Here is a 111,223-nt window from a genome sequence, read left to right on the forward strand (position 1 = left end):
AAGAGGATGGGTTGATCGTGAGGGCTGACCGGCTAAACCGGAGGCATCGGCCTGCGCGGAGAATGTCATGACGACCCCACCCGGTTTTGCGACGGTAACGCCTTACATCTTCGTCAATGATGCGCCGGCGTTCCTGACGTTTCTTGTCGAAGGTCTCGGCGGCGTGGAAATAGGCAGGACGATCGGTGAAGGGGGGCGCATTGCCAATGCACAGGTGCGCCTGGGCAATTGCACGGTCATGGCCAGCGAAGCCGCGGCGCAATGGCCTGCCATGCCCGCGAGCTACTATTTCTACGTCGATGATGCCGATATGGCCCTGAAGAAAGCCCTGAACGCAGGTGGCACGCTCATCATGCCGGTGGGAGACATGCCCTATGGTGACCGGCAGGGCGGCGTGCGGGATGCGTTTGGGAATATCTGGTGGATTTCACAGAGGCAGGAAGAGGGCGGCTATTATTAGCCGTTAAGGCTGCGGCCCATGCTGCCGTTCTTAACGGCGAAGGGGAAGCGGCGTGGCGTTCATCGGGTGGATCATCAGCGTGTGCGCGATGTTGAGTGGTCTTGCCATGAAGCAGGACTTGCCGATTCCTTATGCCGATCAGATTGCCAATGGATTGCTGTTCGCGGCGTTTCTGGCGTGCCCAGGCTTCTGGAAGGACGCGCCGTTCGGCATCGGGCGAAAGCCGCGCGTGATGGCGTGCATCGCCATGATTTTTGCGCTGCCGCTGGTCCTGATGCGGCCCTGAGGTCAGCCGCGCTTAGTCGAACAGGCTGGAAACGGAACTTTCGTCGGCGATCCGCTTAATCGCTTCGCCAAGCAACGGCGCGATCGGCAACTGACGGATACGGCTGGACGTCTGGACGCCCTCGGTGCCCATGATCGAATCGGTGATGACCAGTTCCTTGAGGCTGGACGCATCGACGCGTGCCACTGCCCCGCCGGAGAGCACGCCATGCGTGACATAGGCCACCACGTCTTCCGCACCCGCTTCCAGCAGCGCGGCGGCGGCGTTGCACAGCGTGCCACCCGAATCGACAATGTCGTCCACCAGCACGCAGAAGCGGCCCCTGACGTCGCCGATGATGTTCATCACTTCTGATTCGCCCGCGCGCTCGCGGCGCTTGTCGACGATCGCGAGTGGGGCATTGTCGAGCCGCTTGGCAAGCGCCCGTGCGCGCACCACGCCGCCGACGTCGGGCGACACCACCATGATATTACGGTCGCCAAACCGCGCCTGAATATCCGCCGACATCACGGGCGCACCGAACAGGTTATCGGTCGGAATATCGAAGAAGCCCTGGATTTGTCCGGCATGCAGATCGACCGAGAGGACGCGGTTTGCGCCCGCCACCGTGATGAGGTTAGCCACCAGCTTGGCGGAAATCGGTGTGCGGGGGCCGGGTTTCCGATCCTGCCGGGCATAGCCGAAATAGGGGAGAACCGCCGTGATCCGCTTGGCCGACGCGCGCTTCAACGCATCGATGCAGATCAGCAACTCCATCAGATTGTCGTTCGCCGGATAGCTGGTCGACTGGATCACGAACACGTCTTCGCCGCGGACGTTCTCGTGGATTTCCACGAACACTTCCTCATCGGCGAAGCGGCGGACGCTGGCCTGCGTCAATGGCAGCTCGACATAATCTGCGATGGCGCGCGCCAGCGGCAGGTTGGAATTCCCCGTCAACAATTTCATGGCAGAAGGCACCCCGTGACGTTTCTGTGACGCGCTGGTCGGCGCCCCTTTAGCGAGGAGGGGGCGGAGAGGAAAGGCGCTTTTGCGTGACGCGCCAAAATGCTCTACCGGCGCGCCATGACGAACCGCCTCACCATCGCCCTAGCCCAAGTCACGCAGTCGGTCGGGGACTTGGCAGGCAATGCCGATGCCATGCTGGAATGGCGCGCGAAGGCGGCGGGCGCGGACCTGATCGTTTATCCCGAATTACAGTTGGTTGGCTATCCGCCGGAAGATCTGGTGTTGAAGCCTACGTTGGTCGAGCGCGCCGGTGCGGAATTGCTGCGGCTTGCGGAAGCGACGGCGGATGGCGGCCCGGCGATGCTGGTCGGTACGGTTGTCGCGGCGCATGGCGTGCTGTTCAATGTCGTGGCATTGCTGGATAGCGGCAAGATCGTCGCGGTCCGCCAGAAGCGCGAATTGCCCAATTACGGCACGTTCGACGAAAAGCGCTTGTTCGCGCCGGGTCCGCTGCCAGAGCCGGTGGAGTTTCGCGGCGTAAAGCTGGGCCTGCCGATCTGCGAGGATATGTGGTTCCCTTTCGTCACCGCGCATCTGCGGGCGCAGGGTGCGGAAGTCCTCATCACGCCCAATGGCTCCCCTTATGAGATCGGCAAGGACGACCGTCGCCTGCATGTCGTATGCGCCGCGCGCGTACAGGAAACGGGCTTGCCGATAGTGTATCTGAACCGCGTGGGCGGACAGGACGAACTGGTGTTCGACGGCGCCTCCTTCGTCATGGGCGCAGACCTTACCGTGCTGCACCAGTTGCCCGACTGGGACGAAGCACTGGTGATGACGCATTGGGAGAAGCGTGAGGGTGTCTGGACCTGCGCGCCGGGCGACCTGCACGCGCTCGATCCGCATCCGGAGGACACCTACAACGCGATGGTGCTGGGCCTGCGCGATTATGTGAACCGCAACCGCTTTCCCGGCGTGGTGCTGGGCCTGTCGGGCGGGATCGACAGCGCGCTATCCGCCGCCGTCGCCGTCGATGCCTTGGGCGCGGATCGCGTGTGGTGCGTGATGATGCCCTCGCGCTTCACCAGTCAGAACAGCCTGGACGATGCCGCCGAATGCGCGCAATTGCTGGGCGTGCGGCTGGACTCCATCGCCATCGAGCCTGCGGTCGAAGCGTTCGACATCATGCTGTCGGACGTGTTCGAAGGGCGCGGGCGCGATCTGGCCGAGGAGAATATTCAATCCCGCATCCGGGGTGTGACGCTGATGGGGATCAGCAACAAGTTCGGCCCGATGCTGCTCACCACCGGTAACAAGAGCGAGATGTCGGTCGGATATGCCACCATCTATGGCGACATGGCGGGCGGCTACTCGGTCTTGAAGGACGCATACAAGACGACCGTGTTCGACCTCTCGCGCTGGCGGAACGAGAATGTGCCGTCGCTCGGCTTTGGTCCCTCTGGTCCAGTGATGCCGGAGCGCGTCATCACCAAACCGCCCACCGCCGAACTGCGCGACAATCAGCGCGACGATGACAGCTTGCCGCCCTATGAAGTGCTCGATCCTATCCTCTATGGCCTCGTCGAGGAGGAACTGTCGGTCGAGCAACTCGTGGAACGTGGCTTCGACCGCGATACCGTGGCGCGGATCGAGCGGTTGCTCTATATCGCGGAGTATAAGCGGCGGCAGGCGCCACCCGGCGTCAAACTGGGCACGCGCAACTTCGGTCGCGACCGCCGCTATCCCATCACCAATGCATTTCGGACATTATGAACATCGTAGCCCTCCTCAAAGCCACAGGGTATCTCATTTCCACGATCAGCGTCCTTCTGCTTGGCGTCGTGGCATGGGACGGGGCCAAGGATGAGCCGGCCTTGCGGTTCTGTCTGATTGCCGGTGTCGCAGCCTCCGTGATTGGCATGGCGTTACGCTGGCTGTCCTTTCGTCATCAGCAGCGGGAAGCCTTCAAGTCATGACCGTCACACGCTTTGCCCCTTCGCCGACCGGCCACCTCCACGTCGGCAATATCCGCGCGGCGCTTCACAACTGGATGTGGGCGCAGAAGACGGGCGGGCGGTTCCTGTTGCGTCTGGACGACACTGATGCGGAGCGCTCGCGCGAGGAATATGCGGAGTCGATCCGCGCCGACTTGGCATGGCTTGGCCTGCGCTATGACGAGGAGGTGCGGCAGTCGGACAGGTTCGCGCTGTACGAAGCCCGATTCGAGACATTGCGCGCTGCGGGGCGTGTTTATCCCTGCTACGAGACGTCCGAGGAACTCGACTTGCGGCGGAAGGTGCTGCTTGGGCGCGGTCTGCCGCCAGTTTACGAGCGTACCGCGCTGTCGCTGACGGCGGATGATATCGCGGCACTTGAGGCGGAGGGACGGCGACCGCACTGGCGGTTCAAGCTGGATCATGACGCGCCGATTGCCTGGACCGACCTGATCCGGGGCGACCAGCATTTCGATCCGAAGCTGCTGTCCGATCCGGTGATCCGGCGGGCGGATGGTTCGTGGCTCTATATGCTGCCGTCGGTCATCGACGACGTCGACATGGGGATCACTCATGTCGTGCGCGGGGAGGATCATGTGTCCAATACCGCGACGCAGCTTCAGATGTTTGTCGCGCTTGGGGCTTCCCCGCCGCAATTCGCGCATGAGGCGCTGTTGACGGGTGCGGAGGGAAAGCTGTCGAAGCGGCTGGGGTCGCTCGGCGTGTCGGCGTTCCGCGAGGCGGGGATGGAGCCGATCACATTGATCGCACTGCTGGCGCGGTTGGGGACGAGTGATCCGGTCGAGCCGGTAGCCGATCCGTGTACTCTAATCGAAAGCTTCGACTTTGCCCGATTCGGGCGGGCGCCGGCCCGCTTCGATGAAGCGGAACTCGCGGCGCTTAATCAGAAAGTGCTGCATCTGCTGGACTTCGCGGCGGTGCGGGATCGCCTGCCAGAGAGCATGGGTGAAGCAGGCTGGCTGGCGATCCGGCCTAATCTTGAGACACTCACGCAGGCGGACGATTGGTGGCGCATCGTGACCGGGCCATTCGCGCCGCCTGTGCCGGAGGCTGAAGACCGCATGTTTCTGGTAGAGGCGGCAGATGCGCTGGCGGCTATACCCGAAGATGATAGTATATGGCGCAATCTGACCGAGGCGCTCAAGGCGAGCAGCGGGCGTAAGGGCAAGGCGCTGTTCCTGCCGCTTCGCCGCGCATTAACGGGGATGGATCATGGCCCGGATATGGCGGCTTTGCTGCCGTTGATAGGGCGGGATGAAGCGGTGCGGCGACTGAAGGCCAGCGTCTGAAGGCTTACGATTTTAGTCACCGGATCTGGATAGTGAAGTTGACGGTGATTCCCGATTTTTTTGCTCCAACAGCAGCTATGTCTATTCGCCTCAATTGGCGACACCAGCATCAAGACATTGAGCGTCAGATTGCCCATAGAGCGACCAACTCGAACGCGAGAGCCATAACAACGGTCAGCCACACGGGCACTCGCCGGGCAAAGGCAAGCCAAGCGCCATCCAGGCCAAATCGGTCACCGAGTTTAGCATGCCGTCGCCAGAATAGTCGAGCGCGATTGTCGCCTCGCGATAGCGATTTATGATGATCGGGAGTTCTCCAGCATTTCCCACGCTGCCTCTATGGCCACGGCTAACACCAGCCGTTCCCTCGACGTGCGTGACTGCAGGACCAGCCATCCCAAGCCGTAAAACGCGAAGCTATGGATGATATGGCTAAGTGTATACCAGTCGGCTATGTGCTGGCTGTTGCCGGAACCCAGTCGCGAATGCCACAGCTCCACATAATCGCACGCGCAGATAGCATTGCGGCCTGTTGCGAGTTCAAACGTCGCCGCTACGATAATATTGCCCGACCCGGTAACCAGTGGAGTGGCCGGAGGTCGTATATCGAAGCGCGCAACCCGGTTGCTTTCTGTGTCACAAGCCTTTTGCCCGGGTTGTGGACCATGCTGAACGATGTGCGTCATTTGCACTAGTCAAAAGGTGGTTAAGCGGACATATCGCCGCGATGGAACATCGTCCCCCTTTGCGCACTGCCCCAGAATTCACGCTCGGATTCAAAGAGTTCGTGGGTCTCATCGCGGCGTTAATGGCTGTGAATGCGCTTTCCATTGACCCGATGCTGCCTGCCCTGCCCGCTATGGGGGACACGCTGCACATTTCGAACGCCAATGACCGTCAGTGGATCATCACGCTCTATTTCATTGGGCTGGGCCTGGGTTCGCTCATCTATGGCCCGCTGTCCGATCGCTTCGGACGCAAGCCGGTCATGGCTGTTTCTCTTAGCCTTTTCCTGGTCTTCACCGCTGTCTGCGCGCTGGCGCCAAGCTTCACCGTGATGCTCATCGGTCGCTTTGCGTGCGGTTTCTTCGCCGCATCAAGCCGGGTGATCGCTGTCAGCATCGTGCGTGACCGGTTCCATGGCGACCAGATGGCCCGGATCATGTCTTTGATTTTTATTGTGTTCATGATCGTCCCCGTACTCGCGCCCGCATTTGGACAGGCCGTTCTGCTTATTGCGCCTTGGCGGTGGATATTTGGTGCGCTGCTGATCGTCGGTCTGGCTATCGTTTTATGGATGATGGTCCGGTTGCCTGAAACGCTCGCTCCGGAAAATCGGGTCGAGATTAACAGAGCCGACTTGGCGGCCACGCTGAAAACAGTGGTCACCAGCCGGGGTTCCATAGGATATATGCTGGCAAGCGGCACGGTGTTGGGCGGCCTGATCGGCTTCATAACATCCGTGCAGCAAATCTTCTTCGATGTGTTCCACAGCGAAGCCATTTTTGCGCTGGCCTTTGCCTCGATCGCCGGGTTCATGGGCATAGGCAGCTTCCTGAATAGCCATCTGGTAGAGAAGGTGGGTGCCCGAAGGCTTAGCCAGGGTTCGCTGATGCTCCTGATCCTGCTTTCCGGCACGCATGCGGTCTATGCGTGGCTGGGCATGGAAACCGTCTGGAGCTTCATTGCATTTCAAGCCGCCACGATGCTGAGCTTTGCCTTCACCGGCTCTAACTTTAGCGCCATTTCGATGGAGCCGTTTGCGAGGGGAGCGGGCATGGCATCTTCTTTTCAGGCCTGCCTGACGACCATTATTTCCGCGCTCTTGGGGGCATTCGTCGGCAGTCAGTTCGACGGTACTACTCTTCCGCTGGCGCTTGGCTTTTTCTGCTACGGGGCAGTAGCGCTGATCTTCATAGCGTGGGCTGAACATGGCCGATTTTTCACTCGGCCCGGCTTAGCAGCGCTACGGAGCGACGCCATCGTTCCACATTGACGAAACAAAGAGGGCTCCGCCATACATGCGGAGTCCTCTTTGTTTTAATTGAAGCCTGATTAATTGATCGGCGGCACAGGTACTGGCGGCGCGTCCCGGTCGGTCTCATGCACCTCTTCGAGACCAAGCCCGACGTGGCTGCGCTTGTAGCTATAGGCGAAGTAGACCATCAGACCGATCGCTGCCCAGATCACGAACATCATCTTGGTCTCGTAGCCAAGGCTCCAGAACAAGTAGAGGCAGCCCAGCACCGCTATCGGGGCCGTGACCATGATCGCCGGGGTCCGGAACGGGCGGCGGCGGTCAGGATCGCTACGGCGCAGCATTAGCACCGCTATTGAAACCGCCGCAAAGGCGAACAGCGTGCCCGAATTGGAGATATCCGCCAGAATGCCCACGGGGAAGAACGCCGCGAACAATGCCACGAAGATGCCCGTCAGGATCGTGATGACGTGCGGCGTATGGAACTTCGGATGTACCTTCGAGAACACAGCCGGAAGCAGGCCATCACGACTCATGACGAAGAAGATGCGTGTTTGGCCAAACATCATCATCAGAATGACCGAAGGTAGCGCCAGACCCGCGGCAAGCCCGATCAGATTGCCGATCTGCGGCCAGCCGATTTCGCGCAGCGTCCAGGCCAATGCTTCCTTGGAGCAGACCACAGCCTCCTTGCCAGTTGCGGCAATAGCGGCACATTGCTGCGACAATTGAACGCTGCCGGGTGCCAGCACTTCGCCCCCTGGACCCGCGACTGGCTGCGCGCCGACACTGCCGATGACGCCAGCGGCGACGAGAATGTAGAAGATCGTGCAGATACCGAGCGATCCGATCAGGCCGATGGGCATGTTGCGCTGCGGATTCTTCGTTTCCTCCGCCGCCGTCGAAACCGCGTCGAAGCCGACATAGGCGAAGAAGATGGAGGCCGCCGCCGCCGAAATTCCGCTAAAGCCAAGCGGCGAGAAGGGCGTGAAGTTCTCCATCTTAATGACGGGCAGAGCGAGAACGACAAAGAGAGTAAGCGCCGCGACCTTGATCGCTACCAGTACGGCGTTGACCGACGCACTCTCCTTGGTCCCGATCACCAGCAGCCAGGTCACGAGGCCCGCAATCGCCATCGCAGGCAGATTGACGAGACCGCCATCGAACGGACCACGCACCAGCATGTCAGGTATGTCGATATGCAAGGCATTCTCAAGCAGCCCGACCACATAGCCGGACCAGCCGACCGACACCGCACCCGCCGCGACCGCATATTCCAGGATCAGCGCCCATCCGACCATCCAGGCAATCAATTCGCCCATCACTGCATAACTATACGTGTAGGCCGAGCCGGAAACCGGCACCATCGCTGCCATCTCGGCGTAACATAATGCCGCTACGGCACACACAAACCCGGCGATGACGAAGGAGAGCATCATGCCCGGCCCCGCCTTTTGCGCGGCTTCGGCGGTCAGAACGAAGATGCCGGTGCCGATGACGGCTCCGATGCCCAGCATGGTAAGCTGAAATGCACCCAGCGACCGGGTCAGCGATTTTTTCTCCGCCGTCGCCAGGATCGCATCGAGTGACTTTATGCGCCCGAAGATCATGAAATATTGTCTCTCTGTCTTTAGTCGCGCGCCAAATGGTGCGCTCCCCTAATCTGGGTAACGAGACTATCGCCTAAATCCGCCCGTGCAAGCATGTTGCGCGGGCGGGCAATGATCTTTGAGGGAATGTCCCCGACTGGCCGCCAGTCAGCGCGCCAGCATCGGTCCCAGGGGACGACCGGCGAAGATGTGGACATGCAGATGCGGAACTTCCTGATGCCCGTCCTGCCCGACATTGGCGAGCAGCCGGTAGCCGCTTTCCACATAGCCCGCTTCCCGCGCGATCAGGCCGACTGCCCTTACGAAACCCGCAATTTCCCGGTCGGACCCGCGCGCCGAGAAATCGTCCCAGCTTACATAGCGTCCCTTCGGGATCACGAGGATGTGCGTCGGCGCCTGCGGGTTGATGTCGTGGAAAGCCAGCGCGCTGTCATCCTCATAGACTTTCTTGCACGGGATTTCGCCGCGCAGGATCTTCGCGAAGATATTGTCGTCGTTATAGGGAAGCGTCGGATCGATCGGCACGATATTACTCCTGAACGCGCGCGGCTTTTTCCGCGATTCCCGAGACACCCTCACGGCGATCCAGTTCCGCGCATACATCGTCCAGCGACAGATTCATGTCCGCAAGCAGGACCGTGAGGTGGAAGAGCAGGTCGGCGGCTTCGGACGTGACGCCCTCAGGGTCGTTCGCCATGGCGGCAATGACGGTTTCGACGGCCTCTTCGCCCAGCTTCTGCGCGATCTTGGCGCGACCCTTCGCCGTCAGCTTTGCCACATAGCTGCTGCTGGGATCGGCCGTGCGACGGGCGCGGATCGTGGCTTCGAGCCGGGAGAGGGTATCGGACATAGCGCTCATAGTGCGGTTGCCGCCGGAGAGGTCAATGCAAAAAGCGGGCGGCGGACGGGAATACCCGCCGCGGCAAGCGCAGCATGCGCCTCACCGATGGTGTGCTGACCGAAATGGAAGATCGATGCCGCCAACACTGCGCTGGCATGGCCTTCGATCACGCCTTCGACCAGATGTTGAAGCGTGCCCACGCCCCCGCTCGCCACCACGGGCACAGCGACGGCGTCGGCAATTGCCCGCGTCAGAGCGAGGTCATAACCCGCGCGTGTCCCGTCGCCGTCCATCGAAGTGACCAGCAATTCGCCTGCGCCGAGTTCCGCCAATCGTACTGCATGTTCCAGCGCATCGATGCCGGTACCGCGCCGCCCACCGTGCGTGAAGATTTCCCAACTGCCCTCAGCCACCCGCCGCGCATCGACCGAGGCGACGACGCACTGGCTGCCGAAGCGATCGGCGATGTCGGCCACGACTTCGGGCCGTGTGACAGCGGCGCTGTTCACCGCAACCTTGTCCGCCCCGGCGAGCAACAGCGCGCGGGCATCTTCGGGCGTGCGGACACCGCCGCCCACCGTGACCGGCATGAAGCAGACTTCTGCGACGCGCCGGACGACTTCCAGGATCGTGCCGCGCGCCTCATGGCTGGCGGTGATGTCGAGGAAGCAGAGTTCGTCCGCGCCCGCCGCGTCATAGAGCCGCGCCTGTTCCACCGGATCGCCAGCATCCGCGAGATCGACAAAGTTGACGCCCTTCACGACGCGGCCGTTCGCCACATCCAGGCAGGGAATGACACGGGTGCGGACGGTCACGCAGCCGCCGCCAGTGCCAAAGCCGTCGCGAGATCAAGACGGCCATCATACAGTGCCCGCCCCGTGATGACGCCTTCGATGCCGTCCTGAACGTGCAGGCTGAGTATCCGGATGTCCGCAATTCCCGCCACGCCGCCGCTGGCGATTACCGGAATGTCCGTGGCCCGCGCCAGATCGACGGTCGCCTCGATATTGCAGCCCTTCAGCATACCGTCGCGGCCCACATCGGTGAACAACAGCGCGGCGACGCCCGCATCCTCAAACCTGTGCGCCATTTCCGCGATCGGCATGTCGGATTTTTCAGCCCAGCCTTCGGTCGCGACGAAGCCATCGCGCGCATCCACAGCAACGACAATGCCGCCGGGGAAATCCGCTGCTGCCGCCTTGACGAACTCGGGGTCTTTCAGCGCCGCCGTGCCGATGACGACGCGTGACACGCCAAGGTCGAACCAGCGTTCCACCGCAGTACGATCCCGGATGCCGCCGCCCAGTTGCACATGCCCCGGAAACGCCGCGACTATACTCTCGACGGCGGAAGCGTTGACGGCCTGTCCGGCAAATGCGCCGTCCAGATCGACGACGTGGAGATGCTGCGCGCCCGCTTCGGCGAACAGCAACGCCTGCGCGGCAGGATCGTCGCCATAGACGGTGGCGCGGTCCATGTCCCCCTCCGCAAGGCGGACGACCTGACCGCCTTTAAGGTCGATGGCAGGGAAGACGATAAGGCTCATGGACGCCAATCCAGAAAACGGGAGAGGAAGGAAAGGCCATAGCGCTGGCTCTTTTCCGGGTGGAATTGCACGCCGATGATCGTGTTGCGCGCAACGGCGGCTACCAGCGGTCCCGCGTGATCGGTCGTAGCAGCAATATGCGCAGGATCGGCGGCGGCGAAGTGGTAGCTGTGCAGGAAATATGCCTCGCCCGGTTCCAGCAGGGCATGCGCCATAGCAGGCGCGACATCGTTCCACCCCATATGCGGCACCTTTGCGGCAGGATCGGAAGGCGCAATATGGCTGACGCTGCCGGGAATCCAACCAAGTCCGGGATGGCTGCCAAACTCCTCGCCCGTATCGGCAAGCAACTGCATGCCCACGCACACGCCGAGAAACGGAACGCCGCGCGCATGCACGGCCTCTCCCAGCGCGTCGACCATGCCATCAATTCCGACCAATGCATCGCGGCAGGCGCGGAAAGCGCCTACGCCGGGCAACACGATACGGTCCGCGCTGCGCACCGCATCCGGATCGGCGGTGATCGCGACGTCCTGCGCACCCGCCTGCCGCAGCGCATTGTGCACCGAGTGGAGATTGCCCGCGCCGTAATCGATCAGCGCGATCATGTTTTGAGGAATTCCAGCCCCGACGCCAGAAAGCTAGGATTGAATTCGGTCACCGTGACTTCCGCCGCGCCGTTGATCACGAACGGATCGGTCAGCACCTTCGCGTCGATGTCCGCCTTGTTTCCGCGCGCGATCAATATCCCGCCTTCTCGCGGCACCTTGCGCCCCGCGACGAGCAGCCAGCCATCGGCGAGGCCTTCCTTCAACCAAGCGACGTGGGCATCCATGTGCGAATCCACGATGTCGAGGTCGACGATATAATGCAGGGAGACGATGAACATGAAAGGCGTCCTTCTGCGTAAATCCGCGCGATCAGGCCGCGCCTAAAATGCCCTTGGTGGAAGGGATGCTGTCCGCCTTGCGCGGGTCGATCTCGACCGCCTGCCGCAACGCACGCGCTAGTCCCTTGTAACAGCTTTCCACGATATGGTGATTATTGCTGCCGTACAGCGTCTCGATATGCAGCGTCAGCCCCGCTGACTGCGCGAAGCTGTGGAACCAGTGCTCGATCAGCTCCGTGTCCCATTCGCCGAGCCGCGCCTGCGTAAACGCCGCCTTCCACACGAAGAACGGCCGCCCGGAAATATCGAGCGACACCCGCGTCAAAGTCTCGTCCATCGGCGAATAGACCGAGCCGAAGCGGCTGATCCCCTTCTTGTCGCCCAGCGCCTTGGCCACCGCCTCGCCAATGGCGATCCCGGTATCCTCGGTCGTGTGATGCTGATCGACATGCAGGTCGCCGATTGCCTTCACGTCCAGATCGATCAACGAATGGCGCGACAACTGTTCGACCATATGGTCGAGGAAGCCGATACCCGTCGATACGGTGTACGTTCCGGTTCCGTCGAGATTGACGGTAACGTCGATCGAGGTTTCCCCGGTCTTGCGATGGATTTCGGCGATACGCATGGCGCCCCTATAGCGACTGGCGCGACGGGTGCAACGATTCCACGCGCTGCGGACGAGCGCCCTTGACCGCACTCCATGGGGCGTTAGGAAGAAGCGCATGAGCGACACGCTTCCTGATAGCCTGATTCCCTACGACGAGATCGTGCAGGAAGCCCTACGCGCCGTGGTCGGCCGGGTGCTGGGCGAAGTGGAGCGCTCGGGCGGCCTGCCCGGCGGCCATCATTTCTACATCACCTTCAAGACGCAGGCAGCGGGCGTCGAAATCCCGCGCGTGCTGGTCGAACGCTTTCCCGACGAGATGACTATCGTTCTCCAGAATAAGTTCTGGGATCTGAAAGTCGGTCCCACGGGTTTCGAAGTCAGCCTGACGTTCAACCAGATCGCCTCGCATCTGGTGATCCCCTTCGCAGCGATCAGCGCGTTCGTCGATCCAGCCGTCAACTTCGCACTCCAGTTCCAGGTGCAGGATCAGGGCGACGATTTGCAGATGCACGAAGCAGCCGAGAATGACGGCCCGGTCGTCACAGCGGAAGACGGTTCCAATGTCGTCACCGTGGATTTCGGCAAGAAGAAATAGGACTGGTTTAGGAGCGGCTCGCTTCCCACATTCGCGCTAACCTGTTCATAGGAGCGCGCCGCAATGACCACTCGCAGCGAAACCGACAGCATCGGGGCAATAGATGTGCCCAACGACGCTTATTGGGGCGCGCAGACGCAGCGCAGTATCGAGAATTTCCCCTTTGGCGCGATGGAGCGCATGCCCATCGGCATCATCCACGCCCTCGCCATCGTGAAGCAGGCCGCAGCCCGGGTGAACCGCACGCACGACCTGGACGCTGTAATCGCCGACGCGATCGAAACCGCCGCAGCCGAAGTCGTCGCGGGGAGGCATGACGATCAGTTCCCGCTCGTCATCTGGCAGACGGGCAGCGGCACGCAGTCGAACATGAACGTCAATGAAGTGATCGCGGGGCGCGCGAACGAGGCGCTGACCGGTAAGCGCGGCGGCAAGGTGCCGGTCCACCCCAACGATCACGTCAACATGAGCCAATCGTCAAACGACAGCTTCCCGACCGCGCTGCACATCGCCGTTGCGCGCGCTGTCACGACTTCCCTGTTCCCCGCTCTGGATCGCTTGCATCAGGCGTTGGAGGCCAAATCCGCCGAGTGGCAGCATATCGTCAAGATCGGCCGCACACATTTGCAGGATGCGACGCCGCTTACTCTGGGACAAGAGTTCTCGGGCTATGCGCATCAGCTCTATCGGTGCCGCGCACGGGTCGAGCCGGCGGTGATGCACGGCATGATGGCACTGGCGCAGGGCGGCACCGCCGTCGGCACCGGCCTCAATGCGCCGGAAGGTTTTGGCGAAGCCATTGCGGCGGAGATCGCGGCGCTCACCGGTCTGCCCTTCCGCACCGCCGAGAATAAGTTCGAGGCCTTGGCGTCCAACGATCCGCTCGTGCACCTCTCCGGCACGCTCAACACGCTGGCCGTGGCATTGACGAAGATCGCGAACGATATCCGCCTGCTAGGATCGGGGCCGCGCTCCGGCCTTGGCGAGCTTGACCTGCCTGCCAATGAGCCGGGCAGCTCGATCATGCCGGGCAAGGTCAACCCGACGCAGAACGAGATGCTGACGATGGTCGCGGCGCAAGTCATCGGCAATCATCAGGCGGTAACGGTCGGCGGGATGCAGGGGCATCTCGAACTCAATGTGTTCAAGCCGCTCATCGGTGCCAATGTCCTCCGCTCGATCCACTTGCTCGCCGTCGGCATGGACAGCTTTGCCGAGCGCGCCGTCGAGGGGCTTAAGGCGAACGAATCGCGCATCGCGGAGCTGGTGGACCGCTCGCTGATGCTGGTGACGGCACTCGCGCCCGAAATCGGCTATGACAATGCCGCGAAGATTGCCAAGCACGCGCATCAGACTGGGCAGACGCTCAAGGAAGCCGGTCTCGCGCTGGGGCTGGTCGATGAAGCGACGTTCGACAGGCTGGTCAGGCCTGCGGACATGGTGTGATTACACCGGCCACGGAACCGGGAACATGCCGGAAACATTATACATGTCAGCAACAGGGAAAGAACACGCATGGGCATCTTCACCAAGGCCGCCGCAACGATCATCGGCACGCGCATAGCCGCCGATACAGGCAAATCGGGATTTCTGGGCGTGGCCGCAGGGATGCTTGCCACGCGCGTGATCGCCCGTTCGCCTATTGGCGCGCTGCTGGTTGGAGGAACCTATGTCGCGCATAAGCTGCTCCAGAAGAAGCGAGAAGTCGATGCGCTTGGTCCCCATGGCGCGGCGGTCAAGGACGGACTTGCGACGCCCAGCGTCACCTTATTGCCCGAAAGTGAACCGACCGGCGAGGCTCCCGCCATCGTCAATTCCGATGGCTCACCCATGGAAAAGGGGCGACGCAAGAAAGCGCAACCGGCCCCATGAACTGAGTTTCGCGTTACACGAACATTGACGTAACCGCGCGTCCGCGTCAGTAGCAGACATGCCTGATACTGCACGACCCGACCGCGCCAACGATCCCCATGGCTTCAAGCGCCGCGGCGTTTTGTTCGTGCTGTCCTCACCATCGGGCGCGGGCAAGTCCACAATCGCGCGGAAACTTCTTGCCGCCGATCCCACCCTCGTCATGTCGGTATCGGCCACCACCCGCCCGATCCGTCCGGGCGAAGTCGATGGCAAGGATTATCACTTCGTCGATCTGCCTGAATTCAAGCAGATGGTGGCGGATCACGAATTCCTGGAATGGGCGCATGTCTTCGGCCATCGCTACGGCACGCCTCGCGCGCCGGTTGAGGCGCTGTTGAAGGCCGGGCGCGACGTGCTGTTCGATATCGACTGGCAGGGCGCGCAGCAACTCTACCAGATCGCGGGCGGCGATGTCGTGCGCGTGTTCATCCTGCCCCCTTCGATCGAGGAACTGGAGCGGCGGTTGCGTGGCCGTGCCACCGACAGCAACGAAGTCATCGAAGGCCGAATGAGCCGCGCCGCCGGAGAAATCGCGCATTGGGATGGCTATGATTATGTGCTGTGCAATGATGACGCCGATGCCTGCTTCGAGAAGGTGCGCACCATATTGGATGCGGAGCGCATGAAGCGCAGCCGTCAGACCGGCCTCATCGGTTTCATCCGAAAGCTGGGCAAGGCGACCGGCGAGGTCGACTGAGTTTCCGGCTCAGGCCGTTCGTGATACGTTGTTCCAGCACCGTCACGGATAAAAGCGCGGAACTGGGCGTTCCTGCATAGCCGCTGATGGCAACAGGAGGGATTCGCCATGTTCCGTACATTGATCGGGGGCCTGCTGGGCGGCCTCGCGCTGTTCCTGACGGGCTTCGTCTTCTGGGGCACGCCACTGGCGAACATCGCCTATACGTCCGCCGATCCGCTGGCGAGCACCAATCTGCAAGCCACGCTGGCGCAGACGCTGACGCCGACCGGGACCGGCGTTTATCTCATCCCCTCCACCACGACGAGCGAAGGCACGATCCTGTATGGCAAAGGCCCGATCGCGCAGGTGTTGTTCAATACGCAGGGTTATCCGTCGCTCGACACGAATGCGCTGATCGGTGGGCTGATCCTTGCGCTGGTCGTCGGAGTCGTCATCGCGCTGGCGCTGCGTCTCGTTTCCAGTGACGGCGCCACACGCGTTCGCGCCATTGTGGCCTTTGCGGTTGGGGCAGTCCTATGGATGCACATCGGGCAGCCGGTGTTCAACCACGCCCCTTGGGGCTACTTCATCTATTTGGCATTGAGCGACTTTATCGGGTTGGTGCTGGCGGGCGTCATAGCCTCCAAGCTGATGCCCGACGTCAAAACCGTGCTCGCGGAACCTGTTGCCACGCGGCATGACCCAGTGACGGACGACAGCTTTGGATCGCCGCTACGGTCGGACAGCGACCACCTGCCCTGACGGCAGGTGGTCGCAGCCTTCCGGTTACTTCGCTGGAGCCGCCGCAGGCGCACCGCTCAAAGCCTGCGCCGAAGGCTTGTTGACGGCATCCACCGATCCATCGGCCAGCATCGCCTTGGACATGGTGACAGCTTCTTCCTTTACTTTCGGATCATCGCTGGTCTGACTTGAGCCGATGAGCGCGCTCAGCAGCAGGTTCTTCGCGATCGGATCCGCTGCCTGTTCGGTGGCGGACTTGCGCGCCAAAGTCAGCGCCTCGGCATAGAGCGGAGCCGCGCCAGCCTTGTCTTGCTTCGTCAGCTTGGCATTGCCCGACTGGACGAGGATACCGGCCAGGATGTTACGGCTGGTCGCGTCGGTTGGCTTGGCGGCGACGACCTTGCGCCAATGCGGCACGCTTTCGTCATAATAAGCGAGCGTCTTGTCCAACTGCTGCTGCGCACCTGCTGCGGCGGCGGCGGCGTAGAGCGCATTGGCAAGGAAGTTCACATTGTCGATGTTGGCGGGCTGGGTCTGCACGGCAGTACGGATCGCGGGCAATGCGGCTTCATATTTGGCAAGCGCACCGGCATTGTCGCCGCCCTGCTGCGCTGTCTGTCCGGCGGTGAAGTCGGTCACTGCCTGATTGAAGGCGGCGACCTGCGCCTGCGACATCTGACCAGCGGCTGGTGCCGTGCCAGCGGGCGCGGCGGGCGCCGCAGGCGCAGCCGCGTCCTGGCCAAAAGCAGGCGCGGTCGTCATCATCATCAGGGCGATAAGGGTGGTTCGGGTCAAGGGCTCTGTCTCCTAAAGGGGCGCATACGCACCCGCTTGGGGTCAGGAACGCATGCGTAACGAACTGAATAGGCCTAACGATCTGCTGACCATCAAGCGCGAACCATCCTACAGAAAGCAACGGCAGCGTCAAATTCGCGCCGGTGCGCTGCGGCCAGCACCTGCGCTTGGGAATCCTCCCCCCACATCTCCGCCTGCCATAGCGCATCCAGTTCGGCAGCGTTCCAGATCGCGTCAGGATCGGCCTCGGCATCAACGATCGCGAGGCCCAGTATCAGCGATCCGGTAATCGTGACGAGCGTGGATAAAGGCGCCAGTGTAAAGGGGTCGTAAGCGGCTACTGCCGTTGAAAGTCTTGCTAAAGTTTCCGGCGGCTGCGCGACATGAATGACGCCCGCCGTAGTTCGGAACGCGACGTCATAACGGCGGCGTGCCCACTCCAGCCAGGGGTTCCACTGCAATGCCTGCCGCTCCACCAGCGGCGCGGGATTTTCCGCTCTATAGCAGAGAAGGTCGGTTTCGGCGTAACGAGCGATATTCGCGGCGAAATCTGCGGGGTCTGGGGCAATCTGGTCGATGGCGGCGTTCGCGAAGCCTGTGGCAGGCATGGTGAGCGGATCGAGATCGTCTCCCTGTGCATCCCATTCCGCCGCGATGCCCTGCGCCAGAACCAGTGTCGGCAACAATAATGGCGCACGCGCAGGGGTGCGAACGATGCGCCCGTCGAGCGCGATCTGCCATCCCCCCTCGACTTCGCGTGGTTCGACTATCTTGTAGAAGCGCTTCATCTCGTCTGCCTCACGGCGCGGGCGGCGTGCGCCATGCGCGCAGCAGAACGCGCGGAATGACGATAGTCTGAATCAGGCCGACGGTTGCGATGATCGCGCCCAATGCCTTGGCCTTGCTGCCCTGTACCCAGCCGAAACGCTGCATCATGATGAGGAAGCCGAACATCAATATGAATACGCCCGACAACCGGAAGAGATTGATGAACAGCAGCCGCTGACGTGCGGCCTTGTCGGCATCTACGGGCTGTAGAGGTTCAGGGTCGGTCATGGTGCGCCGATATGGCGGCCAAGGTCTGCGCTGTCCACTGCTACCGCATGAGCGCCCGCGGCGATCAGTTCGTCCGGCAAATGATAGCCCCAGTTGACGCCGATGGCCCGCACCCGCACACCTACCGCCATGGCGATATCGAACGTGGTGTCGCCGATCATCACCGTGGTGTCCGGAGACGCGTCGGCATCCGCAATGGCTTGTAGCAGCATCGCTGGGTGCGGTTTGGAGGGGTGACGATCCGCCGTCTGCAACGTCACGAAGCGATCGAGGATGCCGTGATGCGTCAGGCATAGATTGAGGCCGCGATCCGACTTGCCGGTAGCCACTCCCAGCGACCAGCCCTGCACCAATAGGGTCTCGATCAGATCGGTAATGCCCTCATACAAAGGTTCGCTGACTTCCCCGTCGCTGCGCATCTGGCGAAAAGCGTCGCGATAGTGATCTGCTATATGATGATGAAACGCCTCGTCCGCGTCGGGCAACAGCGCCGCCATTGCGTGCGGCAGGGACAGGCCGACGATGGCCAGGATTTCGGGACGAGACGGGGGCGTGAGCTTCACAGTCTCGAACGCGCGGGCCATGGCCGTGCAGATGCTGTGCTGGCTATCGACCAGCGTGCCGTCGCAATCGAAGACGACCAGCGGGCGGTTCACGCGATGGTGCCGCGCATAAGCATCGCGATCTCGCTTTGGCCGTTAGCATGGAGCGCGTCCGCAACGGACGCCCGCACCGCTTCCGGCTTGTTCTGGCCGAGCTTGCGTGTGCCGCGCCACGCCTTGATCTCAAAGCTGTAGCCCGTGATGCCGCCCAACATCCGGTCGAAAAGCCCCTGGCGCATCTTGTCGCGCGTCCATCCGGGCTTGGGCGCGAGCATCGCCTCCTGCCGCGCGGACACTGCGTCGATCATCGCGATCAGGCCGTCTCGATCCGTTGCCGTCACATGCCCTTCCAGCTCGACCGTCACGTAATTCCAGGTCGGCACCTGATCGTCCAAGCCATACCAATCGGGGCTGACATAGGCGTGCGGCCCCTGCACCACGAACAGCGCCTCACCATCCATCAGATGCGCGGCCAGATCATTATGCCGCGACAGATGGAAGCCGATGCGATCGTCCGACAGGAACAGTGCGGGCACATGCGCGACGCGCGGGCCTTTGGACGTCTGCGCGAAGACCGCCCCCAGCCCGACCTGCTCTATAAATCCGCGCATCGCCGCATGATCCGCCCAGGCGAATGTCCGGTCGGGGTGCATCCTATTCGTTGCCGCGTCCGCGCCGCTCGCCACGCCGTTCCTTGCGGACCGCCTTGGCATGTTGCCGCGCGAACTTCTTTTCTTCCTCACGCGTCGGCGTCGTATCGATTTCGTCGTCTAACAGCATGTCGCCCAGCGACATGTCGAAGGCCATGTCGTTCAGGCTGTCGAGGAAGTGCGTGGGCAACTCGGCCTTCACATCCACCTTGCCGCCGTCGGGATGATCGATGCGGATGCGACGCGCGTGGAGGTGCATCTTGCGACTGATCGTGCCGGAGAGGAACGCATCCTTGCCGCCATATTTGCCATCGCCGACAATCGGATGCCCGATCGCCGCCATATGCACGCGCAACTGGTGCGTGCGGCCGGAGAACGGCTGCAATTCGACCCAGGCGGCACGATTGCCTGCCCGTTCGATGATGCGATAGCGCGTGCGGGAAGGCAGCCCCTCCTTCTCGTCCACATGCATCTTCTCGCCGCCGGTTCCCGGCTGCTTGGCAAGCGGCAAGTCGATGATCCCATCGCGCACATCGGGAACGCCGATCACGAGCGCCCAATAAACCTTGCGGGCGGTACGGCTGGAGAACGCTTTGGCGAAAAAGCCCGCCGAACGGGCCGAACGGGCGATCAGCAGCGCGCCCGACGTATCCTTGTCGAGCCGATGTACTAGCTTGGGCCGCTGCTCGCTGTCGAACATCAGCGCGTCCAGCAACCCGTCGACATGCGCGTCGGTCTTGGTCCCGCCCTGCGTCGCCAGGCCGGGCGGCTTGTTGAGAACGATCGCCTGCTCGTCGCGGTGGATCACCATGTCGAGCGCGAAGGCGACCTCATCCTCCGACAGCGTAATCTCGCGCTTGGCGCGGGCGGGTTTGTCGGGACGCGGCGCTTTGGCTTCGGCGGGCGGCACACGAATCGTCTGCCCCTCCGCGATCCGGTCGCCCGGTGCAGCGCGCGCGCCATCGACGCGCAACTGTCCGGTGCGCGACCAGCGCGAGACGATGTTGAAGCCCACATCCGGCAAATGCCGCTGAAACCAGCGGTCGAGGCGGATGCCATCGTCGTCCGCCGCGACCCGGAACTGGCGCACGTCCAACGTAACGCCTGCCGCCTTCGCCACTTTGGGTGCCGCTGCGGGCTTTTCGACTTTCGGCGCGGCGGCCTTCGCCGGAGCCTTGGGTTTAACCGCACCGGCGGCACGCGGCGGGCCGCTCTTACCGCTAGGCTTCTTCGCGCCGAACTTCTGCCCGAAGCTGTTGCCTGCCTTGCCGCCGTCCTTGGGCGCTGGGAAAGATTTGCCCGCGCTGCGGCCGCGTGCAGGCGGCTTTGCGCTTTTGGAGCCGGTGGGCTTGCCTGGGGATCTGCCCCCGGATCTACCCGATGGTTTGCCGGGCCCAGGGCCGGGAGGACCATTTCTCATGCTACGCTCCGCACAAACAAGAGGCCCAGCGCCAGCGCACCAAGCGCACCCAGCACCGATGCCAGCACATAGCCGACGGCCAGCACGCCCTGCCCGCGTTCGATCATCATCACCGTCTCAAGACTGAATGCGGAGAACGTCGTAAAGCCGCCCAACACGCCCACCCCCAGCAACAGTCGCACCTGCTCGCCATTGACCAGCGATGCACGCACCAGCCATCCAGCGAGCATGCCCATGGCAAAGCCGCCCAGCAAATTGGCGGCCAGCGTGCCCCAGGGAAAGGAAGTGCCCAGCAAGTGCGTCGATATGCGCCCGAGCTGATAGCGTAGCGCCGCCCCGACGGCGCTGCCCGCCATGACGAGGAAGGTATTGGTCATGGAAGACGCCGTAGAAGGTTTTGCTCCCCGCGTCACCCCTGAGCGGGCAATGGAGCCTCAGCGGCCCTTATTGGCCACGACATCGACGGCCGTGCCGCCATTCGGTCCCTTGGCGAAGGTCATGAAATAGGCGCCATCGTCGTGGCCATTCACGCCGCCCAGCACATGCTCGCCGTCCATCAACTGATGCTCGGCATCATAGCCTGCGCGCTTCGCCTGCGTGTAGTAGAAGTCGATGACGTCCTGCATCGGCGCGCCCGCGATGAAGCTCGCCGCGCGGATGGTACAGTTCTGGCCGTCCGCACCCGCCGCTTCGACCAGCGCTGCACCCGGATAGAGACCGAAAGGCTGCGGCAATTTCTGCGCCCATTGCATCCCGTAATTGAGCTTCCCGTTGCAGCCGCCCGCTATGGGCTTGCGCTTGCCCTGTTCGCGCGCAAGTGCGCCCAGAGTCGCCGGGCCATTGGGACCGCAATCGGGACAAGGCTTCGCCTGGGTTGGGTCCGGCGCACGCTGCAACTTGCCGCCTGCAATCTTGAGCGCCTGCGCCGTGGCGTCCGCCCCTTTGAGCATCGGCACGCCGCCGCTTACTGGCTTTTCGTTCGATCGCACGGCATTGATGTTCGATTGCCCCGTCAGCTTCGGATCGACGACGATCTTTCCTTCCAGCGCCCCCCGTAACGCCGGGTCGCTGGCGTCATTGGTGAGTTCGGCGTCCAGCTTCGCCAGCTTATCCTCTTCCTTGTTGCCGCCACACGCAGCGAGCATCAGCAGCGGTAGGATGCACGAAGCTTTCAGCGAGGCGGATCGAATCATCGGGCGGGTCATGGACAGGCTCCTTTTGCCCTATGCCATCGGCCCGGAAGGTTGATTTTTCGTTAGGGAGCGGGAATCCGAGAGCGCTCAATCCACGCGCATCGCCTCACGGACCAGCCCCTCGGCCTCCAGCAGCAACGCATCCTCGGTCAGGCGCGTGCCGACCTGCTCGCGCCCCAGCATGATGAGCGTCGGCACCGCAAGCGGACTGACGCGATCCAGTGTCACATGCAGCATCGTGCTCGCCGCCCGGTCGATCAGATCGCCCAGACGCCCCACATCAGTCATCCGCGCCCGCGCATCGGCCCAGGCCGCGTCCATCAGCATATGGTCGGGTTCATATTTGCGCAGCACGTCGTAGATGAGGTCGGTCGAGAAGGTCACTTGCCGCCCCGTCTTGCGCTTGCCCGGATGCTGACGCTCGATAAGGCCGCTGATGACCGCTACGTCGCGGAAGGCGCGTTTCAGCAGGCTCGATTGCTCGACCCAATCGACGAATTCCTCGGTCAATATGTCAGGCGTGAACAGCGCCTTGGGGTCGGTGACAGGCTTCATGCTGTTGATCGCCAGCGCATAGTCGTTCGACACGAAGCCCAGCGGCATCAGCCCCTGCGCCTCCATGCGCTTGGTCAGCAACATGCCGAGCGACTGATGCGCGTTCCATCCGGCAAAACTATAGCAGATCAGATGCTCGCGGCCTTCGTGCGGGAAGGTCTCGACCAGCAATTGTCCCGGCTGCGGCATGGTCGAGCGTGCCTGCTGCACCTCCAGCCATTCGCGCACATCGGCGGGGAAGCGGTGCCACTGATCGGGGCTGGCGAGGAACTGCCGCACCCGGTCCGCCAGCCGCGTCGACATCGCCATGCGCGTGCCGCCCCAAGCAGGGATACGCGCAGGGCGGCTCGTCGCCCGCACGATCAGGTCGGTCGTGTCCATCTTCACGACTTCCAGCGCGGTCCCGGCGAAGAAGAAGCAATCGTTCGGCGACAGTTGCGCGGCAAAGCCTTCCTCGACCGTGCCCAGCGTTCGTCCATTGGCGAATCGCACGTTCAATACCGGCTGATCGACGATAATCCCGGCGTTTAGTCGATGCTGCGCAATGAACTGCGGATGCGTCACGCGCCACATCCCGTCCTTGTCGCGCACCAGCCGCTTGAAGCGGTCATAGGCCTTCAGCGCATAGCCGCCGCCCTCGATGAAGGAGAGCACGCGTGCGAACGCCTCGTCCGTGAGCGCGCTGTAGGGGAGTGCCGAGCGCACTTCCTCCAGCATCGCGCTTTCCTCGAACGGCGCGGCGCAAGCGACGCCCATGATGTGCTGCGCCAGCACATCGAGCGCGCCCGGGCGGAAATCATCCTCATCGCGCTCGCCCGCCTCGACTGCGTCCAGCGCCGCGCGCGCTTCGAGATATTCGAAGCGATTGCCGGGGATCAGGATCGCCTCGCTGGCGCAATCGAGCCGGTGATTCGCGCGCCCGATCCGCTGGAGCAGGCGCGAGCTGCCCTTGGGCGCCCCCATCTGGATCACGCAATCCACGTCGCCCCAGTCAACGCCCAGGTCGAGCGAAGCCGTCGCGACCAGCGCGCGCAGCTTGCCCGCCGCCATCGCGCTTTCCACCTTCCGCCGCGCCTCGCGCGACAGGCTACCATGGTGGATGCCGATGGGCAGGTTCTGGTCATTGGCCGACCACAGTTCCTGGAAGATAAGCTCTGCGAGCCCGCGCGTATTGCAGAATACCAGAGTCGTGCGACGCCGCCCAATCTCCGCCATCACTTGCGACGCGGCATATTTGCCGGAGTGGCCCGACCACGGCACCCGCCCTTCGGGAATCAATATCTCGATCACCGGGTCCGCGCCCTGCTCGCCGATCACCGTCTCCACGGTGTCGATGTCGCCATAGGGGGCGAGCCAGGCGCGATAGGCATCGACATCCGCCACCGTCGCCGACAGCGCGACGCGCCGGAGCTTCGGGTTTATCGCCTGCAACCGCGCCATGCACAGCGCCAGCAAGTCGCCGCGCTTCTGCGTGGCAAAAGCATGCACCTCGTCCACGATGATGGTCTTGAGGTTCGCGAACAGCAGTGAAGCGTCGGCATAGCTGAGCAACAGCGAGAGCGACTCGGGCGTGGTGAGCAGGATCTGCGGCGGGCGCACGCGCTGTCGGGCCTTGCGATCGCTCGGCGTGTCGCCCGTCCGCGTCTCCACGCGAATCGGCAGGTCCATCTCGTCGATCGGTGTCAGGAGATTGCGCTGCACGTCCACCGCCAGTGCCTTCAGCGGCGACACGTAAAGCGTGTGCAGGCCCTCATGGGGATTGTCGATCAAATCGGCGAGGACGGGCAGGAAGCCAGCCAGCGTCTTGCCCGCGCCCGTTGGGGCCACCAGCAAGGCGTGGCGCCCGGCCTGTGCGGCACCGAGCATATCCGTCTGATGCCGCCGCGGCGCCCAGCCCCGGCTGGCGAACCAAGTGCTGAGGGTATCGGGAAGCGGCGCAATCACCTTGGCCATATAGGATGCTCAGCCGTCCGGACCAAATTGCCGATGTGCGCGCCATCTCCAATACGCAAAAAAAAGGGCCGCCCCGAGGGGCGGCCTTGAAAGTTTTAGGAGAGGATGCCTGAAAGGCCTGATCGTTGTGCATCGCAGCACGGAATACCGCAACTGCGAAAAACGAAACACCGGTTGCAAAAACTGCAACTAATTATTTTTGGAAGCGTTCCGTAGCGTAACATGCATTAGAAAAGTTCCAGGAACCTTCAAAGAATCGCTTCCGCCTTATCAATGACCCGCTTGCTCGCCCCGCTCTAGCCCTGAAGCCGCGAGCTGCGAGTCGATCTGCGCCAGTAGCTTGTCGAGTCCCGCCTGATCCTTTGCCTCTGCCCGTGCGACCAGAACGTCTTGCGTGTTCGACGCACGGAGCAGCCACCAGCCGTCCGGCGTGTTCACGCGCGCGCCATCGGTGTCATTCACCGTCGCACCCGATTCCTTGAGCCGCGCCAGCACTTCGTCAATCACCGCGAACTTGCGGCTCTCATCGACCTGGAAGCGCATTTCGGGTGTGTTGACCATCGCGGGCATCTCGCTGCGCAATTCCGTGACGCTCTTACCCAGCGACGTTGCAGCCCGGATCAGGCGAATTGCAGCATATAGCGCGTCGTCGAAGCCATAATATTCATGCTTGAAGAACACATGGCCGCTCATCTCGCCCGCCAGCGGGCTACCCGTTTCCTTCATCTTCGACTTGATGAGGCTGTGCCCGGTCTTCCACATTAGTGGCTTACCGCCCAGTTCGGCGATGCGATCATAAAGCCCCTGGCTTGCCTTGACGTCGGCGATGATCGTCGCGCCGGGCAGTTCCATCAATACAGGCTCGGCATAGATGGAGAGCAACTGATCGCCCCAGATCACCCGGCCTTCGCCATCGATCGCGCCGATCCGGTCGCCATCGCCATCGAACGCCACGCCAAAGTCGAGCTTCTTCTCGGCCACCAGCGCCTTCAAGTCGACCAGGTTCTTCTCTTCGGTCGGATCGGGGTGATGATTCGGGAAGTTGCCGTCCACGTCCGTGAACAGCGTGTAGTGCTCGCCCGGAATAAGCTTGATGAGCTTCTCCACGATCGGCCCCGCGACGCCATTGCCCGCATCCCAGCCAATCCGGTAGGCCGCGCCGTCAAAATTCTCGACCAGCCTCGCGACATATTGGTCCATGATGTCCACGCTCTCGGACCCGGCGCTGCCATCGTCCCAGTCGCCACTCGACGCCATCGTGCCCAGCGTCTGGATGTCCGCGCCGAAAAACGGGCGATGCTGGAACACCATCTTGAAGCCATTATAGTTCGCCGGATTATGGCTCCCGGTAATCTCGATACCGCCGTCCACGTCCAGCACGGCCTCGGCATAATAGAGCATCGGCGTCGGCCCTTCGCCGATCCGCACCGCGTGGATACCGCTCTCGTTGAGGCCTTTGACCAACGCCGCTTCCAGTATGGGTGAGCTGACGCGCCCGTCATAGCCCACGGCCACCTTCTTGCCGCCTGCGCGGCCGATCAGCGTGCCAAATCCGCGCCCGATCGCATAGGCGTCATCTTCGCCAAGCGTCTCGCCGATAATGCCACGGATGTCATATTCACGCAGAGAGGTGGAGTGGAAACTGTGCGTCATGCGTCGTTCTGCCTTTCTGTTTGGCCTTCTAATGGCCCGATTCTCTGCTCTTGTGCATGTGCGTTATCGCATAATGCTGCAATAGCACATCGCGCGCTGCGTTGATTTTGGCCGCTAAAGCCTGCGTGCCACCCTTGTCGGGATGAACCGTTGCGATCAGCCGACGATGCGCCGCGCGAATCGCCTCTTCATCCGCATGCTCGTCCAGCCCGAGCAACGCGCGCGCGTCCGCAACGTCATAATACTCCGTGGGGCGGGCGGGGGTCTTCGCAGGCTTCTGGGTCCGGAACGCGGCATAGGCAATCGAAGCAAACACCGGCAGCGCCCCGATCAGAGGCTTGCCCTTGGCCGCCATTACCGCGCCCAGGATCGCAAGGCCCAACATGAGCCCGTCCTTCGCGTTCATCCGCTGCAGGCGCCCGGTCCAGAGCATCCATCCCGCCAGCGCGATCAAGAGGAGCGCCAAGGGACCCATCAGGCCGTGCCGATTGCTTCCGCGTCCGGCTCAACGATCATTTCGGGCGTTACCATTTCACGCTCCTGCACGACGGAGGGCAGTGCCAGTCCGGCCACCATCTCGCGAAGCTCCTGCCGCGCCGCAATGTGGCTGACCCCTAATTCGCCTAGATGTCCCTTATCGAGCAGGGTCAGTCCCGAGGGGAACAGTTCGCGATAGATGACGCGCTCCGAAAGCCCCGGAATCACACGGAAGCCGACGCGCCGCGACAATTCGGTCAGCGCGTCGCCCACGCGCTTCTTGTTGCGCGCGTCATGATGCTGGACACGGTTGCGCAGTACCACCCAGTCGATCGACACGCCATCAGCCTTGGCGCGGCTCTTGCGCGCTTCGAAGATCAATTCGGAGTAGAAAGACAGGCGTTTTACCTTGAACGTCTCGGCATCGACCTGCCCGATCAGGTCGAAATCGACGAAGCTGTCGTTCATCGGCGTCACAAGCGTGTGCGCCCGCGCCGCCATATGGCGCGCGAACTCGTCATCGCGGCCCGGCGTGTCGACGATGAGGAAGTCCTTGCCCTGTGCGACGGCCGCTGCCTCGTCCTCCAGAGCGTCAAGCGTATTGCCCTTGAACACCGCGAATTCAGGCGTGGGCAAAGTGATGCTGCGCCGCTTCACCGTGTCGCCGCGATTCTCCATATAGCGCGTCACGGTACGCTGCCGGGGATCGAGGTCGATCATGCCGACGCGATGCCCTTGGCTGGCCAGTGCCACCGCAACGTGCACTGCTGTCGTCGATTTGCCCGTGCCGCCCTTTTCATTGGCAAAGACGATGGTGTGCGCCGTGTGGCTCGTCATCTTACCTGCGGTTCCCTTGTCCAAAGTTGTGTTTGTGGTCGTTTGTTTATTGACCCGCCGGGCCATCACGCCTTAGCGAAAACTGATTGTTCAGCCCTTATCGGAGCCTCCCGCCGCGTGCAAACTCTCCGTGATCTTCCTTCGCTTCGTTCTGCCATCGCGGCGTTGCGCCATGACGGCAAGCCCGTCGCTTTGGTGCCCACCATGGGGGCGCTACATGACGGGCATATGGCGCTGGTCGAGGAAGCGAAGCGCCACGCGGGGCATGTCGTGGCCTCGATCTTCGTCAATCCCAAACAATTCGGTCCGAACGAGGATCTTGACCTCTATCCGCGCCGCGAAGCCAGCGACAGCCGGATGCTCGCCGATGCAGGCGTCGCGATATTGTGGGCGCCCACCGTGGACGTGATGTACCCGGCTGGCTTCGCGACCAACGTGTCGGTCTCCGGCGTCAGCGACGGCCTGGATGGCGCAGCGCGACCGGGACATTTCGATGGCGTCGCAACGGTCGTGTCGAAGCTGTTCAATCAGGTCCGTCCCGATATCGCCGTCTTCGGGGAAAAGGACTATCAGCAACTTGCGGTTATCCGCCGCATGGCCGCCGATCTCGACATGGACATCGCGATCGTCGGCCTGCCCACGCAGCGGGCCGAGGATGGCCTCGCCCTCTCCAGCCGCAATGCCTATCTGACACCGCAGGAGCGCAAGGACGCGCTCGCCCTGCCCCGCGCTCTGGGTGAGGCGGCGCGGCAGTTGCACAAGGGCGTTGCGGTGGGCGAGGCGCTGGAGGCTGCGAGTGCTATGATATTGGCGCACGGTTTCTCCTCAGTTGATTATGTCCGCCTGTGCGATGCGGGGACGTTGGCGGAAATGGCGACGCTCGACCGCCCCGCCCGTCTCCTGGCCGCCGCGAGGATCGGCACCACGCGCCTGATCGACAATATCGCCGTACAGCCGAAATAGGGCTGTCTTAGCGCACGGGAGTTATCCACAGACGCATTAACCTTGCTTCCCCGTGGAATCGTTCGGCAATCCGACGAAGGTCTAACGCGCCGTTAACCATTTATTATTGCCCATCCGCCAAATTGTGCCTCGGGGAAGTTCACTGGGGGACCAACACAGCAGGGGTTTTAGATCATGGGTAACAGTATCAAGAGTGCGCAGTTTCTGATGGACAGTCGTTTGGCCGACGCCGCACGCGGCAATAGCCAGGCGCTTTTCGACCTCGGTATCGCTTACAGCAGCGGTAGCGGCGACATCGATATCGATTATATTGAAGCCCATAAATGGTTTAACCTCGCCGCGCTGGCGGGAGTCGAACAGGCCCAGTTCATGCGCGCCGAAGTCGCTGATGAAATGACCGCCCGCGAAATCGTCGAAGCCCAGCGTCAGGCCCGCGCCTGGATCAACGCCACGACTCGCGCGGCCGCCTGACGATCACGCTTTCCTGAAGGGCGTCCGCTCTTCCAGAAATTTGCGATCCTGCGCCACTGCGGCGCGCTCTTGCCGCAGGAACCCGGCTACAGCCCGGCGGAAACCCTCGTCGGCGATGTAGTGCGCGGACCATGTCGGCTGCGGCTCATAGCCACGGGCAAGTTTGTGCCCACCTTGCGCGCCAGCTTCGACTCGGTCGAGTCGCAAGGCGATGGCGACGTCGATCGCCTGATAATAGCAAAGCTCGAAGTGCAGGAACGGCACGTCCTCGCTGCATCCCCAATAGCGCCCGAACAACGCATCGCCACCGATCAGGTTCAACGCTCCGGCAATCGCCCTGCCGCCCCGATAGGCGAGGATGAGCAGCACCCTCTCCCCCATCCGCTCGCTCAACATCGAGAATGCCGCGCGAGTCAGATAGGGACTCCCCCACTTCCGCGCGCCGGTATCCTGATAGAAGCGCCAGAAGATGTCCCAATGCTCTTCGGTGATGTCCTTGCCAGTGAGATGGCGAATCTCCAGCCCCTCGACAGCCTTGGCGCGCTCCTTGCGGATGTTCTTCCGTTTCGAACTCGACAACTCATTCAGGAAATCATCGAAGCTGCCATAGCCGGGGTTGGTGAAATGGAACTGGCTGTCTTCGCGAATCAGCCATCCCGCCGCCTCGAACAGCGGCACCTGGCTTTCCTCCACAAAGGTCGCATGGGCGGAAGAAAGCTGATTATTCTCCACCAGCATCTCGATCCCGCCGATTAAAGCAGGCGCCAGCGCAGGATCGCGCAGCAGCAGGCGCGGGCCGGGCACGGGAGAGAAGGGCGAAGCGATCTGGATCTTTGGGTAATATTGCCCGCCCGCCCGCGTCCAGGCGTCCGCCCACTGATGGTCGAACACATATTCGCCCTGGCTATGCGTCTTGGCATAGCAAGGCGCGGCAGCGGCAAGCGTTCCGTCGGCGGCATCGATCAACATCGGTAACGCCTGCCATCCCGTATCGGGGCCAACGCTTCCCGACTCCTCCATAATGCTGAGGAATGCGTGGGACACGAAGGGGTTGGAATCGCCGGCGCAAGCATCCCATTGACGGGAGTCCACAGCGCTGACCCCGCCCGGTTCGACGCGGACTGTAACGGGTTCTTCCGAGAAATCGTTCATGGCTACCGGTTTCCCGGCGGGGAACCGTGCATGGCGATCACGTCGGCCGGCTCAGTCCCGCCGCACCGCGACGATGGCATCGACCTCCACGGCCGCGCCGCGTGGCAGGACGGGGACGCCCACGGCACTGCGTGCATGACGCCCCTTATCACCGAAGATCGCGACCATCAGATCGGATGCACCGTTGGCCACCACCGGCTGATCGGTGAATTCATCCGTGCTGACGACAAAAGCGCCAAGCTTCACGATTCGCTCGACCCGGTCCAGCGATCCCAGCGCCGCCTTCATCTGCGCGACCAGCATCAGCGCACATTTTTCCGCTGCCTTCTGGCCGAATGCGATGTCGCGATCCGCACCGAGCTTGCCGGTCAGGATCACATCGCCATCGAACGGCAGTTGCCCTGAAATGTGCAGCAGACCGTTGACCTCCACCGCCGCCACATAGGAAGCGATGGGGGCGGCAGGTTGCGGAAGAGTGAGGCCGAGTTCGGCGATGCGGTTGTCTATGCTCATCGCGCCTATCTGGTCCCGGCGCGCAACAGGGTCAAGGGCGAAGGATCAAGCGGCAGCCGGTGCAGGCTTACCTTCGGTAAAGCGCTCGCGAATCCACTCTTCGGCTTCGGCCCAGTTGTCGATTCGGGCGTGGGCATTGGGATCGGGAGGCACTTGCCCCGCAATTGCCGGCTCGCCGATCATGTGCAGCCGCCACACCTGGGGCGCGGCGCGCGCAACCGACGCATGATGCACGCCCAGGTCGTCAATGAACACCGTGACGCTTGGTTGCAGCCGCTCGACGATCTTCGCCAGCGGCGGTCCCTTGCCGCCCTGGTTCCAGTGCACGCGATGGTCTATGCCTAGCAGGCGCAACTGCTCGATACGCCCGGCATGGGCGCGCTCCCCGATGTTCGTTAATACTTCGATATCGGCCACTTGCGACAGCCGCGCCAGTGCCTGCACTGCGCCGGTGATCGGCTGCTGCCGATGCATCTCCGTATCGAAAAACGCGCTGAGCAGCGTCCATACCAATTCGCGCTCCAGTATGTCGCCGCTATCCTTGTGCCGCAGAGCGTCGGTAAATTCCTGCCCCCGCATATCGAAATGCACCCCATGCGCTTCGTCGAGCCAATGGCGAAATGGCACCACCATGTGCAGGAGGACTTCGTCGCAATCGGTGACGATCAGCGGGCGGCTCATGCGGCAAGGCTCCTTTGCGCGTCCACGATCGCGGCGGGCGAGCATCCAAGGTCGTCCGCGCATGCAAGAAGGTCGGGTTCGTAATTGGCAAGATGGTCCAGCACTGCCCCCAGCACAGCGTCGTCGCCGATACCGTCCCGCAACGCATCGGCATCCAGCCCCGTAACGGCAAGCAATCGTTCTGCGCGTCGCGACTCCGACAGCATCCAGACGACCACCTGTAGCGCAATCGTCTGCGCATCGGGCAAGCCCTTATTGCTTTCCATGTGCTTGGCGGGCATTAAAGATTTGCCTTATTAAGGGGATAGGGAATATTCCCGCTTCCCAGTGAGTTTTCTGGAGCTTCTGGTGGCAAAGCGCGTGCTCGTTGTCGAGGACAACGAACTCAATTTGAAACTTTTCTGCGATCTCCTCCGTGCGCATGGCCATGACGCGCTGCCGGTACGCGACGGGCGCGATGCACTAACGCAGGCTCGAGATTTTTCGCCAGAGCTGATTATCATGGACATCCATCTGCCGCATGTCAGCGGGATCGACATCATCATCGCGTTGAAGGCTGATACTACGCTGGCGCCTGTGCCGGTCATGGCGGTCACGGCCTATGCCGGAAAGGGCGATGAGGAAAAGATACGGGCCGCTGGCGCAGAAGCCTATGTGTCCAAACCGATCTCCGTGATGAAATTCATGGAAACCGTGAATGGGATGTTCAAGTCCGGCCGCGAGGTCGGTTCCTAAGCAACAGCAAAGCCCGCGCGAACATCGCACGGGCTTGATGCAGTACCAGCATTACCGGCCGGAACCGGCAGTAGCGGCTTACTTGATCTTGGCTTCCTTGAACTCGACGTGCTTGCGCACGACGGGATCATATTTGCGGAAGCTGAACTTTTCCGTCTTCGTACGCGGGTTCTTCTTCGTCACGTAGAAGAAGCCGGTGTCAGCGGTGCTGACGAGTCTGATCTTGACGGTGGCTGGCTTCGCCATGGCCGTATCCTTGCAAAATGGGCGGAAGCAAGCTTCCGCGAATCTGTTGAAAAATAAAGGCGGCATCGCAGCCGCCCCGTTTCAGGGCCGCCCAATGCGTCAGATTCTCACCGCTGTCAAGCTAAGCTGCGGCCCAACACACGCGTCTGCCGCACTTTACGGGCCATTAACCACCTGGGGCGCATGTTCCTGGGAGGACAGGTAGCGGGGAACGACGCTCATGAAACACGATGCCATGCTTATGATTCGCGCCGATGTCGTCAACCGTATTGATGCCTTGGCGGCGCAGCGCGGCCATATCCGCCTGTCGACAATGTGCGAGGAAGTGGATCAGATTCGTCACATCGCCCGCAGCTATGGCATGGAACCGCTGGAGCGATTAGCCTCGATGCTCGAATCGGCACTGGCGCTGGATGGTCATGGACCCATCATCCTCTCCTATCTTGATATGATGCGTGACGCTGCCGAATGCGAAGATGTGGGGCCGCAGGTCAGCAGCGCATATATGGCGGCGATATCGTTGCGCGTCGGCGCCTGACGCTCACAAGTTTAATGGACGCACTGTTATCGACCCTGCTGGCCTGCCTGCTCTGTGAGATCGGCGGCGGCAGTCAGAGGCTGGCCATGGCTCTGGCGCAGCGATTCGCGCGAAATCGCGCGATCCTTGCTGGAGTGGCCATCGCTGCTCTAGCTAATGCGATAATATCTGCCGGGGCTGGCTGGTACATTTCTACCCTGCTCTCTACAGACGCACGATCTCTGCTTCTGGCTGTTGCCATTGGGTCGGCGGGAGCAGGCCTTCTGCTAAAGGCGCGACAGCCTGATCTGCTGGAGCGGTGGCGTACCGGACCTTTCACGACCACTCTTCTAGGCATCTCCATCCTGAGCTTCGGTGACGCCGCGCAATTCATCATCGTCGGAATAGCGGCACGTATGGCTGACCCGGTTCCCGCCGCAGTCGGCGGGTGCTTAGGTATCTTCATGGCATGTGTGCCAGTGGTAATCACTCGGCATCCTTTAGCGAAAACCAGCGTCTTGGCAGCGGTGCGCCGGATAACCGGGGCAACTTTTATTATAATCGGTTCGGTTCTAGGGCTTTCCGCCACCGGACTTCTTTGATCGGGCGGAACGATTACTCTCTGCGAGTTTTCTTGACACAATCCACGCTTTTGAGGTGGCACTAATTCGCCACTGGCTCATTATGTCTGCGTAACCTTATCCCGACGATCAGGAGAACGCCCATGACCGATGCCGATACAAATGTCCCGTCCGATCTGAAGACTCCCACCGACCTCAAGAGCAATGAGACGAAGTCCGTGGCGGAAGCCCTGAACAGTGTGCTGGCGGATAGCTATGCCCTGTATTTCAAGACCAAGAACTTTCATTGGCATGTGTCAGGACCGCACTTTCGCGACTATCACTTGATGTTTGACGACCAAGCCAGTCAGATTCTCGCCACTACCGATGCCATCGCCGAGCGCGTGCGTAAGGCGGGAAACACCACTTTGCGATCCATCGGAGACATTTCGCGCCACCAGACCCTGTCCGACAACGACGCCTCCTTCGTAAGCGCCGACGACATGCTCGCCGAATTGCGTCAGGATAATTTGACGCTGGTTGAAGGATTGAGGGCCGTTAAAGAAGCCGCAACTGCGGCAGGTGACAACGCGACCGAAGGCATTGTGGACGATTGGACAGATGAAGCCGAAGAGCGCGCCTGGTTTCTGTTCGAGGCCAGCCGCAAAGGATGATTCAACGCTAGCTTGCTCGCTTGGGGCGGCTCAAGCGAGCAACAGTGGCGAGATCGCCGTGCAATTGAAAAAGGCTGACGCACCGTAAGATGCATCAGCCTTTTTAGTTAGAGCAACGTTCCAAAGAATGCCGCCGGATTAGTTATTCGGCCTTCGACTGCAGATTCACGGCAGCGTATTTGCCGCGGCGATCGACTTCAAGTTCGAAGTCCAGCCGATCCCCCTCATTCAGCGCAGCCATACCCGCACGCTCAACGGCGCTGATATGAACGAACGCATCGGGCTGACCATCGTCACGCTGGATAAAGCCGAAGCCCTTCATTGCGTTAAAGAACTTAACCGTCCCGCTTGCACGTTCGCCAGTAAGTTGCCGCTGCGGACCGCGATCACCGCCGGGGCCAGCCGGAGCACCACCGAAGCCGCCTGCGCGAGGCTCGCGCGGAGGTGCGCGATCGCTCACAGGAAGCGGTTCGCCCTCGATCTTCAGATCAGTAGCCGATACCTTGCCGCCACGATCAACCAGCGTGAAGCCCAGCGGCTGACCTTCGGCCAATCCTGTCAGACCGGCTTGTTCCACAGCGCTGATATGAACGAAAACGTCTTCCCCGCCGTCATCGCGCACCACGAAGCCGAAACCCTTCTGCGCGTTGAAGAACTTTACAACGCCGGTACCTTCGCCAACGACTTGTGCCGGCATACCGCGACCACCACCGCCGCCGCCAGCACCACCGCGAAAGCCGCCGCCAGCACCACCGCCGCCGAAGCGGTCACCACCGCCAAAACCGCCGCCGCCGCCGCCGCCGAAGCGGTCACCACCGCCAAAACCACCGCCGCCGCCGCCGAAGCGATCACCGCCGCCACCAAAGCGACCACCGCCTTGTTCCGCATACCCGCCGAAGTTCTCGTCGCCGAAACCGTCCCGCTTGTCCTTGCCGCGTCCGCGGCGGCCTCTATCAAAACTCATGCCCTGTTAGTCACTTTCGCTTCGCCCATCGAACTTCGGATGAACATGCCGGACGAAGGGACATGCAGAATCCGCCGCAAAACCACGGTTTGGGAATCACTATAAACAGATTTTTCCCCTTACGCGAACGATTTTCCGCCATTTTAGAAGGCGGATGTATTTTGCATCTTCATAACACCGAATTGCGAAGCCTGTTCCAGGAAACGGCGCATTGAGTTGCCGCACTTCCCTCTCTAAAGGGGGTGGATGACAGTCTATTTTCATGAAGAAGACCTTCCCGCGGACATACTCGCTGAAGGGTCAGTTGCCATCGACACCGAAACCATGGGTTTGATAACCCCGCGCGACCGCCTGTGCCTCGTACAGATCAGCGACGGAAGGGGTGACGAGCATCTGGTGCGCTTCAATCCGGACAGCCGCTACGACGCGCCTAATCTAAAAGCCATTGTTGCCGATCCGACGCGGTTGAAACTATTCCACTTCGGTCGTTTCGACATAGCGGCTATGCAGCATTATCTAGGCGTACTCGCTGCCCCAGTATATTGCACGAAGATCGCTTCGCGGTTGATACGCACTTACACCGACCGGCATGGCCTTAAAGAGCTAGTCCGCGAACTGCTCTCGCAGGAACTAAGCAAAGTGCAGCAAAGCTCTGATTGGGGTGGCCCGATCCTCTCCGATGCGCAGAAGGATTATGCCGCATCAGACGTGCGGTATCTCCACCTGCTGAAAGAGGAACTGGATCGCCGATTGATCCGTGAGGGCCGCATGGAACTCGCGCAGGCCTGCTTCGATTTCCTGCCACACCGCGCGTTGCTCGATCTTGCCGGATGGCCGGAAACCGACATTTTCGCGCACATGTGAGACGTAGATGTCCCTTCAGGCCGAACAACAACGCACCTATCGCCAGCACTGGGCATTACCCGGCGGCAGTCATGATCGCCTGATCGGGACGCTGAAGAACGTGCTTCCGGTTCTGGTCGGTATCCTGTCGGCTTTTCTTGCGATGGCCCCGTTCACCAATGCGGGCGACGTTAGCTTCGTGCTCGACAAGAATAAGGTGGCTGTGGCCAAGGAACGCATGCGCGTTACTGAAGCGCTGTATCGCGGCGAGGATACGAAAGGGCAGCGCTTCTCGCTGCGTGCGGGATCGGCGGTGCAGAAAAGCTCGCGTGAGCCGATCGTCGACTTGCGGGATTTGTCCGCGCGCATCCTCTTGTCGGATGGCCCGGCTGTACTGGTTGCGCAGAAGGGGCGATACGACATGAACGCGGAACGCGTCGCGATAGATGGTGCGGTTCAATTCCAGTCGGCCGCGGGGTATCGCCTGACGACACGTGATGTCGGAGTGGATCTCAAGACGAGACAGATGAAGAGCGCGGGCCGGGTCGATGGGCGCATGCCGATAGGCACTTTCAGCGCCGATCATCTGGAAGCCGATCTGGGCGCAAGAACCGTGACCTTGAATGGCCGTGCCCGCTTGCGCATCGATCAAAATGGTCTCAAAGGGCGATGACAATGAGCCGCCTGTCCGTCTTGATCGCCTGCACCGTCGTCATTGCTGGTCAATGCGCCATGAGCAGCGCCGCCCATGCGCAGTTCATGGCGAATCACAACAGCAACGCACCCGTCAATTTTTCGGCCGACCGAATCGAAGTGCAGGATCGCGCTGATCGTGTCGTCGTCTCCGGCAATGTCGTAGTCGATCAGGCTGGACTGACGTTGAAGGCGGCCCGGATGACGGTGGCCTACAGGCAGACCGGAAGCGTAGAAATCGACCGGATAGATGCGTCGGGCAATGTCATCGTGACACGAGGCGCGGAGACGGCGCGAGGTAACGTCGCTATTTACGATCTCAATCGGCGGCTAATCACGATGTTGGGTAACGTGCAATTAAATCAGGGTACGAACCGACTGACGGGTGGTCGTTTGGTGATGGACCTTGCCAGTGGACGATCGAGCGTGGATGGGCGCTCGTCGGGAGGGCCGCCGGGATCCGTCACCGGTTCAAGCGGTCGCGTTTCGGGCACCTTCACAGTGCCGCAGCGGACTAATCAGCCTTGATTTCTCGGCTTCAAGGGCAATTCCGCTAAAGCCTCTTGCCGATTTCTCTCCCGCCATGCACAAAGCCTGCCAGATTGCACATATGCGGAGCATGTGGGGTATATAAGGAAGACCCATGGACGATATGGCCAGCATCGAACGCACAACGTCGGTTGCGCCGCCGCGCGACATCACTGACGGGCTGTCGGTCATCTCCATCGCAAAGAGCTATGACCGGCGCGCGGTTCTTACCGACGTATCATTGACGGTCGGCAATGGCGAAGTCGTAGGGCTGCTCGGCCCGAATGGCGCGGGCAAAACGACCTGTTTTTATTCCATCATGGGATTGGTTCGTCCTGATAGCGGCAGGATCATGCTCGATGGGCAGGATATTACCAGTCTGCCCATGTACCGCCGAGCCATTTTAGGGCTTGGCTATTTGCCGCAAGAAACCTCGATCTTTCGCGGCATGACGGTCGAACAGAATATTGGCGCGGTTCTGGAACTGGCCGAGCCTGACCAAACGGCGAGGGCGGAGCGGCTGGAAACCTTGCTCTCCGAATTTGGCCTCGTCCGACTACGTGCCGCGCCCGCAATGGCGCTGTCGGGTGGGGAGCGGCGACGCTGTGAAATCGCGCGGGCGCTTGCCGCAAATCCTTCGATCGTTCTGCTCGACGAGCCTTTTGCGGGCATCGATCCGCTCTCGATCGCCGATATTCGCGATTTAGTGAAGGATCTGAAGAATCGGGGGATTGGCGTGCTCATCACCGATCATAATGTGCGGGAGACTCTGGAAATCGTCGATCGCGCCTGCATCATTTATGACGGGAAAGTTCTGTTCGCGGGCAGCCCGACGGAACTCGTTGCCAATGCCGAAGTCCGCCGCCTCTATCTCGGCGAGAGCTTCTCGCTGTGACATGATGATCCGGCCCGTCCTTCCTTGTAGCGGCAGGCAGGGATAATGGGCTTAGGTCCACGCCTGGATTTGCGGCAGAGCCAGTCGCTGGTGATGACGCCGCAGTTGCAGCAGGCGATCCGTCTGCTGGCGTTGTCCAACCTTGAAATCGAAACGTTCATTGCGGGTGAGCTGGAGAAGAACCCCCTGCTGGAAGCCGCCTCGGGCGGACCAGAAGATACGTCTCTCGGCGAGGGAGCAGACACAGTGTTCGATGCACCCATATTGTCGTCTGAAACGGCCAGTGCCGACTCGCTGATCGCGCAAGGCATGGGTACGTCCGACAACCCTCTCGACGTGGATTTTGGCGCCGAGACATTTATCGACGATGGTCCAGGTGATCGGGCGGCTGAGCACTCCCATTCGGCAGGGCTTGGCGGCGGTGTTGCTTCGGGTGAAATGGGGGCAGGTTTCGGCGAGGACGGTCCCGACTTCGACAGCTTTGCAGGCGCCGAGATGGGCCTGCACGAACATCTAGTGGCGCAGGCCGGGGCGCGGCTGTCGGGTGTGGAACTCATCATTGCAGGTCAATTGATCGGTCAGATCGATGATGCGGGTTATCTTGAAGCCGATCTCCTGCAAACGGCCCATAATCTCAACGTGCCGCTCTACGCGGTCGAGTCCGTGCTTGAGATCATCCAGTCGTTTGATCCCACTGGAGTCGGCGCGCGTACACTGTCAGAATGTCTCACATTACAGGCCAAGGAAGCGGATCGCTACGACCCTTGCATGCAGTTGATGCTGAAGAATCTCGACATTCTCGCCAAGGGCGCACTTCCACAGTTGCGGCGCATCTGCGGCGTAGACGAGGAAGATCTGGCGGACATGATCAGTGAGTTGCGTAATTATGATCCCAAGCCGGGCCTCCGCTTCGGCAGCAGTGCTACGCAGGCCGTGGTGCCCGACCTGTTTGTGACACCTCGCGGGAGCGGCTGGTCCATCGAAGTGAATATGGCGACGCTTCCGCGCCTGCTGGTCAACCGCAGCTATTATGTCGAACTGGCTGGCGGGACGCACGACAAGAACTCCAAGGCGTGGCTCGCCGACTGTCTTGCCAGCGCCAGTTGGCTGGTGAAGGCATTGGACCAGCGGCAGAAGACGATCATCAAGGTAGCGAGCGAGATCGTGAAGCAGCAGGAAGAGTTTTTTCGGAAAGGCGTCGCGCATTTGCGCCCCCTTACCTTACGCATGGTCGCGGAAGCGATCGGTATGCACGAATCGACGGTCAGCCGCGTCACTTCGAACAAATACCTCTCCTGTCCGCGCGGGCTGTTCGAACTCAAATATTTTTTCACTAGCGCAATCCAGTCGTCAGACGGCGGAGATGCCGTCTCTGCCGAAGCCGTCAAGAGCCACATCAAGGCGTTGATCGCGAATGAAGACCCGCGCAAGATCCTGTCAGATGACACGCTGGTCGATCTTTTGCGGGAGAAAGGCTTCGACATCGCGCGCCGCACGGTCGCGAAATATCGCGAGGCGATCGGCATTGGTTCCTCAGTCCAGCGCCGTCGCCAGAAGGCGCTCGGCGGCAGCAAGGCAGCCTAGCGCTGTAGCTTGATCTCAAACAGTTTTGGCCAGAATTTGCCCGTGACGAAAAGGCGGTCCTTGGCGGCATCATAGGCGATTCCGTTCAATACTGCGTCGCTATCCGTCAGCCGCACCTGTGCTGCGAGAGGCGAAAGGTCGATCCAGTCGATCACAGCGCCCGTCGCCGGATTAATCCGGGCGATGCGGCTTTCGTACCAGATGTTCGCCAGCACTTCGCCCTTCACATATTCCAGTTCATTCAGCCGATCGACGGGTCGGCCGTTCCAAGTCACTGTAATCCGCTTCTGCTCCTGAAGCGTCTGAGGATCTAGGAAGCGCAGTTGCGACGTTCCATCGCTCATGATGATCGCATGGCCATCCTGCGTCAGCGCCCAGCCTTCGCCTTCATAGCGGAAGTTCCCGGTGCGTTTGAACGTCTTGCGGTCCCAAACAAAACCCTGCCGATGCCGCCATGTCAGGCTGACGATACGATCACCCCAGTTTACGATACCCTCGCCGAAATATTGGGGTTCAATGGCAGTGCGGCGAACTACCTTGCCGTCCTTCAATCGGACCTGCCGAATGTCCGAAGAGCCATTCAGCCCGGTGCTTTCGTACAGGCTGCCGTCTGCCCAGAGCAGTCCTTCGGTGAAGGCTTTCGGATCGTGTGGGTAGCTTTTCACGAGCGTCCAGCGCGTTTCGGCCTGCGCCACGGCTGGCGCCACCACGAACCAAGCTAAAGCAGCAATGATGCGACGCACGAAAATCACTGTTCAATAGGTGCCGTTACGGCAGCGGCCAACCATTCCGGCAGAGGCAGGTCGATGATATCTTCGATGCGCCGGTGTTCTATCGATACGTCTAGATCAGGCAAAACCAAGCGCTGCCTTTTTGCATCCGCCTGCGCCACTGGCACCGCGACCAGCCGGCGGTTTACCTTGGACCGATAATGCATCCGGGCCGTGTTCTCCTGGCCGACATAGCACCCTTTGGTGAAGTCGACGCCGTTCAGTTCCTCGGCATTTGCCTCCAGCCAAAGCGTCTGGTCCTGACCAAGCTCCTCCGCACCCTCCAAAACCTGCAAAGATAAACGGTGCGAACGAAATGCCATCGATGCATCGCCTTCGCCAGGTCGATCAAGCCAACGATGGCCGAGTGCCGGAAGTCGCGGATCGAGCGGCTTGCCTGGTGCTTCCAGTGCCCAATGCACCGCTAATTCAGGCTCCCGCACGATCGTAACGGGTCGACGCAGCCTGTAGAGCGACAGTCGCCGCGCCAATGCATCGGCCTGTGCTGCTTCGCAATCGATCAGCACGTCCGCGCCAACAGCCCACAGGATGAAGTCGAACAAGGCCTTCCCCTGCGGCGTAAGCAGCCCCGACCAGCGAGGCGCGCCCGGTGTCAGGCCAAGGACATCTTGAGTGATAAGTCCTTGAAGAAAAGGGCGCGCTTCTTCGCCACCGATGCGAATGATCGCGCGATCCTGTAGAGTGGTGTTCGCTATAGTATCAGACATGGGCTTTAGGTAGGACGATCACAGTCTTTCTCCAACCCGAAGTTGGTATATCCGATGACCCAGACCTATGACCTCGTCCTGAAGAACGGCACCGTCCATACACCTGGAGGTCCGGCGCAGACCGATGTGGCGGTGCTCGGCGGCAAAATTGCGGCAATCGGCAGCGGCTTTTCGGCAGGCGAGACGATCGATTGCACGGGCCTGGATATTCTACCGGGCGTGATCGACAGCCAGGTGCATTTCCGCGAGCCCGGTCTCGAGCACAAGGAGGATCTGGAGAGCGGCAGCCGCGCAGCAGTGCTCGGCGGGGTGACGGCGGTTTTCGAGATGCCGAATACCAACCCCAACACCGACAGCGAAGAGCGAATTCGCGACAAACTCGCGCGAGCGCACCATCGGATGTGGTGCGACCATGCCTTCTATGTAGGCGCAACGGCCGACAATGCCGAGCAGCTTGTCAATCTGGAGCGGATACCCGGAACGGCCGGCGTGAAAATCTTCATGGGTGCCTCGACCGGCAGCCTGCTGGTTGACGACGACAGTGCCCTGTCCCGCGTACTGGGGTCGGGCAAGCGCCGTGTCGCAATCCATGCCGAGGACGAAACCCGCATGAACGCGCGCAAGCATCTGGCACTGGAAGCCAATCCTTCCACGCATCCGATCTGGCGAGATGATGAAAGCGCAATGCTGGCGACGAAGCGGATAATCGGCCTTGCCCGTGCGGCCCGACGGCGCATCCACATCCTGCACATAACGACGCCCGCCGAACTGGAATATATCGCGCAGAACAAGGATATCGCCACTTGCGAAGTGACGCCCCAGCATCTGACGCTGGCGGGCGAAGACGCCTATCCGCGCCTCGGCACGTTCGCGCAGATGAACCCACCGATTCGTTCAGGCGCGCATCGGGACGGACTGTGGCAGTGGCTCAACCAGGGTGTTCCCGACGTGCTGGGGTCAGACCATGCCCCGCATACGTTGGAGGAAAAGTCCAAGACGTATCCCGCGTCGCCCAGCGGTATGCCGGGCGTGCAAACATTAGTGCCGCTGCTGCTCAATCATGTGGCGAACGGTCGCACGACCTTGGCGCGGTTCATAGAACTGACCAGCGCAGGGCCACAGCGCATCTTTGGCCTCGTTGGCAAGGGCCGCATCGCTTCAGGCTATGATGCGGACTTCACTATCGTGGACCTGAAGAAGCAGTGGACGATCGACGGGGACTGGTTGGCCTCACGCTGCGGATGGTCGCCTTTTGAGGGCATGCAGCTTACGGGCAAAGCAATGGGCACAATCGTGCGTGGGCACCGAGTAATGTGGGAAGATACTTTGGCAGACGCGGCGATCGGTGAACCTATCCGCTTCGAGGCTACGCAGTTCTGATACCAACTACCTAATTGGAGCCGTCACGGATGAAGTGGGATTCTGCAGGTCAATAGCCCGCGCCCTACGCAAGTTCCCGACAGAATCCACGGTAAACAGCACCAATCCAGCCCAAATCAAGCCGAAGCTTACCATCTGGCCTCCGCTTAGTGTCTCACCATAGAGAATACCGATAATAAACTGAAGCGTGGGTGCTATGTACTGGAGCAAGCCCAACGTAGTGAGTGGCAGGCGGCGGGCGGCTGTGGCGAAAAGCAGCAGAGGAACTGAAGTGATTATCCCGCTCAACGCCAACAGAGTAGAGGTTCCGGCGTCAATGCCAAAGGTCATGGTGCTGTTGCTCGCCAGCCATATCATATAACATCCGGCGATTGGCGTCAGGATCAAGGTTTCGGCGGCTAGCCCCTGGCGCGGCCCCACGTCCGCCGTTTTACGAATTAAACCGTAAAAGGCGAAAGAAAGCGCCAGCACCAGGCTGACCCACAACGTCTGCAAAGCGGAAGCAGCCATCACGATCACGCCAAGCGCCGCAACGAAAATTGCGGCCATCTGTGCCCGGCGCAGCTTCTCCTTCAACACCAGAACGCCTAGCAGGACGTTTATCAATGGATTGAGGAAATAGCCAAGACTGGCGCCAACAACATGACCGCCATTCACGGCCCAGATGTACGTCAGCCAATTGATCGCTATTAAAGTTGCGCTGCCAGTCATTGCAATCATCGTAGCGCGATGGCGCAGCGTACGACCAAACTCCCGCAACGCTCCCGTCGCCGTAAGAACGACGCCCATGAAGATCAGCGAAAATAACACCCGGCTTGATACTAGTTCAAGTGGTTCAACATCGGATAGCAGCTTGAAATATATAGGCAGCAGTCCCCACATGCCGTAGGCTGCGATACCGAACGGCAAGCCGCTACCCTCTACAGCGTGAGCCTTGATCTCTGTCATGCGAGACTGCCCGGTTTTCCGATCAGATAAAGCCGCCGCCCAAAACCAGGCGAAACACGCCAAGCGCCGCAACGATCAGACAGAAGTTGCGACCGCCATTACGAGACGAGACCATCCCGATTAATGCGCCGAATAATGCGATGGGCACGATGAGCCAATTGGCCCACCCCAGAAAGGGGATAATCGTAGGCACCATCAGGATGAGAGCGATGAGACCGATCAGGCCGGAGAGTATGTTCAGCATCGCTTACACATGGCCTTCCTGAGCAGCGGCTTCAACCTTGATGGTACCAAACTGCTCTTATCAACGAACATCTTGCTGACAAACACCATCGGCATGCATAGGTGCAATAAGCGAATTCCCGTTGTTAGCCTCGCTATGATGCCCAAGCGCTGATTGCGGCCCACCCATAAGCGCCCGCATTTCGCAAGCCGCGCCAGCGTGCGTGGGTCATGCCGCCAAGAGCGACGGTCGGCGACGATGCACGCTGCGCGAGGCGGGCGAAGCCTATCCGGCCAAGCACGCGCGCACCGGGATGAGAGCGAGTGGCAAACACAGGTGAAACAAACAGAAGACATGCGTCGACCTGCGCGGCTTTGCGTAACTCTGGAACGCTGTGAACGGGCGCGCTGTGGAGCATATTGGAGGGTCCCCAAGTGCGGCCGTGCCAGCCATCCGCCTTCCACGCACGTGCGGTAGAAGCAGAGCCTGCCAATAGTAGCACAAGTTTGCGCCGCCTAGCCGTCGCACGCACTTGATCGAAAAGCGCGCGTCGTTGTTTGGCGGCAAGACTGTAGTGCCGGAACACCACCCCTGCCCCACGCGGTAAACGGTTCAATGCGCACATCAGCGACGTGTCGTCCATACGCTCATCCGTCATCAACCAGACCGTAGGAAGCTTTGCGGATTTTTGACAGTGACGCACGGGCATGGCAGCGCTTATAGCGAGCACCATGACCGCCGCCAGCCTTCCGAACGATCCCCCGCATGATGCAGCAACCCGGCTCGCTGCCATACGCAGCGCCATCACGCGCATTGCGTCACTCTCCTCACGTAGTGCGGCGGATGTAACGCTGATCGCCGTCTCAAAAACACATGGAGCGAGCGAGATCGCTCCGTTGATCGCGGCAGGGCAGCGGGTATTCGGCGAAAATCGCGTGCAGGAGGCGCAGGACAAATGGCCTGCGCTGCGGGAGGCAGTGCCCGAAATCTCGCTGCATCTCGTCGGGCAACTGCAATCTAATAAGGCGGCCGATGCCGTCGCGCTGTTCGACGTCATTCATTCGCTCGATCGCTCCTCGCTGCTCACCGCACTCGCCAAGGCGATGGACAAGGTTGGGCGGCAGGTGCCTTGCTTCGTGCAAGTCAATATCGGCGCAGAAACGCAGAAAGGCGGATGCCCGATTGGCGAAGTCCCATCTCTGCTTGAGCAGGCGCGAATGATCGAGGTGCCGATTTCAGGATTGATGTGCGTGCCGCCCGCAGATGTAGAGGCCGCGCCCTATTTCGCGCTACTTGCAAAGATGGCGCGAGAGGAAGGGCTTACGGGACTTTCGATGGGCATGTCGGGCGACTATGAAACTGCGATCATGCTCGGCGCAACGCACGTGCGGGTGGGCACGGCACTTTTCGGCGACCGTCCCAAGGCTTGAACGACAGCCCGCCCGCGCCTTTCAGGCGGGCTGTCGAGATTAATCAGAACTTGCCGCGCAGGGTAATGCCATAGGTGCGTGGTTCCGCGAGATAGGCGGAGATCAACTGGTTCGCCATAGGCGCGCCCTGCCGGAACTGGCCGGTGGTGGATGTCGCCGGGCTGCTCGATTGAAGCGGGCTGCTGAAAGCCACCTGCGTATAATCGGTGTTAAATATGTTCTGGCCCCAGAATTCGATCGCCCACTGCTGATCCCGCCCGCGCAGGCCGACGCGTGCATTGAAGATCGCGTAACCGTCCTGCTCCTTCTCGGGGAACAGATCGGAGCCGGTATTGTAGTCGCTGGTCATGCGGCCATCGACATAGAACAGCGCCGAAAGGCCACTTGTGCCGATGTCGGGGGTCCACGCAATGCTCGCGGTCGTGACTGCCTGCGGCGCGTTGGAGTTGATGCTGCCAGGCAACAGGAACAATGCGGGATCGAGCGGCACTTGACCGTTGGAGCTGCCGACCAGTCGGTTGGCGAACTTCGCGCGGGCATAAGTGAACCCGCCCGTCACACGCAAATTGCGCACGGGAGATGCTGTCATCTCCAACTCGACGCCTTGGCTGACCAACCCCGGCTTAACGTCGTCACTACCGCATGTGCGGGTGGCGCTCAGTGCGCTGTCGCAACCGTTGATGTTCTGTACGACGAAGCTGGTGCCGTTGAAGGTGTTGAGCTGGAAGTTCTTGAACTCCTGCCGGAAGGCCGCGACGTTGACGCTCCATTTAGGCTGGTTGAATTTGAGGCCCAATTCATACGCGTCGACCTTTTCCGCCGCGAAGCGCAACGACGCCGCGTCCGCATTGGAGCGGGGCGAGAAAACTGCTGGAACTGGATTGACGCCGGTCGTGCCGAGCTGGAAACGATCGAGATTGTAGCCGCCTGCCTTATAGCCCTTTGAATAGCTTCCATAGACGAGCAGATCGTCCGTCGCCTTGTAAGAGAGGACGCCGGTGCCGGACAACTCGCCGTCGCTGAACCTGTCGTTGAGGTCGAGAGCATTGAGGCTCGTACTGCTGTTCCCCAGGCAACCCAACGTTAGAATGCCGCCCGCCAACGTCTGTGCACTGCCCAAAGCCGGGTTTGTCGCAATAGTAGGCAAGCCTGACGCCTGCAGCGCCGTGCACGTGGCATTGTTATTGTTGAGATCGGCGGAGAAGCGCTTGCGCTCCCTTGTATATCGCAGGCCCACGGTCACATCGAGCCTGTCGGTGATGTGAAAGATGTTGTGAGTGAAGATGGCCCAGTTTCGGCTGTTCTGATAATAACGGCTGTCAGTGTCACCCGCGCCGCTCGGGATCGCAGCAAGCGCCCGCAAGCCATTACCAAGTCCAGTGGAAATTGCGCCAGCCTGTCCAGCTGCAACGGCGGCAGGCAATCCTGCCTGCTGAAACGCGGCGGTTAGGCCGGAATTCAAATTGCCCTGTGTCGCAGCAATCAACGGTGCTGTTGCCGCCCCGCTGGAACAGGCGGCCAGTTGCGCAGCGGTGAAGTTGCTGTTGACGCCGGCCCCTGCCATCAGGCGGCATGCAGCGAAACGGCCATAGTCCGCCCCGAAGCGAACGTTGTCTTCCAATTCCAGCTTTTCATTGGAATAATAGCCACCGATCAACCAGTCGAGCTTGTCGCTGAAGGCCGATCCCTGGAGCCGCAATTCCTGCGTGAAGGTCTTGAACTGGCGCGATGTGCCAGGATCTCGGTACAGCAAATCCGCCGTGTTATAATCGTAGTCGCCATAATCCTGCGACTTATAGTTGCGGTAGGCCGTGATGCTGGTCAGCGTCGCACCGCCGAAGTCGTAATTGATTTCACCCGAAACGCCCCAATCCTTCAGCTTGCTGACATATTCGCGGCCCGGCGTGATGCTGAGGTTCCGGTCATAGGGATCGGCAGGGAACACTGCGCCTTGCCCCTGCAGAATCGACACAATGCGATTGAATGGCGCGACGGTGTAGGCATTCCCACCACCGGCAGGACGACGTTCCCGTGTTTCTATGTAAGCGGCGCCACAGCAACTTTCATCGCGATTTGTATAATCACCGATCAAGCGCACCGAAAGTGCATCGTTGGGCTGGTACAGCATCTGGCCGCGCAAGAAGTAGCGATCGCGATCATTGGTATCGCCTACCTTGTTCCCAGCGCGATCAATTAGATCGTAGAAGCCATCACGCTTTGAATATACGCCGTCGAGGCTGACAGCCAGTCCTTCGGTGAGCGGCCCGGTGATACGCCCGGCCAGCCGCCAGTAATCATAATTGCCGTAGGTGACTTCGGCATTGCCGCCGAATTGGAATTCCGGCTTCTTGCTGACAATGTTAAGGAGGCCAGCGGACGCGTTACGCCCAAAAAGCGTCCCTTGAGGACCACGCAGGACTTCGACGCGCTCGATCTCGCCCAATTCGTTGAGACCCGCGCCCGTTCGGGAGCGATATACGCCGTCGATAAACACAGCAACCGAGCTTTCGAGGCCAGGATTGTCGCCGACGGTCCCAATGCCGCGAATACGGGCGGAGCCATTGGCTTCCGATCCTGTTGAGGACACAAGCAACGAAGGCGCAAGCTGGTTGAGCTGCCGGATGTCGCTTGCGCCGCTATTCTGTAGCGACTGCGCAGTTACGGCCGACACGGCGATGGGAACGTCGGACAGAGGACTGGCGCGGCGCGTGGCCGTGACAATGATATCGCTTTCGTTCGTTGCAGCATCCGCAGCGGGCATGTTTGCGTTTGACTGAGTCGCATCCTGCGCCTGAGCGGGATTCACAAGAACCATGGCGACGGCCAATACAGCCGCCGTGTGGAACAGAATCGTCTTATTCATGCTTGCACCCTCTCGCTGCGCGTGGCTGCGATGCCACGTCGTCTAAGCGTGGATGCTAAGTGGAAGCCGCATACTTAGCAATATACTCAAGGATTTCGTGCAGATTGCGGCAGTTATGCAACAGTATGATGATGCTGCATCGCAACAGTTTTCGCTTTCCGTAACGGCAACCTTGAGCGAAGTAGTTAACGTTACTGTACCGTAACTTTTAGTGGAAAGCGCAGTAACTGACTATGGATGGGCACTAGCGCTTCGGCTGCTTCCCCGACTAGCGCTCGAATTGCGTCGTGACCGGCGTCCAGTCCACCCGTTAATGCTCCAAAAGCAGGGAGGATTATCTTTCGTGCCCCCGCGACAAAGCAGGCTCGCGCCAAATGACGTCCCCGCAGCTTCAAACGAATTTTAGGATGAAAGTGCCCGGAGATCTCGTGTCGCGCGTCCGCAACATCGGCCTCATGGCGGAGCAGCACACCATCTACCAGCGCTTCATCGACAGTGCGTCCCCCAAGGGAGGAAAACGCTTCCGTTTGCGCCATTGCTGCATCATGATTGCCCGTCACCCAAGTCCATCTCAGCCGATTGGTGAGAGCTGCAAGTCGCGCGCGGACATCGACGGGCAAGCGCGCGGGTCCATGACTATCGTGGAAGCTGTCACCCAGGCACCAAAGCTCGGTCGCACCGGTTTGCTCTACAAGGGCTTCCACTGACTCAAGCGTCGCCATGCTATCATAAGGGGGGAGCATCTGGCCGGAGCGCGCGAACCAACTCGCTTTTTCAAAGTGCAGGTCGGCAACCAGCAGCGCACGACGCGCAGGCCAGAACAAAGCGGTCTGGGGCAACGCATGCATCTCATGCCCAGCGAACGAAAGGTGAACCATTGCTTCTCTATGCGCCGAGCCGCTAGGGGTTTCAACTCCCATCCCGCAGGATTATAGCGCGCGGATGATCGATCCGTCGCAAAATTCTTCGTTGATTACCGTGGCTGCGCTTTACCGCTTTGCCCACTTTGCTTCTCCCGAACAATTGCGGCTTCCCCTGCTGACGCTGTGCACGGTGCAAGGGGTTCGGGGTACGCTGCTGTTAGCGGAAGAAGGTATCAACGGCACCATTGCGGGATCGGCGGAGTGCGTCGCGATGGTGATCGCTTACATCCGCACTCTGCCAGATTGCGCCGACTTGGATGTCAAATATTCCACCGCAGAAACGATGCCCTTTGGCCGCATGAAAGTGCGTTTAAAGCAGGAGATCGTGACGATGGGGCAGGAAGGACTCGATCCGGTCAGGCAAGCGGGAACCTATGTGGACCCCGGAGATTGGAACGCATTGATCGACGATCCTGATACGGTCGTCATCGACACCCGGAATGCCTATGAAGTGGCGATAGGCACCTTTGCAGGAGCGATTAATCCCCATACGAAGTCATTCCGCGAATTTCCGGAATGGTTCGATACTTTCGCCGCGAATCTAGCAGCGCAAGGCCGAACACCCAAGATCGCGATGTTCTGCACAGGCGGCATCCGGTGCGAGAAGTCGACGGCATATGCTCGTGCGCGAGGAGTGTCAGAGGTGCATCACCTCAACGGAGGCATACTTCGCTACCTTGAGGACGTTCCGCCCAACGAAAGCCGCTGGCAGGGAGAATGCTTCGTCTTCGATGAGCGTGTGGCAGTGGGGCCGGGTCTGCGGCCGGGACATCATGTCCTTTGCAGGCGATGCGGTGCGGCCGTTCCTTCGTTAGCCGATCATGGTTGCAAGCGAGATTTGGGCTGAAGCGACGCCAACTGGCGATTATCCAGTGCACCCTGATCGGGTAACAGGAAGTCGACGCGCTTTGCGCCAAAATCGATCGCCACTCGTTGAAATGCCCTTAGTGCGCTGATTCCAAGCAGGAGCGCGGGCTTGTCCGTCAAGCCAAGCTCCGCGAACGGCGCCGCTTCTGCGAAAACCACCGGGAGATCGGTCATCTTTAGGCTACCCATCTTCACTGTCTTAATGGTGCCCCATTGACCGACAATCGAGTCGCCCGTCACGCTCACCATCGTAGCGCTTCCTTTGAAGCGCCCGGCTTTATTTTTGGTTAAGCGCTTCAACAAGGCGGCGTTCCCAATGCTGTAATCCGACCCGGTGTCGAGGATCACGTTCACTTTATGCCCTTCAGCGTCCGAATTGAGCAGGATCAACTGTCCCAACTTGCTCCGCGCCGTAACGACAATCGAATCCGCATCATCCCGCGATCTTTTTTGCCGGCTGGGACCAATCTCCATTCGACCTGATCGGAAATTAAGGACGAGGCGCTTTGATTGAAGCCCGTCCAATCCCAACAATCCTTCAGCGCCCAGATGCTCACCTTGAAAAACCGGTGCCTGAATACCGCGGAGCGACGTAGCGCCAAAGGACAGGTTGGGAACAATCACGGTCTGAACTTGCACCGATCCAGTCATGCTAATGACTGTAACGGGCACGTCGGAAACAAGCGCCAGCCTGTCGGCAAGTTCGCGAGACACGACGGTGCGTTGCGACCCCGTATCCACCACAAAGGAATATGGGCCTTTCTCGTCGATACGGATGGGAATGGTGACGCGGTTGTCGATGTCCTTGGCGGTTCGGACGACGACAGGCGGATCTTCGGGGTTCAAAGCCTGCTGATCCGTTACCTGCGCGAGCGCCGGAACGTTGAGGAGCGCGAATGCAAACCCCAACAGGGTGCGCCGCAGCCGCTTCATCACGCCCTCCTATTATAGCTATGTCAGCAGAATATCACATCCGCGGAGATGCCTCAATCTGCCCTGACGCAAGCAAGCGACGTAGAACATTCAACAAAAAATCGCAGGCACGCAAATATATTTGCTTTTTCGCACCAGATTGGAGATTAATCGCTAAGGGCGGGTAGGGAGCATACCGAATGGAGCAGAGCGCAAAACTTGAGCAGCTAAGTTTGGAGGTGCAGCGCCTGTCGCGGACACTGGATGAAATCCGTTTTCCGGCGCGGACGTCCAGCGAGGATCCCGCCGAACGGAGGCGAAGGCCATCCAATGATTCTACAGTAGCGGGAAAGAAACATACGAACTGGTCGGTGCGTTCGGAAGTGCGCAACCCCATCTTTGGGAACGGAAGCGCTATACTGACGGCTGCGATCGTACGCGATCTGCTCCGCGCCCGGCGCTTGCGCGATCAGTTCTTCGGTGGTGAGCTGTTTGCTGATCCTGCGTGGGACATGATCCTCGATCTCATGGCGGCGCGGCTGTCAGGAGAACGCGTCTCGGTGTCGAGCTTGTGCATCGCCGCGGCGGTGCCGCCCACCACGGCGTTGCGGTGGATACGCCACCTTACACAGGCAGGTATATTAGAGAGGCGTCCTGACACACAGGATGGCCGCCGCGTCTTCATCGCCCTTTCGGAAAAGACGGCCGCGGCTGTTCACCGTTGGTATGCGTCCAGTCTCGTGACGCACCGCGAGGATGGGGACTAAACCGCAGGATAAAGGAACACACAATCCCGCTTGACCGCCGCAACTATGGCCTTAGATAGACCAAATCCTCTAGGGGGCGATTAGCTCAGTTGGTAGAGCGTCTCGTTTACACCGAGAATGTCGGCGGTTCGAGCCCGTCATCGCCCACCATTTGCAATGCCCGCAAATGCTAGCTTTGATCACGGAATCTATTGGAGTGGCCCAAACGATATCTTCGCACAGCGAGCTAGCCTTGATGATGTGACCAGTAGTGCGCCATGACTCATGATCGTATGGCTTTGCAATTAAGGTCGATGTCGTTAATCGCATCCGTTGTTCGCGATGAGCCGATTGCATCTCTCATCACGGAGGCGCTTCAAGGGTTTGCCTCAGGCAGAGGTGAAGCGTTTCCTTGAATTGCATACGCAGGTTCCGAGTAAGCGACATGGTCATGTTACGTACCAACAGCTGCGCCCCGTTCTCACGGGTTCCTCTGTGCAGGGTACATCCAGAGCAGCTCATGAAATTTCAGTCTGCGGAAGGGCTTTCATAAAGGCTTGATTTCACTGGAGACATTCCAACGAATTCAGAAGCGGGGGCAGGCAAGCCGTTTGCTGTGGTAGATCCTGACATCCACGCTGATTTCCCCTCCGTGGGTTTCTGTCTTGGGGTTCCTGTTGCCATCCTATAACGGCGAACTGGACGAAGGGCAGAAACGCGATCTATCCGTATATGTGCCGCCTTCGTGGTTGTGAGCGATTGGAAAGTCGGTCAAGCGCGGAAGTGGCTGAAGGCGCTTTGAAGCGGTGCTTGGTCATCTGGTTCAAAGTCCGGCCAGGTTCGCCTTTTTCTTAAGGCTGTTCCGCAAACGCGGGGACAAGGCTTGCCGAGGCAAAGAATATCCGCAGAGGCGTTAATCTTTAGATTACGACGGTCGAGAAGAAAACATCTCTGCTGCTCGATCGCGTCATGGCAACTGGCAACGGTACAGGCATGCCACTACGGGCATGGGGCGGTCCGCCTCGTGTCGAGAAGCGCGGTCGCCGCGTCGCGATCGCCGGTGCAGGCATTACTTCACTGGGCCGAACCCTTGCGTTTCCACCGGCTCCGCGCCTCGTCTGGAACGCCAACGCCAACGCCAGCGCACCGATCCGCTTTAATGTGGAAACCCCCGGCGCGCCTGTTGGACTCGGTGACACGGTCATCACCCAGGTACCCGATCCATGTAGCATGCTGGCGGAGAGGCGTCGTTATATCCCGCCAACGTACCTTTGGGGAAATATGTCGCGGCGGCGGCGGACGGCGAAGTCTGCGCGCTCGGGCACGAGGTGTTCACCAACGGACGCTGGTGGCGGAGCGGGAGTCCGCCAAGCTGTACTGATATATAACAGTAATTTGTCGATTTTCGCATTTTCGTCATAAGTATGGTCATAAAATATTCTTCGTCATAAGTTTGGCATTTTTACGTCGCAAAAACAACATTGGTAAATAGGGTATTTGCTAGAACGCCGAAGTATCATCTTCGTTCATATCAAGTCACCTCTTCTTCGGTTTAACGCCTCCGCAGTTGGAATTGATGTTACACAACACAACGATAGGCTTCGGCTTGCGAACTTAATCGCATGATCTTTTCATTGCTGAACTTGCTCCCTTCCATCTTCGTCCAACTCCTTCGTGTAGGCGTCTACTTAGAATCCGACACATTCTTGAGGATCGCGTCAATATTATTTGATAAAGGTAGATATTCTTGTAGACGTAGTAGAAATTTCAGTTCAGGCAACGCTGAATAACTCACCATATCTGGCGAACCAATGCACAAGATTTTCTTTTATCATATGCCGAAGGCTGGTGGCACTTCAATCAACTCAGCGCTTAAGAATACATTTGACGTCTCATGTATTGCTCCGCTTATAGAAAATGATTCGGTAGGGCATCAGATTCACTCAGGCCAATATCGTAGTTTTCGTGGCTTTGATTTCTATTCTGGTCACTATGGAACGGACATTTTCGACGCAGTTGCGGATGGTCACATATCGTTGTCGAACTTCCGTCACCCCGTCACCCGAATTTATTCACTGTACCGCTACTTCCGTGGCATCGAAGTGAGCGCGCACGATCTTAGTCAGCGGCAATACGCTGCTGTGCGCAGAGCAAAGGACGCATGTTTTGCTGATTTCGTAGCTACGGATGATGAAGCTGTCTCAATCTACATTTCCGACCAGCAGGCACGACAACTGACCGGGTCGCCTTGGGCACTACAGAAGGAAATTGATACAAATGCGGCTAAAGCAAGAATTGACCAACTTGCATGGTTCTACGTTTGTGAGCAACCAGAAGCATCATTAGCGTGGCTTGGGGAAGTTCTGGGAATCTATTCCATCCCCGTCCTAAACGTGACCCCCCAAACATCCGTTTCAGAAGAACTTAAAGCATGTGAGGACACGATATTAGAGCGCAATCAAATTGATCTCGCTCTTTACAAGTATGCGATGGATCGGCTGAATAGCGGAGTTTAAAACCGGACAAATTAACGACCTTGCGTGAATCTATTGAGCTCCAAGAGCCCTCAGGCTGCCGCGAGATTGTCGGGGCTCAAGACCTCGATAGCCCCCTATTTAAGAATCCGCTAGGACCCGGAAGCATTAAATCATTTGCATTGGCGGTGATCGGTTGATTCGATGGTGGCCTGAGAAGGTGCCGCCATGAGTGATCTGATCTCGTTGTCGGAGACGCGGATGCGCCAGATCGAGCCTTATTTTCCGCTGTCACACGGAGTGCCGCGTGTCGATGATCGCCGGATCATCAGCGGCATCATCTTCGTAGTCAGGAACGCTTTGCGGTGGTGCGATGCGCCTGCGGCGTACGCACACTCCAAGACGATCTACAGCCGCTCCATCCAATGGAGCCGTCTGGGCGTGTTCAACACGATCTTCCCAGACCTCGCGGCGAAGGGTGGGAAGCCGGATCAATTGATCATCGACGCGATCCATCTCAAGGCGCGCCGGACGGCAGCCAGCCTGCTGAAAATGGGTCTGTTCCCCCGACGTATCGGACGCACCAAAGGTGGCCTGAACTCGGAGCTTCATGCCGTCTGACGATGGCAAGGGCAGGCCGTTGGTCATGTTGCTGAGCGAAGGCCGGATGAGCGACTATAAAGGGGCCGCCTTGGCAGACCGGAAGATCGCCGCCTGCATTCCGTCAAAAATGAACCGCAAGATGCCAGTTGGCACGACACGACGCTCTATCGCCAGCGCCACAAGATGACACTGGCGATGTCGAAGGTCTGGATTTCCATAATATACCACTAAAAATAACGGCGAGGAATCGCGTCAGTTGTTGCTGTTCTGAACCGTTTGTACCGCGCTGGTGACGGTAAGGATTGGGGAGAAGAGCTGGCTGATAAGCTGGATCAGCTTGCTGGGCTGGTTGGCCGCAGCATTGCCGAAATACAGCACATCCTTGTCCTGCATCACAAAACGCTGGGCCACGAAGTAAGAACCGGTTTTCATCATGTTGAGATGATAGACTATCGGCACTTCATTGCCTTGGTCGTCGCGCACATAGCGGAATACGAATATGGCGGCGGGATTACCGACGCCAGGATTGACACCTCCCGAAGTGGCGACGGCTTCAGCTAGCGACACTGTCGACCGGCTGAAAGACACCTGCTCCACTCGCCCTGAGGCACCCAGTACTGAATAGGTGCGTGGATTATTGATCAAGATCAGTCGGTCACCGGGATAAGCGCGGACATCCAGTCCCGGATTGTCGATAAGGTCATTAACGCGAACATCCACGTTCTTGCCGGAACGGGTTACCCGCAACGTCAAATCCTTGGCGCTTCCCCTGTAGCCACCAGCAAGAGCGATCACGTCGGACAAGGTTTCCCTGTTTGTTTGCAAGACCAAGCGACCTGGCTTTGCTACTTCACCTCCCACAATGATCGAATTTGTGATAGCTTGGCTAAGCGTGATCAACACCTGCGGATTCTGTGACAGGCTTCGCAAAGAATCGCGAACCATTGATTCAACTTGCCCGACTGTCAGGCCCGCCACGTGGAGCGTCGCTGCATAGGGAATGGAAATATCGCCAAGGTCATTCACGCGTGTCGGCGGCAGTTTTTGTACTTGCACGCCCGGCGTCGCGGTCGCCGCCCCGCCAACAGCGTTACCAGAAAACAGAGTGACGCCCGCTTCATATATATTGATGTCCAGCACATCTCCCGGACCAACGATATCAGTTGGTGGGGGTACAATATCCGGCAGCTGGGATGTAGGTGTTACGCTCACGCCTTTATCTGGCAGGTCTGCAACGGTGGCAATCTGCACCAAACGGATCGCCTCCCCAACCTGCGGTGCCGCCGCCGACTTTTCGATCTGTCCGCCAGTGGGACCGCTCGACGGAAGTGTGGCGCAACCTGCCAGCCCTGCGAGTAGGACCAGATAAACAGAATTCTTGGTCTGCATTGATTTTTGTCTCGAAGATCTTCAGATGTGACGGTGGCGTCCCTTAGCACCGTCATTGAAAAATGGACAATAGTTCCTCTGCCTATTAAGTCGCTAGTTCGATCCCGCTTGCGCCCCCAATCATGTTGTCCTAGCGCAAGGCGCTTGAGTCCCCTTGAGGCACCGTAAAGAGTTATGAACGTCAATCCCTCGTTTCCAGTCGAGGCGCAAGCACCGGTCGCGCCTTCTGCCTTATCGCGTTGGCTCATGAAACGGCGCTGGTTCCTGTTGATGGTCGGTCTTCCTACGCTGCTTGCTGCGGTCTATTATGGGCTGATCGCCTCAGATATCTTCATTTCCGAATCGCAGTTCGTCATCAAGAGCCCAGACCAGAAACGGTCGCAAATGTCGACGCTGGCTAATTTGGTGCAAACGACTGGCCTGTCCGGCGGACATGAGCAAACAAGCGAGGTACTGACCTATGTCCGATCCCGCGATGCACTCAAGGCACTGGAAAAGAATGTCGATATCCGTGACAAATTCTCGACACCGCAGGCCGATTTCCTGAGCCGCTTCCCCCGGCCTTTTGCAGAAAACAGCTTTGAAAATCTGTTTGCATACTATGGTAAACGTGTTGATGCACGCATCGACACCGAAACGGGAACGGCGACAATCAAGGTTGAGGCTTTCACTCCGCAAGACGCTTATGTGATCAATCGGAGGCTTCTCGACCTTAGCGAGACATTGGTTAATCGACTCAACAATCGCGTGCAGAGCAAGGGCATTTCTGAAGCACAGAGACAGGTCGAGTTAGCGACCCAAAGAGCCAAGGATGCGCGTATCGCTCTAGCCCAATATCGCAATGCTCAGTCGCTAATAGACCCCAGCAAACAGGCGGTCGGCGTACTGGATATCGCCAATAGCATGACGGCGGAGCGCGCTGCCCTGCAGGCGCAGCTTGATACCATGCAGCGCCTGACACCAAGAAATCCTTCGCTACCTGCGATTCGTAGTCGGATCAACGCGATCGCCGTGCAGATAGCCTCGCAAGGTAGTCGCGTCGTAGGCAACGGGAGCGGCATCGCATCTAAGCTCGGCGACTACGAAAATCTTCTAGTAGAACAGGAATTCTCGACCGATAGCTTGACTGCAGCCAACGCCGCATTAGTCCAAGCCAGAGCTGAGTCCCAACGCCAACAATTCTATCTGGAACGAGTTGTTGATCCAAACATCCCTGACACTCCGCTTTTGCCCAAGCGTTTCCTCAATGTCCTGATTGTGTTAGCTGCATCGGCCTGCCTTTATTTTATCGCTTGGATGTTCATGGTCGGCGTCCTTGAGCACGCGCCGGAAGACTGAACGTGGTAAAGAGCAGCTTGCATCGACTGCAGAATGGCTGGGCTGTTCAGGTTCGCGTTATCCACGCTTTGATGATCCGCGAGCTGATTACCCGCTTTGGACGTGAAAACATTGGCTTCCTATGGATAATGGCTGAACCGCTGCTGTTCGCTGGGCTCGTTGGTGCTGTTTGGCACTACACGCACGGTTCAACTGAACATGGAGTGAGCGTGATCGCGTTCGTAGCCACAGGGTATATCCCGATCACCTTGTTTCGACATGGCGTATCACGCAGCGTCTCGGTCTTCACAGCAAACCAAAGTTTGCTTTATCATCGTCAAATCAAAATAGTCGATTTCATTCTAGCGCGATTCATAATCGAGGCTCTTGGCGGCATGATGGCGTATTTATTTATGGCCGTCGTTCTGATCGGCTTTGGTGAATTCCCGATCCCATCGGACATCGGGCTTCTGATCGCCGGATGGTTCGTATACGCCTTTTTCTGCTTTTCCCTATGCCTCATCATTGCTCCGCTTTCAGAAGTGTCCGAAGTCATGGAAAAATTCATTCCTGTAATAACTTATATAATGATTCCTTTTTCTGGCCTATTCTACATGGTCTCTTGGGTAACCCCGGAGGCTAGGCAGTTTTTGCTCCTCTCACCCTTTGTGAACGGAATGGAAATGATGCGGAAGGGTATTTGGGGGGACGATGTAACGGCCTATTACAACATCTGGAATCCTATTGTCTGCTCAACCGTTGCAACTCTGATCGGTCTTATCCTTTGCCGTCGCGTCCGCCGCAAGCTAACGATCGAATGATCGTCTGCTCAAACCTGTCGAAATCCTATTCGCACGGCGGTAGAGAGAAGCACGTTTTTAAAGGCGTCAACCTTTCTATCGACCGGGGCGATCGCGTTGGACTTCTGGGTCGTAATGGCGCGGGCAAAAGCACATTGATTAAACTGATAGGGGAGGTGGAGATGCCGTCCTCTGGCAAAATCTCTCGAAGCATGTCGGTATCTTGGCCGCTCGGTTTCGCGGGAGGTTTCCAGGGAAGTCTGACGGGCTTCGACAATGCCCGTTTCATATCGCGTATATATCAGCGAGAATTTTCCGACATTCGGCGCTTCGTGGAAGACTTCACCGAGTTGGGAAAGCAATTGCGAATGCCGGTAAAGACTTATTCATCCGGTATGCGCGCTCGTCTTGCGTTCGCTCTCTCTTTGGCAATTGAATTTGATTGTTATCTGATTGACGAGATAATCCTCGTCGGCGATCAGAACTTCCAACGAAAGTGCCAGGTCGAGATGTTTGACAAGCGTGAGGACAGATCAATGCTTGTGGCTTCACATAGCCCAGAATTCATCAGAGGCTTTTGCAATAAAGCTGTGGTCATTCATCAGGGACAAGCCACGATGTTTCATGATGTTAACGAAGCCGTCGAACTATACGCCAACCTGTGATTGAGATGATCAAGTCTTCGATGCAATCTTAAATACGACCTACCCGGACGGAGATGTTGAGGACCCGGAACCGGCGATCCGCGACGAACTGGTCATGCACTAATGCGAGTTCCACCGCAGATTAGGCAACGCTTGTACCGGCGGTGCATCCGCGCCTCCACCGCTCGCTTACGGACCTTATGCGACCGTACCGTCAGGGCTTCCTGGCTGCAAGCCGCTGGGTTTCTTGCGGTTGATCATCACCCCGTGGCGGCGCAGCAGGTTCTCACTCCAGCTTTTCCAGCAGTATACAGTATATTGTGTGGCCCATTTTGCCCAGCGCATCCCACCAACGCAGACCGTTCCGATTTACGAAGATGATCCAATTCAGGATCGGCCGATCATCGACCCGCACTTACCTTGGCTCTTGGGGAAATACAGTCCCATACGCGCCATTTGTTCGCCCGTAGCCAATTCAGGCGTTCATACTCAATCTCCTCGCGCAGCCGAATCATTACGCAGCCTATCGATCAAGGGGTCCTGAGCCTAGCATCCATTCCAACGTATCATAAAAGGTGTAAGCCGGCCGCTGTCCGGTCATGTGCTCGATCTTGCTCCGGTCGCCCCAAAGCATCTTGACTTCATTCTGGCGAACAAAGGTAGGATTGACCGTAACTTCGAAATCAAGACCTGAGATGCTTTTTATCATCGAGATCACTTCCAGCAGGGAATGGGGCTGGCCCGAGCAGATGTTGATAATCTGACCAATGGCTTCGGGTTCAGCCAGCAAGGCTGAATAGGCCAACACGACATCACGTACGTCTGAAAAGTCGCGCGCTACGTCCAGATTACCCAATTCAATCGTCACGACCTTGCGGCGGACATGATCGACGATCTTGGGTATCACAAAATTGGTCGCCTGGCCGGCCCCGGTATAGTTGAATGGCCGCGCGATTATGATCGGTAACCGATCCTGATAAAGGCGGGCCACAAACTCCATCGCCAGCTTGCTGACCGCATAATCATTGACGGGGTCAGGAATTGCAGCTTCATTTATCGCTCCGCTAACGCGATTACCGTAAATGTTGGCGCTGCTGGCGAGAAGCACTGCTTCAGCGCCGCCGGCGGCGCTGATCGCTTCCAGCAGATTGCGCGTACCCACGATGTTGATGCGGTATATGTCCTCGACGATGCCATGGGATACGAACGCGATGGCAGCAAGATGCACCACCTTCTCGGGTCGCACCATGGCGACAATGTTCTTTAGGGCCTGAGCATCGGTCAGATCGCATGTGTGAGATGCAGTCAGCCCCCCTACCGGAACCGTGATGGCACTGTGCGAGATACCGACGACTTCATGCCCCTGCTCCGCCAGCAATGCCGTCAGATGGCGCCCTGTAAAGCCGTCTACCCCGGTAACTAATATTCTGCTCATGGCCATCTCACCATAAATGATGATGCGACATCCTGGCGGCGGCACTCGCCGTCGGGTGTCAGGTTCCTTGCTCCCATAGGGGGATCAGAAGGATGCGTTTACACTGTTCCGCACCAAGTCGGCATCGACCATCATCTTGCAAAGCTTTTCCAGTGTGGTTTCCGGTTTCCAGCCCAGCTTCTTGGTCGCCTTTTCAGGATTGCCTATGAGCAGATCGACTTCCGCAGGACGATAGAAGCGGGGATTGACACGCATCACAGTCTTGCCGGTGGCGGTATCGATCGCGACTTCTTGGTCCTCCTTGCCGGAAAACTCGACGGCGATGTCAGCCGCCTTGAAAGCCATCTGCACGAAATCGCGGACGGTTTCGGTGCGGTTGGTCGCCAGCACATAGGTGTCAGGCTCGTCTGCCTGCAGCATTCGCCACATGCCCTCAACATATTCCTTCGCAAAGCCCCAGTCGCGCTTGGGATCAAGATTGCCCAGTTCCAAGCAGTCCAGCTTGCCCAGCTTCACCTTCGCGACGCTGTCGGTGATCTTGCGCGTCACGAACTCTCGACCGCGCAGCGGACTCTCATGGTTGAACAGGATGCCGCTACAACCGAAAATATCATAGCTCTCCCGATAGTTAACCGTGATCCAGTGGGCGTAGAGCTTGGCGACGCCATAAGGGCTACGCGGATAAAAAGGCGTGTCCTCGACCTGGGGAACAGCTTGGACCTTGCCGAACATTTCCGACGTGCTCGCCTGATAAAACCGGATCTTGGGATCGACGATCCGGATCGCCTCGAGGAGGTTGAGCGGCCCGATGCCCGTAATCTCGGCCGTCGTGACGGGTTGGTCGAAGGACACCCCGACAAAGCTCTGCGCGGCAAGGTTGTAGACTTCCGTGGCGCCAGCGGTCTGCAGAAGTCGAATACTGGACGACAGGTCAGTGAGATCATATTCGACCAGCGTTAGATTGGGGTGATTAGCAATGCCAACCTCTTCGATCCGCCAGAAGTTTACCGAACTCGTCCTGCGATATGTACCGTAAACCTTGTATCCCTTGCCCAGAAGCAGTTCAGCCAAATACGCTCCGTCCTGCCCGGAGATTCCCGTTACTATCGCAGTCTTCATACTTTCCCTCATGTGGCACAAAAAGCCGGAATCAGGCCAAACAGCGCGAGCTGTGTCGTCGATCTACCCGCCAGATGCAACTCTAACGACTAATGCGGTTCCAATTGCCTCGTGCTGAGGCGACGTCCAAATTCTTCTCGGCAAAACATAGCCAAGCACTGTGGGAATGCGGCTCAACGACTGCAAATCTCACTTAAAAAAGGCTCGGCGCGCGGCCTAACAGCTTTGCCGAAAATGGCATTGACGAGCAGTTCTGTACAGTCACAGCCAGCCGGGCGAAGAATTAAACCGTCTGCGGCACCTTTGCAATGATGCCGAAGCAAGTGCTGGCATAGCCCGCAACTGCCGACTTAATATGTGCTGTGACAATTGATTGCTCCGCACTTTGCCCTTCCGGCCAGTGAGAACCATAAGGAGGAATATCGATGAAGCTGTCTAAAGGCTTGTTTCCGACAAAGAAATCAAGAGGAAACACCTCGTATCCTCTATCTGTTAACTCGTCTGCCAATTGCGAAAAATGCTTTTTTTGGAAGAGAACGCATTGAGGATTGTTATCAATCGTCTGTTCATCATTGTTGAAATTGAATTCCGTCGTGTGTACAGAAATGCCTCCGGGTCGCAATGTCTTCATCGTATTAATGACAAAATCTAGCCCGTGACGAGTTGACCCAAGATGCTCCATCGAACATATGGACCAGCAAAAGTCATATTCAACAAGATCCGATGGTATTGAATTCATATTAACAAAGCGATGTTTGACATGTTTATCAAAAATGGGGCGGTCAACCAAATCTTTCTTGAATGAAGACTCAAGCGTAGAGCTATGCTCGTTGCTATCGAGCCATCCGGCAGATTTGGCGATTTCTGTCTCGAGGTCAGTCACTAGGGTGTCGATGCCCTGCGAAGCGAGATAACTGGCTATAGGCTCTTCTCCGCAACCAAATCCGAGCGCCCTAGCTCCAGGCCTAAGTAATCCGTGCTCATAGACCGCTTGTAGAACATAGGCATACTCCCACAGCTTCCTGTGAAAGATAACTGGAAGCTTGAGTTCGCCCAGCCAATATGCCACCCAATCGCTTTCAAGATCCTCTTGGGTTGAAGGCTTCCAATTCAATCCAATGTGAGCGGGCTCGAGCCCATTGCGTATAGGCAGATCTGCGGCAAGCTGGATGGCCAATTGATATCCAAAATATTTCACAGTTTGTCGTAGCATGGCATAATCTTCAGGCGGAATCGCGACAGAACCTGACGAGACATTGTCCGAGAGCGCGGTATCCGTTCTCATCGGCGGTGTCTGCTCAGGGCCGCAGAAAGCCCGCTTGACCGATTCAATGACTGCGGGGAGGGCGTCTGCCGCTACTGTGTTGTTGGATAAGTACGACGAAAGAATTTGAGCAACCAAGGCATTAGAATCAGTCTCAGACATTCAATGTTCCAGTCCCACTTTCGAGAGCCACTCAATATGGCTTCGAACCGTCTAACAAATAAGAAGTCTCTCGTGTTCGCGCGCATTCGCGACGCTTCGATACTATTCACCCCAGGACGGACAGCAAGTCAAGGTTGGAGAATTCCATCCCGCCTAGTGTGCCAAAGTAGTGATCGATCAACTTATACTGAGATATCAAACCATTAATTGGCATCACATTCTACGCGATAATGCCGTCGGCCACTTTCAGTGCGCTGGGCGCGGATTTCTTCGACTAGCGCGGCTACCTGCGCGCTCAATTCCGCAAACCGGTTATTGAGATCAGCGATCTCCGTCGGGACCGAGCTTACAACGTTGGCGATAGCGCAAATCTGCCGTTCGCGGGCGTTGCTTCCTGTCGCATCGGTCAAGAGACGATAGATTGGGCCGAGCACCGGCAACTTTGCCAGGCGATAGCGCAAGATTGCTGTATCAAGACCGGGCAACAGCGCAGCCACTTGGCTACCTTCTTCCGAATTGCGCAATTCCATCAGGACAGAAAGTTTGGGCCAGCCTGAGTGCAGGCGCGACAGATAGTGCCGGGCACCTTCGGCGTCCGGTTCCCTTTCAAGAATTGTCTTGTAGGCAGAGCCTATGAATTCAGCATCATCACGGGCCAGCAAATCCGTAACGTTAACTGCTCGCATTGCCTCCTGCACCGCGATAACTCCCTCCCCGCCTTGATCAAAGAGCAAGCTTGCCCTCCATTCGTCCACCGCCTTTGCGTGGGCAATGAGGTGCTCATCGACTGATCGGCCAGTCAGCTTCGCGAGCCTCAAACCCAGCCTTCCCGGCCAACCGCGGATTGCTTTCGGGAAGGAAGTTAGCAACTCCACCGCTCGCCGAAGTTGGGCTTCGCGCCAATCGCTATGATTTTTCGACCTATCGACTTCAGCTTGTAGCCATCCGTTGTGCAGGATTGCCTGCTCATGAGCGTGATGCTGGGCTTCAATGCGTTTTTGCAGTAGGCCAAGCTCGAGCAATGTCGCTGCTAGCTTCTCTTCCTTCGCCACAAGAACCCGTCGAACGTCGGATAACGCATTTTCCCCAGCCGTTACCCGTGCTTCCAGGGCTGACGCGACTTTTTGAAGGGTATCGCTGTGTGTTGCTTTGAGATCAGCGACCCATGCCGCATGCACAGCAGCGTCAGATTCGATCTGGCCCTTGAATGTAGCAGCTTCCAACTTGGCCTGATCGCGAGTTTCGGCAAGCGCATGCGCTTCCTGCCTCAAAGTCTCGATCTGGCCCTTGAATGCAGCAGCTTCCAACTCGGCCTGATCGCGAGTCTCGGCAAGCGCATGCGCTTGCTGCCGCAAGGTGGCAACCTCACGTTCGGCGCTGTCAAGTGTAGCGACGTTTTCGGCCACTAGCGCACGGGCCGTGAAATGAGACGAAGTAACGTTAATATCGTCGAAAATATTGGGACCTAACGCTAGGTGCTCGGCCCGCCTCGCGCACGATTCATGAACGAAATAGCGGCTCAGGCCGTCAAACAGCACATCGCGATAGCCACGACTCGTAACCAGATCGTGCCACTTAGAATCTGTACGATCCTGTGTTAATGGCGCCGTCGCTTCTATCACCAGAACTTCAGGTCGGGCGGGGTGCGCCCCCCAGCTGGCGAGCACATCCGACTCCATGCCTTCAACATCGATCTTCATCCAGTGCACTGGGTCAGTGCCCATCTGTTCGAAGATATCGGCGAGGGTGATTGTTGGGACTATGATCTCGTGGCAGGGCCATCCCGCTTGAGCATGGCGTTCGGCAATATCCGCGCACCCTGTCGAAAGCCCGGTATCCTCAATGCTCCAGAAGTGAAGCGATCCTGACGTCGTACTGACAGCTGCCGCGATCACCGTTTCATCCGGACGGGCTTTCCGCATCGCCTCAGTATAGGTCGGAGAGGCATCGACGTGAACGCCGCGCCAACCGAGTTGGTAAAAAGCCAAACTGACCGAGTCCAGCACAGGATCCTGGGATCCAATATCGAGGTACCGCCCGCGCTCAACATCAAAGAACGCGCGCCACAGCCGAACATCCTCGAAATTTTGAGCATAGCTGGTAAAACTCATACTTTGATCACTCCGCAACCGCGCTGCTGGCGCACTCTTGCGCAAGGTGGATTTTTGTCCCCCTCATACGCACCGTCTGAACGCAAATGATGGACGCTCCCGCGATCCGGCATCGCCGGGCATCTAAGGCTTCTGCAGCGCCCGCCTTCCCGCATCGGAGAGTGATGCAAGCTGCAAAGCAGTCCCCAAGTCGGTTGACGCCGATGCGAATTCGGGCATCGCGATGTCGTGATGATGCCACACCATACATCGCATTCTCCTCAAAGCCCTTGCCAGTGCAAGACTATTATCTCCGCTCCCGGTTGGACCGGCGAGCGTGCCTTGACAAGACTCATTCTGGAAGTTGCGCAAATTCGTGCTGCCAAGATCGAAATCATCGCACCTAGGTCAAGCTGGCCTCAATCAGCCAATGCCTTAATTTGCGCCGTATCGAGGGAGGCCACGCCCGCACAAGTCGAGTGCTCAAACTGTCCGAACATTATTTGCCCTGCGAGCTGGCGCGAATTGCCTTCGCCGCTACGCTCTTCTAAGCATCGAGCATGGTTTGCCACAATTTTCGTCAACAGGAATTCATGAAGCGTCCTATTCCGATCCTGCTGGGCGCGTGCTCAACGCTTCCTTCAAGGGGGCCGATCGCCCGCGAGGTATTGCGAACATCGGCTGAAGACAAGCAGCTCGGATTGTCTGTTGTCTTTGCCAAGATCCTCCGATTCAGGCGGACGAGAAGGGCAACCTGGGTTTAGGTTTTCTGAACCGCCGTGCTTTTCGGCATCGGCCAGTGCTGGTCACTTGCCGGATACCGCGGTGAGCGGGGCAGTTGTTTCAAGTGTCATGAGGCGAGCTCGATCTGCCATTGTAGCGCGTTTATCAAAACAAGGTTAATCTCAACAGTTTTTATAACGGAGAAAAGAGATTAGTAATTCAGCCGAAATCCCGCATGTAGAAACCCTTCCCGAACTATTGTCACTGCCTAGTTCGCTTTTTCTTCGGGCGGCTTACAAGCTCGTGCTTGGTCGCGAGGCGGATGAGACCGGCTTGCGTAATTACATGGAGGCTCTTTCCCAAGGTTTTGGGAAAGATTCTATCCTGATAAGCTTAATGAATTCAGACGAAGCGCGACGGTTGACCGGCGAGAACAAGCCAGGCGTCGCGTCCGCCAAATCGGATGTGCTGTCGCGCGAACTTGCTCAACTATGTGAAGATCGGAACAAGAGGCGACTTACGGATCGAATTTTTCGCAGCGGAAGAAGTAGCGCGAAAAGAAAAGAATTAAATGTGCTGGAGTTCAGACTAGAAAGCATGTTTTTGTCGATGCTCAGCCAGGTGAAAAGCGAGATATTGCAGGGAATGACTCATCGCTTGGACCTCAATCACGAGGTGGGCAAACCTGCACAGAACAACTCGCGAACTGTCAATGTCATTCAGGCACAAAGGCGGTCGGTCTCTCGCCCGGGGAGAGACGGCTGATGCGTATCGCTATCGACCTTCAAGGAGCGCAGGGTGAAAATCGGCAGCGCGGCATTGGCAAGTATTCGCTGAATATTGCCCTGGGGCTGGCCCGGTTGCGCGGCGCGCATGAAGTGTACGTCGTGCTCAATGGCGGTCTCCCCGAATCGATCGGTGCAATTCGGGAAGCATTTGAAGGCTTGTTGCCGCAAGATCATATTCTGGTGTGGAACGCGCCGATGCCGGTCGAATGCACCGACCCAGTCAATTCGAAACAAGGATATGAAGCAGAATTGCTTCGCGAGGCTTTTCTGGCCGCGCTCAATCCTGATTGGGTGGTCGTCGTTTCGCATTTCGAGGGGCAGAGCGGCAATGCCGTGACGAGCGTAGGCTCGTGGCGGCGGTTGCGCACCGCAGTGGTTCTCTACGACCTCATCCCCTGGATACACGCCGATCATTATCTCGCCGAACGGCAAACGAAGTCTTGGTATTACTCGAAAATTGACAGCCTGAAACGCGCCGATCTGCTGCTCTCCATCTCAACCTCCACGCGTACCGAGGCGATCGAGCACCTCGGCTTCGATTCTGCGGACGTCGTCAATATTTCAGCAGCGGTGGATTCCTCTTTCACGCCTAAGCGTCCAACCAGTCGAGATATGGACAGATTGGCGGAGGTATACAATCTGACCCGGCCTTTCGCCATGTATACGGGCGGGATCGACCATCGCAAGAACATCGAGGGCCTCATCAAGAGCTATGCCATGCTGCCGCCCGCGGTTCGGGCGGCTCACCAGCTGGCGATTGTCTGTCATGTCAATGACGACTGGCGGCACAGACTGGCGGCCCTAGCCGACAGCTTGGGCCTTGAAAAGCAGCAAGTGGTCTTGACCGGCTATGTGTCAGACGCGGACCTGCACTTGCTCTACAACGCATGCCATCTGTTCGTCTTTCCAAGCTGGCACGAAGGCTTCGGCCTTCCGGTGCTCGAGGCGATGCAGTGCGGCAAGCCGGTCATCGCGGCCAACCTCACAAGCCTGCCGGAGGCCGTCGGTCGCGACGACGCGTTATTCGATCCTTTCGATCTCTCTGAAATGGCGGCCAAACTTGAACGCGGTTTGACGGACGATCCCTTTCGCCGCTCACTTGCTGAGCACGGCTTGCGACACAGCCAGAATTTCAGTTGGGACGCCACGGCAGGGCGAGCCTGGGAGGCGCTCGAACAAGCCCAACCTCTCGTTCTGGCCCCAGAGAGAAGGAAGCGTTTGGCGTTTGTATCGCCATTGCCCCCGGAGCGAAGCGGTATTGCCGATTACAGCGCATCCCTCCTGATGGAGCTTACTCGCTGCTATGAGATCGATGTTTGCGTCATAAATCCGAACGAAATGTCTGACGTCTACATCAGGGCAACGTGCGGCATTCTTTCCATCGATGAATTTCGCGCCTCCGCGGACAGATTCGATCGCGTCCTCTATCATTTCGGCAACTCCGTATCGCACGCCCACATGTTCGATCTCCTATCGGAGATCCCGGGCGTGGTTGTTCTGCATGACTTTTATCTCTCCGCCATTCAGATGTGGAGCGAAGTGCACAACTTGCGCTTCGCGGCTATGGCGCGCGCACTCTTGGCGGAACGTGGCTATCAAGCCGTAGCCGAAATGTTCGGGCAGACGAAGAAGAAGTTCAATTACGACGATTATCCCGCCTCTCTAGCGGTCATCCAGGATTCGCTTGGCGTCATCGTTCATAGCCAGTTTAGTTGCCAACTCGCCGAAGAGTGGTACGGCGAGGCCTGCCGTCAAAAATTCACCATTGTGCCGTTCCTCCACAGGATCGGCGTGGAGCAAAGCGCAAGGCGCGCCGAAGCGCGGAAGCAACTCGGCCTGTCGGCAGATGCATTCGTCGTTTGCTCGTTCGGATACGTGACCGAAGCCAAGCTCGTCGCGCGGTTGATCGACGCCTGGGTAGCGTCCGGCTTGGCGGACCGCGCCGACGCGCATTGTGTTTTAGTCGGCGACGCTCCCGGCGATTATGGTGATCGAACGAAAGAGTTTCTCGCCAAAACTTCGAGAGCGAGGCGCATTAAGATCACTGGGTGGGTGGACGAGGGTGAGTATCGCCTATGGCTCAGCGCGGCCGACGTGGCAGTGCAACTGCGCGAGAATTCGCGCGGCGAGACATCAGCCTCGATCTATGACTGCTTGGGCAGGGGCTTGCCTACCATTGTGAATGCGCACGGATTCGCTGCGGAGCTTGATCCCAAGGCGGTATGGATGCTGCCCGACAAGTTCGGCGAGGACGAATTGGTGGAGGCTCTCGAAACGCTTGCTGATGTCCCCGCCCGACGGAAAGAGATCGGCGCATATTCGCGCAAATTGATCACCTCCACCCAGAATTCGCGGCGATGTGCCGATCTGTATTTCAACGCCATAGAGAGCGCTTATGCGCGCGCTGAACGTGACTTTTTAGGGTTCGCCACAACGGTCGACAAAAACGGCGACGCACTCTCGTCGGAGTTCATCAGCGCGCTCGCCCAAAACAACCCCCTCCAGCCGCGACGAAGGCTGTTGTTTGTCGATGTTTCGAGCGTCAAATCGCAAGACGCGGGTGATCGGAGCCGCTCAAAGCGAGAAAGCCTGGTTCACCTGTTGCTGAATCCGCCGCAGGGTTTCAATGTGGAGCCGGTCTACGCCGACAATGCCGGGAACTACATGTTCGCCAGGCAGTTCACATTGCGGTTGCTGGGATGCCCTGAAGGCGTAGCGTTCGACGAGGTCGTGACGGCGTGCAGCGGCGACGTTTATCTATCGCTGGCGAGCGGCTCATCTGCGACCGATCCGCAAGTCGGGTTCATCGAGCACCTAAGTCTAATTGGCGTGCCCATCCTTTTTCTGCCTTTCGATGGCGCGAACGAACCATTTCCAGGAGTCAAGCGCGGCGACAGAAATGCGGCGCTCGCCTATCTTCTGCAAAGCGGCTTTACTCAAGTGATCGCTGGCGAATTGTACGACCGTATCGCGGCTTCTCATTCGGGCGCAGGCCGGTTCGCTCTTGGCTTCCTCCCGATCGGAACCGAGCTGCCGAAAGCGAAGGAGCCTTCTGAGGCTCGCACCTTTCTAAAGCCGTTGGTCAAACCGTTGGTCGACGAGACGCACGCCGCCCCAATGGACGCAGCTTTCGGCCGCGAAGCGCGCGGCGATGCCGTATCAAACGATGCGAACCTATTTCATATCTGCATTCAGGACGGCATGCAGCTGCCAAGTTCGTTTTCGGAGATGATCATCCGCAATGTTCAATCACTGAAAGATGCGTATCCGGGCTACCGTCACACGATTTACTCGGGGGAGGCGCTACGCGATTTCATTCGCAAGCACTACGATAATGAAGTCTTGCGGACTTTCGATACGCTGCGCCCTTACGCGTACAAGGCTGATCTCGGACGCTATTGCCTGCTCCATACTTTCGGGGGCGTCTATTCGGACCTTAGTAACCGTTTCCTGCGGCCTATCCCACTCGGTGGAGACAAGACCCTCGCGGCGTTCAGCGATACGAATGGCGGCCTTGGCGCACCGTGGTCGGTGAACAACGGGATTATCGCGGCCAAGAAGAACTCCGCCGAAATGGAGTTCCTCATTAAGAAAATTGTAGAACATGCCCAAACCAAGTTCTATGGGCGAAGTCCGCTCTCGCCGACCGGACCCGATCTGTTTGGACGTGTTCTCGCTCAGTGCAATAATCCCCAGAACTATGTAATAGGGGATATGGCCTGCATCACGAGAACATTCTCGCAAAACGTCACATTCGTTTTCCTTGAGCCATCGGGAACTATCATCGCTGCCCGGATGAAGTCAGAAGGGGGCGACTCGCGTGCGCTGGGAATCGATTTCAATAACAACTACAACGACATTTGGAATAGCCGAGAAGTCTATGTTGAGTAGGAGCCAAATTCCGCCCGTCGCGGCGCTGCATCTGCGGGCAGGTGTGAAAGTTTTGCCGCCTCGCTCCTAGCCAGGCGGCCAGCTTTTGAACCGCACGATGACCGCTAGCTTCGCTCCCGTTGCTCACGACGGGCGCTTATTCGGCCCCTCGACGCCAATCACACGGTAATTTTGGAATTAACGGCGGCGTTTCTTGTGATGCGTCTGCCGACAGGAGATCAACGATGACGCAGCGACGGATCCTATATATCAGCGACAGCTTGGGAACCCCGATCCCTCACCGAGGAATCTTCAACTTCAGTGTTGCACTGATAGAACGGCTCAAGACGTCTGGCGCAAGCGTAACGCTCCTCGTCGAACGGCCAGACGGCCATGGGATTCGTAAGGCCTGGCTTGACAGCCCGTTTGAATTCGAAAAAGCGATGGACCCTTGGCAAAACAACGAAATCTTTCGTTATCTCAACTCCGGCTCCTTCACCTTTTCACTCGACCTAAACGAACACCTAGATTTCACCGCGCGCGATGCGGCGCACTATCGCGTCCTCAAATACCTGAAGCAACAACAGGTCGAGCATCCTGATACGATTCTTCGCAATATCGACACCGATTTCTGCCTGGTTCCAGGAGATCCAGTTGAAACGGAAGCCAAGCGCCTTCGCAAACAAGTTCGGATCGATTTCATTGAAGAACATTTCAATAGCAAGAGCCAGCCATACTACTCCGGAGCGACAGAGATCGATAGCGAGCTGATCACGGAGACTACGCAATACCTCCAGCTGTTCGACGGATTTCTTTCTGTCAATTGCGTGTATTCGAGCGCCCTGACTAGGGCGCACAACTTTATTCCACCATACCAAGTCGATTGTAGTCAATTTGACGAAGTAATCGTTGACGGCCCTCATTATATTTCTCTCGTGAATAACAATCCAGATAAAACCTGGGTAACTATATATGATCTTATTCCACTATCTAATAGCTCTCTTGGCGAAGAGAGCCATCGCTCATTTTCGCAGAAGTTGTTTTCTAGCCTTGAGCTTGATGGAAACATCATCTTCATATCTGAAACGGCGCAGCGTCAATTCCACGATTGCTTTCCGAACCGGATCTTGCGCAGCGAGCGGATCATCTACCCGCCAGCGCGAACCTTGCTCAGCCAACTCGATACAGAGACGCCGGAAGCCAAACGATACATGGCCGAGTTACCCCGTGTACGGGAAACGCAGCGCCGAAGCACCGTCACGCAACGCGGGGGGGGCTGCGACGTCTATCTAAATTCAACCCCCTGCCCTGGCTGAATCCCCGTCAGCCGACGGCAGTTTGGGATTCAGGACTGCCCTATTTCGTCACGGTGCTCTCGGACGAACCGTACAAAAACGCCGCCCTCTGCATCAAAGCGTTTAGCAAACTGGAAGACCACGCAAACCTCCTTATCGTGGGACGGATGGATGCAAAAAAATATGTTGGCGAGGCCATGCCACGCAATATCCATTTCACCGGCTTCATTTCGGACACCCTGAAAAACGAGCTTATCGCCAACAGCACTGGGTTGATTTTTCCGAGCTTTTATGAAGGATTCGGCATTCCGGTACTCGAAGGCGCACTGCAAGGCGCCCCGGTCTTGTCCTCAGCCATAGACGTATTCCGGGAAATCGTCGACACTAACGGCTTGTACTTTGATCCCCGTAGCGCGGACGAGCTTGTCGCGTGCGTGATGGAGACTTTGTCTAATCCGACTGCGGCGAAAGCACGCGCTAGCGCCGCACAAGCTTTTGTTCGCGCCAAGTTCATGCAGGAGGTCGCATTCTGATTCCGATGCCCAGTAAGAACTCTATTAGAGCATTGGCATGTTGAGCCCGTTTTTCGAGACGCTGCCGTTCCGCCTTAGTCAGTTTCTGATAGGCAGACGGCTTCGCAAACTCCTCGTCCTCCGGCAGCGCAAAAGGACCTACAGTGCAAATAGGTCCGGCACTGATAATTTGCAACCTCGCCTTTTTATCGACGTCGCAGTGATTTACAAAAATGATGCAGGCACCGGGATCCAGCGGGTCGTGCGGGAGTTGGCGCTGGCGTTGACGAAGGAAGCGCCAACGCAGTGGGCCGTGCAGTTTGTTGCAGCCGATCGGCGTCGCCCGTACCACCGAGTTTCATGGCCTGATATCGGCCGGATTGTTGAACCCGCGACGATTCAGAGCCGCCCCGGCGACGTGTTTATTGGTCTCGACTTTTCGCTAGACACCGTTCGCCGCTACCGACGGCAGCTTGCTCAATTTAGGAAGGGTGGCGGGCAACTCTGGTTTCTAATGTACGACCTGCTTCCCGTGGAAAGGCCGGGATGGTTCTCAACATATAACGTCATACGTTTTAAGGCGTGGCTGGAAGTTCTCGCAGGAATAGCCGACGGATTTTTTTGTATCTCTGACCAAACTGCAGCCGATCTAAAGCGGGTACTAGCAGATCGGTTCGATTTATTGTCTGGATTTGAAACGAATACAGTGCCCATGGGTTACAGTATTAGTGAATCCTTGGGTCAGAAAACAACTGCTGCCACTGTTACTCGTTCGGTCGAATTTGATACGTCTGTACCTTTTTTCCTGATGGTCGGCACTCTAGAACCACGGAAGGGTCATGCTGAAATCGTTGATGGTTTTAGCGGACTGTGGAAAGGGCGCGGGGGTTATCGACTTGTAATTGTTGGACGCCGCGGTTGGCACACAGAGGATTTGTGTAACGCCATTCGCCTTCATCCTGAGCATGGGCGGAACCTAATCTGGCTTGATAATGTGGAAGATGCCGAGCTTGCACGAATTTACGAGGCTTGCAGTGGCGTCATTATCGGATCTCACGCCGAGGGCTTTGGTTTGCCGTTGATAGAAGCTCTAGGATACAAAAAACCAGTTTTGGCACGTGATATAGCAATTTTTCGTTTGCATGAGAAACTAGGTGTCCGCTATTTTCCCCAATGCTCGAATCCTTCGGCTCTTGGGACTTACATCCAAAACTGGGCGGAAGATGTTCTCGCCAATCGGATTACCGTGCTGAAGCCGGTGGGGGAGTGGAAGGACGCTGCCATCACGATCTTTTCCATCCTTACACGTGCGGCTGATATCCGAGCTAAAAGTAGCTTGTGACTAGAGTTCTCAAACTGTACTGGAGTAACAACACAGCATAACGCGTTTGAATGTCCATTCCTGACTTGTTATACGTATCTTCGGTCTGGTTTGACTGCTTACTGAAGTATTCTGAGTCAAGGTCTGCGTTAGACGGGAAGGACGTCCGCGTACGGTGTGCATCCCGTAGCGAACGCCGCGTCACTTCACGTCCCCTGCCCCCTGCCCGCCGCGCTCAATGAGCTTCCGCAAGCTGGCGACCGGCACCAAAGTCAGGGCGCCGATCTTCACCACCTCGATTTCCCCTGCGCCGATCAGTTCGTAGAGCTTGGAGCGCCCGATGCCGGTCATCCGGCAGGCTTCCCTGATCCGCACAGTGATGCGCTCTGGCTGTGGATCGATCATCTGCTGTCCTCCGTTGGGGTGATTTTCCTGACCAGCTTCGGTACGCCGCGATTGCCCGCGAGCCTGCGGGCAACCTGATCGACGAACTGCTGGTAGCGCCGCTGCCCAAGATGCTCGGTCTCGGTATCGAATGGCGGCTGATGGGCCGCGAGCGTCAACTGATGCGTCACGAGCAGGTCGAGCATTTCGGCCATGGCGTTGAGCGTGGTTTCAGTGCGCAGGGCAACCTTCTGCTGGCGGTCAAGTCTGGGTCCGAACTGGGTGTCGAGTGCATTGTGCCCTTTGCGTTCAAGCCAGGCGCGCAGCGCATCGGTCAGGATCGTGGTTTTCGATGCACCGGGCTTTGCCGCGAGCGCATCGAGCGCCTGCGACAGGTCGTCCGGCAGATAGAACTGGTGGCGGATTTTCCTGGTCTGCATGGGACAAGCCTAGGCTGGTTTCCGTATCCTGTTGATGGCGCTGATGGGCGCTGATGGGACCCGAACGGCTCAGTCTGGTTTGACGCTCGCGATGCGCGTGCTGCGCAACCCGCTCTCGCTTCCCACGCCTATTCGATACCCAGCCCCCGGCTGCGGCCGATGGTCCAGCTGATCCCGCCGGTGTCACGCATAACGCCCGAGACAGGCTTGCCGATGGCGCGTTCGAGCACAGGGCGCCAGGGGACGAGGGTGAAGTCGCGGCTCCTCTCTATCAGTGCGTACCTGGCAGTGCCCACCTGCACGGGGCGGCGGTAGGTTCCCTCAATGGTCTGCCCCGCTTTTGTCTCAACAAAGCTCAGCCCCAGTTCCTGCGATAACTGACCCGCCACGCGCCGCAGTTCGCGCTGCTGGAGCGTGCTCATGAGATTGGCACGCAGGCGGATAGTGTCGCCTTCTATTGTCGCCAGCTCCTGCTCGACCAACCACTGGCGGCGCAGGTCCAGCGCATGTCGCACCTCCGTCCCGAACCCGGGCCCGATGGGCGTCGGCCTTCGGGCCGTCCGCTCGCTGTCGAGCCAGGTCGGACCATCATGTCGGGCAAGCTCTTGCAGCGGTTCTGCCGAAAGCGTCTCGATCACCACCGGTGCCTTGCTGATCTTGTCGCGCTCCCACGCTTCGACCCGGGCCAGATGATCGGGGGCAATGACCCATGTTCCATTGGGCCGACGTTCTACGCTGTCGGTGGCGCGCCGCATTGCTTCAAGCCGCCGTTCATGGGTACGGGCAAAGGCTTCGGTGGCGCTGGGATCGTGCCGCAGATGCAAGTCGATACTGTAGCTGCCGTCATTGGCGGCGGCGATCGTCGCGATAGTGTGATCTATCGGCCGGACTGCGACGGTGTTCGGCGTAATCCTGACCACGCTGTTATTCCGCGTCGCCGGCGCATCGATACCGATATCCACATAATGGCTGAGGCCCTCGGTGCCATCCACGATCAGATACTGCCGATCGGCATGTTCATCGGACAGCCCCCGCGCGATGACCTTGCCGACGATCGGCCTCCCGCTGCGCGCAGGATCATGGATCGCATAATCGGCCGGTGATCGTTCGGGCAAACGCGTGAGCATCGCCCGCTGCATGGTGCGGATGATGTCGCCCCTTTCCCCCATCCGGCGCAGCGTCTGTTCCAGGTCAGCATCGAGCCGCCAAGCCCCGCGTCGTTCCTCGGTCGCCAGGCCCATTGCCCCAAGCGTCTGCAACCGCCCGGCCCGCAGCGCCTGTTCTACGCCGTCTTTATGCACAGGCCGCACCAGCCCATCTTCACCGACCGCGCAAGCCAAGCGACGGTCGATGCCGGTGAACCGCTCCTGCGTCATTTCGCGTTCGCTGGCCCGCTGGATTTCATGGGCTGACCGTGGTCCCAGATCGAGGTCGACCAGTTCGGCAGCGCGGACGCGCAGACCCTGCGTCAGATATTCCCGCGCGATGACCAGATCTTTGCCTTTGTCGTCTTTTCCCCGAACGATGACATGGGCATGGGGATGACCGGTATTGAAGTGATCGACGGCGACCCAATCGAGCTTCGTGCCAAGGTCCGCTTCCACCCGATCCATCCAGCGACGGACGAGGGGTTTCAGATCCTCATATTCCGCGCCATCCTCAGGCGCGACAATGAAGCGGAACTGGTGGCGGTCACCGCTACCGCGTTCGAGGAGTGTTTTGCCATCCACGGCATCGCTCTCGCGCCCGTAGAGCGTGCCACGTTCGCCTTCGCGCGTGGTGCCGTCGCGCTGCAGGTAGCGCAGATGCGCCACCGCCCCTGCCGCGCCCTTGCCTGCCAGCTTCACGATCCGCGCTTTCACCACCACCCGGCGACCGCCCGATGCGCTACTGCCGCGCGAGGCGATCAGCCGTCCGACGCCTGCGCCGCGACCGATCCGCGCGCCAGTGAACGTGCTCGCCTTCCTCGCCACTGTACCGCCCGCACGATTGACTACGCCGCGCATCCGGTGGGCGAAGGGCCGGTCCTGGCCCACCCGGCCAAGCCACAGGGTAAACGGATCGTCGGACATGGGCTGACCTCACGCAAAAGGAACATTGCCCAAAATGAGGGGAGCGTGTGCCAGTGCTTCAAGGGCCTCCATGACGGCACTGCTCTCAAGCGCAGAACTGCGCGTGTTCTCGGCAGGGCAGTGCCGCACCGGAGGCATTCCACTGCCCTGCGACACCCCATGCCTCCACCCAAAACGCCGTGCAGACGCCACATGCCGCGCCGCATGGAGGCATGGCTTTCTATCTTGCCTTCCGCGCCATCCCTATTCCGGCACCCCTTCCGCCCAAAACGCCATTTCCGTTGTTCATTCTATGTTCTATTCTTCCCTCCCGATTTTCCGAAAAGGCAGTGACGATGGGTGTGCAGATTGCGGCAAGGCAGGACGACCGATTGCAGCTCAGCGGCGACATTGAGACGCTGCTCGACTTGCCCGCGCGGGCACGCACGGAGGGCTTCTCGCTGGCGATTTCCGATGACAGTCTGATCCGGGGACGCGACGATCCTGCAAGCAATCGCAGCCATTTTACGGTCGCCGTCGATGGCGCGGCCATCATCGATATCGCTCGCGATGCACAGGGCGACCGGCTCGATATCGACTGGCGGATAGACTGGATCACGCTCGCCTGCGGCACCGACACGCTGTGCCCGGTCGATGCACAAAGCGTGGCTGATGACCGTCAGATGACGCTCGATATCGGTGTGCGGCAAGCGGCCTAAGCGGCTTTGGCGAGGCTTTCGATCCGCATTTCGCAAGCGGTGCGGACGAGTGATTGCAGTAGCGTCACCCGCGCGGCAATCCATTCAAGTTGCTCGGCAGTGATGCGGTAGGAGCGCGAGTAGCGGGCTTTCACATAGGCATCCCGCAGCAGCGCATAGCAGTGCCTTTCAAAGCGGCTTTCGCGCGGCCAGACGGCTTTGAGGGACGGTTCCAGTTCCTCGGCCAGGTCGCGCAGGCGGTTCAAGTTATGCGTCTTGGGACTGTACAAAGTACGGACCAGAAATAGGCAGTGGTAGAAGCGTTCAGTCGCCTGATGCAGCAGGAAAGCCGCGTACTTCGGCTCGTTGTCGGCCACACTGTAGGCTGCTAGTTTCAGTGCATATTCTGCGCTGTGAAACCACTCCTCGAAGTAGTCCTGCGTCTCCCGCAAAGCCTGCTCAGGCGACAACGGCTGCGGCTCAGTGAACGGGTGGCCCGGTTCCTCAAACAGGACGATGCCATCGCGGACGATGTCCATGAAGAAGTAGCGGCCAAGCCCCAGCTTCTCGTTCACATCCTCCAGACTGTGATAGATGAGGCCGACCGGCGTACGCAGCGTGGTGCCTGCCGACAGGTCGGCGAGAAGCTGGCTTTCGGTCTTCTCCCAGAACTCGGCGATGTCGGTGAGATCGTCGTGATTGACGACGACCAGCAGATCGTAATCGGAAAAATAGCGCCCGACCGGGTCTTCGACCCAATCTCCGCGTGCATAAGAGCCGAACAGGATGATCTTGAGCAGCGCGCCATTGCGGAAGCGCGGCTGGGTGCGCTGCGCGGTCGCGCGCGCAAAGCCTGCGCGCACGGTCTCGACCACATAGGCCAGTTCGCGCTGCTTGCCTTCGGGCAGATGATCGAGGCTAGTCTTCATGGACACAGAGTCGCCGTTTTGTGTGCCCGTGCCAAGTCCAAAGTGACGCGACGGGCCCGCTTACGGGTCGGTCGCGTCCTATTTACGAAGAGCAGCATTGCTCATGTCACTCCCGGTCCTTACCCCCGCCCCCGCGCCGGAACGGCCACAGCCGCCGCCACTGCGCGGCGCGGCGATACTGCCGGTCGAGCGACCGGGTAACGTGCAGAGCGACCCACGCCCGATGGCGCATGACATCGCGTTCGGTGATACCGAGCAACTCGGCGATGTCCGTGTCGTTGAGCTGGTCATCATACTTCATGCCATACACCATGCGGAGAATGTCAGGCAGCGTAGCCACCGCCCTTGCCTTCCGTCTTGCGTAGCGATCGGTGATGAACAGGCAGCGAATATAAGTGCCAAGGATGCGAAGGAGACGCATGTCCAGTACTCCAAAGGTACCGGCAACGGAGGTCCGCTGCCGGTGCATTGCGTGATCATGCTGCCTTGCGGATCGGCTCGGCGTCGGGGGTGCCAACATCGGGTGTAACGGCCACAAGCTCTGCCACCTGTTCCCATCGGCTGACGCTGCCAACGCCGCCGCGCTGGGTGTAGGCCGAGGGTGGAAAGGCCATCCACTTGGGCATCCAGCCTTCGACCTTCTGCCGTCCGTTTGTGCCAGCAATGCAATCGCGGATGATGCCACGCTGGACCTTCGCCGACTCCTTGGCATTGGATGCCGCCGTCTCCGATCCGGCAATATCCGCCAGCACATGCCCTACGATCTCGCGGTCTCGGATGCCATCGAGCAAGGCATCGTCAGCCTGCCAGACAGTTGCCATATCGACGTTCAGTTGGACGCCCAGCAGCTCGATCAACGCGCTGCCGCTCTCCAGCGTCTCGCCCATGACGATGGCAAGGATGTCAAGCACTTCGCTGTCGGACAGCGATAGAAGGTGCGTGAACAGTCCGGCTATGCCCTGCTCTCCATCATAGCCACCGGCGATGGTCGGCGTATCCGCATCGAAGCCCAGCAGCGCCAGCAGCCTGCGGCGTTTGGCATCGAAGCTGGCTTCGGACGCACAGGTCTCGACGCTCTCGCTAATGGCATCGCCCTGCCCGCGCTGGCGCACCACATCGATCCGCCACAGCGACGATCCAACAATGGCATGGGCCAGCATCACCCGTAAGGCTGTCGCTGGCGCATCGGCGAGCTTCGCGCGGACGGCCGTATGGCGGTGGAGGTCGATATAGGATTGCAGGGCGGAGGTCAGTTCGGGACGCTGGGGTTTGTCCAGCACTTCGCCTCTGGCAAGACGGCGCGCGTCCTTGCAGGTGACATAGCCTTCATGGAAGGTAACGTCGCCGCGATGACCCAAGGTTACATAGACCTTGCCGCCTTGCTTCTTCGCTGTCCGTTCATGCTCCCATGTATGGAATGGCTCTCCCCGGTCGAGGATGACGACATCGGACCATCCGGCATCGCGATACGCTTCGGCGCGATCTTCCACCGCTGCCATTTGCGCGGTCCAGAACTGCTCGGCGCAGGCGAAGTAGCTGTCCTCGCCGAACAGGTCGGATATGATCTCGCCACCATAATTACCTACATCGAACAGCGCGACCTTGGTGCAGATGGACGCGCCGCCGAACAGCCATGCCTTGAGCGCCGATCCGGTGGGGACATAGGCGCTTTCGTCATCCAGCAGAGCCAGCCAGTCGCGCTGCTGGCTGCGGGATGCCAATGTCAGATGCCGCACGGTAACGGCGTCGATCTTCTCGGTGCGGAACAGGCTGCGGATGCGTGGCAGCAGATTGCCGAGCGCCAGGGTGCGTTTGACCTGCAAGGCACTTTGCCCGAAGGTCAGCGCGATATGCTCGAGGCTGCGGCCTTCCCGCACCAGCCGGGTAAAGGTCTCGCATTGGGTCATCTCGTCGGGATCGAGGCGGGCGATGTTCTCGATCAGCGAGGCTTCCAGCGCAGCGGCATCGTCCCCCGGTGTCATCACCACGCAGGGCAGCGGATCGATCCCGCCGGTCTCCTGAGCGATGACAAGCGCGGCATGATAGCGCCGTTTGCCTGCGACGATCTCGTAAGCATCGGGCGTATCCCCTGCCCTCACGATCAGCGGCACCAATATGCCCCGTGCGCGAATCGAAGGGAGGATGTTGGCGAGGTCGGGTGCCTTCTTAACGCCCCGCATGTTGAGACGCGAGACGGACAGATTTGCGATGTCGATAGCTTTAAGTTCCATGACACTTTACTCCTTCTACCGCAGCAACCGGCGCCGGAATGGCGGGTGGGCGGCAGGAGCGAACCGAAAGGCCCGCCGAACGAGCCGGGTGGCACCCGCAGGGCCGGAACGAAGAGGAGGAGCGGCGCGCAGCGCCGCTTGCCGCCCGGCGCGGCGGGCCTAAAGGGCAGCGACGCCCACCCGCCAGATCGACGCCGCCAAGGCCAGCGCCGCCACCCGCAGGGTGGCGACCACAGGAACGGTGCGCCAGCACCGGCCCCATGCGTTACTGATCATCGCCCGACCGGGACGAGACGCGCGTCACGCGCGGTCCGGTGGAACGTCAAGCGGAACAGAGCCGGGCCGCGCCAGAGGCGCGGAACGCTCAATTTATATGGAGACAGTCCGCTGCACCACGAAACTTCATAAACTGTTTATAGCCTTACCCGCGTCCACACAGGGGGACTGACGGGTGCCGTGCGAGGTTGCAGCAGCTATCGCCCGACCTAGAACAGCTAGATGCCACGATAAGGCTGTTTGCGCCTGACTTCGTGCGAGAGAGTGTCGTGCCCAGGTTGTTCAAGCCGCCCAAGTCTTGGAACAGAGGGGGGGTGAACCGTCGCGGGCCGTCCTGGAATTTTGTGCGCAGGTTCGAGTCCGAAATACGCGGCAGCAATCCCGTGCGTTTTGGCTGGGCAATTGCACCAACCAAGACCTGCAAACGAACGAGTCAGATACTCTTGCCGACTTCGACGGCTCACAGGCCGGGTGCCTTTGCCGATGCCGGGTCGCTCCGGCATGAGAGGAGACCGCGCCGCGCAAAGAAGTATGCCGACTCTGCTGAACGAGGGCTAAAAGTCGTATCTCGTGGCAGTTCTGACGGCGTAGATCTGGCCCATCAACGTAGCGCCATGACTAGCGGTTCTTAAGTGCCTCGGTGACTTTCTTGACGTTCTGCGATTGGCCGCGACGCAGGATCATGATGTCGCCCTGGGCGACTACCACGATCAGATCCTCCACTCCCACCAGCGCGACACTCGGACCATCGCTATGGACGAGGCAACGGGAAGCATCGATCGTCAGCACGTCGCCGCGCACGGCATTGCCGTGGTCGTCCTTGTCGCTGATCGCATGGAGCGAGTCCCAGCTACCAACGTCGGACCATCCCATGTCCACAGGTACGCAGGCGACTTTCTCGGCCCGCTCCATAACGGCGTAATCGATCGAGTCGGACGGGCACAGTTCAAACGACGCGGCGTCGGGATAGAAGCGTTGGCCATCCTTGCGACCTTTGTTAAGTGAAGCCTTCGCGTGAGCGAGCATCTCGGGCTGGAAGGTTTCGAGCGCGGCGAGGTAAGCGTCGGCACGGAAGAGGAAGATGCCCGCATTCCAGACGTAGCCGCCTTCGGCCATCATATCGGCAGCACGAGCGGCATCAGGCTTTTCTACGAAGCGGGTGACGGCGTTGACAGCGCCCTGCACAGGATCGCCCATCTGGATATAACCGTAGCCTGTTTCTGGCGCGTCGGGCGTGATGCCGAAGGTCACGAGCCAGCCATTAGCGACCAGCGGCAGCGCCTGCGCAATCGCGGTGTGGAAAGCCGGCAGGTCGGCTATTACATGATCGCTCGGCATGACCAGCAGCGCGTCGGCGGGATCCTTTGCGACCAGAGCCGCCAGTGCAATGGCTGGCGCCGTGTTGCGACCGAACGGTTCCAAGAGGATGTGGCTCTCGGTGATGCCGATCTCGGCAAGCTGTTTCTCAATCAGATCGGCATGAGCAGCGTTGGCCACCAGAATCGGTACGCCGAAGGAGAGATAGGAGGCGGTGGTCGTGGTGTCTGTCCGCCGTGCCGTCAACTGAAGCATAGTCTCGGCGGCGGTCAAAGCCAGCAACTGCTTGGGTCGTTCCGGCCGCGACACAGGCCATAACCGAGTTCCGGAACCGCCGGAAAGAATAACCGGAACAACAGATGCACTCATGAAAGATAAACCCCCTTCAATATGTCGTTCGGTCCCCTAGCATGGGCAGCAATTCATCAGAAGACGCTGTTTAGCGTCTGTGAAGGTACTGCCGCCACAACGGCCCCAACTGGTATGTGGGGTTCAAAATAAAGATTTTGGTGCGTTCGGATCGCAAGCTATGTGCAGCACTCGCATGATTCCCGCGACCGTCGCATCCGACGTCTAGGCCGACGAGCAAATTTCTATTAGGGGACGCGAATGGAAATTCACGGCTTTGATATCACGGGCGTAAAGCTGTTGACACCTCGCCACATCGGCGATGATCGAGGATATTTCGCGGAAACGTTCCGTGCCGATCGCTTTGCTCAGCATTGCGGCCAACACGCCTTTGTCCAGGACAACGAGTCAATGAGTGGCAAGGCAGGCACGGTTCGGGGTCTGCATTTCCAAAGTGACCCGCATGCTCAAGGCAAATTGGTGCGTTGCACTGCAGGCGCGCTGTTCGACGTCGCTGTAGATATTCGGCTTGGTTCGCCCACCTATGGACAGTGGATCGCCCAAACACTTACGCCCGCGAACGGCAAGCAACTTTGGATTCCACCTGGCTTTGCGCATGGTTTCTGCTCACTCGAACCCAACACGGTTATCTGCTATAAGGTGACCGACTATTACAGCGCGGATTGCGACAAGGGTGTAGCGTGGAACGATCCAGCTATTGGCGTAACGTGGCCGGACATTGCTGATCCCGAAACCCTTTCAGGCAAGGACCGCAGGCAACCGCTTCTTTCTGAACTTCCCACATACTTTGCCTGGAGCCAATAGCATATGCGCGTGATTGTTACCGGCGGTGCTGGCTTTATCGGTTCGGCCTTAGTCCGCCATTTGGTCCTTGAAAAAGGCTACGAAGTTCTGACGGTCGACGCTCTGACCTACGCCGGTTGCGAAGCGTCGCTACGGGCAGTGGACGGCAAGGCCAATCACTGCTTCCTCAAAGCGAACATCTGCGACCGTGCTGCCATGGACGAGGCGATTGCTGCGTTTCGCCCGGATCGCATCATGCATCTTGCGGCAGAGAGCCATGTCGATCGTTCGATTACCGGCGCGGCGGACTTCATCCAGACCAATGTGGTCGGCACCTTCACCCTGTTGGAAGCAGCCCGCTGCTATTGGAACGGACTGGAAGCGGGAGCGAAAGACAGCTTCCGCTTCCTCCATGTGTCCACCGATGAGGTCTATGGCTCTCTCGGCGACACCGGACTATTCGAAGAAGTCACGCCCTATGATCCCAGTTCTCCCTATTCGGCTTCCAAGGCTGCGTCCGATCATCTCGCAAAGGCGTGGCACCGAACCTACGGGCTGCCGGTGGTCGTTTCGAACTGCTCGAACAATTATGGACCTTATCACTTTCCGGAAAAGTTGATCCCGCTCACCATTCTCAACGCGCTTGGCGGACACGCCCTTCCGGTTTATGGAAAGGGCGAGAACGTCCGCGATTGGCTCTATGTCGACGATCACGCGCGCGCACTTGACCTTATTATCGAGCGTGGGCGGCCCGGCGAGACCTATAATGTGGGTGGACGCAACGAACGTCGTAATATCGACGTCGTGCGCCGGATTTGTGCGGTTCTTGATAAGCTGGTTCCAACTGAAGCACCGCGCGAAACCCTAATCGATTATGTAACTGACCGTCCTGGCCATGATGCGCGCTACGCAATCGACGCGACAAAGCTGGAGTCCGAACTGGGCTGGCGTGCCCAGGAAACGTTCGAGAGCGGCATAGAGAAAACGGTTCACTGGTATCTCGAGAACGAATGGTGGTGGCGTCCCCTGCGTGAGCGTTACGACGGCCAGCGACTGGGTCTGGCAAGCGCAACGAGTGCCGGAATTGCTGCATGAGAATTGCCGTTACCGGACGGTCAGGGCAGATCGTCAGCGGCCTAGTGGAACGCGGCGGTCTTGCAGGTCATGATGTAATCGCAATTGGCAGGCCTGAGTTGGACCTTATGGACCCAGCTTCAATAGCCCGCGCATTGGCGATTGCCGCACCCGACGTGGTAGTCTCGGCGGCAGCGTACACGGCTGTAGACAAGGCGGAGAGCGAACCTGATCTGGCGCATGCGATCAACGGCCGGGGTGCCGGCGCGGTGGCAGAGGCTGCACGCGCGCTCGGCGTACCGCTGGTCCATATCTCGACCGACTATGTCTTCGACGGCACGCTTGATCGCCCTTATCTTGAGGCTGACCGGACTGGGCCGACCGGTGTTTATGGCGCTTCAAAGCTGGCGGGCGAACAGGCTGTGTTGGTAGCCCATGGCGACAACAGTGCAATCCTGCGCGTGGCATGGGTGTACAGCCCCTTTGGCGCAAACTTCGTCAAGACCATGCTGCGGCTCGCGGCTGACCGGGACGAAGTCTCCGTGGTCGGCGATCAGGTGGGCAATCCCACCAGTGCGCTCGACATAGCTGACGGCATAATGCGCGTCGCCATCAATCTTGTTAGTAGCCCGGACCCAGCTTTGCGTGGCATATTCCATATGACTGCTAGCGGGGAAGCGTCATGGGCGGATTTTGCCGAAGCCGTCTTCGCCACGTCGGCGGCGCAGGGCGGGCCACATGCCAAAGTGCGCGGGGTTGCCACGGCGGAATATCCGACATTGGCCCGTCGTCCCGCGAATTCGCGCCTTGATTGCGCGCTGATTGCGGACGCTCACGGCATCATATTACCTGATTGGCATCAATCGCTGAAAACAGCGATCGCCCGCCTATAACTTTCGACGCGTTGACCCGCTTCTCTAAAGGAACGAACATATGAAAGGCATCATCCTTGCCGGCGGCAGCGGTACTCGCCTCTATCCGATGACGCTGGCGACCTCCAAGCAACTCATGTCGGTCTATGACAAGCCGATGATCTATTATCCTCTCAGCACCCTGATGCTGGCAGGCATTCGTGAAGTGCTGATCATCTCGACACCGCGAGACCTCCCGGCGTTTCGGGAATTGCTAGGCGACGGGTCGCAATGGGGTATGACCTTCGAATATGCCGAACAGCCGAGCCCAGATGGACTGGCGCAGGCGTACATAATCGGAGCCGACTTCGTGGCGGGTCACCGGTCTGCCTTGGTACTGGGCGACAATATCTTCTATGGCCATGGCCTGCCCGAGTTGCTGGAAAGCGCGTCGTCCCGAAAAACTGGCGCAAGCGTATTTGCCTATCATGTCCAAGACCCCGAACGTTACGGCGTGGTCAGTTTTGACGCGTCCATGAAGGCGATGTCGATCGAGGAAAAGCCGACACTGCCGCAATCCAATTGGGCAGTGACGGGACTGTACTTCTACGATGAGCAAGTCGTCGATATTGCTGCCAATCTGAAGCCCTCCGCACGCGGAGAGTTGGAGATTACGGACGTCAACCGCGCCTATCTAGAACGTGGGCAGCTTAAGGTAGAGATCATGGGACGCGGATATGCGTGGCTGGACACCGGTACGCCGGACAGCATGCTGGATGCGGCTGAGTTCGTCCGGATCCTGGAAAAGCGACAGGGCTTCAAAATTGCTAGCCCTGAGGAAATTGCATTTCGGAATGGCTTTATCAATTCGGCGGAGTTGGAGCACGCAATTAGAAAGCTCGGCAAATCAGATTATGGACGATATCTGGCTGGGATATTGTCAGCGACCTAGTTCTCATAATCTCCTTGGCCGCGGCTGATTAACACGGCGGACGCAGAGAGAGCTGGCACGCGACCTTCGCAGCATCGCCGCACATGTATCGGTAAAACTATGCAGCAGTGCTGTGCAATTGCCTAGAAATTGCACAACCCGCGTGCTGCATAGTCGAAGTTGAGCTTAAGATGTGGTTTGTCAATTGTAGGCGCTTTAATCTTTAGCACTAGGAAGGGCATCGTTTGATGCTATATTACATGCCTAGCAGCGAGGATATCTTATGCGTACCACGATCGCTCTCGATGATGAACTTGTTACAAAAGCGCAGGCTTTTACCGGCCTTACTGAAAAGTCTTCGCTGGTTCGAGAGGCGCTTAAGGCGCTGATCGAGCGTGAGAGTGCTTCACGCCTCGCCCGCCTTGGCGGTACTGAGCCCGATATTGGTGATGCGCCTCGGCGCCGTACCGACCCTAAGTGATATTGGTCGACAGCTCTGTTTGGATCGACCATCTTCGCAAAGATGATCCTGCCCTCAGCAAGCTTCTCCATAAGCGTCAGGTTCTCACTCACCCGTTCGTAATCGGTGAGTTGGCATTAGGTAGTATACGTCAACGGGATATCGTTTTGGATGCGTTGCGAGGATTGCCCAAGGCGCTGGTCGCCAACGATAAGGAAGTGCATGGCTTTATCGACCAGCACAGCCTGTTTGGGATAGGCATAGGTTATATTGATGCCCATTTGTTGGCAGGAACGCTGTTGTCGGTCGGCGCAAGGCTTTGGACTCGCGACAAGCAATTGCGCAATGCAGCTTTGCGCCTGGGTCTGGATGCTGCCCAGGACCATTGAATGGATTCTATTTCCATTAGTTAGTTTCATTGGTTCGAAAAAAGACCCCCATGCAGAAGATGCACTATTAATCCGGGGATCTTGCGCTTTTGAGGCAAGTACGTCGGCAACAAGATGCGCCTGATTGCTCACGCTACGATCAGTCGGCGCTGGCTTCAAGTCGGGTCACTTTCTTGTTTGCCACAATAACTGGCCCAAGCCTTCATAATTTCTCGTCTCTTTTCCAGTGCAGTACCCCGGCGATATGCCCGCTCGGTCTTGGACGTTACGGTATGGGCAAGAGCCGTCTCAACATCCTCTCGAGAAAAGGCAGTCGTCTCGCCGGCCCAGTCCCGGAATGTTGACCGGAACCCGTGGACGGTGATGCCATCATGCCCCATTCGGCGCAGCAACATGCTCATCGCCATGTTGGAGAGGGGCTTGCCGTGGTTTCCAACAAAGACCTTCGCATTCGCGTGCGGGTGGCTCGGCCGAAGATCCTCCAGTATTCGAAGAGAAGCTAAGCTGAGCGGCACTTGATGTATTCTGGCTGCCTTCATGCGTTCTGCTGGCAACGTCCAGATCGCCACATCCAAGTCAATTTCTCCCCACGTCATGCCGAGCGTCTCGCCGGATCGAGCCGCTGTAAGGATCGTTAATTCCAATGCGCGTGCGGCCGATGCCGGACGTTCGGCCAGCTCTTTCATGAACTCGCTGATCTTACCAAATGGCAGGGCTGCATGGTGCGCTGGGCCAATTTGCGGCTTTCTGGGTAACAACAGCTCAAGATGCCCTTTCCAACGTGCAGGATTCTCTCCCGTTCGAAGCCCCTTGGCTTTTGCGGCGTCCAAGACACGTTCGATTCGGCCGCGCACTCGCGAGGCGGTTTCTGGCAACGCCAGCCAGATCGGCTGCAAGACTTTCAATACAGCCGCTGCGTCGATCTGATCTATTGGCTGGCCCCTTAACTGGGCAGCGTGAGTCTGTAATGTCGAGCGCCATTGCTTACGATGTTTTTCGTTCCGGAAGCCGTCTTCGATGTTATCAAGCAGCGCGTCCGCGAACTCCCCGAACGTCTGCGTCGGGCGTTCTGCCGCTCTTGCGCGCTCCTTTTCGACCACAGGATCAATTCCAGCCCGAAAAGAGTGACGTAACTCTCGTGCCATTTCGCGCGCTTGCGCCAGTGAAACATCCCGCACGGAACCCAGCCCGATTTCCCGTCTACGCCTATTCAGCATCCCGATGTAGAGCCAGGATTTGGTGCCCGTGTCCCTCACACGCATGTAAAGTCCATCACCATCGGAATGCACACCGGGCCGCGATTCCGCCTGAACCGATTTTACAGAAAGCCGCCTGTAGAGCCTCACGTCAATCTCCCGCTGCGCTGGCTTCCACAAATTTAGTCATAAAACCGGTCATAAATCAAGGCGCGGTTTGGCACGAATAATGGCGGACAGGCGCAACCTGAGGAATCGTGAAAACCCAGCAAACGCGGGGTTTCTCATGTCCGTAGCCGTTCATAGCGATCCATGAAAAAGGCAAAATGGCGGAGCGGGAGGGATTCGAACCCTCGATACGCTTTTGACGTATACTCACTTTCCAGGCGAGCGCCTTCGACCACTCGGCCACCGCTCCGCATTGCACTGGAAGGTGCGCTCCCTATCGCGGGTGGGGCGTGTAGGCAAGGGGTGTGGTGTTTTGGCATGGCTTTACTTTGGCAGCGCCTTGACGTTTATCTTCGCCATGCGCTTTTCCCTTCGCTCCGCATTCCAAATCCTGCTTGTCAGCCTCGCTGCGCCTGCCCTGGCGCAATCGCCCGCAAAGGAGGTGACGCCTGCTTCCGTTATCGCCGATGCGCCCGCCGCAGCCTGGAAAGCCATTCCCCCTGCCGACCTTCTCGTGATGACACTTGCGGGGGGCAGGGGCGTCGTCATTCAGCTCGCACCGCTGTTTTCGCAAGGACATGTCGGAAATATGCGGGTGCTGGCTCTGGCGCATTGGTGGGACGGCACAAGCGTCTATCGCGTTCAGGATAACTATGTCGCGCAATGGGGCGACCGGTCGGAGAAGAAGCCCCTGCCGCAAGGGATGAAAGGGCCGCTGCCCCAAGATTACAGCATATCCTATAACGGTGCGCGGAAGATGACCCAGCTGCCGGGGCGAGACAGCTACGCACCGGTGGCGGGGTTTATCGACGGCTGGCCCGTGGCGAGCGATCGCAGGCAGGCCTGGCTGACCCATTGCTATGGTTCAGTAGGCATCGGGCGCAACGGACCGCCCGATGCGGGGACGGGCGCCGAGTTATATGCCGTGATCGGCCATGCTCCGCGGCAGCTTGATCGCAACATCGCCGTTGTAGGGCGCGTGATCGACGGCATCGCTCATCTCTCCAGCCTTCCGCGCGGCACGGCGGAGATCGGCATGTACGGACCACAACAGGAAGCCACGCCGATCCTTTCCGTACGGCTTGCCAGCGACATGCCGGAAACGGAGCGGCCGAAATTCGAAGTCATGGACACGGGCTCCAAAAGCTTCGCCGACTATATGCATGTTCGGGCGAACCGGAAGGATGACTTCTATATACTTCCGGCGGGGGGCGTAGACATTTGCAATGTGCCGGTGCCAATCCGGACTGTGAACTAGAGGCATGAATCGCGGAATCCGCTTTTCAAATGTTGGAAATTATCTTATCAAATCGGGTAACATAATTACGGCGCTCTGATGCGCCTGTTCAGGAGCCTGGGATGATTGTCGGCACCGTCAAGGAAATCAAGAACCACGAATATCGCGTCGGCCTGACGCCCGAAAGCGTGCATGAACTGGCCTCGCATGGCCACGAGGTGCTGGTCGAGACGAATGCGGGGATCGGCATCGGTGCGAGCGACGTGGCCTATGAAAAGGCCGGTGCGCAGATCATCGCGACCGCCGCTGAAATCTTCGCGCGTGCCGAGATGATCGTGAAGGTAAAGGAACCGCAGCCAGGCGAACGTGCGATGCTGCGCCCCGGTCAGATCCTCTACACCTATCTCCATCTCGCTCCGGACCCGGAGCAGACGCACGATCTGGTGAAGAGTGGCGCGGTGTGCATCGCCTATGAGACTGTGACTGATGCCAGCGGCGGCTTGCCCTTGCTGAAGCCCATGAGTCAGGTTGCAGGCCGCATGTCGATCCAGGCGGGGGCGACGGCGCTGGAAAAGGCCCATGGCGGCCGCGGCGTTTTGCTGGGCGGCGTGCCGGGCGTGTTGCCTGCCAAAGTCGCGGTGATCGGCGGTGGGGTGGTCGGCTTCAACGCAGCGCAGATGGCGGCGGGGCTTGGCGCGGACGTTACCATATTGGACCGCAGCCCCGAAGTGCTTGAGAAGCTAGGCATGTATTTCGAGGCGCGGGCGAAGACGCGCTTCTCCAACCGCGCCAATTTGGCAGAACTGGTGGCGGAGGCGGATCTGGTGATCGGCGCAGTGCTGATCCCTGGCGCAGCCGCGCCCAAGCTGGTCACGGCCGACATGCTCAAAACGATGAAGCCGGGCGCGGTGCTGGTGGATGTCGCCATCGATCAGGGCGGCTGCTTCGAAACGAGCCACGCGACGACGCATGCAGAGCCGACCTATATCGTTGACGGCATCGTCCATTATTGCGTCGCGAACATGCCGGGCGCAGTGGCGCGCACCAGCACTTATGCGTTGAACAACGTTACTTTACCCCATGCGCTGCGCATTGCGGAACTCGGCTGGAAGGGAGCTTTGCGGCGCGACAAGCACTTGCTCGCAGGCCTTAACGTGTGGGACGGCAAGGTGACGTATGAAGCCGTCGCGCAGGATCTGGGCCTGCCCTACACCCCGGCGGCGGATGCGGTCGCATAGCCAAGCTTTCACAGGAACTTTGCAGGCGTTTCGCGGATTGAGGTGACAGGCATCTTGAAAGGCCCGTCATGCTCAAACTCGCCATCATCTCTCTCGTCATTGCCGCCGTTTTAGGCTTGCTTGGCTTCGGCGGCGCGGCTGGCACATTCGTCGGGATCGCGAAGATCCTGTTCTTCATCGCCATAGCGGTGTTTGTGCTGTTCCTGATCCTTGGCCTGCTGGCTGGTAAGGGCATCAAGGACGCGATAGACTGACCGGATGACTGAAGCTGCCCGATCGTCACCTGATGTCATCACCGAAACCGGGCGGCTGATCCGTGACGAAGGCGGGTTCCTCCTTCAACGTGATCGCGGCGGCCAGTGGCGGCTGATTCTCCACCGTGTGCCTGTGGATCTGGTGGAGAAACATGTGCGGGTGCAGGGCGTCTTGGCTGCCGACAACGTGCTGGAGGCAGATGGCGTCGCAGCCGCTTAGCATCTAACGCGCGGTGATGATGGGATAGCGCTCCCGCAGCCTGTCGGCGACGCGTTCGATCTCCGTCAAGTCTCGCAAATTTCCCGATGGTGTGACGGTCCAGTTGCAATGTGGATGCGTGTCCGTGCCATATACTTTGACTTCGCCCAGCGTGAGCCGCCAGTGTCGGCGATTGCTCCCCGCCTCCCGCAGCAAAGTGGTGATGAAGATTTCGTGGAGATCGGCCGCCGTCATGGCCGGGCCTCTATCATTACCGCGCGCGAAGGACACAGGGCAACCTTGCCGTTCGTAATCATGCGGCGGCGGCCGCTTCCTCCCGCACATGACGGCGCAGGAATTTAAGCACGGCGATCTCCCCCGGATCGAGCGCGTCCCCCTCTTCCTTTTCAGTGGCAGGAATTCGGATGTCCAACTTACCGTCCATATAGCTGTCCATAACGGCAGGGTGGATGTAGCAGGCGCGGCACACCGAGCGCGTATTGCCGAGGCGGGTGGCCACACGGTCGATAGCGGCAACCAATTGACGCTTGGCGGCCGTGGTGCTGGTGGAGGGCGGACAGGCCGCAAGTTCCAGCGCGGCCGTCACGGTGCCGTGCCATGTCCGGAAATCCTTGGCCGTTATTTCCGCGCCGCTGATCTCCTTAAGGTAGGCGTTGACATCGCCGGAGGTGACTTCGCGCGGCTCACCGTCATCGTCAACATACTGGAAGAGATGCTGGCCCGGCAGTTCCTGTATCGCCTTCATCAGCCGAGCGACGCGGCGGTCGCGGATCGTGATGTCCCAAGGCTTGCCGCTCTTGCCCTTGAAGCGCAGCCGCAGCTTCGATCCTTCCACGGCGATGTGGCGGTTTCGCAACGTCGTCAGGCCATAGCTGCTGTTCTGTTTGGCGTAGTCGATGTTGCCGACACGAACCATCGATATGTCGAGCAGGTGGACGACCGTCGCGAGCACCTTTTCGCGCGGAAGGCCGCGCCGCGCCATATCGCTACGCACGGTCTCCCGTATCTTAGGGAGTGCGCGCGCGAATTCGATCACATGCCCATATTTGCTGCGATCCCGTTCCGCCCGGAAATCGGCATGATAGCGATACTGCTTGCGGCCTTTGGCATCGCGTCCGGTCGCTTGCAGATGGCCGTTGGCGAGCGGGCAAATCCACACGTCGGCATAGGCAGGCGGTATAGCCAGCGCCCGTATGCGCGCCAGCGTCGCCTTGTCCTTCACAGGCTTGCCGTCCGGATCACGATAGGAAAAGCCAGTGCCCGAACGGCGTCGGGTGATGCCCGGCATGTCATCGCCGACGAATACGAGTTCCGGCTCCGCCTCTGTCTGTACGGTGATGGGTGCGGGGTCTTTCACGCTTCCTGTGACCTGTTCATAGGAAAGCGATACGCGCGTGCGCGATACAAGGTTCCCGTTTCCCCGGTGCTTCACCGGCACGGCTGCGGCTCAACATCGGCAGGAAGCCAGTCCTCGACCGAAGGAATAACTTCCTGTGCGCGATGGATGATCCGCGTTACCGCCTTGAGGCTCGATGCGCACTTTAGCGTTGAACGAGCTGGACAGCAGGTTTGCGAGTAATCGTCAGGCCAGCATCTGCCCATTCTTCCTTGGTGCGGCACTCGGTATGGGGAATATGGGAATCTTCGCGGGCTTCCTTGAAGCAGTAGGTGTTCGTCTTCTGGTTGAAACTGACCGTTGCACGCCCGAAAGTGCCCTGCGGCTTTGCGAAGGCGGGGCTGGCTACCGTCATGGAGGCGGCTGCGATTGCGATAATGGCGATGGCTTTCATGATGATTGTTCCCTGAACTGATGTGTATGCGATCCTATTTGGATCGTGCTTTCATCATTGCAGGAGGCGTGCCAGTTTTTGAAAATCAAGGAAATCGAGCGCTTTGACACACAGGAACATCAAAACTGAAAGAAATTTATCCTACTGATTAGCGATTTTTCCGCTTCTATAGGAATATTACCAGAGACATTTGCGACTGAATCCAACGACCGGTCCTAGTCGTTACCGCCGATCAGGTCTCCAAGCCCACCGAGCACCGATCCTTCTCCACGATTCTGTCCGCCCCTGCTCCCAGCAGCAGCCAGCATACGGCCGGCAAGGCGTGAGAAGGGCAGCGACTGTATCCACACTTTTCCCGGCCCAGTCAGGCGCGCGAAGAAGAGGCCTTCGCCGCCAAACAGTACGCTCCGTACGCCCCCCGCCCGCTCCAGATCGAAATCGACCGTATCGGTGTAGGCGGCAAGGCACCCGGTATCGACATGCAACTGCTCGCCCGCCGCCAATTCGCGTTCGACCACGGTGCCGCCCATCTGGACGAACACCCAACCATCGCCTTCCAGCTTCTGCATGATGAAGCCTTCGCCACCGAATAGGCCGGTCATGATACGCTGCTGGAAGTGAATCCCAATCGACACGCCTTTGGCGGCGGCAAGGAAACTATCCTTCTGGCAGATCAGCCGACCGCCCAGATCGTCCAGCCGCAGCGCCAGGATCGCACCCGGTGTGGGCGAAGCGAAGGCGACTCGTGCCTTGCCGGTGCCATTGTGCGTGAACACTGTCGTGAATAGGCTCTCGCCAGTCACCAGCCGCCTGCCTGCGCCAAGCAGCTTGCCCATGAAACCCGCGTCACTTCCGCCGCTTCCGTCGCCGAACACGGTCGTCATGCCGACGTTGGCATCCTTCCACACCAGCGCGCCGGCTTCGGCAACAGCGCTTTCGCCCGGATCCAGTTCGATCTCCAGAAATTGAAGTTCCTGCCCCTTGATCTCAAATTCGATGTCGTCCGCGACACCGGCTTTACGATGGTGCTGCCAGGGGCTGGGCGTAGGCATCTTCACATCCTCTTTGACGCATGTTCAGGTCAGGCGTCAAAATGGCAAGCTTCGATCATAATGCAAGGTGATGCAGGCTGATCCGTGCAGCTTGGGAGCAACTAGCGAAAGGCCTTACGTTCTGATAGCCGCAGGCAAAATCGGTGCGGCGTCGGCGCCCGCTCGCAGGAAGGTCACAGAAAGCTATGTCGTCGACTGCCAGTCCGGCCGAAAGTGTAGCACCATCCCGCACCCGGATCGTCGTAACGATTTGCACCGGGTCGTTCCTGCTCTTCCTCGTTCAGCCGATGGTCGCGCGCATGGCGTTGCCGCGCGTCGGTGGTGCGCCGTCCGTCTGGAACTCCGCGATGCTGGTCTATCAGGCGTTGTTGCTCGCGGGCTATGCCTATGCGCATCTGCTAGGACGCGCCAAGCCGCGCGTGCAGGGGATGATCCATACAGCGCTCTTTGCACTGGCGGCGCTGACCTTGCCGATCGCGCTGATAAACGGCGACCCTCCCGCCGGAACCGACCCGGTGCTGTGGGTTCCATGGTTGTTGATCGTGTCGATCGGACCGTTGTTCTTCGTCGTCGCGGCTCAGGCGCCACTGATGCAGCGATGGTTCCTGTTGTCGGGCGGCAAAGATCCCTATCCCCTGTACGCCGCATCCAATCTGGGCAGCTTTGGCGGACTGATTGCATATCCGCTACTGGTCGAGCCCTTCATGCCTGTGGCGGAGCAAAGCTGGCTCTGGTCAGGCGGCTATCTGCTGCTGCTGGCTCTGGTCGCCTGGTGCGCCTGGTCGTTGCCACGCGGAGATAGCGGTACTGTATCGCGTCGGCCCACATCGCCTTTGAAAGCAGCACAAGTCGGTCAATGGATCGTCCTGGCCGCGATCCCTTCGGGCCTGATGCTGTCCACCAGCCTGCACATGACGACCGATATCGTCGCGATGCCGCTCCTTTGGGTGTTGCCGCTCGGCATTTACCTGCTCAGCTTCTCGGTTGCCTTTGCGGCGCAGCGATCGCTTGCTAATGCCATTACGACGATCCTGCCGCTGGTCTTGCTGATCGGAGCGACGCCGACCTTTGCCGGCCTCACCGGATTTCCCGTGGTTCTGGCGGTACTCGCGCTGCTGACATTATTCGTCGTCGCGGTGGGACTTCACGCGCACATGTACGACTCACGGCCCGCGCCGGAGCAACTGACTGCCTTCTATCTGGCAATGTCCGCAGGCGGGGTACTCGGCGGCATCTTCTGCGCACTTATCGCACCGGTCGTGTTCGATTGGACCTACGAACATCCGCTGCTGCTGGTAGCGGCAGCGTTCTGTGCAAACCGCAAACCGCTTTTCTCCTGGGCGGCCGAAGCGTGGAGTGGACGCCATCGCCACATCATCGCGGCTGTTCTCCTCATCGTCGGTCTGTTTCTATCGACGATCGCAGAAGGGGTTATTTTGCCTGCACTGAAATCCGACGCCATCAAGGCTGGCGTGATAGTGCTGCTGTTCGCAATGGCCCTGGCGGCGATCGGCAACAGGCTGCTCTTCGCCGGGTTGCTCGCCTATATCATGCTGTGCCTTGGCGGCTGGAACAAGCTGGCGCTAAGTGCATCGGACGGCGCTCTCACTCGAAGCTATTTCGGCGTATATCAAGTACGCAACAACGGACCGGATGTACGCGTACTGGTGCACGGCACGACATTGCACGGCATACAGAACCTTAAGCCGGGGACGGAAACTCAGCCGACCAGCTATTATGCGCCGCTGTCCGGTGTAGGTCTCGCCATGCGTGCCGCGCCGCGCCTGTATGGACCACATGCGCGGATTGGCGTCGTAGGTCTCGGCACGGGCACGCTTGGCTGCTATCGTCAGCCCGGCCAGTCATGGCGCTTCTATGAAATCGACCCGGTGATGATCCACATCGCCAGGGACTCAGGCTCTTTCAGCTTCCTCACACGCTGTCAGCCTCATCCCGATATAGCCTTGGGCGACGCGCGGATCATGCTGGCCCGGGAAAACGGCGCAAAGTTCGATCTGCTTGCGATCGATGCGTTCTCATCGGATTCCGTGCCCATGCACCTCCTGACGCGGGAAGCCTTCGCCACCTACGCGCGGCGGCTTGAACCCCAAGGTCTGCTGCTCGTCCACATATCGAACCGGTATCTCGATCTTGAACCCGTGATCGCCGCGGCCGCGAAGCAGGGAGGATGGGACGCGCGGATGCGTTATTATCGCCCGGCGCTAAAGGATGCTTCGCGCCATTATTCGGCCTCGCTGTGGATTGCGATGTCGCGGGACAAGGAAGCACTTGCCCGGCTCACAGAAATATCCGGCGAAGACCTTTGGCAGGACCCCACCGCCAGAGCGGGATTCCTGCCATGGACGGACGATTACGGTAGCATCCTGCCGATCATGAAGCTGTGGAAATAGGACGCAGCCGCCCCCACGCGCCCGGTGCTATTTCGGCCCCATGCGGATCGCTCCGTCGAGGCGAATGACATCCCCGTTCAGCATCGGGTTCGTCACGATGCTCTCCACCAGCTTCGCATATTCCTGCGGCTGACCCAAACGACTGGGAAACGGCACTTGCTTGCCGAGCGAATCCTGCGCCTCCTGCGGAAGGCCGGCCATCATCGGCGTCCAGAAAATGCCGGGTGCGATGGTCATCACCCGGATGCCATAACGCGCAAGTTCCCGCGCAACCGGAAGCGCCATGCTCACCACGCCACCCTTGGATGCTGCATAAGCGGCCTGCCCGATCTGTCCCTCGAACGCGGCAACGCTGGCGGTGTTGATGATGACGCCCCGTTCTTCATCAAGCGGATCGGCGTCATGAAGTCGTGCTGCGAATTTCGAAAGCACATTGAACGTGCCCACAAGATTGATCGAGATGACCTTGGCGAAGTCCTGAAGCGGCGCCGCCTTGCCCGCCCTGTCGATCACCTTTGCCGGAGGGGCAATGCCCGCACAATTCACAAGAATCCGTGCTTTCCCATGGGCGCTTTCTGCGTCCGACAGCGCTGCGTCGACGGCTTCCTCGTCAGTGACATCCACCTTTGCGAACCGCCCACCGATCGCAGCGGCGTGCTGCTTGCCCAGTTCGGCATTCATGTCGAAAATGGTGACTTTCGCGCCTAGGGCAGCAAGCCGCTCTGCCGTTGCGCCGCCCAAACCCGAAGCGCCGCCCGTGACGATGGCACCCAATCCTTCGATATTCATTCTTTTTCCTCCGGTGCTTAGTTGAGCTGTATTGCCATGGCGGTTGCCTCGCCGCCGCCGATGCAGAGACTTGCCACGCCGCGCTTCAGTCCACGTGCTTCAAGCGCAGCGATCAGCGTTACGAGGATTCTCGCGCCGCTTGCCCCAATGGGATGGCCCAATGCCGTCGCGCCGCCATTCACATTGAGCTTCTCGGGCGCAATGGCCAGCTCTCGTGCGGCGATCATCGCAACCACTGCAAACGCCTCGTTCACTTCAAAGAGATCGACATCGTCCGTCGACCAGCCTGCCTTCTCCAGCACCTTCTTGATCGCGGGAACAGGCGCAGTCGTGAATTTCGTCGGCTCATGTGCATGAGCGGCCTGCGCTACGACGGTCGCCACGATCGGCAAACCCAATCTCTCAGCGACGCTCTGCCGCGTCATCACGAGCGCTGCCGCGCCGTCGGAGATAGACGATGCATTCGCTGCGGTGATCGTGCCATCCTTGACGAAGGCAGGCTTCAATCCGGGGATCTTATCCGGCTTCGCCTTGCCCGGCTGCTCATCGATCTCCACCAGCGTCGAACCACCGCGTCCTGGGACGGTCACAGCCGCGATTTCCCTGGTAAAGCCGCCGCTGGCAATTGCGGCGTTCGCCCGCTCCAGCGAGCGCACCGCATAGGCATCCTGCTCGTCGCGTGTGAACTGATAGTCGCGCACCGCATCCTCCGCGAACACACCCATGGCCTTGCCTGGTTCATAGGCGTCTTCCAGACCGTCCATCATCATGGTGTCGACGATGCGATCATGGCCAATCCGCGCGCCCGACCGATGCTTTGGCAGGGCATAGGGCGCATTGCTCATGCTCTCCATGCCACCGGCGATCACCACGTCAGCACTGCCCGCAGCCAGCGCGTCATAGGCCATCATCGCAGCCTGCATTCCCGATCCGCACATCTTGTTGACGGTCGTGGCCTCGACGGAATTCGGTAACCCCGCGCCCAGCGCCGCCTGCCGCGCAGGCGCCTGACCCAGTCCGGCCGGCAGAACGCAGCCCATATAGATGCGGTCGATCATTGCCGGGTCTACACCCGCACGGGTAACTGCCGCTTCCACAGCCGTGGAACCCAATTCCGTAGCTTTCAACGTAGACAGTGCGCCTTGAAATCCGCCCATAGGGGTTCTGGCGTAGCTCGCTATTACGATCGGGTCGGTCATGACTGATCCTCTACTTGGATAGTGAAATTGATGCTCGAAAGCGCACAGCCCGATTGTACGCGGAGAACACGGAATGCAACTACCTGAGAGGTGTCTCACGGCTATTCACGCCTTCAAGGCGGGAAAGCTGCGTTCCAGATGCTTGCAGATCGTGCCGAAGGCAGCCGTTTACATATTCTTAACCATGTTTTCCTATTTAAAAGAAACAGGTTACGCCCTCTCGCCGGAGTTGTCCCAGTGGTACATGCGCTTATTTCGCCCAGATTGACGAACGCCTTCCATGCGGCACGTGGCATCGTCCTCATGTCTCTGGCAGTAGCAGGCATCGCCTGCATCGCGGCGGCATTCTATCTTGTTGATGGACGAGCAGCGCGCCAGATTTGGAATGCTGTCGGGGTTCGCCGAGGCCTCGCGGCCTAACTTCATTTCATTCATAAGCTGACGCGCTTTCGCATGTACGGCTATTGCAGCATCATAGACTCTGTTCATCCGGCGTAAAGAAAGCACAGCCCAGCCCCTCCCTATTGTCTACTCTCTTTATAGATATACGTTCATGACGAATATCATGCTGGAAGGAGACTTTATGCCTGCCTCTTCATCGCACGAAACGCCTTTCCGGACATTGACGCTCGCCGGTTCGGAGCAACCTGACGCCGATCACTGGCTTTCGCATTGGGAAAGGGAGCGAGAGGACTGCCATCGCCTCAATCTTGGCGTATGGGACCGGCCCCATCGCAATAGCTGGATCACTGCGATCGACCATGCCGTGCGACAATCGGACCGGCCCGTCATTCTGGTCGCGCGCGGCCTGGCCTGCCTGGCCGTGGCATGGTGGGCCAGCTTCGAAAAACCGGCTTATGGCAAACCGGTCGCCGGGGCACTGCTCGTTGCGCCGCCGAATGTCGATGTTGCAAGTCCGGATTTGCGGCTGATCGGCTTCGGTCCTGCCCCCAAGGCCCTCCTCCCCTTCCCCTCCGCAGTAGTTGCCAGCCGCAACGATCCGCGTATGGATTTCGGCGGCGCCCATGCGCTGGCGGGGTTCTGGGGGAGCCGCTGCTTTGACGGTGGCGCTATCGGTTCGGCAAGCGGAGTCGCCGATCTGGGTGCCTGGGCAGACGGCGCAGCAATACTCGACTGGGTGATTGACGAAGCCGCGCGCGCCGCCGGCAATATACCGCCCCGTGCCGAGGAATTAGCATCCTTGCTGCCCGTTCCCGCCTTACCGTCAACGGCCGATCTTTCGCTCTGAAGCCAACCGCCCTGCCGCGAAGCGCGGCATCACAAAGCTTTTAGCCGGTGTGGTGCGCTCACCACGGCGCGATCCTTGACTTCGTGTACCGTGCTCGCCTGCTGAACGTTGCTGGTGGCCGGTACGCTCTTGGTCAACCATACATTGCCTGCAATGACTGATCCCCTGCCGACGATGATCCTACCCAATACAGTCGCACCGGCGTAGATAACCACGTCATCTTCGATTATGGGGTGCCGAGGCACACCGCGGTCGACAAAGCCCTGCTCATTGAGGAGGATGTTGCGTGCGCCCAAGGTGACGCCCTGATAAAGCCGCACCCGGTTGCCGATTATCGCTGTCTCGCCGATCACCACACCATTGCCGTGATCAATGAAGAAACTATGGCCGATCGTTGCGCCGGGATGAATATCGATCCCCGTGCGGCTATGTGCCACTTCCGATATGATCCGTGCAACTACCGGCACGCCCAGCAGGTAGAGGCTGTGCGCAAGCCGGTGATGAATGATCGCGCTCATGCTGGGATAGCAGATCAGCACCTCATCGACACTGCGCGCCGCAGGATCGGAGGCAAACGCAGCGTCTACGTCCGTATCTAGCAGGGTTCGTAGCGCAGGCAGTCCGGCCGCGAACTTTCCGATGATCTGCCCCGCTTCGGCGTCCACATCTTCGGGCGTGGCCCCTTCACGGGCATAAGCGAGTTCGATCCTTATCTGCCCATACAAGCGACTGAGGACAGTATTGAGGGTTTCCGCGACGAACGCATTCTCATTATGCTGCCGAACGAATTCCGGTCCTAATCTTAGCGGAAAAAGCGCACCACAAAGAGCGTCTATAATTTTCGTCAGATTCGGCCGAGACGGGAAACCAACAGACCCGTATTCCACGTGCCGCCGTTGCGCATTGCGCCAAGACGATCGTGCTGCATCCAGCTCGTCCACGATCGCATCGATATCCCAATAAGCTGTCACGTCACCCTCGTGCGGCGCTCCCGTCAGTGACAGCGCATTTTCTATCTCTTTAATAGAGATATGTTCATGCCCACCAAGATAGGGATTGTTTCCAGCGGATAATCTGCATTTGCTAATGGAGTCACGAGTGGCCCGCTGGCAAACCTAATGCCTGCCCCATGGCGGCTTCAAATGCGCTCGCCGGAGAGTCGCTGGCACAACATGTCTAGCTGATCGAGCGTCGAATATTTGAGGCTCAGGAGGCCACTACCCTGCTCGTTATGTGCAATATCGACTTTCAGCCCGACGATATCAGCCAGATGCTCTTCGAGCGCAGCGATATCGGCGTCTTTTCCCAACCCGCTCTGCCGGCGAGTGGATGGTCGGGCTTCGACGTTGCCCGTCTTTGCCTTGCGTACCAGAGCCTCCGTGTCCCGAACGGAAAGCCCCTTCTGTTCTACCGTAAGCGCCAGCGCCTCACAGTTATCAGCCCCAATAAGAGCGCGAGCATGGCCCATGGATAGGCGCTGCTCCATGACCGCTTTTTGTACCGTAGATGGCAGCTCCAGCAGGCGCATCAGATTGGCGACGTGGCTGCGCGACTTGCCGACGATTTTGCCCAGTGCGTCTTGGCTATGACCAAATTGATTGATGAGCTTTCGGTAGGCGTCAGCCTCTTCGATCGGGTTGAGATCCTCTCGTTGAATGTTTTCGACCAACGCAATTTCGAGTGTTTCTGCTTCATCAAAGTCCCGCACGATGGCTGGGATACGGTGAAGCTGTGCACGTTGCGCGGCGCGCCAACGGCGCTCTCCCGCAACGATCTGATAAGTAGAACCCTGCGGGCGTACTATGATCGGTTGCACGACACCGCGCTTGGAAATGCTATCGGCCAGCTCCTGTAACGCTGCGTCATCGAAATATCGGCGCGGCTGTTCAGGGTGCGGATGGATCAGGGCGATCTCGATGCTCTGCACGGACGATCCGGTACGCGCGGGCGCACTCACTGACTCTTCCTGTGACGTTTCTCCCAGAAGAGCGGATAGTCCCCTCCCCAAGCCGTGTGGCCGCTTATTCGCTTTGGTCGTGGTCATATTCTTGTCCGAACGGTCAGAACTCATGCAGCAATCTCTTCTCGTTGCGGCAAGCGGCCAATCAGTTCTCGGGCCAACTGCATATAGGCTTCCGACCCGGCGCAACGATAGTCATAGATCAAGGCTGGCATCCCATGACTTGGCGCTTCCGACAAGCGCACGTTGCGAGGAATGACGGTATTGAACACTACGTCTCCCAAACATGCCCTCACATCGTCCGCCACTTGATCAGTGAGGCGATTGCGTCGATCGTACATGGTGAGAGCTACACCCATAATAGAAAGTCCGGGATTAAATCGGCCGCGAATACGATCCACTGTTTGTAAAAGCTGGGATAACCCTTCCAGCGCAAAAAATTCGCATTGCATAGGCACGAGCAAGGCTTCGGCAGCCACCATGGCGTTTATCGTCAACAATCCCAGTGAAGGCGGGCAGTCGATAAGGCAGATTTCCCATCTACCTTCCGGAGCAGCATTCAATGCCTGCGATAACCGGTGAGTACGTTGCTCGTAATCGATCAATTCGATCTCCGCGCCGGACAAATCCTGCGTCGCTGGCATGACGTCCAGCTTCGGAACGCGGGTCGCCACAACCGCTTCTTCGGCCAAGCAATCGCCAATCAACACGTCATAACTGGATCGATGACGTTCATTTTGCGTGATGCCCAGGCCCGTCGAGGCATTTCCTTGGGGATCCAGATCAATCAACAATGTCCGGTGGCCCGTCGCAGCCAAAGCGGTAGCGACATTGATGGCCGTAGTGGTCTTGCCCACACCGCCTTTTTGATTGGCTATGGCGATTTTTATCATCGCTTAGACCTTCGCTTTACACCTTGTGCAACGATGATGGCGCTCTCACTGTCAGTGACACTTTGTTCCACGTGAAACGAGCCCTTCCATTCGCGCGATGCCGCGTCGAGATCACTTTGCCAGCTTTTGCCTTTCGGTAACAGCCAAAAGGTTTCGGAACCTGCAACATGCGATGTCGTTTCAAATATTTTGCTTAACGGCGCATAAGCCCGCGCGCTGATTATCGATGCGGATTCCGAGAACGAAAGGACTTCAACGCGGCTACCCATTATGCTGACATTGTCCAATTGCAGGTGACAGCTAACCTTGTGTAGGAAATCCACTCTCTTCCGGCGCGATTCCACCAACGCCACATTCCAATCGGATAGCAACGCAACGACCAGTCCCGGCAGCCCCGCCCCCGACCCTATATCTATCCAGAGCTTAGCGGACTCCATCTCAGGCACCCAATCCAATAGCTGTGCCGAGTCCACGATATGACGCGCCCAAACTGAATCACGCGTCGAAGCCGAAATCAAATTCTGCCGATCGGCTTCTTCAAGAAGAAGCTCTACGTATGTTTCCAATCTGGCATATGTTTCACGTGAAACACCTTTTTGTATGAGCCAGTCTCGGGCTTCATCCTCCGTCACGCTGCACGTCTGCGTAGGTGAACCATGATTGCCGCGAGAGCTGCCGGGGTGATACCACGAACCCTTCCGGCTGCTGCAAGTGTCTCAGGCCGGGCGATAGCCAATCTCTCGCGCATCTCGTTCGATAACCCGTGAACCACTGAAAAATCGAAGGTAACCGGAATCTCGATCATTTCGTTAGCGCGCAGACTCTTGATCTCCGCTGACTGCCGTTCCAGGTAGGGCGCATAACAAGCGTCCTCAGTCACTTCATCACGCACATCCTTCGGGACATCATCCCAGCCCGGAATGAACTCCGCAAACAGCCTTGAGAATTCCGGATAACGCGCCCATTCACTCAATGTCCGGCGGGAACCGTCCTGTCGAACAGCTACTCCTAACGATTCGACAGCAGACGCACTGACCTTCTGCTGCATCTTGTCCAACAGCTCTTTTCGGCTACGTTCACGTTTCACAAACCAGGATTGCCGCTCACGCCCGACAAGGCCAATAGCGCATCCCGTTTCCGTAAGACGTGTCGTTGCATTATCCGCACGTAAATGGAGCCGATACTCCGCTCTGGCGGTCAACATGCGATACGGCTCCGTCACGCCTTGCAGCACCAGATCGTCGACCATAACTCCAATGTAGCTGCTGGCACGATCCAGCACTAATGGCGCGCTGTTCAGGGCAAAAGCTGCTGCATTGGCACCAGCCACCAATCCTTGTGCCGCAGCTTCTTCATAGCCGGTAGTACCATTGATCTGCCCGGCACAATATAGTCCCACTACCTCACGCGCAGCTAGTGTGCTGGTCAGCGCCCGCGGGTCGATATAATCATACTCGACGGCATAGCCAGGAACTACAATATCAGCATGTTCTAGTCCGCGCATGGTCCGCACCAAGGCAAGCTGTACGTCCGTCGGCAGTGACGTACTTATTCCATTGGGATATACAAGAGCATCATCCAGACCCTCGGGCTCCAGAAAAACCTGATGTCCTTCCCGATCGCCAAACCGCACGACCTTATCTTCAATGGAGGGGCAGTATCGAGGCCCGCGACCCTCGATCGCTCCGCCGAACAGCGGCGATCGTTCCATGGCACCCCGAATTATATCATGAGTATCCACGTTCGTTCGCGTGATAGCACAGGATATCTGGGGTAGCGCCCTCCCCGACGACAGGGGAGAGAACGTCCACGAGGAAGGATCAGAGGCTTGTTCTTCTAACACGGCCCAGTTTATCGTTCGTCCATCCAACCGGGGTGGAGTGCCGGTTTTCAGCCGCGCAATTGGGAGTTCTAGCGCCCGAAGTTGCTTGCCCAGGGCATTGGCCGCACGCTCGCCAATACGGCCACCGATCAATCGCTCCTCACCACGAAACATCTTGGCACCTAGGAACGTACCCGTGGCGAGAACCACAGCGGGTGCCAGCACTGTCGCTCCGTTTTCCAGAGATAGCCCAGTGACTGCACCTGCTCGCATAAGGAGGCGTGCGGCTTCACCTTCGACGATCGTAATGCCATCCTGCGCATTCAATGCCGCTTGCATCGCTGCTTTGTAGCGCTTCCTGTCGGCCTGTACGCGCGGTCCCTGAACAGCAGTGCCCTTGCTGGCGTTCAACATTCGATAATGGATGGCAGCTTCATCTGCGCAGCGCGCAATCAAGCCGTCGAGAGCATCCACTTCCCTGACGAGATGCCCCTTACCGAGTCCTCCGATGGCCGGGTTGCACGACATTGCCCCTACCGTATGCCGATCAAACGTGACGAGGGCCACGCGGGCACCTTTACGTGCTGCGGCGGATGCCGCCTCGCAACCCGCGTGACCGCCACCCACGACGATTACATCAAAACCGCTGTCCACCATCCGTGCTCTTTAGCGGTTGAAGGGTTGGGCGTCAAAGTGCCAGATGTTTCACGTGGAACAGCGACGCTATTTTCCGATACAAAAAGTGCCGAACAATGCGTCCAGCATTTGCTCCGTTCCCGCTCTACCTGTCAAATTATCAACAACAAGCCGTCCACGTCGCAACTGTTCCGCCACTATGAGCATGTCTGAACTTTTCTCGGCTTCAAACAAGACGGCCGCCAATTGCCAGACGGCGTTCCGCTGCCTACTATGAAGCGCATACTCACCTTCACGCGGTAACAATGAGCGAGCACGTTGAACAACAGCGCTGATTAATTCGCTCATGCCTTGCCCGGTAATGGCCGAAATAATAAAATCGGCGTTTGGGTGATGTGTGTAATCTTCAATGTCAGCTTTTCCTGAAACCTTCATGGAGTCATGTCGCGGGCAGCCTTCACTGTCCCCCATCCACAAAACGATATCCGCAGAAGAAATAGCAGATGACGCGCGTTCTATTCCGATGGTTTCGATCACGTCGGCAGTATCTTCGCGCAGACCCGCAGTGTCAGTTAGTAAAAACGCGATACCAGAAAGAGCTACCGGCACATCGATCAAGTCGCGCGTCGTACCGGCAATATCGGAGACAATCGCCGCATCGCGTCCCGCAATGGCATTCAGTAATGTCGACTTGCCGGCATTCGGTGGACCCGCGATGACCACGCGCACGCCATCCCGCAATCGCTCCGCCGAAGGCTTTTTGCCTTCCCGCTGAACCTGCAAAGCAAGTTCCGCAATCTCCCGCATTATCTCGCTTTCAATACCTTCGCCGGGGACATCATCCTCGTCCGAGAAATCCAGTGCCGCCTCCGCCATGGCAGAAAGCTTCAGCAGCTTTTTCTCCCATTTCGCCAAGGTCTTGGAGAAATGCCCCTGCATCATTGCCATCGCAGCTTGCCGCTGAGTCTCTGTTTCTGCGAACAGCAAATCGGCAAGACCTTCAGCCTCGTTCAGATCGATCCGGCCATTTTCAAAAGCGCGCCGCGTAAACTCGCCCGGTTCGGCCATTCGACAGTTGGGGAGGCGCGCCAATACATTAAGTACGGCGGTCGTCACAGCCCGTCCCCCGTGGCAATGAAGCTCAGCCAAGTCTTCGCCAGTCGCCGTATTCGGCCCGGGAAACCAGAGCGCCAAAGCCGAGTCCAGTGCAGGACCGCCAAGACCATCTTTCACCGTAGCCAACGTCGCTCGTCGTGGAGCGGGCAACTTTCCAGTCAGATGGTGAAGCGCCGCACTTGCATCCGCGCCGCTAACTCGAATGATCCCGATCGCTGCCGGAGGTTGCCCGCTCGACAGTGCGAAAATCGTATCCTGCGTCACAAAGCTTATTGGTCTTTCTTGCCACCCATGCCGCTACCGGACAGGCCCAGATCCATCATCTGCTTGAACAATCGCATCCCGGCATCACCCATCGGGGAAAAACTGCGAAACAGATTTTCCATCTGATCGAGGCTGACGGTCCCGTCCATCGTCTCCAGCATCGTCTGCACATATTTATCATGGATGGGCGATACATCGGGCAGGCCAAGAAATGTCCGCGCTTCTTCAGGAGTGCACTCCACATTCACGTTTACTTGCATAGTCGATCCTTCGTACGCTGACCCTGCCCCGCCGCAACCGCAACACAATGGCGCAATCGGCGTTGGAATACCAGTTGCTGAAGTTTTCGGTAATGAGGTTATTGAACTGGCGCGCACCTGTGCCACTATCACGTCCGCTCGAAAATTGGAGACCATCATGATGCAATTCGTTCCCGTGACGACATTCGAAGCAGATGCGCAGTTCGACGCCTATGTTGCACGTCCAGAAGGCACACCAAAAGCAGCCATCGTGGTCATCCAGGAAATATTCGGCGTAAACGAAGGCATCCGCACTAAATGCGACAATTGGGCCAAGGCAGGGTACTTGGCTTACGCACCCGACCTGTTCTGGAGAATCCAGCCGCACATCGAACTGGACGCCGACAAGGAGGATGAACTCCAGCAGGCGTTCGGCTTCATGAAGCAATTCGACCAGGACAAAGGCGTTCGTGACATCGAGGCTACCATCAGGGCAGCCCGCGCAGATCTTGGCGGGAACGGGAAAGTAGGCTGCGTCGGCTACTGCCTGGGCGGTCGCCTAGCGTTCATGTCAGCATGCCGAACCGATGGTGATGCATTCGTTGTGTATTATGGTGTCGGCATCGACGAGCTTCTGGGCGAACAACATGCCATCGGGAAGCCTGTACTGCTTCATGTTCCCACAGCCGATCACTTTGTCGGACCCGAAACGCAGGCTGCGATGCATAAGGGGCTGACGGATAACCGTCACGTGACGCTTCACGATTATGAGGGGCAGGACCATGGGTTCGCCGCCGAGCTGGGTCAGCGCCGGGATGAAGCCGCAGCGCAGCTTGCCGATAGCCGCACCGCAGCGTTTTTCAAGGCGCATCTATGAGCATCGATGCCTCGAAAATCGTTGTCCGGAAAACGGGCGGCCCCGAAGTTCTGGAACGCGAGAGTTTCGATCCGGGCATACCGGGGCCGGGCGAGGCGCTGATCGCCCAGGAGGCGATCGGACTCAACTTCATCGATACTTATTTCCGCACCGGACTTTATCCCCTGCCCCTCCCCACCGGTTTGGGATCTGAAGCGGCAGGCATCATCTTGGCTGTCGGCGAGGGTGTTAGCAACGTCCGCAAAGGCGATCGAGTGGCCTACGTTGCTCAATCGCCAGGTTCCTATGCGACGCATCGCATACAGCCTGCCAACAGGCTGCTCAAGCTGCCCGACGCCATCTCCTGCGAGACAGCGGCGGGAATGACCCTGAAAGGCCTTACCGCCGCTTTCCTCGTGGAGGAATGCGCGAAGGTCACCGCAGGTCAGACCGTTTTGGTCCATTCGGCCGCTGGCGGCGTCGGATCGATCCTCGTGCCGTGGTTGAAAAGCATCGGAGCCAAGGTGATTGCGCATTCCGGCTCACAAGAGAAAGCCGATCGAGCAACTGCCGCAGGCGCAACGCACAGCCTGCATGACGATTTCGATGCACTTGCCGCCACCGTACGTGACCTGACAGATGGAAAAGGCGTGGACACCGTGTTCGACGGCGTTGGCGCGGCAAGCTGGCAGGCCTCCCTCGACTCACTCAGGCCAAGAGGTCTGATGATAAGCTTCGGCAATGCGTCAGGACCGGTCCCGCCGTTCAGCGTGCAGGAACTGGCAAAGCGCGGTTCGCTGTTCCTCACTCGCCCGACCATGTTCGACTACATCCGTTCCGATGAGGAGTATCAGCAACTAGGTGCGCGCCTTTTCGAGCAGATCGCCCGAGACGTCGTCAAACCCGACATCAATCAACGCTTCCCGCTCGACGAAGCTGCCGACGCGCACCGAGCGCTGGAATCGCGGCAAACCGTGGGATCGACGATACTGATCCCCTGATTGTCTTCAGGAGAACAGCGTCAATATGCCGACCTGATGATCCACAAACCCTTCGTAGATCATCTTAACGGCAACATAGATGATGACTGCTAAGCCCACATAGGCGATCCAGCGGAAGCGCTCGATGTACTTCGCGATGATGTTCGCTGCGACGCCCATCAGTGCGACCGACAGGATCAAGCCGATGATAAGGATGCCCGGATGATCGCGCGCCGCGCCCGCCACGGCCAGCACGTTATCAAGGCTCATGCTGACGTCAGCAACGGCAACGGCCCATGCGGCGGCGGCGAAGCTCTTGGCGGGACGCACGCCGGAAATGTCGTCATCGCTGGGATCGTTTGGAGTGTCCCCACCCCGCTTCGGGTGAAGCTCGCGGTACATTTTCCAGGATACCCAAAGCAGCAACAGGCCGCCAGCAAGGATCAACCCGACGATCTGCATCAACTGGCTGACGACCAGCGCGAAGCCGATCCGCAGCACCAGAGCGGCAATGATGCCGATCATGATGACTTTTTTGCGTTGCGCCGTGGGCAGTCCAGCCGCCAGCGCGCCCACCACGATCGCATTGTCGCCCGCCAGCAGAATGTCGATCATCAACACCTGACCAAATGCAGCCAAAGCACTCGGCGAACCGATATTGGAAAAGTCGTTGACGATGTGGTCCCATATTTCAGCCGGCGAACCCATCGAAGGGGCGGCAGCGCTGGCCATCATCAACAAGTCGATCACAATGTCTCTCCGAAATAGATCACGTCGGGCATAGGCTCGTAAAAACCGTGCAGCAAACGCCGCCACTCTTCATAGCGTTCCGATTGGCGAAAGCCATCCCGATGATCGGCAATAGAGGCCCATTGCACCAGCAATAGATAAAGGCCGTGTCGTTCAAGGGCAGGACGTACTTCCATGCCAAGAAATCCCGGCGACGCGGCAATCAATGGCCGCGCCTCCCACATCGCCGCTTCGAAGGCGTCTTCCTGACCGGTGCGGACATGCAGTAACGCGTGTTCCAGCACCATATCAGCGACTTACTGGTTCATGGAATCGAAGAAGTCTTCGTTGGTCTTGGAATCCTTCATCTTGTCGAGAAGGAATTCCATCGCGTCGATCGTACCCATCTGCATCAGGATACGGCGCAGCACCCACATCTTGCTGAGCTTGGCCTTGTCGACCAGCAACTCTTCCTTGCGGGTGCCGGACTTGCCGACATCCAGTGCCGGGAAGATGCGCTTGTCCGCAACCTTGCGATCCAGCACGATTTCGGAGTTGCCGGTGCCCTTAAATTCTTCGAAGATCACTTCATCCATGCGGCTGCCCGTGTCGATCAGCGCCGTCGCAATGATCGAGAGCGAACCACCTTCCTCGATATTACGCGCGGCACCAAAGAAGCGCTTCGGCCGCTGCAACGCATTAGCATCCACACCGCCGGTCAGCACCTTGCCCGAAGACGGCACAACAGTGTTATAGGCACGACCCAAGCGCGTAATCGAGTCCAGCAGGATCACGACATCCTTTTTGTGCTCGACCAGACGCTTTGCCTTTTCGATAACCATCTCAGCGACTTGCACATGGCGCTGTGCGGGCTCGTCGAATGTCGAGGAGACGACTTCGCCCTTCACGCTACGCTGCATGTCGGTGACTTCTTCGGGCCGCTCGTCGATCAGCAACACGATCAGGAAGACTTCGGGATGGTTGTCGGTGATCGCCTTCGCGATGTTCTGCAACAGCACGGTCTTACCAACGCGCGGCGGCGCAACGATCAAGGCGCGCTGGCCCTTGCCCTGCGGCGAGATGATGTCGATCACCCGCGCAGACTTGTCCTTGACCGTCGGATCGAGCGTATCGAGGTTCAGCTTCTCTTCGGGATAGAGCGGCGTCAGGTTATCGAAATTGACGCGATGGCGAACGGCTTCGGGATCATCGAAATTGACCGAGCTGATCTTCGTCAGCGCGAAATAACGCTCGCCATCCTTGGGCGCGCGGATTTCGCCTTCCACCGTGTCGCCGGTACGCAGACCGTGCTTGCGCACCTGATTGGGGGAAACATAAATATCGTCGGGACCGGCCAGATAGTTCGCCTGGGGGCTGCGCAGGAAGCCAAAGCCATCGGGCAGCACTTCTATCGTGCCCTCGCCCATGATCTGCGCGCCATTTTCAGCTTCCGCTTTCAGGATCGCGAACATCAGATCCTGCTTGCGCAGAGTCGACGCGCCTTCGACCCCCAGTTCCTCGGCCATGGAGACGAGTTCGGCGGGCGTATTCTTCTTGAGGTCTTTAAGATGCATCGGGTGAGTTCCGGCAGATATGCGATATGGAAAACGCCGGCTCGGATCAGACAGGAAAAGAAATTCTCAACGCCCGAGCGGCAAAGGAGACTGCCGAGCGTTAGGCCGCGACAGTAGTCAAGTCAAGGTGGCGCAGCACACTCCGCCGCATACCATAATATGGATTAGAACGGCTTCACGATAACTAGCACCACGATAACCGCAACTGCGATTCCGGGCACTTCGTTCAACAAGCGCAGCTTTTTGTCAGTCAGCGACCGCTCCCCACGGGCAAGTTTCTTCGCGTAACCCGTCAGCCAGCCATGATAGCCCGATAGCGCCAGCACGAGCAGCAGCTTCAGATGGAACCAGCCCATCGTCCACGCGCCGATATCATAGGCCAGCAGCAGCCCGAGCACCCAGACAAGTATCAGCGAGGGATTGAGGATGATCTTGATAAGCTTGCGCTCGCGATCGATCCATTTGCGATCCTCGTCCGACCCGGCAGGCGCTTCCTGATGATAGACGAAGAAGCGGGGCAGCATGAACAGGCCCGCCATCAAGAAAATGACGAAAATGAGGTGCGCAGCCTTCACCCAGAGATAGGCCGCTCCCAGAAATGTCATGCGCCTCTACTCACCTTCACCGGAATTACTGGCCACGCACCAATGTAAGCAGTGCCTCGACATGGTCAATCGGCGTGTCCTGCAATATGCCATGGCCCAGGTTGAAGATGTGCGGACGATCGGCAAAGGCTGCGCGGATATTCGCGACGGCATCGGCCACGCCCTGCCCCCCCGACACGAGCGCCAGTGGGTCGAGATTGCCCTGCACCGGCAAACCCTTGGGCAACACAGCATTGGCCCAATGCGGATCGACGGTTTCGTCCAGTCCCAAGGCGTCGACGCCCGTGCCAGTAGCGTAGTCGACAAGCTTGGCGCCTGCCCCCTTGGGAAAGCCAATGATCGGGGTTCCCGGTCGC

118 protein-coding genes, 2 tRNA genes and 2 pseudogenes (1 of these 122 cut by a window edge) are annotated in these 111,223 nt (G+C 58.9%); 52 read left to right on the forward strand and 70 right to left on the reverse strand.

Annotated elements, in window-relative coordinates:
* The first annotated feature begins 67 nt into the window (after positions 1–67).
* A complete protein-coding gene (locus tag C1T17_RS00730) occupies positions 68–460 on the forward strand; it encodes a VOC family protein (RefSeq protein ID WP_104951761.1) in 393 nt (130 codons plus the stop codon).
* Between the two features lie 52 nt (positions 461–512).
* Positions 513–746, forward strand: coding sequence for a hypothetical protein (locus C1T17_RS00735; protein WP_104951762.1), 234 nt, complete (start codon positions 513–515; stop codon positions 744–746).
* Positions 747–758: 12 nt separating this feature from the next.
* Here C1T17_RS00735 and C1T17_RS00740 read toward each other — a convergent pair whose 3' ends face one another.
* On the reverse strand, positions 759–1,694 hold the full coding sequence (locus C1T17_RS00740; RefSeq protein WP_104951763.1) for a ribose-phosphate pyrophosphokinase: 936 nt from the start codon (positions 1,692–1,694) through the stop codon (positions 759–761).
* 117 nt (positions 1,695–1,811) lie between these two features.
* Here C1T17_RS00740 and C1T17_RS00745 point away from each other — a divergent pair, with 117 nt between their 5' ends.
* Genes C1T17_RS00745 through gltX form a run of 3 tightly spaced genes read left to right on the forward strand, consistent with a single transcriptional unit; the run spans position 1,812 to position 4,998 of the window.
* Entirely contained in the window at positions 1,812–3,467 is a 1,656-nt protein-coding gene (locus C1T17_RS00745) for an NAD+ synthase (protein ID WP_104954914.1), read from the forward strand.
* Positions 3,464–3,670 (forward strand): hypothetical protein, encoded by a 207-nt coding sequence (locus C1T17_RS00750; protein ID WP_104951764.1) that lies wholly within the window; start codon positions 3,464–3,466, stop codon positions 3,668–3,670. Before C1T17_RS00745 ends, C1T17_RS00750 begins: the two co-directional genes overlap by 4 nt.
* Entirely contained in the window at positions 3,667–4,998 is a 1,332-nt protein-coding gene (gltX, locus tag C1T17_RS00755) for a glutamate--tRNA ligase (protein ID WP_104951765.1), read from the forward strand. Before C1T17_RS00750 ends, gltX begins: the two co-directional genes overlap by 4 nt.
* 174 nt (positions 4,999–5,172) lie before the next feature.
* Here the strand turns inward: gltX and C1T17_RS00760 are convergent.
* Positions 5,173–5,684: pseudogene (locus tag C1T17_RS00760) on the reverse strand (DUF2585 family protein).
* A 41-nt stretch (positions 5,685–5,725) separates the two neighbouring features.
* Between C1T17_RS00760 and C1T17_RS00765 the strand changes: the two are divergent.
* The gene (locus C1T17_RS00765; protein ID WP_223262724.1) at positions 5,726–6,994 is read left to right on the forward strand and encodes a multidrug effflux MFS transporter; all 1,269 of its coding nucleotides are present in this window, start codon (positions 5,726–5,728) and stop codon (positions 6,992–6,994) included.
* A gap of 59 nt (positions 6,995–7,053) precedes the next feature.
* Here the strand turns inward: C1T17_RS00765 and C1T17_RS00770 are convergent, their stop codons facing one another.
* The 8 genes from C1T17_RS00770 to hisB all read right to left on the reverse strand — a co-directional run bounded on the left by C1T17_RS00770 (position 7,054) and on the right by hisB (position 12,490).
* Positions 7,054–8,586, reverse strand: a complete 1,533-nt coding sequence (locus C1T17_RS00770) for an amino acid permease (RefSeq protein WP_104951766.1) — start codon at positions 8,584–8,586, stop codon at positions 7,054–7,056.
* Positions 8,587–8,733: 147 nt separating this feature from the next.
* Positions 8,734–9,111 carry a histidine triad nucleotide-binding protein gene (locus C1T17_RS00775; RefSeq protein WP_104951767.1) on the reverse strand — a complete coding sequence of 126 codons (378 nt, stop codon included), beginning with the start codon at positions 9,109–9,111 and terminating at the stop codon, positions 8,734–8,736.
* A gap of 4 nt (positions 9,112–9,115) precedes the next feature.
* Complete coding sequence (locus C1T17_RS00780) at positions 9,116–9,436, reverse strand: phosphoribosyl-ATP diphosphatase (protein ID WP_104954916.1); 321 nt, start codon at positions 9,434–9,436, stop codon at positions 9,116–9,118.
* Positions 9,437–9,441: 5 nt separating this feature from the next.
* Positions 9,442–10,242, reverse strand: a complete 801-nt coding sequence (gene hisF, locus C1T17_RS00785; protein WP_104951768.1) for an imidazole glycerol phosphate synthase subunit HisF — start codon at positions 10,240–10,242, stop codon at positions 9,442–9,444.
* Positions 10,239–10,973 (reverse strand): 1-(5-phosphoribosyl)-5-[(5-phosphoribosylamino)methylideneamino]imidazole-4-carboxamide isomerase, encoded by a 735-nt coding sequence (gene hisA / locus C1T17_RS00790; protein WP_104951769.1) that lies wholly within the window; start codon positions 10,971–10,973, stop codon positions 10,239–10,241. The genes hisF and hisA overlap by 4 nt, the downstream gene beginning before the upstream one ends.
* Positions 10,970–11,581 (reverse strand): imidazole glycerol phosphate synthase subunit HisH, encoded by a 612-nt coding sequence (gene hisH, locus C1T17_RS00795; protein WP_104951770.1) that lies wholly within the window; start codon positions 11,579–11,581, stop codon positions 10,970–10,972. Before hisH ends, hisA begins: the two co-directional genes overlap by 4 nt.
* Positions 11,578–11,862, reverse strand: coding sequence for a YciI family protein (locus C1T17_RS00800; protein ID WP_104951771.1), 285 nt, complete (start codon positions 11,860–11,862; stop codon positions 11,578–11,580). The genes hisH and C1T17_RS00800 overlap by 4 nt, the downstream gene beginning before the upstream one ends.
* A gap of 31 nt (positions 11,863–11,893) precedes the next feature.
* A complete protein-coding gene (gene hisB, locus C1T17_RS00805) occupies positions 11,894–12,490 on the reverse strand; it encodes an imidazoleglycerol-phosphate dehydratase HisB (protein WP_104951772.1) in 597 nt (198 codons plus the stop codon).
* 97 nt (positions 12,491–12,587) lie between these two features.
* On the opposite strand from hisB, the gene C1T17_RS00810 reads away from it, so the two are divergent.
* The 5 genes from C1T17_RS00810 (at position 12,588) to C1T17_RS00830 (ending at position 16,422) form a co-directional block, all read left to right on the forward strand.
* Positions 12,588–13,067, forward strand: a complete 480-nt coding sequence (locus tag C1T17_RS00810; protein WP_104951773.1) for an SspB family protein — start codon at positions 12,588–12,590, stop codon at positions 13,065–13,067.
* A 63-nt stretch (positions 13,068–13,130) separates the two neighbouring features.
* Positions 13,131–14,513, forward strand: a complete 1,383-nt coding sequence (gene fumC, locus C1T17_RS00815) for a class II fumarate hydratase (protein WP_104951774.1) — start codon at positions 13,131–13,133, stop codon at positions 14,511–14,513.
* A 69-nt stretch (positions 14,514–14,582) separates the two neighbouring features.
* Complete coding sequence (locus tag C1T17_RS00820; RefSeq protein ID WP_104951775.1) at positions 14,583–14,939, forward strand: hypothetical protein; 357 nt, start codon at positions 14,583–14,585, stop codon at positions 14,937–14,939.
* Positions 14,940–14,997: 58 nt separating this feature from the next.
* Positions 14,998–15,678 (forward strand): guanylate kinase, encoded by a 681-nt coding sequence (gmk, locus tag C1T17_RS00825; protein WP_104951776.1) that lies wholly within the window; start codon positions 14,998–15,000, stop codon positions 15,676–15,678.
* A gap of 108 nt (positions 15,679–15,786) precedes the next feature.
* Complete coding sequence (locus tag C1T17_RS00830; RefSeq protein ID WP_223262725.1) at positions 15,787–16,422, forward strand: hypothetical protein; 636 nt, start codon at positions 15,787–15,789, stop codon at positions 16,420–16,422.
* A gap of 24 nt (positions 16,423–16,446) precedes the next feature.
* On the opposite strand, the gene C1T17_RS00835 is transcribed toward C1T17_RS00830, so the two are convergent.
* The 12 genes from C1T17_RS00835 to C1T17_RS00890 all read right to left on the reverse strand — a co-directional run bounded on the left by C1T17_RS00835 (position 16,447) and on the right by C1T17_RS00890 (position 27,592).
* Positions 16,447–17,169, reverse strand: coding sequence for a hypothetical protein (locus C1T17_RS00835; protein WP_104951777.1), 723 nt, complete (start codon positions 17,167–17,169; stop codon positions 16,447–16,449).
* A gap of 119 nt (positions 17,170–17,288) precedes the next feature.
* Positions 17,289–17,984: an ATP12 family chaperone protein gene (locus tag C1T17_RS00840; protein ID WP_104951778.1), complete on the reverse strand. Its 696-nt coding sequence runs from the start codon at positions 17,982–17,984 to the stop codon at positions 17,289–17,291.
* A gap of 10 nt (positions 17,985–17,994) precedes the next feature.
* A complete protein-coding gene (locus C1T17_RS00845) occupies positions 17,995–18,252 on the reverse strand; it encodes a hypothetical protein (protein ID WP_104951779.1) in 258 nt (85 codons plus the stop codon).
* On the reverse strand, positions 18,249–18,908 hold the full coding sequence (locus C1T17_RS00850) for an HAD-IA family hydrolase (protein WP_104951780.1): 660 nt from the start codon (positions 18,906–18,908) through the stop codon (positions 18,249–18,251). The genes C1T17_RS00845 and C1T17_RS00850 overlap by 4 nt, the downstream gene beginning before the upstream one ends.
* Positions 18,905–19,540, reverse strand: coding sequence for an FMN-binding negative transcriptional regulator (locus tag C1T17_RS00855; protein WP_223262727.1), 636 nt, complete (start codon positions 19,538–19,540; stop codon positions 18,905–18,907). Before C1T17_RS00855 ends, C1T17_RS00850 begins: the two co-directional genes overlap by 4 nt.
* Positions 19,509–20,924: an RluA family pseudouridine synthase gene (locus C1T17_RS00860; protein ID WP_104951782.1), complete on the reverse strand. Its 1,416-nt coding sequence runs from the start codon at positions 20,922–20,924 to the stop codon at positions 19,509–19,511. The genes C1T17_RS00855 and C1T17_RS00860 overlap by 32 nt, the downstream gene beginning before the upstream one ends.
* The gene (gene crcB / locus C1T17_RS00865; protein ID WP_104951783.1) at positions 20,921–21,301 is read right to left on the reverse strand and encodes a fluoride efflux transporter CrcB; all 381 of its coding nucleotides are present in this window, start codon (positions 21,299–21,301) and stop codon (positions 20,921–20,923) included. Before crcB ends, C1T17_RS00860 begins: the two co-directional genes overlap by 4 nt.
* Before the next feature lie 57 nt (positions 21,302–21,358).
* The gene (locus C1T17_RS00870; RefSeq protein ID WP_223262728.1) at positions 21,359–22,129 is read right to left on the reverse strand and encodes a hypothetical protein; all 771 of its coding nucleotides are present in this window, start codon (positions 22,127–22,129) and stop codon (positions 21,359–21,361) included.
* A 75-nt stretch (positions 22,130–22,204) separates the two neighbouring features.
* A complete protein-coding gene (locus tag C1T17_RS00875; protein WP_104951784.1) occupies positions 22,205–24,625 on the reverse strand; it encodes a ligase-associated DNA damage response DEXH box helicase in 2,421 nt (806 codons plus the stop codon).
* Between the two features lie 270 nt (positions 24,626–24,895).
* The gene (gene pgmG, locus C1T17_RS00880) at positions 24,896–26,278 is read right to left on the reverse strand and encodes a phosphoglucomutase/phosphomannomutase PgmG (RefSeq protein WP_104951785.1); all 1,383 of its coding nucleotides are present in this window, start codon (positions 26,276–26,278) and stop codon (positions 24,896–24,898) included.
* A 28-nt stretch (positions 26,279–26,306) separates the two neighbouring features.
* Complete coding sequence (locus C1T17_RS00885; RefSeq protein WP_104951786.1) at positions 26,307–26,753, reverse strand: J domain-containing protein; 447 nt, start codon at positions 26,751–26,753, stop codon at positions 26,307–26,309.
* The gene (locus tag C1T17_RS00890) at positions 26,753–27,592 is read right to left on the reverse strand and encodes a division plane positioning ATPase MipZ (RefSeq protein WP_104954918.1); all 840 of its coding nucleotides are present in this window, start codon (positions 27,590–27,592) and stop codon (positions 26,753–26,755) included. The genes C1T17_RS00885 and C1T17_RS00890 overlap by 1 nt, the downstream gene beginning before the upstream one ends.
* Positions 27,593–27,709: 117 nt before the next feature.
* Between C1T17_RS00890 and panC the strand changes: the two genes are divergently transcribed.
* Positions 27,710–28,555: a pantoate--beta-alanine ligase gene (gene panC / locus C1T17_RS00895; RefSeq protein ID WP_104951787.1), complete on the forward strand. Its 846-nt coding sequence runs from the start codon at positions 27,710–27,712 to the stop codon at positions 28,553–28,555.
* Between the two features lie 174 nt (positions 28,556–28,729).
* A complete protein-coding gene (locus C1T17_RS00900) occupies positions 28,730–29,026 on the forward strand; it encodes a hypothetical protein (protein WP_104951788.1) in 297 nt (98 codons plus the stop codon).
* 3 nt (positions 29,027–29,029) lie between these two features.
* Here C1T17_RS00900 and C1T17_RS00905 read toward each other — a convergent pair whose 3' ends face one another.
* From C1T17_RS00905 to C1T17_RS00920, 4 genes are read right to left on the reverse strand one after another with little or no spacing between them, the layout of a single operon-like run.
* Positions 29,030–30,178, reverse strand: coding sequence for a GNAT family N-acetyltransferase (locus C1T17_RS00905; protein WP_104951789.1), 1,149 nt, complete (start codon positions 30,176–30,178; stop codon positions 29,030–29,032).
* A 51-nt stretch (positions 30,179–30,229) separates the two neighbouring features.
* Positions 30,230–30,691: a RidA family protein gene (locus C1T17_RS00910; protein WP_104951790.1), complete on the reverse strand. Its 462-nt coding sequence runs from the start codon at positions 30,689–30,691 to the stop codon at positions 30,230–30,232.
* A 45-nt stretch (positions 30,692–30,736) separates the two neighbouring features.
* Positions 30,737–31,372: a hypothetical protein gene (locus tag C1T17_RS00915; RefSeq protein ID WP_104951791.1), complete on the reverse strand. Its 636-nt coding sequence runs from the start codon at positions 31,370–31,372 to the stop codon at positions 30,737–30,739.
* The gene (locus tag C1T17_RS00920; RefSeq protein WP_104951792.1) at positions 31,369–31,653 is read right to left on the reverse strand and encodes a DUF3572 family protein; all 285 of its coding nucleotides are present in this window, start codon (positions 31,651–31,653) and stop codon (positions 31,369–31,371) included. Before C1T17_RS00920 ends, C1T17_RS00915 begins: the two co-directional genes overlap by 4 nt.
* 67 nt (positions 31,654–31,720) lie before the next feature.
* Here C1T17_RS00920 and C1T17_RS00925 point away from each other — a divergent pair, with 67 nt between their 5' ends.
* Entirely contained in the window at positions 31,721–32,107 is a 387-nt protein-coding gene (locus C1T17_RS00925) for a response regulator (protein WP_189338442.1), read from the forward strand.
* 78 nt (positions 32,108–32,185) lie between these two features.
* On the opposite strand, the gene rpmG is transcribed toward C1T17_RS00925, so the two are convergent.
* Complete coding sequence (gene rpmG / locus C1T17_RS00930) at positions 32,186–32,353, reverse strand: 50S ribosomal protein L33 (RefSeq protein WP_066599119.1); 168 nt, start codon at positions 32,351–32,353, stop codon at positions 32,186–32,188.
* Between the two features lie 220 nt (positions 32,354–32,573).
* Between rpmG and C1T17_RS00935 the strand changes: the two genes are divergently transcribed.
* The 3 genes from C1T17_RS00935 (at position 32,574) to C1T17_RS00945 (ending at position 34,104) form a co-directional block, all read left to right on the forward strand.
* Positions 32,574–32,891 carry a hypothetical protein gene (locus tag C1T17_RS00935; protein WP_104951793.1) on the forward strand — a complete coding sequence of 106 codons (318 nt, stop codon included), beginning with the start codon at positions 32,574–32,576 and terminating at the stop codon, positions 32,889–32,891.
* A 14-nt stretch (positions 32,892–32,905) separates the two neighbouring features.
* The gene (locus tag C1T17_RS00940; protein WP_104951794.1) at positions 32,906–33,472 is read left to right on the forward strand and encodes a TMEM165/GDT1 family protein; all 567 of its coding nucleotides are present in this window, start codon (positions 32,906–32,908) and stop codon (positions 33,470–33,472) included.
* Between the two features lie 122 nt (positions 33,473–33,594).
* On the forward strand, positions 33,595–34,104 hold the full coding sequence (locus C1T17_RS00945; protein ID WP_104951795.1) for a Dps family protein: 510 nt from the start codon (positions 33,595–33,597) through the stop codon (positions 34,102–34,104).
* Between the two features lie 142 nt (positions 34,105–34,246).
* Here the strand turns inward: C1T17_RS00945 and C1T17_RS21980 are convergent, their stop codons facing one another.
* Positions 34,247–35,068, reverse strand: a complete 822-nt coding sequence (locus tag C1T17_RS21980) for a cold-shock protein (RefSeq protein WP_104951796.1) — start codon at positions 35,066–35,068, stop codon at positions 34,247–34,249.
* Between the two features lie 246 nt (positions 35,069–35,314).
* Between C1T17_RS21980 and C1T17_RS00955 the strand changes: the two genes are divergently transcribed.
* The 5 genes from C1T17_RS00955 to rpoN all read left to right on the forward strand — a co-directional run bounded on the left by C1T17_RS00955 (position 35,315) and on the right by rpoN (position 39,611).
* Positions 35,315–35,932, forward strand: coding sequence for a ribonuclease D (locus C1T17_RS00955; RefSeq protein ID WP_104951797.1), 618 nt, complete (start codon positions 35,315–35,317; stop codon positions 35,930–35,932).
* Positions 35,933–35,939: 7 nt separating this feature from the next.
* Positions 35,940–36,584 carry an LPS export ABC transporter periplasmic protein LptC gene (gene lptC / locus C1T17_RS00960; protein ID WP_104951798.1) on the forward strand — a complete coding sequence of 215 codons (645 nt, stop codon included), beginning with the start codon at positions 35,940–35,942 and terminating at the stop codon, positions 36,582–36,584.
* 59 nt (positions 36,585–36,643) lie between these two features.
* Positions 36,644–37,132, forward strand: coding sequence for an LptA/OstA family protein (locus tag C1T17_RS00965; protein ID WP_223262888.1), 489 nt, complete (start codon positions 36,644–36,646; stop codon positions 37,130–37,132).
* 115 nt (positions 37,133–37,247) lie between these two features.
* Complete coding sequence (lptB, locus tag C1T17_RS00970; protein WP_104951800.1) at positions 37,248–38,027, forward strand: LPS export ABC transporter ATP-binding protein; 780 nt, start codon at positions 37,248–37,250, stop codon at positions 38,025–38,027.
* 45 nt (positions 38,028–38,072) lie between these two features.
* On the forward strand, positions 38,073–39,611 hold the full coding sequence (rpoN, locus tag C1T17_RS00975) for an RNA polymerase factor sigma-54 (protein ID WP_104951801.1): 1,539 nt from the start codon (positions 38,073–38,075) through the stop codon (positions 39,609–39,611).
* Here the strand turns inward: rpoN and C1T17_RS00980 are convergent.
* Positions 39,608–40,354 (reverse strand): glutaminyl-peptide cyclotransferase, encoded by a 747-nt coding sequence (locus tag C1T17_RS00980; RefSeq protein ID WP_104954920.1) that lies wholly within the window; start codon positions 40,352–40,354, stop codon positions 39,608–39,610. The genes rpoN and C1T17_RS00980 overlap by 4 nt on opposite strands.
* A gap of 5 nt (positions 40,355–40,359) precedes the next feature.
* Positions 40,360–41,097 (reverse strand): YgfZ/GcvT domain-containing protein, encoded by a 738-nt coding sequence (locus C1T17_RS00985; protein WP_104954921.1) that lies wholly within the window; start codon positions 41,095–41,097, stop codon positions 40,360–40,362.
* Between the two features lie 66 nt (positions 41,098–41,163).
* On the opposite strand from C1T17_RS00985, the gene C1T17_RS00990 reads away from it, so the two are divergent.
* Entirely contained in the window at positions 41,164–42,489 is a 1,326-nt protein-coding gene (locus C1T17_RS00990; protein WP_104951802.1) for a dihydroorotase, read from the forward strand.
* A gap of 6 nt (positions 42,490–42,495) precedes the next feature.
* Here C1T17_RS00990 and rarD read toward each other — a convergent pair whose 3' ends face one another.
* From rarD to C1T17_RS01005, 3 genes are all read right to left on the reverse strand, one after another.
* The gene (gene rarD, locus C1T17_RS00995; protein WP_104951803.1) at positions 42,496–43,437 is read right to left on the reverse strand and encodes an EamA family transporter RarD; all 942 of its coding nucleotides are present in this window, start codon (positions 43,435–43,437) and stop codon (positions 42,496–42,498) included.
* Positions 43,438–43,459: 22 nt separating this feature from the next.
* Entirely contained in the window at positions 43,460–43,681 is a 222-nt protein-coding gene (locus C1T17_RS01000; protein WP_104951804.1) for a hypothetical protein, read from the reverse strand.
* 133 nt (positions 43,682–43,814) lie between these two features.
* Complete coding sequence (locus C1T17_RS01005; RefSeq protein ID WP_223262729.1) at positions 43,815–44,318, reverse strand: thiamine phosphate synthase; 504 nt, start codon at positions 44,316–44,318, stop codon at positions 43,815–43,817.
* Positions 44,319–44,391: 73 nt separating this feature from the next.
* Here C1T17_RS01005 and C1T17_RS01010 point away from each other — a divergent pair, with 73 nt between their 5' ends.
* The gene (locus C1T17_RS01010) at positions 44,392–45,090 is read left to right on the forward strand and encodes a YggS family pyridoxal phosphate-dependent enzyme (protein ID WP_104951805.1); all 699 of its coding nucleotides are present in this window, start codon (positions 44,392–44,394) and stop codon (positions 45,088–45,090) included.
* A 43-nt stretch (positions 45,091–45,133) separates the two neighbouring features.
* Here C1T17_RS01010 and C1T17_RS01015 read toward each other — a convergent pair whose 3' ends face one another.
* Together C1T17_RS01015 and pdeM are read right to left on the reverse strand one after the other, a co-directional pair.
* On the reverse strand, positions 45,134–47,953 hold the full coding sequence (locus C1T17_RS01015) for a TonB-dependent receptor (RefSeq protein ID WP_104951806.1): 2,820 nt from the start codon (positions 47,951–47,953) through the stop codon (positions 45,134–45,136).
* A 191-nt stretch (positions 47,954–48,144) separates the two neighbouring features.
* Complete coding sequence (gene pdeM / locus C1T17_RS01020) at positions 48,145–48,831, reverse strand: ligase-associated DNA damage response endonuclease PdeM (protein WP_104951807.1); 687 nt, start codon at positions 48,829–48,831, stop codon at positions 48,145–48,147.
* A 91-nt stretch (positions 48,832–48,922) separates the two neighbouring features.
* Between pdeM and C1T17_RS01025 the strand changes: the two genes are divergently transcribed.
* Positions 48,923–49,723 carry a rhodanese-related sulfurtransferase gene (locus C1T17_RS01025; RefSeq protein ID WP_104954923.1) on the forward strand — a complete coding sequence of 267 codons (801 nt, stop codon included), beginning with the start codon at positions 48,923–48,925 and terminating at the stop codon, positions 49,721–49,723.
* Here C1T17_RS01025 and C1T17_RS01030 read toward each other — a convergent pair.
* Positions 49,696–50,676 (reverse strand): aspartyl protease family protein, encoded by a 981-nt coding sequence (locus C1T17_RS01030; protein WP_104951808.1) that lies wholly within the window; start codon positions 50,674–50,676, stop codon positions 49,696–49,698. The genes C1T17_RS01025 and C1T17_RS01030 overlap by 28 nt on opposite strands.
* Before the next feature lie 179 nt (positions 50,677–50,855).
* Between C1T17_RS01030 and C1T17_RS01035 the strand changes: the two genes are divergently transcribed.
* The 4 genes from C1T17_RS01035 (at position 50,856) to C1T17_RS01050 (ending at position 54,496) form a co-directional block, all read left to right on the forward strand.
* Positions 50,856–51,422: a winged helix DNA-binding protein gene (locus C1T17_RS01035; RefSeq protein WP_104951809.1), complete on the forward strand. Its 567-nt coding sequence runs from the start codon at positions 50,856–50,858 to the stop codon at positions 51,420–51,422.
* 74 nt (positions 51,423–51,496) lie between these two features.
* A tRNA-Val gene (locus C1T17_RS01040) sits at positions 51,497–51,572 on the forward strand.
* Between the two features lie 1,640 nt (positions 51,573–53,212).
* Entirely contained in the window at positions 53,213–53,917 is a 705-nt protein-coding gene (locus C1T17_RS01045) for a hypothetical protein (protein ID WP_104951810.1), read from the forward strand.
* A 186-nt stretch (positions 53,918–54,103) separates the two neighbouring features.
* Entirely contained in the window at positions 54,104–54,496 is a 393-nt protein-coding gene (locus C1T17_RS01050) for a transposase (RefSeq protein ID WP_104951811.1), read from the forward strand.
* A gap of 234 nt (positions 54,497–54,730) precedes the next feature.
* On the opposite strand, the gene C1T17_RS01060 is transcribed toward C1T17_RS01050, so the two are convergent.
* The gene (locus tag C1T17_RS01060) at positions 54,731–55,867 is read right to left on the reverse strand and encodes a polysaccharide biosynthesis/export family protein (RefSeq protein WP_104951813.1); all 1,137 of its coding nucleotides are present in this window, start codon (positions 55,865–55,867) and stop codon (positions 54,731–54,733) included.
* A gap of 246 nt (positions 55,868–56,113) precedes the next feature.
* Between C1T17_RS01060 and C1T17_RS01065 the strand changes: the two genes are divergently transcribed.
* The 3 genes from C1T17_RS01065 (at position 56,114) to C1T17_RS01075 (ending at position 58,649) form a co-directional block, all read left to right on the forward strand.
* Positions 56,114–57,205: a capsule biosynthesis protein gene (locus C1T17_RS01065; protein WP_223262730.1), complete on the forward strand. Its 1,092-nt coding sequence runs from the start codon at positions 56,114–56,116 to the stop codon at positions 57,203–57,205.
* Positions 57,206–57,276: 71 nt separating this feature from the next.
* Positions 57,277–58,005, forward strand: a complete 729-nt coding sequence (locus C1T17_RS01070) for an ABC transporter permease (RefSeq protein ID WP_104954924.1) — start codon at positions 57,277–57,279, stop codon at positions 58,003–58,005.
* Entirely contained in the window at positions 58,002–58,649 is a 648-nt protein-coding gene (locus tag C1T17_RS01075) for an ABC transporter ATP-binding protein (RefSeq protein ID WP_104951815.1), read from the forward strand. The genes C1T17_RS01070 and C1T17_RS01075 overlap by 4 nt, the downstream gene beginning before the upstream one ends.
* A gap of 264 nt (positions 58,650–58,913) precedes the next feature.
* On the opposite strand, the pseudogene C1T17_RS01080 reads toward C1T17_RS01075, so the two are convergent.
* The 5 genes and pseudogenes from C1T17_RS01080 to C1T17_RS01100 form a co-directional block, all read right to left on the reverse strand.
* A pseudogene (locus C1T17_RS01080) lies at positions 58,914–59,084 on the reverse strand (IS5/IS1182 family transposase); the annotation flags it as partial.
* Between the two features lie 67 nt (positions 59,085–59,151).
* Positions 59,152–60,063, reverse strand: a complete 912-nt coding sequence (locus C1T17_RS01085; RefSeq protein WP_223262731.1) for a GDP-mannose 4,6-dehydratase — start codon at positions 60,061–60,063, stop codon at positions 59,152–59,154.
* An 84-nt stretch (positions 60,064–60,147) separates the two neighbouring features.
* Positions 60,148–61,182: a GDP-mannose 4,6-dehydratase gene (gmd, locus tag C1T17_RS01090; protein WP_104951816.1), complete on the reverse strand. Its 1,035-nt coding sequence runs from the start codon at positions 61,180–61,182 to the stop codon at positions 60,148–60,150.
* 283 nt (positions 61,183–61,465) lie between these two features.
* A complete protein-coding gene (locus tag C1T17_RS01095; RefSeq protein WP_145958928.1) occupies positions 61,466–62,608 on the reverse strand; it encodes a hypothetical protein in 1,143 nt (380 codons plus the stop codon).
* Positions 62,609–62,811: 203 nt separating this feature from the next.
* Entirely contained in the window at positions 62,812–64,719 is a 1,908-nt protein-coding gene (locus C1T17_RS01100) for an FkbM family methyltransferase (protein ID WP_104951818.1), read from the reverse strand.
* A 960-nt stretch (positions 64,720–65,679) separates the two neighbouring features.
* On the opposite strand from C1T17_RS01100, the gene C1T17_RS01105 reads away from it, so the two are divergent.
* From C1T17_RS01105 to C1T17_RS01125, 5 genes are all read left to right on the forward strand, one after another.
* Positions 65,680–66,186, forward strand: coding sequence for a DUF4214 domain-containing protein (locus C1T17_RS01105; protein WP_189338444.1), 507 nt, complete (start codon positions 65,680–65,682; stop codon positions 66,184–66,186).
* Positions 66,186–70,100, forward strand: coding sequence for a glycosyltransferase (locus C1T17_RS01110; protein ID WP_104951820.1), 3,915 nt, complete (start codon positions 66,186–66,188; stop codon positions 70,098–70,100). The genes C1T17_RS01105 and C1T17_RS01110 overlap by 1 nt, the downstream gene beginning before the upstream one ends.
* 224 nt (positions 70,101–70,324) lie before the next feature.
* Positions 70,325–71,395, forward strand: coding sequence for a hypothetical protein (locus C1T17_RS21125; RefSeq protein ID WP_189338445.1), 1,071 nt, complete (start codon positions 70,325–70,327; stop codon positions 71,393–71,395).
* A gap of 35 nt (positions 71,396–71,430) precedes the next feature.
* Positions 71,431–71,907 (forward strand): glycosyltransferase, encoded by a 477-nt coding sequence (locus C1T17_RS21130; RefSeq protein WP_223262889.1) that lies wholly within the window; start codon positions 71,431–71,433, stop codon positions 71,905–71,907.
* A gap of 37 nt (positions 71,908–71,944) precedes the next feature.
* Positions 71,945–73,228, forward strand: a complete 1,284-nt coding sequence (locus C1T17_RS01125; RefSeq protein WP_104951823.1) for a glycosyltransferase — start codon at positions 71,945–71,947, stop codon at positions 73,226–73,228.
* A 180-nt stretch (positions 73,229–73,408) separates the two neighbouring features.
* On the opposite strand, the gene C1T17_RS01130 is transcribed toward C1T17_RS01125, so the two are convergent.
* From C1T17_RS01130 to rlxS, 3 genes are all read right to left on the reverse strand, one after another.
* On the reverse strand, positions 73,409–73,612 hold the full coding sequence (locus tag C1T17_RS01130; RefSeq protein ID WP_104951824.1) for a helix-turn-helix domain-containing protein: 204 nt from the start codon (positions 73,610–73,612) through the stop codon (positions 73,409–73,411).
* Positions 73,609–74,031, reverse strand: a complete 423-nt coding sequence (locus C1T17_RS01135) for a CopG family transcriptional regulator (RefSeq protein ID WP_104951825.1) — start codon at positions 74,029–74,031, stop codon at positions 73,609–73,611. Before C1T17_RS01135 ends, C1T17_RS01130 begins: the two co-directional genes overlap by 4 nt.
* Positions 74,032–74,159: 128 nt before the next feature.
* Positions 74,160–76,103: a relaxase/mobilization nuclease RlxS gene (rlxS, locus tag C1T17_RS01140; RefSeq protein ID WP_104951826.1), complete on the reverse strand. Its 1,944-nt coding sequence runs from the start codon at positions 76,101–76,103 to the stop codon at positions 74,160–74,162.
* Between the two features lie 212 nt (positions 76,104–76,315).
* Here rlxS and C1T17_RS01145 point away from each other — a divergent pair, with 212 nt between their 5' ends.
* On the forward strand, positions 76,316–76,801 hold the full coding sequence (locus tag C1T17_RS01145) for a hypothetical protein (RefSeq protein ID WP_223262732.1): 486 nt from the start codon (positions 76,316–76,318) through the stop codon (positions 76,799–76,801).
* On the opposite strand, the gene C1T17_RS01150 is transcribed toward C1T17_RS01145, so the two are convergent.
* The 4 genes from C1T17_RS01150 to C1T17_RS01165 form a co-directional block, all read right to left on the reverse strand.
* Entirely contained in the window at positions 76,798–77,709 is a 912-nt protein-coding gene (locus tag C1T17_RS01150; RefSeq protein WP_104951827.1) for a HEPN domain-containing protein, read from the reverse strand. The genes C1T17_RS01145 and C1T17_RS01150 overlap by 4 nt on opposite strands.
* A 106-nt stretch (positions 77,710–77,815) precedes the next feature.
* Positions 77,816–78,130, reverse strand: a complete 315-nt coding sequence (locus tag C1T17_RS01155) for a hypothetical protein (RefSeq protein WP_145958929.1) — start codon at positions 78,128–78,130, stop codon at positions 77,816–77,818.
* A gap of 55 nt (positions 78,131–78,185) precedes the next feature.
* On the reverse strand, positions 78,186–79,940 hold the full coding sequence (locus tag C1T17_RS01160; protein WP_104951829.1) for a ParB/RepB/Spo0J family partition protein: 1,755 nt from the start codon (positions 79,938–79,940) through the stop codon (positions 78,186–78,188).
* A gap of 894 nt (positions 79,941–80,834) precedes the next feature.
* Positions 80,835–81,902, reverse strand: coding sequence for a mannose-1-phosphate guanylyltransferase/mannose-6-phosphate isomerase (locus C1T17_RS01165; protein WP_104951830.1), 1,068 nt, complete (start codon positions 81,900–81,902; stop codon positions 80,835–80,837).
* A 240-nt stretch (positions 81,903–82,142) separates the two neighbouring features.
* On the opposite strand from C1T17_RS01165, the gene rfbC reads away from it, so the two are divergent.
* The 6 genes from rfbC (at position 82,143) to C1T17_RS01195 (ending at position 86,390) form a co-directional block, all read left to right on the forward strand.
* A complete protein-coding gene (gene rfbC, locus C1T17_RS01170) occupies positions 82,143–82,706 on the forward strand; it encodes a dTDP-4-dehydrorhamnose 3,5-epimerase (protein ID WP_104951831.1) in 564 nt (187 codons plus the stop codon).
* A gap of 3 nt (positions 82,707–82,709) precedes the next feature.
* On the forward strand, positions 82,710–83,780 hold the full coding sequence (gene rfbB / locus C1T17_RS01175; protein WP_104951832.1) for a dTDP-glucose 4,6-dehydratase: 1,071 nt from the start codon (positions 82,710–82,712) through the stop codon (positions 83,778–83,780).
* Positions 83,777–84,652 carry a dTDP-4-dehydrorhamnose reductase gene (gene rfbD / locus C1T17_RS01180; protein WP_104951833.1) on the forward strand — a complete coding sequence of 292 codons (876 nt, stop codon included), beginning with the start codon at positions 83,777–83,779 and terminating at the stop codon, positions 84,650–84,652. Before rfbB ends, rfbD begins: the two co-directional genes overlap by 4 nt.
* A 40-nt stretch (positions 84,653–84,692) precedes the next feature.
* Complete coding sequence (gene rfbA, locus C1T17_RS01185; RefSeq protein ID WP_104951834.1) at positions 84,693–85,562, forward strand: glucose-1-phosphate thymidylyltransferase RfbA; 870 nt, start codon at positions 84,693–84,695, stop codon at positions 85,560–85,562.
* 262 nt (positions 85,563–85,824) lie between these two features.
* A complete protein-coding gene (locus C1T17_RS01190) occupies positions 85,825–86,022 on the forward strand; it encodes a type II toxin-antitoxin system VapB family antitoxin (protein WP_104951835.1) in 198 nt (65 codons plus the stop codon).
* Entirely contained in the window at positions 86,019–86,390 is a 372-nt protein-coding gene (locus C1T17_RS01195) for a type II toxin-antitoxin system VapC family toxin (RefSeq protein ID WP_104951836.1), read from the forward strand. The genes C1T17_RS01190 and C1T17_RS01195 overlap by 4 nt, the downstream gene beginning before the upstream one ends.
* Positions 86,391–86,545: 155 nt before the next feature.
* On the opposite strand, the gene C1T17_RS01200 is transcribed toward C1T17_RS01195, so the two are convergent.
* Both C1T17_RS01200 and C1T17_RS01205 read right to left on the reverse strand, forming a co-directional pair.
* The gene (locus tag C1T17_RS01200; protein ID WP_223262733.1) at positions 86,546–87,736 is read right to left on the reverse strand and encodes a tyrosine-type recombinase/integrase; all 1,191 of its coding nucleotides are present in this window, start codon (positions 87,734–87,736) and stop codon (positions 86,546–86,548) included.
* Between the two features lie 177 nt (positions 87,737–87,913).
* Positions 87,914–88,004, reverse strand: a tRNA-Ser gene (locus C1T17_RS01205).
* 108 nt (positions 88,005–88,112) lie between these two features.
* Here C1T17_RS01205 and C1T17_RS01210 point away from each other — a divergent pair.
* The 4 genes from C1T17_RS01210 (at position 88,113) to C1T17_RS01225 (ending at position 90,703) form a co-directional block, all read left to right on the forward strand.
* On the forward strand, positions 88,113–89,012 hold the full coding sequence (locus tag C1T17_RS01210; protein WP_104954928.1) for a peptidylprolyl isomerase: 900 nt from the start codon (positions 88,113–88,115) through the stop codon (positions 89,010–89,012).
* Positions 89,013–89,113: 101 nt separating this feature from the next.
* Positions 89,114–90,229, forward strand: a complete 1,116-nt coding sequence (gene ald, locus C1T17_RS01215) for an alanine dehydrogenase (protein WP_104951837.1) — start codon at positions 89,114–89,116, stop codon at positions 90,227–90,229.
* Between the two features lie 68 nt (positions 90,230–90,297).
* On the forward strand, positions 90,298–90,483 hold the full coding sequence (locus C1T17_RS01220) for a DUF1328 domain-containing protein (RefSeq protein WP_104951838.1): 186 nt from the start codon (positions 90,298–90,300) through the stop codon (positions 90,481–90,483).
* A gap of 4 nt (positions 90,484–90,487) precedes the next feature.
* A complete protein-coding gene (locus tag C1T17_RS01225; protein WP_104951839.1) occupies positions 90,488–90,703 on the forward strand; it encodes a DUF5818 domain-containing protein in 216 nt (71 codons plus the stop codon).
* A 3-nt stretch (positions 90,704–90,706) separates the two neighbouring features.
* On the opposite strand, the gene C1T17_RS01230 is transcribed toward C1T17_RS01225, so the two are convergent.
* The 4 genes from C1T17_RS01230 to C1T17_RS01245 form a co-directional block, all read right to left on the reverse strand.
* Complete coding sequence (locus C1T17_RS01230) at positions 90,707–90,937, reverse strand: hypothetical protein (protein ID WP_104954929.1); 231 nt, start codon at positions 90,935–90,937, stop codon at positions 90,707–90,709.
* A 58-nt stretch (positions 90,938–90,995) separates the two neighbouring features.
* Positions 90,996–92,060 (reverse strand): DNA topoisomerase IB, encoded by a 1,065-nt coding sequence (locus C1T17_RS01235; protein WP_223262734.1) that lies wholly within the window; start codon positions 92,058–92,060, stop codon positions 90,996–90,998.
* A gap of 184 nt (positions 92,061–92,244) precedes the next feature.
* On the reverse strand, positions 92,245–92,493 hold the full coding sequence (locus C1T17_RS01240) for a hypothetical protein (protein ID WP_104951840.1): 249 nt from the start codon (positions 92,491–92,493) through the stop codon (positions 92,245–92,247).
* Positions 92,494–92,708: 215 nt separating this feature from the next.
* Positions 92,709–93,545, reverse strand: coding sequence for a TIGR00266 family protein (locus tag C1T17_RS01245; RefSeq protein ID WP_104951841.1), 837 nt, complete (start codon positions 93,543–93,545; stop codon positions 92,709–92,711).
* Between the two features lie 185 nt (positions 93,546–93,730).
* Between C1T17_RS01245 and C1T17_RS01250 the strand changes: the two genes are divergently transcribed.
* Positions 93,731–95,956: a fused MFS/spermidine synthase gene (locus C1T17_RS01250; protein ID WP_104951842.1), complete on the forward strand. Its 2,226-nt coding sequence runs from the start codon at positions 93,731–93,733 to the stop codon at positions 95,954–95,956.
* Positions 95,957–95,983: 27 nt separating this feature from the next.
* Here the strand turns inward: C1T17_RS01250 and C1T17_RS01255 are convergent, their stop codons facing one another.
* From C1T17_RS01255 to C1T17_RS21135, 3 genes are all read right to left on the reverse strand, one after another.
* Complete coding sequence (locus tag C1T17_RS01255) at positions 95,984–96,745, reverse strand: SDR family NAD(P)-dependent oxidoreductase (RefSeq protein WP_104951843.1); 762 nt, start codon at positions 96,743–96,745, stop codon at positions 95,984–95,986.
* Positions 96,746–96,762: 17 nt separating this feature from the next.
* Positions 96,763–97,944, reverse strand: coding sequence for an acetyl-CoA C-acyltransferase (locus tag C1T17_RS01260; protein WP_104951844.1), 1,182 nt, complete (start codon positions 97,942–97,944; stop codon positions 96,763–96,765).
* Between the two features lie 210 nt (positions 97,945–98,154).
* Complete coding sequence (locus C1T17_RS21135) at positions 98,155–98,379, reverse strand: hypothetical protein (RefSeq protein WP_189338447.1); 225 nt, start codon at positions 98,377–98,379, stop codon at positions 98,155–98,157.
* A gap of 118 nt (positions 98,380–98,497) precedes the next feature.
* Between C1T17_RS21135 and C1T17_RS01270 the strand changes: the two genes are divergently transcribed.
* A complete protein-coding gene (locus C1T17_RS01270; protein ID WP_223262735.1) occupies positions 98,498–99,193 on the forward strand; it encodes an RBBP9/YdeN family alpha/beta hydrolase in 696 nt (231 codons plus the stop codon).
* A gap of 29 nt (positions 99,194–99,222) precedes the next feature.
* Here the strand turns inward: C1T17_RS01270 and epsC are convergent, their stop codons facing one another.
* The 7 genes from epsC to C1T17_RS01305 form a co-directional block, all read right to left on the reverse strand.
* Complete coding sequence (gene epsC / locus C1T17_RS01275) at positions 99,223–100,191, reverse strand: serine O-acetyltransferase EpsC (protein WP_104951847.1); 969 nt, start codon at positions 100,189–100,191, stop codon at positions 99,223–99,225.
* 140 nt (positions 100,192–100,331) lie between these two features.
* A complete protein-coding gene (locus tag C1T17_RS01280) occupies positions 100,332–101,264 on the reverse strand; it encodes a ParB/RepB/Spo0J family partition protein (RefSeq protein WP_104951848.1) in 933 nt (310 codons plus the stop codon).
* The gene (locus C1T17_RS01285; RefSeq protein WP_104951849.1) at positions 101,261–102,046 is read right to left on the reverse strand and encodes a ParA family protein; all 786 of its coding nucleotides are present in this window, start codon (positions 102,044–102,046) and stop codon (positions 101,261–101,263) included. The genes C1T17_RS01280 and C1T17_RS01285 overlap by 4 nt, the downstream gene beginning before the upstream one ends.
* On the reverse strand, positions 102,043–102,678 hold the full coding sequence (gene rsmG / locus C1T17_RS01290; protein ID WP_104951850.1) for a 16S rRNA (guanine(527)-N(7))-methyltransferase RsmG: 636 nt from the start codon (positions 102,676–102,678) through the stop codon (positions 102,043–102,045). Before rsmG ends, C1T17_RS01285 begins: the two co-directional genes overlap by 4 nt.
* The gene (mnmG, locus tag C1T17_RS01295) at positions 102,675–104,525 is read right to left on the reverse strand and encodes a tRNA uridine-5-carboxymethylaminomethyl(34) synthesis enzyme MnmG (protein ID WP_411269204.1); all 1,851 of its coding nucleotides are present in this window, start codon (positions 104,523–104,525) and stop codon (positions 102,675–102,677) included. The genes rsmG and mnmG overlap by 4 nt, the downstream gene beginning before the upstream one ends.
* Before the next feature lie 66 nt (positions 104,526–104,591).
* The gene (gene mnmE / locus C1T17_RS01300) at positions 104,592–105,884 is read right to left on the reverse strand and encodes a tRNA uridine-5-carboxymethylaminomethyl(34) synthesis GTPase MnmE (protein ID WP_104951851.1); all 1,293 of its coding nucleotides are present in this window, start codon (positions 105,882–105,884) and stop codon (positions 104,592–104,594) included.
* Between the two features lie 5 nt (positions 105,885–105,889).
* Positions 105,890–106,144, reverse strand: a complete 255-nt coding sequence (locus C1T17_RS01305) for a DUF6489 family protein (protein WP_104951852.1) — start codon at positions 106,142–106,144, stop codon at positions 105,890–105,892.
* Between the two features lie 157 nt (positions 106,145–106,301).
* On the opposite strand from C1T17_RS01305, the gene C1T17_RS01310 reads away from it, so the two are divergent.
* Positions 106,302–107,000 (forward strand): dienelactone hydrolase family protein, encoded by a 699-nt coding sequence (locus C1T17_RS01310; protein WP_104951853.1) that lies wholly within the window; start codon positions 106,302–106,304, stop codon positions 106,998–107,000.
* Positions 106,997–107,980, forward strand: a complete 984-nt coding sequence (locus C1T17_RS01315) for a quinone oxidoreductase family protein (protein WP_189338448.1) — start codon at positions 106,997–106,999, stop codon at positions 107,978–107,980. Before C1T17_RS01310 ends, C1T17_RS01315 begins: the two co-directional genes overlap by 4 nt.
* A 6-nt stretch (positions 107,981–107,986) precedes the next feature.
* On the opposite strand, the gene C1T17_RS01320 is transcribed toward C1T17_RS01315, so the two are convergent.
* From C1T17_RS01320 to hemE, 5 genes are all read right to left on the reverse strand, one after another.
* Positions 107,987–108,694: a YjbE family putative metal transport protein gene (locus tag C1T17_RS01320; protein WP_411269227.1), complete on the reverse strand. Its 708-nt coding sequence runs from the start codon at positions 108,692–108,694 to the stop codon at positions 107,987–107,989.
* Between the two features lie 11 nt (positions 108,695–108,705).
* Positions 108,706–108,996: an antibiotic biosynthesis monooxygenase family protein gene (locus C1T17_RS01325; protein WP_104951855.1), complete on the reverse strand. Its 291-nt coding sequence runs from the start codon at positions 108,994–108,996 to the stop codon at positions 108,706–108,708.
* A gap of 9 nt (positions 108,997–109,005) precedes the next feature.
* The gene (rho, locus tag C1T17_RS01330) at positions 109,006–110,262 is read right to left on the reverse strand and encodes a transcription termination factor Rho (RefSeq protein WP_104951856.1); all 1,257 of its coding nucleotides are present in this window, start codon (positions 110,260–110,262) and stop codon (positions 109,006–109,008) included.
* A gap of 164 nt (positions 110,263–110,426) precedes the next feature.
* Entirely contained in the window at positions 110,427–110,867 is a 441-nt protein-coding gene (locus C1T17_RS01335; RefSeq protein WP_104951857.1) for a CopD family protein, read from the reverse strand.
* Positions 110,868–110,892: 25 nt separating this feature from the next.
* On the reverse strand, positions 110,893–111,223 hold the 3' portion of the coding sequence (hemE, locus tag C1T17_RS01340) for a uroporphyrinogen decarboxylase (RefSeq protein WP_104951858.1). Its footprint extends 728 nt past the window's final position; only the last 331 of its 1,059 coding nucleotides appear in the window; its start codon lies off the right edge, out of view — the gene reads right to left on this strand; the stop codon is at positions 110,893–110,895.

Origin of the sequence: Sphingobium sp. SCG-1, assembly GCF_002953135.1 — a bacterium.
Lineage (GTDB): Bacteria > Pseudomonadota > Alphaproteobacteria > Sphingomonadales > Sphingomonadaceae > Sphingobium.

Bases quoted from the DNA above. Each gene is read 5' to 3' on its own strand.
- C1T17_RS01050 (WP_104951811.1), top strand. From the start codon at position 54,104: ATGAGTGATCTGATCTCGTTGTCGGAGACGCGGATGCGCCAGATCGAG.
- C1T17_RS21125 (WP_189338445.1), top strand. From the start codon at position 70,325: ATGACGCAGCGACGGATCCTATATATCAGCGACAGCTTGGGAACCCCG.
- gmk (WP_104951776.1), top strand. From the start codon at position 14,998: ATGCCTGATACTGCACGACCCGACCGCGCCAACGATCCCCATGGCTTC.
- rlxS (WP_104951826.1), bottom strand. From the start codon at position 76,103: ATGTCCGACGATCCGTTTACCCTGTGGCTTGGCCGGGTGGGCCAGGAC.
- C1T17_RS00905 (WP_104951789.1), bottom strand. From the start codon at position 30,178: ATGAACGATTTCTCGGAAGAACCCGTTACAGTCCGCGTCGAACCGGGC.
- C1T17_RS21135 (WP_189338447.1), bottom strand. From the start codon at position 98,379: ATGAATGAAATGAAGTTAGGCCGCGAGGCCTCGGCGAACCCCGACAGC.
- rpoN (WP_104951801.1), top strand. From the start codon at position 38,073: ATGGGCTTAGGTCCACGCCTGGATTTGCGGCAGAGCCAGTCGCTGGTG.
- C1T17_RS01095 (WP_145958928.1), bottom strand. From the start codon at position 62,608: ATGTCTGAGACTGATTCTAATGCCTTGGTTGCTCAAATTCTTTCGTCG.
- C1T17_RS01240 (WP_104951840.1), bottom strand. From the start codon at position 92,493: ATGAAAGCCATCGCCATTATCGCAATCGCAGCCGCCTCCATGACGGTA.
- C1T17_RS01210 (WP_104954928.1), top strand. From the start codon at position 88,113: ATGCGCTTTTCCCTTCGCTCCGCATTCCAAATCCTGCTTGTCAGCCTC.
- C1T17_RS00780 (WP_104954916.1), bottom strand. From the start codon at position 9,436: ATGTCCGATACCCTCTCCCGGCTCGAAGCCACGATCCGCGCCCGTCGC.
- C1T17_RS00885 (WP_104951786.1), bottom strand. From the start codon at position 26,753: ATGGGTCCCTTGGCGCTCCTCTTGATCGCGCTGGCGGGATGGATGCTC.
- rpmG (WP_066599119.1), bottom strand. From the start codon at position 32,353: ATGGCGAAGCCAGCCACCGTCAAGATCAGACTCGTCAGCACCGCTGAC.
- rfbB (WP_104951832.1), top strand. From the start codon at position 82,710: ATGCGCGTGATTGTTACCGGCGGTGCTGGCTTTATCGGTTCGGCCTTA.
- C1T17_RS01315 (WP_189338448.1), top strand. From the start codon at position 106,997: ATGAGCATCGATGCCTCGAAAATCGTTGTCCGGAAAACGGGCGGCCCC.
- gltX (WP_104951765.1), top strand. From the start codon at position 3,667: ATGACCGTCACACGCTTTGCCCCTTCGCCGACCGGCCACCTCCACGTC.
- C1T17_RS00900 (WP_104951788.1), top strand. From the start codon at position 28,730: ATGGGTAACAGTATCAAGAGTGCGCAGTTTCTGATGGACAGTCGTTTG.
- C1T17_RS00835 (WP_104951777.1), bottom strand. From the start codon at position 17,169: ATGATGATGACGACCGCGCCTGCTTTTGGCCAGGACGCGGCTGCGCCT.
- C1T17_RS01190 (WP_104951835.1), top strand. From the start codon at position 85,825: ATGCGTACCACGATCGCTCTCGATGATGAACTTGTTACAAAAGCGCAG.
- mnmG (WP_411269204.1), bottom strand. From the start codon at position 104,525: ATGGTGGACAGCGGTTTTGATGTAATCGTCGTGGGTGGCGGTCACGCG.
- C1T17_RS01250 (WP_104951842.1), top strand. From the start codon at position 93,731: ATGTCGTCGACTGCCAGTCCGGCCGAAAGTGTAGCACCATCCCGCACC.
- C1T17_RS01245 (WP_104951841.1), bottom strand. From the start codon at position 93,545: ATGCCTACGCCCAGCCCCTGGCAGCACCATCGTAAAGCCGGTGTCGCG.
- C1T17_RS01260 (WP_104951844.1), bottom strand. From the start codon at position 97,944: ATGACCGACCCGATCGTAATAGCGAGCTACGCCAGAACCCCTATGGGC.
- hisB (WP_104951772.1), bottom strand. From the start codon at position 12,490: ATGCGTATCGCCGAAATCCATCGCAAGACCGGGGAAACCTCGATCGAC.
- C1T17_RS00845 (WP_104951779.1), bottom strand. From the start codon at position 18,252: ATGACCGACCCTGAACCTCTACAGCCCGTAGATGCCGACAAGGCCGCA.
- C1T17_RS00965 (WP_223262888.1), top strand. From the start codon at position 36,644: ATGAGCAGCGCCGCCCATGCGCAGTTCATGGCGAATCACAACAGCAAC.
- C1T17_RS00770 (WP_104951766.1), bottom strand. From the start codon at position 8,586: ATGATCTTCGGGCGCATAAAGTCACTCGATGCGATCCTGGCGACGGCG.
- C1T17_RS00915 (WP_104951791.1), bottom strand. From the start codon at position 31,372: ATGAGCCGCCCGCTGATCGTCACCGATTGCGACGAAGTCCTCCTGCAC.
- fumC (WP_104951774.1), top strand. From the start codon at position 13,131: ATGACCACTCGCAGCGAAACCGACAGCATCGGGGCAATAGATGTGCCC.
- rfbA (WP_104951834.1), top strand. From the start codon at position 84,693: ATGAAAGGCATCATCCTTGCCGGCGGCAGCGGTACTCGCCTCTATCCG.
- rarD (WP_104951803.1), bottom strand. From the start codon at position 43,437: ATGACAGAGATCAAGGCTCACGCTGTAGAGGGTAGCGGCTTGCCGTTC.
- C1T17_RS01150 (WP_104951827.1), bottom strand. From the start codon at position 77,709: ATGAAGACTAGCCTCGATCATCTGCCCGAAGGCAAGCAGCGCGAACTG.
- C1T17_RS01070 (WP_104954924.1), top strand. From the start codon at position 57,277: ATGATCCGCGAGCTGATTACCCGCTTTGGACGTGAAAACATTGGCTTC.
- C1T17_RS01030 (WP_104951808.1), bottom strand. From the start codon at position 50,676: ATGAAGCGGCTGCGGCGCACCCTGTTGGGGTTTGCATTCGCGCTCCTC.
- C1T17_RS00935 (WP_104951793.1), top strand. From the start codon at position 32,574: ATGAAACACGATGCCATGCTTATGATTCGCGCCGATGTCGTCAACCGT.
- C1T17_RS01160 (WP_104951829.1), bottom strand. From the start codon at position 79,940: ATGGAACTTAAAGCTATCGACATCGCAAATCTGTCCGTCTCGCGTCTC.
- C1T17_RS01010 (WP_104951805.1), top strand. From the start codon at position 44,392: ATGACCGCCGCCAGCCTTCCGAACGATCCCCCGCATGATGCAGCAACC.
- C1T17_RS01270 (WP_223262735.1), top strand. From the start codon at position 98,498: ATGACGAATATCATGCTGGAAGGAGACTTTATGCCTGCCTCTTCATCG.
- C1T17_RS01060 (WP_104951813.1), bottom strand. From the start codon at position 55,867: ATGCAGACCAAGAATTCTGTTTATCTGGTCCTACTCGCAGGGCTGGCA.
- C1T17_RS00920 (WP_104951792.1), bottom strand. From the start codon at position 31,653: ATGCCCGCCAAGCACATGGAAAGCAATAAGGGCTTGCCCGATGCGCAG.
- lptB (WP_104951800.1), top strand. From the start codon at position 37,248: ATGGACGATATGGCCAGCATCGAACGCACAACGTCGGTTGCGCCGCCG.
- lptC (WP_104951798.1), top strand. From the start codon at position 35,940: ATGTCCCTTCAGGCCGAACAACAACGCACCTATCGCCAGCACTGGGCA.
- C1T17_RS01100 (WP_104951818.1), bottom strand. From the start codon at position 64,719: ATGAGTTTTACCAGCTATGCTCAAAATTTCGAGGATGTTCGGCTGTGG.
- C1T17_RS01225 (WP_104951839.1), top strand. From the start codon at position 90,488: ATGACTGAAGCTGCCCGATCGTCACCTGATGTCATCACCGAAACCGGG.
- C1T17_RS00910 (WP_104951790.1), bottom strand. From the start codon at position 30,691: ATGAGCATAGACAACCGCATCGCCGAACTCGGCCTCACTCTTCCGCAA.
- C1T17_RS01145 (WP_223262732.1), top strand. From the start codon at position 76,316: ATGGCTTTCTATCTTGCCTTCCGCGCCATCCCTATTCCGGCACCCCTT.
- C1T17_RS01005 (WP_223262729.1), bottom strand. From the start codon at position 44,318: ATGACGGATGAGCGTATGGACGACACGTCGCTGATGTGCGCATTGAAC.
- C1T17_RS00830 (WP_223262725.1), top strand. From the start codon at position 15,787: ATGTTCCGTACATTGATCGGGGGCCTGCTGGGCGGCCTCGCGCTGTTC.
- C1T17_RS01125 (WP_104951823.1), top strand. From the start codon at position 71,945: ATGTTGAGCCCGTTTTTCGAGACGCTGCCGTTCCGCCTTAGTCAGTTT.
- C1T17_RS00955 (WP_104951797.1), top strand. From the start codon at position 35,315: ATGACAGTCTATTTTCATGAAGAAGACCTTCCCGCGGACATACTCGCT.
- C1T17_RS00940 (WP_104951794.1), top strand. From the start codon at position 32,906: ATGGACGCACTGTTATCGACCCTGCTGGCCTGCCTGCTCTGTGAGATC.
- C1T17_RS00890 (WP_104954918.1), bottom strand. From the start codon at position 27,592: ATGACGAGCCACACGGCGCACACCATCGTCTTTGCCAATGAAAAGGGC.
- C1T17_RS01015 (WP_104951806.1), bottom strand. From the start codon at position 47,953: ATGAATAAGACGATTCTGTTCCACACGGCGGCTGTATTGGCCGTCGCC.
- C1T17_RS00810 (WP_104951773.1), top strand. From the start codon at position 12,588: ATGAGCGACACGCTTCCTGATAGCCTGATTCCCTACGACGAGATCGTG.
- C1T17_RS01285 (WP_104951849.1), bottom strand. From the start codon at position 102,046: ATGATAAAAATCGCCATAGCCAATCAAAAAGGCGGTGTGGGCAAGACC.
- C1T17_RS00990 (WP_104951802.1), top strand. From the start codon at position 41,164: ATGACCCAGACCTATGACCTCGTCCTGAAGAACGGCACCGTCCATACA.
- C1T17_RS00750 (WP_104951764.1), top strand. From the start codon at position 3,464: ATGAACATCGTAGCCCTCCTCAAAGCCACAGGGTATCTCATTTCCACG.
- C1T17_RS01135 (WP_104951825.1), bottom strand. From the start codon at position 74,031: ATGCAGACCAGGAAAATCCGCCACCAGTTCTATCTGCCGGACGACCTG.
- gmd (WP_104951816.1), bottom strand. From the start codon at position 61,182: ATGAAGACTGCGATAGTAACGGGAATCTCCGGGCAGGACGGAGCGTAT.
- C1T17_RS01280 (WP_104951848.1), bottom strand. From the start codon at position 101,264: ATGAGTTCTGACCGTTCGGACAAGAATATGACCACGACCAAAGCGAAT.
- pdeM (WP_104951807.1), bottom strand. From the start codon at position 48,831: ATGGTTCACCTTTCGTTCGCTGGGCATGAGATGCATGCGTTGCCCCAG.
- C1T17_RS01045 (WP_104951810.1), top strand. From the start codon at position 53,213: ATGCACAAGATTTTCTTTTATCATATGCCGAAGGCTGGTGGCACTTCA.
- C1T17_RS01085 (WP_223262731.1), bottom strand. From the start codon at position 60,063: ATGAGCAGAATATTAGTTACCGGGGTAGACGGCTTTACAGGGCGCCAT.
- C1T17_RS01000 (WP_104951804.1), bottom strand. From the start codon at position 43,681: ATGCTGAACATACTCTCCGGCCTGATCGGTCTCATCGCTCTCATCCTG.
- C1T17_RS01155 (WP_145958929.1), bottom strand. From the start codon at position 78,130: ATGCGTCTCCTTCGCATCCTTGGCACTTATATTCGCTGCCTGTTCATC.
- C1T17_RS00945 (WP_104951795.1), top strand. From the start codon at position 33,595: ATGACCGATGCCGATACAAATGTCCCGTCCGATCTGAAGACTCCCACC.
- C1T17_RS01255 (WP_104951843.1), bottom strand. From the start codon at position 96,745: ATGAATATCGAAGGATTGGGTGCCATCGTCACGGGCGGCGCTTCGGGT.
- C1T17_RS00840 (WP_104951778.1), bottom strand. From the start codon at position 17,984: ATGAAGCGCTTCTACAAGATAGTCGAACCACGCGAAGTCGAGGGGGGA.
- C1T17_RS01075 (WP_104951815.1), top strand. From the start codon at position 58,002: ATGATCGTCTGCTCAAACCTGTCGAAATCCTATTCGCACGGCGGTAGA.
- rho (WP_104951856.1), bottom strand. From the start codon at position 110,262: ATGCATCTTAAAGACCTCAAGAAGAATACGCCCGCCGAACTCGTCTCC.
- C1T17_RS01065 (WP_223262730.1), top strand. From the start codon at position 56,114: ATGAAACGGCGCTGGTTCCTGTTGATGGTCGGTCTTCCTACGCTGCTT.
- C1T17_RS00870 (WP_223262728.1), bottom strand. From the start codon at position 22,129: ATGACCCGCCCGATGATTCGATCCGCCTCGCTGAAAGCTTCGTGCATC.
- C1T17_RS01220 (WP_104951838.1), top strand. From the start codon at position 90,298: ATGCTCAAACTCGCCATCATCTCTCTCGTCATTGCCGCCGTTTTAGGC.
- pgmG (WP_104951785.1), bottom strand. From the start codon at position 26,278: ATGACGCACAGTTTCCACTCCACCTCTCTGCGTGAATATGACATCCGT.
- C1T17_RS00745 (WP_104954914.1), top strand. From the start codon at position 1,812: ATGACGAACCGCCTCACCATCGCCCTAGCCCAAGTCACGCAGTCGGTC.
- C1T17_RS00875 (WP_104951784.1), bottom strand. From the start codon at position 24,625: ATGGCCAAGGTGATTGCGCCGCTTCCCGATACCCTCAGCACTTGGTTC.
- C1T17_RS01325 (WP_104951855.1), bottom strand. From the start codon at position 108,996: ATGGTGCTGGAACACGCGTTACTGCATGTCCGCACCGGTCAGGAAGAC.
- C1T17_RS00730 (WP_104951761.1), top strand. From the start codon at position 68: ATGACGACCCCACCCGGTTTTGCGACGGTAACGCCTTACATCTTCGTC.
- C1T17_RS00800 (WP_104951771.1), bottom strand. From the start codon at position 11,862: ATGTTCATCGTCTCCCTGCATTATATCGTCGACCTCGACATCGTGGAT.
- C1T17_RS00860 (WP_104951782.1), bottom strand. From the start codon at position 20,924: ATGAGAAATGGTCCTCCCGGCCCTGGGCCCGGCAAACCATCGGGTAGA.
- C1T17_RS21980 (WP_104951796.1), bottom strand. From the start codon at position 35,068: ATGAGTTTTGATAGAGGCCGCCGCGGACGCGGCAAGGACAAGCGGGAC.
- hisA (WP_104951769.1), bottom strand. From the start codon at position 10,973: ATGAGCCTTATCGTCTTCCCTGCCATCGACCTTAAAGGCGGTCAGGTC.
- C1T17_RS01335 (WP_104951857.1), bottom strand. From the start codon at position 110,867: ATGACATTTCTGGGAGCGGCCTATCTCTGGGTGAAGGCTGCGCACCTC.
- C1T17_RS00765 (WP_223262724.1), top strand. From the start codon at position 5,726: ATGGAACATCGTCCCCCTTTGCGCACTGCCCCAGAATTCACGCTCGGA.
- C1T17_RS01305 (WP_104951852.1), bottom strand. From the start codon at position 106,144: ATGCAAGTAAACGTGAATGTGGAGTGCACTCCTGAAGAAGCGCGGACA.
- C1T17_RS01130 (WP_104951824.1), bottom strand. From the start codon at position 73,612: ATGATCGATCCACAGCCAGAGCGCATCACTGTGCGGATCAGGGAAGCC.
- rfbC (WP_104951831.1), top strand. From the start codon at position 82,143: ATGGAAATTCACGGCTTTGATATCACGGGCGTAAAGCTGTTGACACCT.
- crcB (WP_104951783.1), bottom strand. From the start codon at position 21,301: ATGACCAATACCTTCCTCGTCATGGCGGGCAGCGCCGTCGGGGCGGCG.
- C1T17_RS01310 (WP_104951853.1), top strand. From the start codon at position 106,302: ATGATGCAATTCGTTCCCGTGACGACATTCGAAGCAGATGCGCAGTTC.
- C1T17_RS00820 (WP_104951775.1), top strand. From the start codon at position 14,583: ATGGGCATCTTCACCAAGGCCGCCGCAACGATCATCGGCACGCGCATA.
- C1T17_RS00740 (WP_104951763.1), bottom strand. From the start codon at position 1,694: ATGAAATTGTTGACGGGGAATTCCAACCTGCCGCTGGCGCGCGCCATC.
- C1T17_RS01320 (WP_411269227.1), bottom strand. From the start codon at position 108,694: ATGATGGCCAGCGCTGCCGCCCCTTCGATGGGTTCGCCGGCTGAAATA.
- C1T17_RS01035 (WP_104951809.1), top strand. From the start codon at position 50,856: ATGGAGCAGAGCGCAAAACTTGAGCAGCTAAGTTTGGAGGTGCAGCGC.
- hisH (WP_104951770.1), bottom strand. From the start codon at position 11,581: ATGATCGCGCTGATCGATTACGGCGCGGGCAATCTCCACTCGGTGCAC.
- C1T17_RS01110 (WP_104951820.1), top strand. From the start codon at position 66,186: ATGCGTATCGCTATCGACCTTCAAGGAGCGCAGGGTGAAAATCGGCAG.
- ald (WP_104951837.1), top strand. From the start codon at position 89,114: ATGATTGTCGGCACCGTCAAGGAAATCAAGAACCACGAATATCGCGTC.
- rfbD (WP_104951833.1), top strand. From the start codon at position 83,777: ATGAGAATTGCCGTTACCGGACGGTCAGGGCAGATCGTCAGCGGCCTA.
- C1T17_RS01230 (WP_104954929.1), bottom strand. From the start codon at position 90,937: ATGACGGCGGCCGATCTCCACGAAATCTTCATCACCACTTTGCTGCGG.
- C1T17_RS01165 (WP_104951830.1), bottom strand. From the start codon at position 81,902: ATGAGTGCATCTGTTGTTCCGGTTATTCTTTCCGGCGGTTCCGGAACT.